Consider the following 108,820-nt stretch of genomic DNA (forward strand, 5'->3'; position numbering starts at 1 on the left):
GCCCGGGGGGCGCGCCAGGTTTCTATATCGGGGTATGGCCGGACCCGGGTCCCGGGTCCGGCCTTCGCCGTGTCACCGCTCGGAGCGCTCGTCGCCGCCGAAGTCCGGCGGTTCGACCGTCGGACCGGTCGGCTCCGTCGTCCCCGTCGGCGGGGGCGGCACCGTGACCGTGTCGGTGGGCAGCGGCGGCGTGGTCGCCGTCGAGGTCGGCGGCGGTGTGGGGTCCGGGGAGCCGGTGGTGGGCGGCGGCGTCGACGTCGGGGCCTCGGTGGACTGGGTCGGCGTCGGGTTCGGCTCCTGGACCGCGGAGTCGTCGGTCTCCAGGTCGAAGCGGGCGTCCGAGCCGCCGCCGAGGGCGGCGGTGGTGTAGTCGCCCCAGATCTGGGCCGGGGTCCTGCCGCCGTTGGCGCGGCCCTTGTTCATCGTGTCGGTGAGGGTGACCTGGTTGCCCTTGGGGTCCTCGCCGAAGAGGCCGACCGCGGTGACCAGTTCGGGGGTGTAGCCGACGAACCAGGCGGAGCGGTTGTTCTCGGAGGTGCCCGTCTTGCCCGCCGCGGCGTAGTCGCCGGCCGCGCGGGTGCCGGAGCCGCTGGTGACGACGCCGGTCATGGCCTTCGTGACGGTGTCGGCGGTCTCGCGGCTGACGACCTGGTCGCCGATCGCCTTCACCGGCTCCATCGTGCGGTCCTTGTGCTTCGCGGACTTCACGATGGTCGGGGTGACCTTCACCCCGTGGTTGTCGAGCGTCGCGTAGGCGCCGGCCATGTCCCAGGTGGAGGCGCCCATGGTGCCGAGCGACATCGCGGGGCTCTCGCCGAAGTCCGGCCCGTCCTTCAGGCCGAGGTCGATGGCGGTCCTCTTCACGTGCCCCGGGCCGACGTCGACGATCATCTGGGCGTACACCGAGTTGATCGAGCTGTTGGTGGCCTTCTGGACCGTGACGGGGCCGTAGTTCCTGTCGTCCTCGTTCTCCGGGGCGAAGGGGATGTCGCTGCCCACGACCGGCGTCTGGCTGTCGCCGTTGTAGACGGTGCCGAGGCCGATCCGCCGGTCGTCCTGGGTGGTGGCGTCGTTCTCGAGCGCGGAGGCGAGCACGAGCGGCTTGAAGGTGGAGGCGGGCTGGTAGTCGCGGCGGGTGGCGTTCGACGTCCAGTGCTCGGTGGCGCCGATACCGCCGTACAGGGCGACGACATTGCCGGTCTTCGGGTCGACGGAGGTGGCACCGGCCTGGACGGTGGCGTCCTTCTTGTCGCCCTTGCGGTCGAGCTTCTCCTCCAGCTGGCGGTCGACCGCCGCGACGAGGGCCTTCTGCTTCTTCTCGTCGATGTTGAGCGTGATGGTCCAGCCGCCGGCCTTGATGTCCTCGGCCTTGATGCCCTGCCGGATCAGCTCCTGGTTCGCGGCCTCGACGAGGTAGCCGCGCTGGCCCTCCATGCCGGGGGCGGCCTTCTCCTTCTGCGGGACGGGGAACCTGAGCGTGGCGCGCTCCGTCGCGTCGAGCCAGCCCTCCTCGACCATGTTGTCGAGGGTGTAGTTCCAGCGGTCCTCGACGAGCTTGCGGCCGGTCGGGCTGGCGGCGGTCCAGTCGTACTGGTTGGGGGCCTGGAGCAGCGAGGCGAGGTAGGCGCCCTGGGCGACGGTGAGCTTGGAGGCGTCGACGCCGTAGTACGACTGCGCGGCGGCCTGGATGCCGTAGGCGCTGCGGCCGTAGAAGCTCGTGTTCATGTACCCGGCGAGGATGTCGGGCTTCCCCATCTGCTGGTCGACCTTGAGCGCGATGACCATTTCCTTGAGCTTGCGCGTCGCGGTCTGGTCCTGGCTGAGGTAGAAGTTCTTGACGTACTGCTGGGTGATGGTCGAGCCACCCTGCTTGCCCTTGCCGGTGATCGTGGACCAGGCGGCGCGGGTGGTGCCCTTGATGTCGACGCCGTTGTCCTTGTAGAAGGACTTGTTCTCCGCCGCGACGAAGGCGTTCTGGACCGGTACCGGGATCTTCTCCAGGCCCACGATCTCGCGGTTGATCTCGCCGGTGCGGGCGAGGATCTTGCCGTCGGCGTACTTGTAGACGTTGCTCTGCATGGTCGCCTGGGCGTTGGCGATCGGCACCGGGACCATCAGATAGACCACGTAGAAGGCGCCCATCACGAGCAGGGCGCCGACGAAGAACGTGCCCAGGATCTTCTTCCAGGTGAAGAGACGGCGTATCCGCCCGCCCTTCTTCCCCTGGCTCTTGTCCGCTCGGCCCATGTGCTTCGTCGCTCCGCTCGTCGTGGTCACGGGTCCGGTGCCCGCGTCGGATCAGCTCAGCAAGCTAACACCGCTGATGCTGACAAAGCGCACTCGATCCGGTCTTTTCCGGACGTGAGAATCAGCACCGTCCCCCGCTGGAACCGACGCGTCTGGGGCCGGGATGGTTGTGCGACTCCGGTCACATTCACCCGTTTTCGCTGGTCACATCACCCGATTTCCCCGATCGGGAAGCTATACATCGTGCGTATACACAGGGTGTAGAGTGATGCCATGTCAATCGGACACACCCTTCTCGGGCTCCTGGAGTCCGGTCCGCGCCACGGCTACGACCTGAAGCGGGCCTTCGACGAGAGATTCGGTCACGACCGCCCGCTGCACTACGGGCAGGTCTACTCGACGATGTCCCGACTGCTGAAGAACGGACTGGTCGAGGTCGACGGCATCGAGGCCGGCGGCGGCCCCGAGCGGAAGCGGTACGCCATCACCGAGGCCGGCGTCACCGATGTCGAGCAGTGGCTGCGGCGCCCGGAGAAGCCGGAGCCGTACCTCCAGTCCACGCTCTACACCAAGGTCGTCCTCGCGCTCCTCACCGGACGCGGGGCCGCCGAGCTGCTCGACGTCCAGCGCGCGGAGCATCTGCGGCTGATGCGGGAGCTGACCCGGCGGAAGAAGGACGGCGACCTCGCCGACCAGCTGATCTGCGACCACGCCCTGTTCCACCTCGAAGCCGATCTGCGGTGGCTGGAGCTGACCGCCGCCCGGATCGACCGGCTCGCCGAGGAGATCCGCCGATGACCGCCGGCCCCCTGCTCCGCGCGAGCGGCCTGGACAAGACCTACGGACCGACGCCGGCCCTCTCGGGCGCCGAGTTCGCCATCCGGGCCGGCGAGGTCGTCGCCGTGATGGGCCCGTCGGGCTCCGGGAAGTCCACGCTGCTGCACTGCCTCGCCGGGATCGTCAGGCCCGACGCCGGCACCATCACCTACGACGGGCGCGAGCTGACCGCGATGCCGGACGGCGAGCGCAGCGCCCTGCGCCGTTCCGACTTCGGCTTCGTCTTCCAGTTCGGACAGCTGGTGCCCGAGCTGACCTGCGTCGAGAACGTCGCCCTGCCGCTGCGTCTGAACGGCGAGCGGCGCAAGAGCGCCGAACTGCGGGCACGGGAGTGGCTCTCGCGTCTGGAGGTCGACGACATCGCCGCCAAGCGGCCCGGGGAGATATCCGGCGGCCAGGGCCAGCGGGTCGCGGTCGCCAGGGCGCTCGTCAGCGCCCCGCGGGTGCTCTTCGCCGACGAACCGACCGGCGCGCTCGACTCCCTCAACGGCGAGCGCGTGATGGAGCTGCTCACGGACGCGGCCCGGGACACCGGCGCCGCCGTCGTCCTCGTCACCCACGAGGCCCGCGTCGCCGCCTACTCCGACCGCGAGGTCGTCGTCCGCGACGGCGCCGTCCGGGACACGGAGTGGGCGGCATGAGGCTCCGTACCTGGGGCCGCGACCTGACGCTCGGCGCGCGGTTCGCGGTCACCGGAGGCCGCCAAGGCTGGATCCGTACGGCCCTGACCGCCGTCGGCATCGGGTTCGGCGTCGCCCTGCTGCTCGCCGCCGCCTCCCTGCCCGACATGCTCTTCCAGCGGGAGGTGCGGGAGGCGTCCCGTTCCGTCGACGGCAGCGAGCAGGAGACGGGACCCCGCGACGACACCTTTCTCCACCTCGGGCAGACCACGATGTACCGGGACCGATCCGTCACCGGGCTCCTGCTGCGCCCCGAGGGCGCGAGGACCCCGCTCCCGCCCGGCGCGGCGAAACTGCCCGCGAACGGCGAGATGCTGGTCTCCCCCGCGCTCCGCGAGCTGCTCGACTCCCCCGACGGCGCCCTCCTCAAGGAGCGGATCCCCTACAAGGCCGTCGGGACGATCGGCGACGCCGGGCTCATCGGCCCGACCGAGCTGCGCTATGTCGCCCAGGTCGACTTCCTCACGACCGACAACTACGACGGGCGAGGATCGCGCTACGGCTGGTCGGTGCCCGGGGAACCGTTCAACGCGTTCCTGGTCCTCCTCGTCCTCGTCGCCTCCGTCGTCCTGCTGCTCCCGGTGCTCGTCTTCATCGCGACCGCCGTACGGTTCGGCGGCGAGCAGCGCGACCGGCGGCTCGCCGCCCTCCGCCTCGTCGGCGCGGACACCGCGACGACCCGGCGGATCGCGGCCGGCGAGTCCCTGGCCGGCGCGCTCCTCGGCCTCGCCCTCGGTGCCGGACTCTTCGCCGTGGCGCGGCAGTTCGTCGGCGCGGTCACCATCTGGGACGTCAACGCCTTCCCGTCCGACGTCGTGCCGATGCCCGCCCTCGCCGCGCTCGTCCTCGTCGTGGTGCCGGTCGCCTCGGTCGTCGTCACCCTCTTCGCCCTGCGCGGGGTGGCGATCGAGCCGCTCGGTGTCGTCCGTTCCGCGGCGCCGCGCCGCCGCCGGCTGTGGTGGCGGGTGCTGCTCCTGGCGGCCGGCGCGGCTCTGCTCGTCCCGCTCTTCGGGACGGTCGAGATGAACCAGACCGCCGTCGACACCCTGGGGATCGCCGCGGGCGTCACCCTCGCCCTGACCGGACTCACCACCCTGCTGCCGTGGCTCGTCGAGGCCGGTGTGAAGCGGCTGCGCGGGGGTCCGGTCTCCTGGCAACTGGCCGTCCGCAGACTCCAGCTGAGCAGCGGAACGGCGGCCCGCGCCGTCAGCGGCATCGTCGTCGCCGCGGCCGGCGCGATCGCGCTCCAGATGCTCTTCCAGGCGATGGAGAACGACTTCACGCAGGCCACCGGCGAGGACAGCACGCGGGCGCAGCTCGTCGCCGAGACGGAGGCGACGACGGGCGGCGAGGCCCGGGAGATGATCACCCGCTTCACCAGGACCACGGGTGTCGGCGGAGTCTCCGGCACGATCACGTCGCACGCGTGGCGACCGGGCCCCCTGAAGCCGGGCGAGGACTTCGCCCCGACCACCTCGGTCAAGGTCGGCGACTGCGCCTCCCTCCGCGAGTTCGCGACGCTGCCGTCCTGCGCGGATGGCGACGTGTTCATCGCCCTCGCGCACGGCGCCCAGGGAGGGGCGCCCGACAGCTGGGTCATGGAGACCGCGAAGCCGGGCAGGACGGTCGCCCTGCGGGACCCGGAGGAGCACAAGGGCCCGCTCCCGCAGTGGCGGATCCCCACCACCACCCGGATCGTGGACTCCCGTCCCGACCCGACGGGCATGTACGAGTTCGGGATCCTCGCCACCCCGTCGGCGATCGACGCGGCCCGGCTCGACGATCCGGCCGCGCTCGCCATGGTCCGGCTCGACCCGGCCGTGCCGGACGCGGCCGAGTACGTACGGAACACGGCGGCGGCCCTCGACCCGACCTCGTGGGTCCGCACCCTGAAGAACACCGAGCGGAGCGCCCAGTTCTCCAGCGTCCGCACCGGGATCCTCGTCGGCTCCACCCTCACGATGCTGCTGGTCGCGGCCTCTCTCCTGGTGACGACGCTCGAACAGCTCAGGGACCGCAGACGGCTGCTGTCCTCGCTGGTCGCCTTCGGCACCCGGCGCACCACGCTGAGCTGGTCGGTGCTGTGGCAGACGGCGGTGCCGATCGTGCTCGGTCTCGCCCTCGCGGTGGCGGGCGGGCTCGGGCTCGGTGTCGTGCTGCTGAAGATGACGGGGCAACGGGTCCGGGACTGGTGGGTCTTCCTGCCCGTCACCGGGATCGGCATCGCGCTGATCGCCGCCGTGACGCTGCTGAGCATGCCGGTGCTGTGGCGGCTGATGCGGGCGGACGGGCTGAGGACGGAGTAGCCCGGCGGGCGGGTGGACGAGGCGCCGGTTCCTGATCCCCGGGGGAGTTCAGGAACCGGCGCCCACCACCCGTACCGGCAGGCGGGTCATCGCGCCCCGCAGCGCCGAGGCCAGCTCCTCGAACTCGGCCTGCCGGGCGGTGCCCGTCCGCATGGCGAGGGCGACCTGCCGGGAAGGGGCCGGCTCGGCGAAGGAGCCGGTGAACAGGGCCGCGTTGCGGGCGGTCTCGACCTTGACGGCCGTGCGCGGCAGCAGCGTCACGCCGAGGCCGCCCGCCACCAGTTGGACCAGGGTGGAGAGCCCCGCCGCGGTCGTGGTGACCGGCGCTCCCTCGGTGCGGCCGGCCTCGCGGCAGATGTCGAGGGCCTGGTCGCGCAGACAGTGCCCCTCGTCCAGGAGCAGCAGCTTGAGCTCCTTCAGCGCCTCGCGCGGTATGTCGTCACGGCCCGCCAGCGGATGGCCTCCCGGGGCGACGAGCACGAAGTCCTCGTCGAAGAGCGGGAGTTCGCTCACTCCGGGCACCCCGAGCGGCACGGCGAGCAGCAGCAGGTCGAGACGCCCGGCCGCGAGACCCTCCAGGAGCGAAGAGGTCTGCTCCTCGTGGACCTGGAGGTCGAGCTCCGGGTAGCGCCGGTGGACCAGGCCGAGGACGGTGGGCAGCAGATACGGGGCGACGGTCGGGATCACGCCGAGTCGCAACACCCCCGTGAACGGGGCCTGGGCCGCCTCCGCCTCCTCCATCAGCTCCGCCACCGCGTCCAGGACCGCCTTCGCCCGGGCCGCGAGCCGCTCGCCCGCGGGCGAGAGCAGCACCTTGCGCGTCGTACGCTCGAGGAGCTGGACACCGAGTGCCTCTTCGAGAGCCGAAACCGCGCCCGAGAGCGCCGGCTGACTCATCCCGATCGCCGCGGCGGCATCACGGAAGTGCAGATGCTCCGCGACCGCCGCGAAGGCTCTGAGCTGGGACAGGCTGGGCTGTTTCACCCGTCGTACAGAGATCACTGATAACCACCTTCGATCAACCCGAGGCAGTCTAGCTATTTCACTGATCAATGCACTCCGTGCCAGGATGAGCACACGTCCAACCCCCCGGAAGTCCCCAAAAGGGACTTCCTCCTGTGCAAGGAGAGCGCGTGCTCACTGTCGGTGACCAGTTCCCCACCTACGACCTGACCGCCTGCGTGTCGCTGGAGAGCGGCAAGGAGTTCGAGCAGATCAACCACAAGTCCTACGAGGGCAAGTGGCGTGTGGTGTTCTTCTGGCCCAAGGACTTCACCTTCGTCTGCCCGACCGAGATCGCCGCCTTCGGCAAGCTGAACGACGAGTTCGCGGACCGCGACGCCCAGATCCTCGGCGTCTCCGGCGACTCCGAGTTCGTGCACCACGCCTGGCGCAAGGACCACGCCGACCTGCGTGACCTGCCCTTCCCGATGCTCGCCGACTCGAAGCACGAGCTCATGCGCGACTGCGGCGTCGAGGGCGAGGACGGCTTCGCCCAGCGCGCCGTCTTCATCGTGGACCCGAACAACGAGATCCAGTTCACCATGGTGACGGCCGGCTCCGTGGGCCGTAACCCCAAGGAGGTCCTGCGGGTCCTGGACGCGCTGCAGACCGACGAGCTGTGCCCCTGCAACTGGAACAAGGGCGAGGGCACCCTCGACGCCGCCGCGCTCCTGTCGGGCGAGTGATCTGACATGGCTCTCGACGAACTGAAGTCCGCCATACCGGACTTCGCCAAGGACCTGAAGCTGAACCTCGGTTCGGTCATCGGCAACAGCGAGCTCCCGCAGCAGCAGCTCTGGGGCACCGTCCTGGCCTGTGCGATCGCCTCGCGCTCGCCGAAGGTCCTCGCCGAGCTGGAGCCGGAGGCCAAGGCCAATCTGAAGCCCGAGGCGTACACGGCGGCCAAGTCCGCCGCCGCGATCATGGCGATGAACAACGTCTTCTACCGGACCCGGCACCTGCTGTCGGACCCGGAGTACGGGACGCTGCGTGCCGGTCTGCGGATGAACGTCATCGGCAACCCGGGCGTCGAGAAGGTCGACTTCGAGCTGTGGTCGCTGGCCGTCTCCGCGATCAACGGCTGCGGCCAGTGCCTGGACTCGCACGAGCAGGTCCTGCGCAAGGCCGGTGTCGACCGCGAGACGATCCAGGAGGCCGTCAAGATCGCCTCGGTGATCCAGGCGGTCGGCGTGACGCTGGACGCGGAAGCGCTCATCGCCGAGTGAGGCGTGTGACGTGACGAGAAGGGCCCCGGGGCACGCACCCCGGGGCCCTTCTCCGTCCCCGTCACTTCTTGAGCGCGGCCATCAACGCCCGGGCGTCCTCGACGAGGAAGTCCCCGATCCCCGACAGATCGGTGGACCGCGGCTTCTCGGCGGCCTCGCCGGTCTCGGGGTCCACCTCGTAGGCCCCCATCGCCATGATCTCGATCTTCACCTCGGCCTGACCGTCCAGGACCTGGATCCACGCGCCGGAGGAGGAGCCCGTGGGGGGCCTGTCCACCCACACGAGGGCCTTCTCGCCCAGGCCGTCGACCCGGTCGATGTCGTCCTCGTAGCCGGAGTCCTTCAACCGGGGGTCGAACTCCGGTCCCGGGTCGGTCTCCTTGTGCAGCGAGTAGGTGACCGCCACGTCGAAGCCGCTCTCCGGGTCGCCCAGTGTCGCGTTGCAGCGGGCGACGTCCAGCGCGGGATGCTCCGTGGTCAGACCGTTGGCGTCGGCGGACTTCTTGCCGAGGGCCGTGGACAGCCCCTTCAGCTCCGCCTGTTCGCAGAGGTTCCCGGTGGTCCGGTATCCGCCCAGGTCGGGTCCCCCGTCCTGGGTCCGCTCGTACGCGTAGAGTCCGCCGGCCCACACCGCCGACGCCACCACCGCGCCGCCGAGCGCCCATGCCCAGGGGCGGCGCGGACGCGGCGGGCGAGGTGCCGGCTCGTTCCGTACGGTCTCCGCCACGGGGAACTGCGTCCCGCCGTCCAGCTCCGGCTCGGAGATCACGCGTCACCCCGCTCGGACGAAGCGGGGGCGGGGGTCGGCGCCACCTCGATCGCCGTCGCTCCGTGCGGGCCGGGTGTGCTGAGCATGGCCTGTTCCTGACTGTACGCGCGGAGGTAGCCGACCACGGTGTTGGTGACCGCGACCAGCGGCACCGCCACCACCGCGCCGCCGATGCCCGCGGTCAGGCCGCCGGCCGCGACCGCGAGGACGACGGCGAGCGGGTGGACCCGGACCGCGCGGCCGAGGATGAAGGGCTGGAGCACATGGCCCTCGATCTGCTGCACGGCGAGGACCACGACGAGGACCATCAGGGCGGTGAACACCCCGTTGGTGACGAGGGCGACCACGACCGCGAGGGCGCCGGAGATGACGGCGCCGACCAGCGGGATGAAGGCGAAGAGGAAGATGAAGACGGCCAGCGGGACGGCCATCGGGACGTCGAGGAAGTAGAGCCCGAGGCCGATGAAGACGGCGTCGATCAGGGCGACGAGCACGGTGCCCCGCACATAGGCGGTCAGCGTCCGCCAGGCCCGGGGCCCCGCGCCGGCGACGCCGGGGCGGGCCTGCGCGGGCACCAGCTTCAGGGTCCACTGCCAGACCTTCTTGCCGTCGTACAGCAGGAAGAGCGTGGAGAACATCGCGAGCAGGATGCCGGTGAGCGCCTCGACGACGACCGTGACGCCCTGGAGTCCGGCGGAGGTGATCTGCTCGGTGTTGGCTCCGACGGTGTCGCTGAGGTTCTTGGCGATGTCGTTGATCTGCTTCTCGGTGACGTGGAACGGACTGTCGAGGAGCCACTGCTTGAGCTCTTCGATGCCGTCCCTGACCCGGTCGGACAGGTTGTCGATGTTGTCCATGACCTGCCAGACCACGAACCAGCCGACCAGGCCCATGATCACGAACCCGGAGACGGCGGTGACGGCCGTGGCGAGGCCGCGCGGCAGCCCGGCGTGACGCAGCCACCTCACCGTGGGCTGGAGCAGCGCGGTGACGAGCAGCGCGGCGACGAAGGCGAGGACGACCAGCTGGACGGAGCTGATCACCTTCATCAGGACCCAGACCGTGCCGGCGAGGACGAGCAGCCGCCAGCCGGCCTCCGCGGCGACCCTGATGCCCCACGGGATCGCGGCGACCGGGTCGGGCCGGGCGGCGACGGCGGGGGCGTAGGCGGGAGGGGCGGGCACGGAGACCGCCGTGCTGCCGGTCCACGGCGCACGCCGTCCGGGCCACCGCGCGGACTCGAACGCGTCCTTGGGGTGCGGGCCCGCGCCGGACGCCTCGTCGGCGGGTTCGGCGGGCCGCGGGTCGGGGGTGGTGGTCGCCACCGCGCCCGCGTCCTGCTCGGGGAGAGTCACGGATCCGGGCGTCCCGGCCGGGTCGGCGCCGGGCGAGGTCATCGCCTCGCCGCTCGGTATGTCGGATTCGCCCGTTCCATCGGGCTGTTCGGCGCGCGCACGGCGCTCGTCCAGCCGGTCGCCGATGCGACTGAGGCCCTCGCCCAGCCGGTTCAGCAACCCTGGCAGTCTCGACATGATCTTCCCTCTTCCCCCGCTCACTCCCCCCGGGAGCCCGTGGACCTGAAACCTACACGCATGGAGCCCCTCACCGTAGGACGGTGAGGGGCTCCACAAGGTTGAGCTCGCCGGTCTAGTACCAGCGGTTGGCCTGCCAGAAGTTCCACGCGCCACAGGGGCTGTCGTAGCGGTTGTTCATGTAGCTCAGGCCCCACTTGATCTGGGTGGCCGGGTTCGTCTGCCAGTCGGCGCCGGCCGACGACATCTTCGAACCCGGGAGGGCCTGGACGAGACCGTAGGCGCCCGAGGACGGGTTGGTCGCGCGGTAGTTCCAGCCGGACTCGTGGTCCACGATGTTGCTGAAGCACTGGAACTGCGAGGCCGGAATCATCTGCCGGGCGATCGCCTTGACCTCGGCGATGGAGTAGGAGCCCTGGGCGGCGAAGCTCGAAGCGTCCCGGACCGAGGAGCGCTCGGCACGCGCTTCGGCCTCCTTGCGCTCCTCCTCCGCCTTGTCGGCGGCCTTCTTCTTCGCCTCGGCGTCCTTTGCGGCCTGGATGCGGGCCGCTTCCTCCGCGGACTTCTTCAGGGCCGAGTCGGCCGCAGCGGCCTGGACGTCGGCCTGCTCCGAGAGCGAGGAGACCTGTACCTGGGCCTGCTCGCCCGCGGGGATGTCCGCGAGCAGCGTGGTGTCGGCCGCGGTGGCCTCGAAGTTGTCGTCCGAGGGCTGGGTGCTGCCCGAGGCAACACCCACGACGGCGCCGACGGTGGTGACCGCAGTGGCCGAAGCCACCGCGAATCCCCGGACCGAGATCCGGCTCACACGGTTTCCTTCCAGCATCGCCCGCGCAGGTGACCAAGCGGGCGAAATCGTGCCCCTGGCGCTGGTCTCCGACGTACTGGGTCACAGAAGACACGGGCCCGTGGTGCTGTGGGCGGCATACGGCGAACGAGTGTTGAGTTGTGTGGTGCAGCACCCTTGAGGGTGCACGTGTGCCGTATGCGGGGCCTGACGGAAGCAAGACTCTGCCGGACGGCGACGCCGCAAGGCAATTCCGAGTTGCGTGTGAAAGCTCACACCTCGTAAGTCACAGGGGTTTTGGTCGATTCGGCGGACAGCACGGCGCCGCCCGGCTAAGCTCCTGCGCTTTGCCGGGCGGCGCCAAGTCCCGTACGGGTACGGGACGGTGCGAAACGGGTCAGATCTGACCGTCCTCCAGCATCTCGGTCACGAGCGCCGCGATCTGTGAACGCTCGGAACGGGTCAGGGTCACGTGGGCGAAGAGCGGATGACCCTTCAGCTTCTCGACCACGGCGACCACTCCGTCGTACCGGCCGACCCGGAGGTTGTCCCGCTGCGCCACGTCATGGGTCAACACCACGCGGGAGTTGGCCCCAATACGGGACAGAACGGTCAGCAGGACGTTCCGCTCCAGGGACTGGGCCTCGTCGACGATGACGAAGGCGTCGTGGAGGGAGCGGCCCCGGATGTGGGTGAGCGGAAGGACCTCCAGCATCCCGCGCCCCAGCACCTCCTCGATGACCTCACGGCTCGCCACCGCCGAGAGCGTGTCGAAGACCGCCTGCGCCCAGGGGCTCATCTTCTCGGCCTCGCTGCCCGGCAGATAGCCGAGCTCCTGGCCGCCGACCGCGTACAGCGGACGGAACACCATCACCTTCTGGTGCTGCCGGCGCTCCAGGACCGCCTCCAGGCCCGCGCAGAGCGCCAGCGCGGACTTGCCCGTGCCGGCCCGGCCGCCCATCGAGATGATGCCGACGTCCGGGTCGAGGAGCAGATCGAGCGCGATCCGCTGCTCGGCGCTGCGGCCGCGGATGCCGAACGCCTCCCGGTCGCCCCGCACCAGCCGGATGTTGCCCTCCGCCGTGATCCGGCCGAGCGCCTTGCCCCGCTCGGACTGCAGGACCAGACCCGTGTGCACCGGCAGCTCGGCGGCCTCCGGGACGTACAGCGTGTCCTGGTCGTAGAGGATGTCGACCTGGTCGGCGGAGAGGGCCAGTTCGGACATTCCGGTCCAACCGGAATCCGTGATGGCGAGTTCCGCGCGGTACTCCTCCGCCAGGAGACCGACCGAGGACGCCTTGATGCGCAGGGGCAGGTCCTTGGAGACGACCGTGACGTCGTACCCCTCGGCCTGGAGGTTCCGCGCGACCGCGAGGATCCGTGAGTCGTTGTCCCCCAACCGGTAGCCGGCCGGGAGCACGCCGGGGTCGGAATGGTTCAGCTCGACACGCAGGGTGCCACCCAGGTCCCCGATGGGGAGCGGGGAGTCCAGACGCCCGTACCTGACCCGGAAGTCGTCCAGGAGGCGCAGGGCCGCCCGGGCGAAGTAGCCGAGTTCGGGGTGGTGCCGCTTGGCCTCCAACTCGGTGACCACGACGATCGGGAGCACGACCTCGTGCTCGTCGAAGCGGGACACGGCGTTGGGGTCGGCCAGCAGGACGCTGGTGTCGAGAACATAGGTGCGCCTGTCGGACAAGCGGCGCTTAGTGCTGGTCACCACGGAAGGACAGACCCCCTTTGACGACCCTCGTGAGGTCGGGGCGCGACGGAAGCGATGTCGCTGCGGGATGGGACCGGGCTCTGGCCACGATGCGCGGGCCGAGCTCCGGCCCTCCGCTTCGTCCGTACATGTCCTGCACGGTCGTCCTGGTGCAACGGGCCTCCCGGGTGGCGGTCTCCGTGCCGCTCACTCTGGAAGGGGTATTCCCTCGAACACCCTCAGCCATGCCATGGCATATGACGACGTGTTCATGAACGTCAGGTGACCCCGCCCCCGCGGCGGTACGCCGGCCTCCGTCAGGTGCCGTAGCGGCGGTGCCGGGCCGCGTAGTCGCGCAGCGCGCGCAGGAAGTCCACCTTGCGGAAGGCGGGCCAGTGGACTTCGCAGAAGTAGTACTCCGAATGGGCGCTCTGCCACAGCATGAAACCGGACAGACGCTGCTCGCCACTCGTACGGATCACCAGGTCCGGGTCGGGCTGACCGCGCGTGTAGAGGTGCTCGGAGATGTGCTCGACGTCGACGATCTCCGCGAGCTCCTCGAAGCTCGTCCCCTTGTCCGCGTGCTCCAGGAGCAGCGAGCGGACCGCGTCCGCGATCTCCTGGCGGCCGCCGTAGCCCACGGCGACGTTGACGAGTATCCCCGTGTTGCCGTGGGTGGACTGCTCGGCATCCTTCAGCACGGACTGGGTCCGGGCGGGCAGCAGGTCGAGCGTGCCCACGTGGTGCACCCGCCAGCGGCCGTCGGAGGCCAGGGCGCGCACCGCGTCCTCGATGATCGCGAGCAGCGGGACGAGCTGCGCCTCGGGCCGGTTCAGGTTGTCCGTGGAGAGCATCCAGAGCGTGACGACCTCGACGTCGGTCTCGGCACACCAGCCGAGCAGCTCCTGGATCTTGTCGGCGCCGGCCTTGTGACCCTGCTCGGGGGTACCTCCGGAGGCCTTGGCCCAGCGCCGGTTGCCGTCGAGGATCACGCCGATGTGCTTGGGCACCTGGGCATGGTCGAGACGGCCTTCCACCCGGCGTGCGTAGAGCCCGTACACCAGGTCGCGCAGGTTCACTGTTCTTAACCCCTCCATGCCGCGGCGGTCCCCGAAGCCGCCACATTACTGCGCACGGGTCAAAGGCTCCCAGCCCGGGACTGTCACAAGTCCGTGATAAGCAGAGATACGTGACTGATTCCCCCCTGTACCGCGCCTCCGCGGACCGCTACGAGCACATGGAGTACCGCCGCACCGGCCGCAGCGGGCTCAAGCTGCCCGCCGTCTCCCTCGGCCTCTGGCACAACTTCGGCGACGACCGCGCGCTCGACTCCCAGCGCGCGATCCTGCGCCGCGCCTTCGATCTCGGTGTGACCCACTTCGACCTGGCGAACAACTACGGACCGCCGCCCGGCTCGGCCGAGCTGAACTTCGGCAAGATCTTCGCCCAGGACTTCGCGCCCTACCGGGACGAGCTGATCGTCTCGACGAAGGCCGGCTATCTGATGCACCCCGGCCCGTACGGCGAGTGGGGCTCCCGCAAGTACCTGATGTCCTCGCTCGACGCCTCGCTGAAGCGGATGGGCCTCGACTACGTCGACATCTTCTACTCGCACCGCTTCGACCCGCACACCCCGCTGGAGGAGACGATGGGGGCGCTCGCCTCCGCGGTCCAGCAGGGCAAGGCGCTGTACGTCGGTGTCTCCTCCTACAACAGCGAGCAGACCGCCGAGGCCGCGCGGATCCTCAAGGAGATGGGTGTCCCGGCGCTCATCCACCAGCCGTCGTACTCGATGATCAACCGCTGGACCGAGGAGGACGCCCTCCTCGACACGCTGGAGGCGGCCGGCATGGGCTGCATCTCCTTCGTGCCGCTGGCGCAGGGGCTGCTCACCAACAAGTACCTGAAGGGCATCCCGGAGGGTTCGCGGGCCACCCAGGGCAAGTCCCTCGACCCGAACCTGCTCTCCGACGACGTGCTGCGGCGACTGCGCGGCCTGGCCGACATCGCCGAGCGCCGCGGGCAGTCGCTGGCGCAGCTGGCGCTGTCGTGGGTGCTGCGCGACGAGCGGATGACGTCCGCGCTGATCGGGGCGTCCAGCGTGGGGCAGCTGGAGGAGAACGTGGCAGCGCTGGCCGGGCCGCCGCTGACGGAGGAGGAGCTGAAGGAGATCGACTCCTTCGCCGTGGACACCGAGGGCACCAACATCTGGGCCGGCCGGAACTGACCGCGTCCGGGTCCTGAGGGCCGAGGGGGCCGGGGTTCCGGGTCCGGGTCCGGGTCCTGAGGGCCGAGAGGGCCGGGGTTCCGGGTCCGGGTTCCGGGAACGAAAACGGGCCGGTCCGTGGGGGGGATACGGACCGGCCCGAGGGGGGGTTTCCACCATAACCCTTCATCGCCGGTGCTGCGTGCCAAGCGACACCAATGGTCTGTCCCGGATTTGCCGGAGCCCATGCGGCACAAGGGGTGTGAGGCCCGCTGGCGGGTTTGCGCCCCGGCGTGGCGGCGGGTTCCGTACCTCCCAAGAGGGACCCCCGGGGAGTGTCATCCGGTTGACGGCGCGGCCCGGAGGGGCAGGTCGGACAGCGGGTGGGGATCAGGCAGCCTGCTCGGCCTTGCGGGCGAGGATCTCGGCCATGAAGCGGTCGCCCCACTCCCCCAGTGGCAGCAGCGCCTCGTTCAGCGCCTCCCCCAGTTCCGTGAGGGAGTACTCCACCCGGGGCGGGACCTCCCGGTAGATCTCCCGGTGGACGATGCCGTCCGCCTCCAGCTCGCGCAGCTGCTGGATCAGCACCTTCTCGCTCACACCGCCGATCGCCCGCCTGAGCTCCCCGAAGCGCGTCGCGCCGTGCGCGTGCAGCGCCCAGAGGATCAGTGGCTTCCATTTGCCGCCGACGACGTCGACGGCCGCGTCGAGCCCGCAGTCGTACGTGGTCTTCCCCTTGGCCATCGCCAACTCCTCGATTCGTCCCGACTGTTCGGTCAAGGCGGACGGACTCCGACCTATTCCGGACCTACGGTCGGAGCATGACCACTACCCCACCACAGGTCGGCTGGGAGCAGGCCGACGCCCGACGTATCCAGCGGCAGTTCCTGGCCGAGCCGACCGACGGCCCTCCGGCGGCCGTGGCCGCCGCCATGCTCGGCGCGCATGCCCAGGTCCTGTCGGCCGCGGAGCTGTCCCTGGCGCTGCGTACGACGGAGGCGACGCGACGAGAGGTCCGCACGGCGCTGCGGGAGGACCGCACGCTGGTCAAGACGTACGGCCCGCGCGGGACCGTGCACCTGCTGCCCGCCGCCGATCTGCCGCTGTGGACGGGGGCTCTTTCCGCGGTGCCGTGGACGCGGGCGATGCCCGAGGGAATCCGGATGACCGAGGCGCAGACCGAGGAGGTCGTCGCGGCGATCGGGGACGCGCTGACGGACGCCGAGCTGACCGTGGACGAGCTGACGGACGCGATCGTGGCCCGCACGGGGCCCTGGGCGGGCGACCGGGTGATGGAGGCGTTCCAGGACAAGTGGCCCCGCTGGCGCCAGGTGACCCACCTGGCCGGCTGGCGCGGGGTCCTCGCCTTCGGGGCGGACCGGGGCCGGAAGGTCACGTACACGAACCCGGGGGCACGCCCCATGGAGGGCGCGAAGGCGTTGCGCGCGCTGGTGGAGCGCTATCTGTACGCGTACGGCCCCGCGACCCCGAAGCACTTCGCGCGCTGGCTGGCGGCCCCGGCCGGGTGGGCGGGCGAGCTGTTCGCCGCGATGGCCGGGGAGGGACGGATCGAGGAGGTCCGCTTCGAGGACGAGGCGGCGTGGGTGGTCGCGGGGGACGCGCGGTTCCCGGACGCTCCCGCGCGCGGGGTCCGCCTGCTGCCGTACTTCGACGCGTTCACGATCGCCTCGCAGCCGAGGCGGCGGCTCTTTCCCGGGAAGGCGTACGAGCGGGCGCTGGCGGGCGGGCAGGCCGGGAACTATCCGGTGCTGCTGGTGGACGGGGTCGTCGCGGGGGTGTGGCACCAGCGGCGGTCGGGGAGACGGATCGCGGTGACGGTGGAGCCGCTGCGGCGCCTGAGCGCGGCGCGCCTGCGCGAGCTGGAGGCGCGGGCCGCCCGGGTCGGGGAGGTTTTGGAGGGCACGGCGGAACTGACGGTGGGCCCGGTGGAGGTGGGACCGCACGCCTGAGGCCGGAGGGGGCGGGCGGGCGGCGTCGCTGGGGGGCGGGGCGGGTGAGGTCGGACGGGGTCGGGGCGGGTGGGACGTGTCCCTCCCGCCCGGGGAACCGTCCGAGGCGGGCCGTGGGGGGGGGAGCCGTCCTCGCCCGGACCGTGCGGGGGAGCCGTCCGAGGCGGGCCGTCCGAGCCCGAGCCGTGCGGGGGAGCCGTCCGAGCCCGGGCCGTCACATCGACCGACGGCGCAGCAGCGTCACCCCGTCCCCCTCCGCCACCAGCTCGTACCCGTACACCTGACGCGCCAGCCTCAGCTCCGACTCCTGCACGTCGAGCCGGTACGGCCAGTGGCCCTGCCGGAAGAGCCAGCCCTCCGGTGCCTCCCGGTCGTGGACGATCCACTCCGCGGTGGGCTGCGGGATGAAGCTCAGCGGCGACCTCGGCGCCTTCTCGTCCACCGGGTACGTCGGGAAGACCACGACCGAGCAGCGCGACGTGAGTTGGGGCACCAGCCGGTTGGAGGCGGCGACGGTCGCCCCGTCGGGGATCCGCTCCAGCAGCGCGCGGGCGCTCCCCACGTGCGGGTCGGCGCGCCAGGTCGACACCGCCGCCACCTGCGCGAGCGGGAAGGACGGCACGAGGACCGCCGTCACCGCCAGCACGGTGAGGAGCGAGGCCCGCAGCTGACGGACCCGGAGCGGGTACGGCTCCCGGCCCCACACGGACAGCGCGTCGACCAGGGCGGCGAAGACGACCGGCATCAGGACAGCGCTGTAGTGGTACGCCGTGCCCCAGTGGGAGCTGTTCTCGGAGAGCAACCGCCAGGCGAGCGTCGGGACGGCGATCAGCGCCAGGGGTGAGCGCAGCGCGAGCAGCGCGGACGGGGCGAAGACCAGGACCAGGGTCACCGCCTTGACCTCGGGCTGCAGCGCGTCGATCGGGAGCATGGCGAGGGTGGTGAGCAGGGAGCCGTCGGTGTCGGGGAGATTGCCGCCGTAGTAGTACTCCCCGGCGGGGTTCACGGCGGGCAGCAGCACCTTGATCGCGAGGACCGAGCCGAGGATCCCGCCCAGCGCGGTCACGACACCGAGCCGGCGGGAGCCCTTGACGGCGATGTACACGCCGATGGCGGCCACGGTCAGCCCCAGGTCCTCCTTGACGAGCAGCAGCGGTGCGGCCCAGGCGACCGCGACGCCCCAGCGCCGCCGGCCGAGCGCTTCGAGGGAGAACGCGAGCAGGGGTACGGCGAAGGCGATCTCGTGGAAGTCGAAGGCGGCGGCGGAGGCGATGCCCCAGCTGAGCCCGTAGCCGGCGGCGACCGCGTGGGCCGCCCAGGTGCCGAGCACCCGCCGCGCCCAGCGCGCGAGCGGCACGACGGCGAGGGCGAGCAGGGCGGACTGGGCGACGAGCAGGCACGAGGCGGAGGGCCAGATCCGGTAGAGCGGCGCGAGGACGGCGAGGAGGGGGTGGAAGTGGTCGCCGAGCAGGTTGAAGTCCTCGCCGCGCAACGGCACGACTGGGGCGCGGAGTTCGGAGTAGGCCCGCACGGCCTGTTCGAAGATGCCGAGGTCGTAGCCGGTCGTACGCAGGAGGAAGTGGCGGCGCAGGGCGACGGTCGCGTAGAGGAGGCACAGGCCGGCGGCCCAGGCCCAGGGCAGCAGGGAGGGCTTGAGCGGCGAGGGGGCGGCGGGGGCCCGGGAGACCGGTGGGGCCTTGGCGGTCGGTTCGGACGAATCACCTGGCAGGTCCGGCAGATCGCCGGTCTTTGTCCACATATATGCGGATGCTAGGGCGTGGCCGCGAAGGCTCCCATGAGCACGCCGAACAGCGCGCCGCCGATCATGAACGGTCCGAACGGGATCGCCGACTTGCGGCTCCCGCGCCGCGCGAGGACGAGGCCGAGTCCGTACAGCGATCCGAACAGGAACCCCGAGAAGGCTCCGACGAAGAGGATCCCCCAGCCGTACCAGCCGAGGACGGCGCCGAGCGAGAGCGCGAGCTTGACGTCGCCGAGACCCATGCCGTTCGGGTGGATCAGGAACAGCACCAGGTACCCGCCGCCCAGGGCGAGTCCGCCGCCCAGGGCGTGGAGCCAGGACCCGGCCTCGTACGGCAGGAGACCGGCGCCGAGGAGGAGCAGCGGCGTGACGGCGGCGAGCGGGAGCGTGAGCTGGTCGGGCAGCCGGTGGACGCGGACGTCGACGGTCGAGAGGAGGACGGCGAAGGGCGCGTAGAGGAGCCAGACGGCCAGCTCGGGGCGGGGCCCGGTGGCGGCGGCGAGGGCGGCGCAGGCGAGGGGGGTGAGGAGACAGGGGGTGAGGAGGGACGGGCTGAGGCGGGCGGCCGAAGGGCGGGGGGCCGAAGGCCGGGGGCCCGGGCCTGGACCTGGGCCGGGGCCTGGACCTGAGTCGGGGCCAGGACCTGGGCCGGGGCCTGGACCTGAGTCGGGGCCTGGACCTGGGTCGGGGCCGGGGCCTGGCCTTGGGCCGGAAACGGGGCCTGGGGCGGGGAGCACCGTGTGGTCCGCGCTCGCCTCGGGGATCGTGCGCGCGTCGGCCGTCCGGTCCGCGCAGGCGGCGCAGTCCGGGCCGCCGAGCCAGCCGCGCGCGGGGCCGACCAGGGCGTGCCCCGCCTGGCAGCTGTCCCGCCACCGCTCCTCCGGCTCGACCGACAGCCGGTACGCAGCGCGCGGCACGAGCAGCCCGGCCGCCGCGCCCCACAGGGCGGCGACGGCGATCAGCAGGACGTCCACGCGCGGCACCCTACCCAGCCGGGCCGCTACCGTCTCCCCCATGGGGAGACCGGGGAAGTGGCGTGACGGAACGGGACGTCTGCTCGTGGGGGGCGACTCGCTGCCGCTGGAGATCGCGGCCTCCTACCGGGCGCGGCGTCGGGGCCTGCTCGGCAGGGAGGGGATCGCGGGCGCTCTCCTCATCACCCCGACCAACAGCGTGCACACCTTCGGCATGCGCTTCGCGATCGACGTCGCCTATCTGGACCGTTCGTTCACCGTCCTGGACGTGGTGACGATGAGGCCGGGACGGCTCGGCATGGTCCGCCTGAGAGGACGGCACGTGCTGGAGGCGGAGGGCGGCGCGATGGCGGGCTGGGGCGTGCGGCCGGGCGTACGGGTCACGGTGGACCCGAGCCGAGGAGCGTGAAGGCGCCGTACGCACCGGAGGCGAGCGCGAGCCCCGTCAGGACGAGGATCCGGTGGCGTACACGGAGCCGCACGAGCGCCACCGCGGCCGGCAGCAGCAGACCGAACGCCGGCATCATCAGCCGCGGGCGGGAGCCGAAGTACGCGGCGCCGATGAGGGATATGACCACGACGGCGATCGTGTACACGAGCAGCGGCAGGGGCTGCTTCTGCCGTACGCACAGGACCACCAGCCAGGCGAGCAGACCGAGCGCCGCGCAGAGCCCCAGGGCGGCGAGCGGCGGAAGGCCCCAGATGAAGCGGGCGAGCGCCACGCCGCCGTCGATGGAGTTGCCCCAGGCGGCCTGGACGTCGAAGTAGGCGGTGGGGCTGCCCTCCCGCACTCCGACGTAGACGATGTACGCGAGCCAGCCCAGCGGTGCGAGCAGCACGCCGGCCACCGTGGCGAGGGGCAGCCTGCGTTCGCGGACGACGGTGACGATCGCGGTGATCCCGAGGGCGGCGACGAGCGCGGCGGCGGTCGGCCGGGTGAGCCCGGCGAGGGCGCAGAGCGCACCGGCCAGGATCCAGCGACCGCGCAGCACGGCGAGGATCGACCAGGCGGCGAGGGCGGTGAAGAGCGTCTCCGTGTACGCCATCGACTGCACGAACGCGGTCGGGTACACGCCCCAGAGGACGGCGAGGACGACACCGGTCTCCCGGCCCGCCACATGACTGCCGACGGCGTAGATCCCCCAGGCGGCGGCGAGCGAGGCGGTCCAGGAGACGAGCAGCCCGGCGGTGGCGGCGTCCACGGGGAGGACGGTGGACAGGGCCCGTTCGAGGGCCGGGAAGAGCGGGAAGAAGGCGAGGTCGGAGTGGACGCTCCCGTTGGGGAGGGTGACCTGGTGGCCGTACCCGTTCTCCGCGATGCGGACGTACCAGACGGCGTCCCAGCGCCCGGACAGCCGGTGCATCCCGTCCTTGCCGGCCACGAGGGCGGCGACGGCGAGGACCGCGAGGCCGATGACGCGGGTCGCGGCGTAGCCGCCGAGGGCGGCGGCGAGTGATTCCGGGGGACGGGGTCGGTCTGGGCACATGCGCTCGATTATGTCCGGAGCATGAGCGGGGAGACGTCGGGGGCCGGAGGGAGCCGCGAGGGCGGAGGGAGGCCCGGGGCGGAGGGGCAGGTTCGGAGGGGAGAGGGGGAGGCGCGGGGCGGAGGGGCAGGCCCGGAGGGCGGAGGTGAGGCCGGGGGAACCGCGGTGCCGGCCGGGACGGGCCGCGAGGCTCGCCCCTCCCGGATCACCCTCCGGGCCGGATCCGCTCGAAACGGGCGGCCATGACGGGCCCGAGCTGGAGCGTGATGGCGTGGCCGGGCTCGTCGGGGTAGGGCAGGTCGTTGAGGAACGAGGTGACGATGACCTCGTCGATGCCGAGGACCCCGCGTCCGCACTGCTCCTCCAGGAAGTCGAGGGTGCGGCGCCAGTCGGCCGTGTCGGGGCTCTCGCCGAGGAACGAGCGCACGGTGTCCTGGACGACGTCCCAGAAGAAGACGTGGGGCAGTACGCCGCCCTGGTTGAAGACATGGGTGTCGAAGGCGGCCCGGAACTCCGGGATGTGGTTCACGAGGTCGCTGACCAGTTGCACGCTCGGCTGTGTCGTCGTCATCAGCAGTCCGCTCCGGAGGAGTCCTGGCGCCCGTTTCGACCAGGATGAGGCATGAGGGCGACAGTTATCCACAGGGGGTGCGAACTGTCGGTTGTCCGTCGATCGTTGGAGCCATGCACGACTTGGCGAGACTGGCCCGCGGCGGGGTGCTTCTGACCGCGTGGGCGCACGCGGCGGGCCCGCCGGGGGGCGGCCGGCTGGGGAGGCGTCTGCGTCACGAGGGGTGGCAGCGGATCTGTCGGGGCGCGTGGGCGGTCCCGGGGAAGGAGGTGGACTGGAAGGTCAGGGCGAGGGCGGTCCAACTGCTGCGTCCGGAGCTGGTGTGCAGCCACGGCACGGCGGCGGCGCTGCACCGGGTGGAGGTCCTGGACGCGACGCGGGAGATCGGGGAGGTGCTGGAGTTCACGGCGAGCCGGGCGGGTGGCGGTGGATCCGCGCGGCCGGAGCTGCGGGTCCACAGGACGGGCGGACTCGCCGAGGGGGACGTGTGCGTCCGGGCGGGCCTGCGGGTGACGAGCGCGGCGCGGACGGTCGGCGACCTGATACGGAGCTGCGGGACGCGCGAGGGGGCGGTGGTCACGGCGGACTCGGCGCTGTCGCGCCGTACGGTCCGGGGGGCACGTCGCGAGCCGGTCGTCCGCCTCGACTCCCTGGCGGCCGAACTGACCGCCCGCCGCCCGGGGGCTCCCCGAGCCCGCCGCTGGCTCCTCCTGGCGAACGCGGCATCGGGCTCCCCGGCGGAGACGATCGCCCGCCTCCACATGCATGACGCGGGCCTCCACCCGGAATGCCAGCCCCTTCTCCGCTCCCGTTCGGGCCGCGGCCTCCGCCCGGACTTCCTCTTCCGCGAGGCGGGCCTGGCGATCGAGATCGAGGGCTATGCCTTCCACGGCACGCGGCAGGCCCACGCCCGCGACATCCAGCGCTTCAACGAACTCACCGACTGCCCGGCGATCCACAGGGTCCTCCGCTTCACGGCGACGGACGTCTTCCACCACCCGGCCGACGTGATCACAACGATCCGGACGGCACTGGGACACCTGGCATGAGGGGTCCGCGCGCGAAGGCCGGAGGGCGGCTCCGCACCACGCGCCGGGGCGCGCGCGCCGGGTGCCGCGGTGCGCGGGCCGGCACCCGTGGCCCTCCCCGCGGGTGGGCTCAGCCGCCCGTCGTTCGCGGGAAGGAGATCTCCACGCGACGGTTCTTGGTGCGGCCCTCCTCCGTACTGTTGTCGGCGATCGGGTAGTCCTCGCTGTACCCGCGGATGTCGAAGGTCTTCCCTGGGTCGAGGTTCTTCGCCAGCTCCTGCTGCACGGCGTCCGCGCGCTGTTTGGAGAGCTTGAGGCCGTGCTCGTACGTGCCGAGGTTGTCGGTGAAGCCGAAGACGCGGACCTTGCTGGAGTTCTGCTTGTTGATCTCCACGGCGATGGCGGCGATACGGGCGGTCGCGGCGGGGCTGAGCTTGGCGCTGTCCTTGCCGAAGAGGACCTCGGCCTGGAGGGCGAAGGTGACGTCGACGTTGGTGTCCTCACGCCGCTGCTCGCCGCCTTCCTCCTCGACGACCTGCTTGATGTCGAGGATCTTGGCGGGGGCGAGGGTGGCACCGTCGGGCAGCATGAGCTCGGGCGAGTTCGCGTCGATCGCGGGCGGCGGGGAGCCGCTGGAGGTCGAGTTGGGGGGATCGTCGGCGAGGGCGGGGGTGGCGGTGGAGAGAAGGAGGACTGCGGTGAGGACGGCGATGCGGCTCGATGTCGTCATGGCTGCCTCAGGAGAGTTTGATAGTGCCGGGGTTGAATGTGGGGAGCTGGAGGGTGACCTCGGTAGCGTTGGGAGGAGCGGGGAACTGCATGAAGACTGCGGCTGAAGCCCCGGCCGCCAGCACGCTGATGCCCGTGGTGGTCAGCGGCCGGCCATCCGTGTCGCGTAGAACGTAGTAGCGCTTCTTCGCGACGGAGTCCACAAGCGTGGCGCCCCCGAAAGAGCTGCCGTGCTTCATGACCTCGGTCTCGTCTCCACTCGTCTGGGAGGAGACGACAGCGGAAGACCCTGACGTGTTCTTGAGGGTCCCCTTGACTGTCAGAAAGCCGCCGGCATCGCGCTCCGCCGAGCCGACGGTGAGCTCAAGCCCCTTCTCTCCCTGGAGTACAGCCAGCGCTTCTGCCGGCTCCTCGGTTTGGGGCCCCTTGCTCACAGTGGTCTTGGGAGCTCCGGAACTCACAGAGGGCTTGGCATCGGGGGACTTGTCCTCACCACCGCAGCCGGCGACCGCCACAAGGAGACACGTCGCAACGACAACGGCAGCCGTCCTTCTGCGAAACCGCGTTGCGTACCGAACACTCATGAATGGGAGTTCCTTCGCTATCTGTCGGCCAGTCGAACGATGAAGAGATCAGCGGCGCTCGGGAGCCGTGGACGCTCAGGATCGATCTCCCAGGAGACACCGTCGCACATGAGGCCGGTAATCGGGTCGGGCTCCGTAGGAGTGGGTTCTGGCTCGGGCGTCGGTTGGGGTTCCGGCTCCGGATCGGCAGAGGGCTCGGGTGCCTCGAACGTGCACCTTGGTTGGATCACCGCAACGGCCGTCGCCCTTGCATGCTGCTTCTCGGTACCCGGGATGACTGACTCCCCGACAGTGTTCCGAGTGCGGACCTCGACCTCGAAGCCCTCCTGTCCGAGAGGCAGCCGGTCGCACCCAGCGCCCCAGATTTCCGCCTGATTCTTGGCGGCGAACGAGGCGGCACGCTGACAGGCGGCTCCCGTGTCGTAGCTCTCGCCCCTGATGTACTCACCCCACTTGGTGGGGTCGAGGATGACGTCGAGCCAACCGTTCCGCAGCTGGTCCCGAGCATCTTGAGCCGCTGCCAGGGCAGCCGCGTCGGCTGCCGTCTGGGCACCATTGCGGGTTGCGGCCGCTTGCCCCACTGCGAAATAGGCGAAGGCGAGCAGCAGCAAACCCGCCACAACCGTGAGGTAGATGGGGAAGGCTTGGCCCTTATCCCTTCGCCGGGGCCCTACTTGGACGTCAGATCGGCGATCTTCTGCGTAATGGCGTCCTTGATCGTCTTTCCGATGTCCGTACCCGTGATCGCGATCACGATCGCCACCACCACCACGATGATCCCCAGGTACTCCACCGCCGTCTGCCCGCGGTCCTGTGACCGCTCTCGTGACCATCCGCCGAGGCGTACCTTCACCTTCGTCACGGCCTTCAGCAGCACGTCGCTCATGGTGGTCCCCTCCGGATGTGTAGGCCCGCGCACCGTACGCGCCCTCCCCACCCCTACCCCAGGGCCCTCGGGCCCAAATGCGGGCCCACGTCACGAGGTCCTCCCGGTGCCCAGCGTGCCCAGCGCTCCCCTGGTGCCCAGCCATGCCGCTATCGCCTCACTGCGGCTCCCCGCGTGGAGTTTCGCGAAGATGCGGTTGATGTGGTTCTTGACCGTCTTCTCGGTGATGAAGCAGGTGTCCGCGATCTGTCGATTGCTGAGGCCCGACGCGATCAGGTCCATCACCTCCCCCTCCCTCACGCTCAGTCCATACCGTGCCACATTCGGTTGCAGCTGCGAAGTCATTTGGGCAGATCTCCATGAAGTCGAGACAGTTGGCCTCGCCCCACCATGTGCAGTCGCACCCCTCACCACGCCCAGCACCGCGTTCGCCGCCGTCGGGGTGAAGTGGGCCCGGCCCGCCGCGATGTCGTGGACCGCCGTGCGCAGTTCCTCCGGGGTGAACTCCCCGTGGACCAGATAACCGCCCGCGCCCAGCCTCAGCGCCTCCCTGACGATCTCGTGCTCCCCGCTGTACGTGAGCATCAGCACCGGCGCCAGCCGGACCAGGTGCGGGAGGGCCGTCAGGCCGTCGACCACGGGCATCCGGACGTCCAGCAGGACCACGTCCGGCCGGTGGTGGTCCGTCAGGCTCACCGCCGTGCGGCCGTCGGGGGCCTCCGCGACGACCCGGAGGGCCGCGTCGGCGTCCAGCAGGGTCCGCAGGCCGGCCCGTACCACCGGGTTGTCGTCCGCGACGAGCACCGTGAGAGTCATCGCGCACCTCCCTCGATCGGGACTTCCAGGCGGACCTCCGTGCCGCGCACCACGCTGCCCCTGCCGATCCTGAGGCGCGCCCCCACCCCGGCCGCCCGCTCCACCATGCCGACCAGGCCGAAGTGGCCCGTCCTGCGCAGGTCGTCCAGGGTCGTGCCCGGCGGCAGACCGCGGCCGTCGTCGCACACGCTGATCCGGAGCAGGCCCGCGACGACGCCGGCCGAGACGTCCACCCTGGTCGGCGCCGCGTGGCGGCCCGCGTTCTCCATCGCCTCCGAGGCGATCGTCAGCAACTGCCGTGCCACCGCGTACGGAACGGGTGGTACCGGGCTCGGGCCGACCCCCGTGTAATGGGTCTCGATGCCCGAGCGGCGGGCGAACTCGCGTACGCGGAGCGAGAGTTCCGACGAGAGGTCGATCTCCTGCCCCAGGCCGTACGACTGCCTCCGCAGGTCCGCGAGCAGCTCGCGGGACTCCGCCGCCGCCCGCCGGGCCGAGCGTGCCACGAGCAGCGCCTGCCGTCGGGGGTCCGGAGACTCCGCCAGCCCGTCCGCCGCCAGCGCCAGGCCATGCAGGGTCTTGGCCACCGAGTCGTGCATGTCACGGGCGAGCCTGGCCCGTTCCTCCTCGACCGCCTGCGCCGCGGCCAGGCGGGTACGGGCCTCCGTGAGCGCCCTGGTCGCGGCGCCGAAGCGAAGCAGCAGGTTCCGGAGGGTGACGCCCAGCGCGCCCGTGATCACGCACAGGCCGGGGAGGAGCGCCGCGTCCCCGATGCCGCCCGGCTCGCCCACCTTCGCGGCGTGGATCGCGAGCAGGATCAGCGACTGGAGGCATGCGAAGAACGCGGCCCCGCGCCAGCTGTAGGCGAGGCCCGCGAGCAGCGGCGTGCAGACGCTGACGTATCCGAGCGTGCTCTGCGGGCCCGCCGTGACCAGGAGCAGCGAGCCGAAGAGCGTGTCGGCGGCGAGCAGGGCGGGGTGCCGGAGCAGCAGCGGGCCGAACCGTTCCCAGTCCCGGAACATCACGTACGAGCCCATGAAGGTGACCAGCACGGCCGCGCCCACCAGCCAGGCCGCCACCCCCGGTGCCGCTCCCATCAGGGCCGTCGGGCTCGCCAGGGCGATCATCGCCAGCCGGAAGCCGAAGACCTGGCGGCACATCGCCTGGAGGGCGTTCACCTCGATCGAGGCCGCCGCGGCCCCGGGTGCGGACACGGCCCTCACTCTCCCGTGATCGAGCCGAAGTTCGTGCCCGTCCCGAGGAACAGCCCCGCGCCCAGCAGGATCATGGTGGCCGGGACCATCAGCGTCGTGATCACCATCGTCGCCTTGGGGACCGCTTTCGCCGCCTTCCGCCGGGCGTTCTGGGCGTCGGTCCGTCGCATGTCGTTGGCGATCTGGATGAGGGTGTCGACGATGGGCGCGCCGAGTTCCTCGCCCTGCTGGAGGGCGGTGACGAACTGGGCGACCTGTTCGGAGTCGTTGCGGCGGCGCAGCTCGTCGAACGCCTGGCGGCGGCTGACTCCCATGTCCATCTGGCGCAGGGTGATCCTGAGTTCGTCGGCCCAGGGGCCCTCGTACTTGTCGGCCACCCGGTCGAGCGCCTGACGGAATCCGAGGCCGGCCGAGACCACCACCGCGAGGACGTCGAGGAAGTCGGGCAGCGTGCGGTCGATCTGGTCCTTGCGGATGCGGATCGCGGACCAGATGCCGACCTCGGTCCAGAAGGCGGCGAAGGCGAGGAGCAGGAGGGCGACCAGTACGTCTCCGTTGGAGAGCATCACCAGGCCGCCCAGGCCCCCGAGGAAGCCGTAGACCGCGCGCCGGGCGCCGTATCTGTCGATGGTCAGGCCGCCGGGGTTGCCCGCCAGGTCGATCCTGCGTCGTACGGCGTTGACCCGCTTCGGGCCCATCGCGCGCAGGACGGCGGCCGAGTAGCGCATCCCGAGCCGGTCGACGACGGAGTCCACCGCTCCGGTTCGGGTGGACCCGACCTCCAGGGCGAGCTGGAGGTCGTCGGGGAGTTTGGCGTCCGCGCGGTAGAGGCGGATGCCGTAGAAGATGCCGGCGACCGAGAGGGCGGCGGCCAGGGCGAGCAGAAGGTCCATGTCCAGCCCCTCAGACGTCGATCTTCGAGAAGCGGCGGATGACGACGAAGCCGACGACGTACAGGGCGAAGGCGGCGACGACGGCGAACTGGCCGATGCCGGAGCCGGTCATCCGGTCCAGGGCGCCGGGCTGCATGTTGTCGATGAGGAGCAGCGAGCCGATGCCGATGACCGGAACGGCGTACGCCGTCATGCTGACCTGCGACAGCTGCGTGCGGACCTCTCGCCGGGTCTCCTTGCGCTCCTCCAGCGTCTCGGTGAGGTTGCGCAGTGAGGCGACGACCGTGCCGCCGGCCTTGTTGGCGAGGACGAGGGTGGTGACGAGGACGACGAGTTCGCGGGAGGGGAGGCGTTCGGCGAGTTCGCCGAGGGCGTCGTCGATGGAGGTGCCGACGGCGAGCTGCTGGGCGACCTTCTCCAGTTCGTCGCCCGCGGGTGCTTCCAGTTCGTCGGCGGCCATGCTGAGCGCCATGCGCAGGGCGAGTCCCGCCTGGGTGGCGTTGGCGAGGATCCGCGACAGCTCCGGCAGCTGGTTGATGAACTTCTCGATGCGCTTCTGCCGCTGCCAGTTGAGGAAGCCCATGGCGACCCACACGCCGAGGAAGCCGCAGATGGGGCCGAAGAAGGGGGAGAGCAGGGACTGTCCCGCGATCCACAGGGCGGCCACGGTCAGGGACATGGCGACGACGAACTCGCCGGGGGTCAGGTCGAGGCCGGTGGCGGAGATCCGCAGTTCCAGCCTGCGGCCGAACGCGGTCCGCCGCAGGCGCCGGTCGATGCCCCGGAAGCGGCGCCTGCGGCGGCCGTCGGTCTCCGGTTCGCCGGTCTGGGCGAGCCGGGCGACCAGGGCCGCGCGCTGGGCGGCGCCGCTCGCGTACAGCTGGATGCCGAGCACGGCGAGGACGCAGCAGAGCAGCGCGACACCGGTCACCAGCCAGGTGAGTGGGTTCATCTCCGTCCTCTCCTACTTCGCTTCTCGGGTGGCGAGCTGGTCGTCGGACGCGGCGACGCCGAACGCCTGCGGGATCGGCTGGCCCGCCAGGTAGAGCCGGTCGGCGACGCGTCGCGGCAGCGGGTGGTACGCGTACGCGCCGTAGACCCGTCCGTCGGCCGCGAGCGGCTGGGCGCGGAAGCGGCAGACGGTGGCGAGGGTGAAGCGTTCGCGCCCGTTCGACGCCAGGATGGCGATCTCGGTGATACGCCGGGTGCCGTCCGCGTGGCGGGTCAGCTGGACGAGGACGTCGACGGCGCTGTTGATCTGGTCGCGGAGCGCCTCGAAGGGGACTTTGACCTCGGACATCGAGGCCAGTGTCTGGAGCCGCATCAGGGCGTCCTCGGCCGAGTTGGCGTGGACGGTGGCGAGGGAGCCGTCGTGTCCGGTGGACATCGCCTGGAGCATGTCGAGGGTCTCGCCGCCGCGGACCTCGCCGACGATGATGCGGTCGGGGCGCATGCGCAGGGAGTTGCGGACGAGGTCGCGGATGGTGACCTGGCCCCGGCCCTCGATGTTCGGGGGCCGGCTTTCGAGGCGGATGACGTGGGACTGCTGGAGCTGGAGTTCGGCGGAGTCCTCGATGGTGATGACCCGTTCGCCCTCCGGGATCAGTCCCGAGAGCGCGTTGAGGAGGGTGGTTTTTCCGGTGCCGGTCGCGCCGGACACGATCACGTTGAACTTCGCCTGGACGAGTCCCGCGAGCAGGAACAGCATCTGTTCGTCGAGCGAGCCGAGGCCGATCATCTCGCGCAGGGTGTACGCGCGGGGGAAGCGGCGGATGGTCAGCGTCGCGCCGGTGAGGGAGAGCGGCGGGATGATGACGTTGACGCGCTCGCCGGACGGCAGCCGGGCGTCGACCATCGGGTTGGACTCGTCGACGCGTCGGTTGACGGTGGAGACGATGCGTTCGATGGTCTGCATCAGCTGTTCGTGGGAGGCGAAGCGGAGCGGCAGCAGTTCGACCCGGCCGGCCCGCTCGATGAAGATCTGGTCGGGTCCGTTGACCATGATCTCGGTGATGGAGGCGTCTTCGAGGAGGGGTTCGAGGACGCCGAGGCCGAGCGCCTCGTCGACGACGCGGCGGATGAGCTGGGCCCGCTCGACGGTGGACAGGACGGGGCCCTCGCGGCTGATGATGTGTCCGAGGACGCGTTCGAGGCGGGCGCGTCGCTCGGCGGCGGCGAGGGCCGACATCTCGGTGAGGTCGATCTCCTCCAGGAGCTTGGCGCGGAAGGACGCGACGAGATGGCCGTCCTCGCGTCCTCCGGGGCCGTTCTCCTCGGGGGCGCTGATGCGGGACCGCAGGCTCATGACTCGTCCTCCTCGGGCAGGGGCAGGGTGGCGCTCCTGCGGACGTCGCCGAAGTCCCAGAAGGGGACGACGGACGGGATCCGTACGGTGACGGTCGCCACGGCCTGGTCGCCGCCCGCGTCGACGTCGACTCCCGCGCGTGCGGCGATCCAGTCGCTCATGGCCGCCCTGCCGGCCGCGCCCGGGGCGAGCGTCATGTCGTCGTGGGTGGCGGCCCGGGCGGCGGCGCGTGCTCCGGTGCCCGCCTGCTGGGCGGCGTATGCGGCGATTCCGAGTTGGATACCGGCGAGGGCGACGAGCAGCAGGATGGGGAGGAAGCCGAGGTACTCGATCGCCACCTGGCCCCGGTCACGTCTCCTCACGGCCCCTCCCCCTCTTCCCTGACGGCTCCGGCCTCACCGGTCACGGTGAAGGGGAAGCTGATCGCGCCGGGGAACAGCACCGGCACCTTGAGGCGTACGGTCGCGGTCACCATGTCCCCCGAGCCGGACGGGCCGCAGGACACCGAGGCGCCCGAGGCCCACGCCCCGTCCAGGTGACGCGTCCCGGCCGCCCGGCAGTCGCCGTCGACGGCGCCCGCGCGTACCGCCTCGTCGGCCGCGTTGCCGGCGAGGGTGAAGGTGTAGCCGACCAGGACGGCCTGCCAGAGCAGGACGAGCGTGAGCAGGATGAGCGGCACCATGCCGAGGAACTCGACGGCCACCTGTCCCCTGTCGCGGATCGGCGCGTCCCGGTACGCGGGCATGGCTCAGCGACCTTTCCCGCGGCGGCGCAGCCCCAGCGATCCGCGGTCGTCCCCGCGCGTGAGGGCGAGCTGCTTCCCCGCGCCCGGGCCCGGGCCGATCGCGGCGCGCTGTGCGGCTGCCCCGGGTGTCCCGACCAGGCCCAGCTCGCCGGCGAGCGACCACAGGGCCTGCTTCACGCTGGACCGGGCGTCGAGTTCGTGCATGCGGCCGGCGTCGACGACGCCTTGGAGCTCCTTGAAGTTGGCGGGGACCGTGACGCCCGCGATCCGGGTCCCGGTGATCTTCTGGATGAGGGCGGGCTGGATCTCGGTGGAGCGCGTGTAGCGGTTCACCAGGACGGTGCTCTCCTCCGCCTTGCGGATCTGGAGCCGGTCCCACATCCGCACGGTCCGCTTGGCGGCCCGTACCGCGACCACGTCGGGGGTCGTGACCAGGAGCGCCGTGTCGGCCATCTCGACGGCGACGGCACCGGCGCCGGTGAGATGGGTGCCGCAGTCGATGACCACGACGTCGTGGCGGGAGCGCAGCGCGCCGACGATCTTGCGGGCGGCGCGGTCGGGGACGTCCTCGCCGCGTTCGCCCTCGCCGGGGGCGAGGAGCAGGGCGATGCCGGTCTCGTGGGTGAAGACGGCGTCCTGGAGGACCCGGGGCGAGATGTCGTCGACGGCCGCGAGGTCGGCGACGGAGCGGCGGAACTGGACGTCGAGGTAGGAGGCGATGTCACCGCCCTGGAGGTCCATGTCGACCAGGGCGACGTTGCGGCCCGAGGCTCGGGAGGCGAGGGCCAGCTGGACGGCGGTGACGGTGGTTCCGACGCCGCCCTTGGCTCCGCTGACGGTGACGACGGTGCCTCCGGGTCCGGTGAGGGCGTCGGCGCCGCTGCCGAGGTGCCGGCGGACTCCGACGGACCACTGGGCGGCGGCCTGGACCCGGCTGGCCAGTTCCTCGTAGCCGAGGGGGAGGGTGACCAGGCCGCGGGCGCCGGAGTCCATGGCGGCCGAGAAGAGGACGGGGCTGGCGTCGGAGGTGATGAGGACGACGCCGACGGCGGGGAAGCGGAGCGCGACCTCGCGGATGAGTTCGAGGGCCGGGACCGGGCCGATCCGCTCGTGGACGACGACGACTTCGGGCAGCTCGTCGAGGGACTCGGCGGCCAGCCGGGCGAGGGTGTCGAGAAGGTGGGTGGAGTCGGCGACGGGGGCGGCGGGTTCGGCGTCGGGGAGCTGGCTGAGCAGGGTGGTGACGGCCCGGGCCGCGTCGGGGTCGGCGACGGCCGGCAGGATCCTCGTGGTCATGACCGGCCTCACTTGTCCTTGTCGAGCGTGTAGGTGCGGTCGCGCGGGTCGACCGCGGTTTCGCCGCCGGGTGCGACGAGGGCGAGGCGTACGTGCTGGGCGAAGGACTCGGCGTAGGCGACGCGCTGGGTGTCGAGGGTGGAGAGCGCGAAGGTGATCGGGACGGCCTCGGTGTCGCGGCTGCTCCGGTTGTCGGGGTCGCTGATGGGGGTGAGCTTGCCGACGTCGAGGACGCGGGCGTTGGCGACGATCATCTTGGACTGGGCGGGCTGCCCGTCCTTCTCGCCGTCGAAGGTGGCGTAGATGTTGACGGTGGCGCCCGCGGTGATCTTGCCGGCGACCCCCGTGGCCGCGTCGATCATGATGGCGATCTCCTGCTGGCCGGGCTGGAGCGCCGGACGCTTGACGATCATGTCGGACTGGAGCAGGGAACCGGCCCGGAGGGTGGTGACGGCGATCTTGCCCTCTATCTGCGCGAGGTCGGTGACGGCGTTGTCCGAGAGCCAGCGCTCGGGCATCGAGATCTCCTCGAACTGCCCGGCGCTCAGCGGGGTGTAGGGCGCCACGTCCTTGCTGACCTGGTACGCCTTCACCTCGGGGCCGACCTTGGAGTTGACGTCACCGATCACCGACAGGACTCCGGCGAAGGCGCCCAGGGCACACAGGACGGACAGCAGCAGAAGCAGGACGCCACGGCGCTGGCGGGAATTCATGCCGTACAACCTCGATCGGTTCCGTGTGACTCAGCGGACAGGGGAAGTGAGCGCCCGGGGCTCGGCCGAGGCGGCGGGCGGTGCGGTGGCGGGCAGGGGGGCGGAGCAGAACCCGCAGCGGTCGCCGATGAGTTCCATCCGGCACCAGTGGCAGATCTCGCGGCGCACGGAGGAGACCAGGTGGTGGAGGACCGCGATGTCAGGGATGTGGGCGGCGAACTCGACCAGTCGGCCGGTGCCCCACCAGCGCGGTGACTCCGCGGGCAGCGGTGCCTCCTGGACGCCCTGGACCCGCCAGCGGGGTGCGAGGGTGCCGGTGGGCCATTCGGTCGGGAGCTGTCCGCGGGCCAGGACGAGCTGGGTGGCGAACTCGGGTCCGGCGGGCGGCTCGGCGCCCGGCACGATCCGGACGAGCTCGGGAACGGGCCCGGCGAGGACCGCGAACTGGGCGCCCGGCAGCCATCCCTTGAGGTGGGACTTGAGGCTCACCGGTACGCGGTCGAGCTTGGCGACGGAGCCGAGGACGGCCCCCGCGTAGATGTAGTGGGTGAGCAGCCGTGCGGCGGAGGCGATGACGCCGGGGCTGAAGTCGCAGGCGGACAGCTGCCGTAGCTGTCGGGCCAGGACGGCTGCGCCGAGCGGCGGCAGATCGGTCTTGACCAGGGCGATCCGGTCGCTCTCCAGGAGGGACCGCACGGCGTGCAGGCGCTGCTCCGTGGCGGACGGTACGGAGCTCGGGCAGACCACGATCACATGGCCGTACCGGTCGAGGAGCAGTTGGAGGTCGGCGACCGCGGCGGCCAGGGGCTGGGTCCCCGGCGCCGGCAGGACGGCGGCGGTGGGCGTCTGCTGGTCGGTCGGTGGCAGCACCAGATCGGCACTGGTGACCGCGATCGCTGTCGGCACGTCGGGCTCCCCGTCCCCATGTCCCCATGACTCACTGCGTTCACTGCGTTACTGCACAGCGCGGTGCTATCGCACCTTATCCACGGACCGTGGGCTGGTGAACACACAATCCGCCAAGCGCCAGGAGATTTCTGGGCCCGCACGGCCCTTGCGTCGGCCCGGACCTGGGCCTGGACCGGGTGGGCGGTGGGCCCCAGGGCCCACACGCCGACCTCGCCGCCCGCCCCCCGCTCCCTCCAGAGGTCTTGACAACTCGATTGGTCTGGACCAGCTTGTTCCCTCAGCGGTGGCCACCGTTCCGACCCTCCACACCCCCAACTCCCCCTCCGGAGGCAGCAAGTGGACCGCACCACCACACGCTCCCGCAGATGGATCGGCGGCGCCCTCGCGCTGGCCGTCGGTTCCGGGCTCGTCCTCGTCGGCGGCGCAGGCACCGCCCAGGCCGCGGACGTCAACGTGGCGAAGAACGCGGGCTTCGAGTCCGGCACCGCCAACTGGACCTGTACGGCGGGCAGCGGCTCCGCGGTCTCCTCGCCCGTGCGGACGGGCGCCGGCGCGCTCAAGGCGACCCCGGCCGGCCAGGACAACGCCCGGTGCAGCCAGGTCGTCACCGTCAAGCCCAACTCGACGTACACCCTCAGCGCCTGGGTGCAGGGCGGGTACGCCTACCTCGGCGCGACCGGCACAGGGACCACGGACGTCTCCACCTGGACTCCCGACAGCCCGTCCTGGAAGCAGCTGACCACCTCCTTCACCACGGGCGCGAGCACCACCCAGGTGACCGTCTACACCCACGGCTGGTACGGCCAGGCCGCCTACCACGTCGACGACGTCTCCGTCTTCGGCCCGGACGGCGGCGGCCCGGTCGACCCCGACCCGGTCGTCCCGGCCACCCCGGCCGGCCTCGCCACCGGCTCGATCACGTCCTCCTCGGTCGGGCTGAGCTGGAACGCGGTCTCCGGCGCCACCGGCTACAAGGTGTACCGGGACGGCGCCCTGGCGCAGACCGTCTCCGGAACCTCCGCCACCGTGACGGGCCTCGCGGCCAACACGACGTACCAGTTCCAGGTCTCGGCGACCAACGCCGCCGGCGAGTCGGCCAAGTCGACGGCCGTCTCGGCCCGTACGACCAACCCGGGCCCCGGCCCCTCGGTCCCCAAGCACGCCCTGACCGGCTACTGGCAGAACTTCAACAACGGGGCGACCGTCCAGAAGCTGCGGGACGTCCAGGCGCAGTACGACATCATCGCCGTCTCCTTCGCCGACTCGACGGCCACGCCCGGCCAGATCGTCTTCAACCTCGACCCGGCCGTCGGCTACGCCTCGGTCGCCGACTTCAAGGCCGACATCGCCGCGAAGAAGGCGGCCGGCAAATCGGTCATCATCTCGGTCGGCGGTGAGAAGGGGAACGTCACCATCAACAGTGACGCCTCGGCGACCGCCTTCGCGGAGAGCACGTACGCCCTGATGCAGGAGTACGGCTTCAGCGGGGTCGACATCGACCTGGAGCACGGCATCAACTCCACGTACCTGACGAAGGCGCTGCGCCAGCTCTCCGCCAAGGCGGGTTCGTCGATGGTCCTGACGATGGCCCCGCAGACCATCGACATGCAGAACACGGGCACCGAGTACTTCAAGACCGCGCTGGCCGTGAAGGACATCCTGACCGTCGTCAACATGCAGTACTACAACAGCGGTTCGATGCTCGGCTGCGACGGCAAGGTGTACAGCCAGGGCTCGGTGGACTTCCTCACCGCGCTCGCCTGCATCCAGCTCCAGGGCGGCCTCGACGCCTCCCAGGTCGGCCTCGGCGTGCCGGCCTCGACCCGCGGCGCGGGCAGCGGCTACGTCGACCCGTCGATCGTGAAGAACGCGCTGGACTGCCTGACCCGCGGCACCAACTGCGGCTCCTTCAAGCCCTCGCAGACCTGGCCGAACCTGCGCGGCGCCATGACCTGGTCGACCAACTGGGACGCGACGGCCGGCAACGCCTGGTCCAACGCCGTCGGACCGCACGTCCACAACCTGCCGTAGCCGGGACCGGCGGACGACGCCGGACCGGTGTACGACGACAGCGCCGCCACTCCCCTGGCGGCGCTGTCCGCGTTCCCCGACCGGGCGAGGAGGTCACCCCTGCAGGTAGCGGTCGAGCACCCGGTCCATCCGGTCCATCCACTCCTGTACGAGGGCGGCCCTGCCGCCGATCTCGCAGGTGTAGGCGCTGCCGTCGCGCAGCGTGACGACGACGCGCAGGCGCCGGCCCCACCGCTCCGACTCGTACTCCACCGAGCCGATCTCGTCCCACTCGAACTCGGCTTCCTCTCCGTGGAGTTCGAAGTGGACGCCGTCGGCGTCGGCGACGAGCGCGCAGTCGCTGTCGGCGATGATCAGCGCGGGGGCGGGCTCGGGCGGCCGGACGGGCATGGTCGGCAGCGCGGGAAGGGGGACGGCGTCCGCCACGGGCGAGGGCGTCCCCGCTTCGGCCACGACGGTCGGCGGCGCATGGGGCGCCCGCACGGGGGACGCCGGCACGTGGGTCGGCCTCCGGTCGACCGGGGACGCGTCGAGGGGGCGGGCGTCGAGCGGGCGGGCGTCGACAGGCGACGCGTCGACCGGCGACACGCCGGGCGGGGGTGCGTCGACCGGTGGGACGTCGGGCCGTGGCGCGTCCAGGGGTGGCAGGGCGTCCGCCACCCCGTCCCCGCGCACCAGTTCGTCCAGGATCCGGCCCGGGGAGGGCCGGGACGACGGGCTCTTGGCGAGGCAGGCGCCGACCAGACCGGCCAGGGCGGCGGGGACGCTCGACAGGTCGGGCGCCTCGTGGACGGTGCGGTACATGAGGCCCATCGGCGTGCCGTCCCCGAACGCCCTGCCGCCGGCGGCCGCCACGAGGACACCGCCCAGGGCGAACACGTCGGCGGCGCCCGTCACCTCCTCCCCGAGGGCCTGCTCGGGGGCGAGGTAGCCGGGGGTCCCGAAGGCGGTTCCGGTGGCGGTGAGCCGGGTCGACTCCAGGGCCCGGGCGATCCCGAAGTCCAGGACACGGGGCCCGTCGGCGGCCATGACGATGTTGCCGGGCTTGAGGTCCCGGTGGACCAGCCCGCAGGCGTGGATGGCCTCCAGGGCCTCGGCGAGCGCCGCGCCCAGAGCCCGGAGCCGCCGCTCGTCCATCGGCCCCTCGGCGGCGACGAGTCCGGCGAGGGTGGGTCCGGCGACGTAGGCGGTGGCGAGCCAGGGCGCCTCCGCGTCGGGGTCGGCGTCGACGACCTGCGCCGTGTGGAAGCCGCCGACCCGGCGGGCCGCGGCGATCTCGGCACGGAAGCGCTCGCGGAAGCCCGGGTCGGCGGCGAGTTCCGGCCGGGCCACCTTCACGGCGACGGCGCGGCCGCCGCGCGAGCGCGCCAGCCAGACGGTCCCCATGCCGCCCTCACCGAGCTTCCGCTCGATCTCGTACGTGCCGATCAGCATCCCCACGGGGGACAGTATCGCCGAAGCGGCCCGGGCCCGCCGGGGAGCGGGCGGAGTCACCAGGGGAGGTCGCGCACCTGCTGGACGCACAGCACCACGAACAGCAGCCCGGCCGCGGCGAGCATCGTGTTGCTCAGCGGCCCGTTGCGCCACTCGGCGGGCGTCCGGGAGGAGTTGAGGAGCCCCAGCAGGGTCAGCGCCAGGAACGGCATGAAGAAGGCGCCGACGACGCCGTACACGATGACGAGGCCGAACGGCTGGTCGAGGAAGAGCAGGGAGATCGGCGGGAAGGTCAGCCAGAGGAGGTACGCGCGGAACGGCAGCGACCTGTCGCGCTCCGTGCCGGCGGGCACGAGGGAGGGCCGGTAGTGCGCGACGAAGTCGGCGAACAACAGGCTGACTCCGTGCCAGACCCCGATGAGCGAGGTGAAGGAGGTGGCGAAGAACCCGATCAGGAAGAGCTTGGCGGTGGCGCTCCCGTACCGCTCGGAGAGGACGGCGCTGAGGTCGAGCAGTCCCTTGTCCCCCTTGGCGAGCGCGACGCCGGAGGAGTGCAGCAGCTCGGCGCCGACGAAGAGCATCGCGACGACGAAGATGCCGGTGGTGACGTAGGCGACGCGGTTGTCGAGCCGCATCACCTTCATCCAGCCGCTGTCCCGCCAGCCCTTGGCGTTGATCCAGTAGCCGTACGCGGCGAGCGTGATGGTGCCGCCGACGCCGCCGATCAGGCCGAGCGTGTAGACGAGGGAGCCGTCGGGGAGGACCGGGACCAGACCGGCGACGGCGTCACCGAGGTGGGGAGTGACCCGGACGGCCAGGTAGACGGTGACCACGAACATCACGCCGACCAGGACGGTCATGACCTTCTCGAAGACGGCGTACCGGTTGAACCAGACGAAGACCAGGCCGACAAGACCGCACAGCACCGCCCAGACCTTGAGGTCCAGGAGGCCGGGGAAGAGCGCCCCGAGCGGCAGGGCGCTGGACGACATCGCCGCCGCTCCGTAGACGAAGCCCCAGACGACGACGTAGCCGACGAAGTAGACGGTGGTCCACGAACCGAGGCTGCGCCAGCCGTCGAAGAGGGTACGGCCGGTGGCCAGATGCCAGCGGCCCGCCGCCTCGGCGAGGGAGATCTTGACGAGGCAGCCGATCACGGCGGCCCAGAGCAGGGTGTAGCCGAACTTCGAGCCCGCGATCAGCGTCGCGACCAGGTCCCCCGCGCCGACGCCGGTGGCCGCGACCACGATGCCGGGGCCGATGTACCGCCACCCGGCCTTGCGCGGGCGCGCGACGGCGTCACCGGTGCCCTCCTCCCGAGCGACCTCCGCCATGTCCGACCGCCTTTCACCCGTCCGCTGTGATCTGCTGGTTGGCCCAGTCACCCAAGCGTGTGCGAAGCGACAGCACAAGAGGGCGTGTCCGAACTTCGTCTTGACCCGTCCATGTCAGCATCGGACGATGTGCCCGGACACCCCGCACAGCTTGTCGCACACCCCCACACTCCCCACCCAGGAGACAGCATGCGACTTCGAACCCGCGGAAGAAGGTCCGCCACCCTCGCGGCCCTTCTGGCGCTCGCCCTCGCGGCGCCCCTCTCCGCAGGCGCGTACCAGGCCGGAGCCGACTCGGAGCCGACCGCCGCCACCGAGGAAGTGATCCGCCAGTACGAGATCCACGGCCCGTCCACCGTCGCCGAACGCACCGCGCTCGCCGCGACCGGCGTCTCCATCGACGAGACGGACGACCACAGCGTCGTCGTCAGCGCCAACTCCGCCCAGCTGCGCAAGCTCCGCGCGCTCGGCCACCGCCCGGAGGCGCTGCCGGCCCCGCCCGACCGCTCGGTCAAGGGTCTGTCGGCGCAGCCCTTCGACTTCCCGACCGCCGACTCCCGGTATCACAACTTCGCCGAGATGAACGCGGAGATCGACCAGCGCCTCGCCCAGTACCCGTCCATCATGAGCAAGCGGGTCATCGGCAAGACGTACCAGGGCCGGGACATCGTCGCCATCAAGATCAGCGACAACGTGGGCACGGACGAGGCCGAGCCCGAGGTCCTCTTCACCCACCATCAGCACGCCCGCGAGCACCTGACCGTCGAGATGGCCCTCTACCTGCTGCGCGAGCTGGGGGCCGGTTACGGCACGGACTCCCGGATCACCAACGTGGTCAACGGCCGCGAGATCTGGATCGTGCCGGACCTCAACCCGGACGGCGGCGAGTACGACATCGCCACCGGCTCGTACCGCAGCTGGCGCAAGAACCGGCAGCCGAACTCCGGTTCCAGCTACGTCGGCACGGACATGAACCGCAACTGGGACTACAAGTGGGGCTGCTGCGGCGGGTCCTCGGGCAGCAAGAGCTCCGAGACGTACCGGGGCGCGGCTCCCGAGTCGGCCCCCGAGGTGAAGGTCGTCGCCGACTTCGTCCGCTCCCGTGTGGTGGGCGGAAAGCAGCAGATCAAGGCGGGGATCGACTTCCACACCTACAGCGAGCTGGTGCTCTGGCCGTACGGCTGGACCACCGCGAACACCGCGCCGGGGATGACCCAGGACGACCGTGACGCCTTCGCGGCCGTCGGTCAGAAGATGGCCGCGAGCAACGGCTACACGGCCGAGCAGTCGAGCGACCTCTACATCACGGACGGGTCGATCGACGACTACCTCTGGGGCTCGCAGAAGATCTTCGGATACACCTTCGAGATGTACCCGGCCTCGTCCTGGAACGGCGGTTTCTACCCGCCGGACGAGGTGATCGAGCGTGAGACGAGCCGTAACAAGGACGCCGTCCTCCAGCTCCTGGAGAACGCCGACTGCATGTACCGCTCCATCGGCAAGGCATCGCAGTACTGCACCGCCTGACGCGCGGACGGGGGCGCCCCGGGATTCCCGGGACGCCCCCGCTCGACGACCGGGGCGCCCGCGCCGTCGGCCTCAGCTGACCAGTTCGTAGATGCTCCGGGCCGTCAGCCACAGGCCGATCAGCAGGGAGAGCGTGACGACCAGCTGTTCCTGGTGCCGCTCCAGCCAGGTCCGCAGGGCGTTCAGGCGGGCGTTCGCGCTCGCCGGCCTCCAGACCGCGTACATCTCCATGACGACCAGGCTGAGCGTGGCCAGCAGGCAGTAGCCGGCCAGGACGAGCCAGTCGGTGACGGTGGAGAGGTGTGCGTCGAGGGCGGTGGCGGCGCCGGCGCCGACCAGCGCCCAGGGCTGCAGCAGCCATGCGAGACCGGCTGCCGTGGCCGGGGACGCGTTGTCGATCCGGGCGGTCCAGCGCGGCGGACCGTGCGGGCGGGGCGGCCTGCGGCGGCGGTACGCGCCGTACAGCACCAGCGCCACGCCGATGGCGAGCTTCGCCGCGACGGCGGCGGTCGAGGGCGCGGTGTGCCGGGCCGGCGGCTGACCGCCGGTCAGCAGCACCACGACAGCGATCACCGCCACCAGATTGGCCAGCCAGGACAGCAGGAACGCCAGACCCTGACGCACGCCGCGCCGCGAGGAGAGCAGCAGGATGAAGGCGCTGTTGTGCAGAGGCCCCAGGGTGATGGCCGTGCCGATCAGCACCAGGTCGAGGACCATCGGGTCAGTCGCTCCTGGGTGTCAGGGCGGCTCGCCACCAGGGGGCGAGGGGCCGGCCGGCAGAGGAGTGCGGCACCGCCGCGGTGCCGCATCCCGACTCTGCAGCCGCCGACCCGGCCGGTCAAGCGGGCCACGCCCACGACGGGCGTGACGTGTGACGACCCCCTAGACCACCAGGCTGAGGGCGGCCGCGACCGCGAACCCGGCGAGCGAGAGCACGGACTCCAGGACGGTCCAGGACTTGAGGGTGTCGCGCTCCGAGATGCCGAAGTACTTGCTGACGATCCAGAAGCCGCCGTCGTTGACGTGCGAGGCGAAGATCGAGCCGGCCGAGATGGCCATGATGACCAGGGCGAGGAACGCCTGCGAGTGGTCGCCGCCCTCGACCAGCGGCAGGACGATTCCGGCCGTGGTGACGATGGCGACGGTCGCCGAGCCCTGCGCGACCCGCAGGACGAGGGATATCAGGTAGGCGAGGACGATCACGGGCAGGCCGACGTCGTTGAAGGTGTCGGAGAGCGCCTGGGCGACGCCGCTCGCCTTGAGGACCGCGCCGAAGACCCCGCCGGCGCCGACCACCAGCAGGATGTTGCCGACCGGCTTCAGCGACGACGTGGACACCTGCTCCAGGGACTTGCGGGACCAGCCGCGCTTGATGCCGAGCAGGTAGTACGCGAGGAACAGCGCGATGGTCAGGGCGACGAAGGGGTTGCCGAAGAACTCGATCACGGAGCGGGTGGTCGACTCGTCCAGGGCGATGGAGGAGAACGTCGCGGCGAGGATGAGGACCAGCGGCGTACCGATGATGAGGAGCACGGTGGCGAGGGGGACGGGCGCCTCGGAGGCACCGTCCTTGCGCTCGGCCGCGACCTGCGCCTTGGCGTCCTCCGCGGCCTCCACCATGTCCTGCGGGACCGCGACGAAGATGCGCTTGCCGATCCAGGAGGCGTAGGCCCAGGCGGCGAGGACGGCGGGGATGCCGACGACGATGCCCATGAGGATGACCCAGCCGAGCGAGACGTGCAGCAGTCCGGCGGCGGCGACGGGACCGGGGTGCGGCGGAAGGAAGGCGTGGGTCATGGAGAGACCCGCGAGGAGCGGCATGCAGTAGAGGAGGATCGATTTGCCGGACCGCTTGGCGGCCACGTAGACGATCGGCGCGAGGACGAAGATGCCGACGTCGAAGAAGACCGGGATGCCGAAGATCAGTCCGGTGAGACCCATCGCGAGCGGCGCCCGCTTCTCGCCGAAGAGGCCCAGCAGGCGGCTGCTCAGCACCTCGGCGCCGCCGGAGACCTCGAGTATCGCGCCCAGCATGGTGCCGAGGCCGATGATGATCGCGACATGGCCGAGGATGCCGCCCATGCCGGTCTCGATGACGGAGGTGGCGGCGGAACGCTGGACCGTGCCGAAGAGCTCGGTGACCGAGAGGCCCGCGGCGAGGCCGACGCTGATCGAGACGGCGAGCAGCGCGACGAAGGGCTGCAGCCTGACCTTGATGATCAGGAAGAGGAGGAGGGCGATACCGAGCGCGGCGACGGTGAGCAGTCCTGCGGTGCCCGGGATCAGCGGCAGAAGACCACCGGTGTGGGGTGGGGTCTCGGCGGCGGGGGGTGCGGCGGCGAGCAGCAAGGGGGACCTCGTTTTTGGGTAGGGGGGAGCGCGGCACGGCGTCCGGGGGCGGACGCCGTGCCGTGGAGCGGCGGTTTCAGGAAGATCAGTCCGGGTCAGCCGAGGACCGCGAGGGCGTCGATCTCGATGAGGAGACCCTGGGGGAGGCCGACGTATACCGTCGTGCGGGCCGAGGCGGGCGCCTTGAGGCCCTGCTCCTCGAAGTACGCGTTGTAGATCTCGTTCATCTCGGCGAAGTGGTCGACGTCGGTGAGGTAGACGCGCATCATCATGACGTCGTCCCAGCTCGCGCCCCCCTCCTCCAGGATCGCCTTGACGTTGGCGAAGGTCTGGAGGGTCTGCTCGCGCAGGGTGGGCCCGGCCGGCGTGGGCGCCTGGCCCTCGACGGCGGGGAGGAAGCCGACCTGGCCGGCGACCTGGAGGATGTTGCCCTTCTTGACGCCGTGCGAGAACTTCGCGGGCGGGGCGGTGTGGGTGGCGGGGGTCAGGGCGATCTTCTCGGTCATGTCCGGTCCTTGGTAGCGGTGTTGCCTGAGTAGTCCCGGCTGATGGCGTCGGCGGTGCGGCGCACCAGCGGGAGCAGGGTGAGGAGTTCCTCGGCGGTCACGACCACATTGGGCGCCGAGACCGACATGGCGGCGACGACGCGGCCGTCGGCGCCGCGGATGGGGGCGCCGATGCAGTTGATGGACTCCTCGTGGCCACCGAGGTCGGTGGCCCAGCCCTGTTCGCGTACGGTCGCCAGCTCCTTGAGGAAGGCGGCGGCGTTGGGGATCGAACGGGGCGTGTACATGGGGTAGTCGAGCTTGGCGGCGATGGCGCGCCGCTCGGGCTCGGGGAGGTCGGCGAGCAGCAGCTTGGCGACGGCGGCGACGGTGATCGCGACGGGCTTGCCGATGCGGGAGTACATCCGGACCGGGTAGCGGCTCTCGACCTTGTCGATGTAGAGGACCTCGCCCTCCTCGTGGACCGCGAGGTGGACGGTGTGCCCGATCTGCTCGTTGAGCGCGGTGAGGTGGGGGTGGGCGATCTCGCGGATGTCGAGGTTCTCGACGGCTTCCTGGGCGAGCGCGAAGAGGCGGGCGCCGAGGCGGTAGCGCTGGTCCTGCTGGCGGTAGACGAGACCGTGCTCGTGCAGGGTGCGCAGCAGCCGGAGCGCGGTGGACTTGTGCACCCCGAGCCGGTCGGCGACCTGGCCGAGGTCGGCGGGGCCCTGGGCGAGCAGCGGCAGGATGCTCAGCGCGCGGTCGACGGTCTGGCTCATGGCGTACGTACCTCCTGGTCGTCCCCCGTCCAGCCGGGGCCGAGGTGCAGTCTCCCCCAGCTCTCGTCGTCGAGGGCGACCAGCCGGTCGGCGTGTGCGATCCACGAGTTGTGCCGGGGGGCGGTCGCGCCAGGAGTGCCGGCCGGGTGACGGGCGGGCGGGGCGCCGAGGTCCCCGGGGACGGTGAGGGTGGCGGCGGCCATGAGGTGGCCGTGGCGGATCCGGTCCGGTACGGACAGTCCCCGAAGGGTGCCCGAGAGGAACCCGGCGGCGAAGGCGTCCCCGGCCCCGACGGCCGCGACGACGTCGACGCGGGGGGCGGGGACGGTGGTGACGAGGTCCGCAGCGGCCTGCCCGGGGGCCTTCGGTCCGTGCGCGAACACGACGGCGCCCGCGGCGCCCCGCTTCACCACGAGGATCCGCGGCTGCGGCAGCGCGGCCCGTACGGCCTCCGCTCCCACGACGCCCCAGGCTTCCTCGGCCTCGTCCTCCCCCACGAACACCACGTCCGCGCCGCGCGCCAGGTCGAGGAGCACCCGCCCGCCGGCCGGCGCGTCCGGCCAGAGCCCCGGCCGGAAGTTCACGTCGAAGGAGACGAGCGGCCGGCCCGCCCTCGGCGCGGTCAGCGAGCGCGTCAGCGCCAGACAGTCGTCCGACAGCGCCGCGGTGATCCCGGACAGGTGGAGCACGCGCCCGTCCGCGACGGAGTCGTACGGCACGGTCGCCGGCGACATCGCCGACGCGGCCGACCCGGCCCGGTAGTACGCGACCTCGTGCCCGGCGGTCGCCCGGTCCGTGGCGGTGCGGAAGTAGAGGCCCGTCGGCCGCTCGGTGTCCCGCCGCACCGCGGTCACGTCGACCCCGTACGCCCCGATCGCCTCCACCAGGTGGTCGCCGAAGCCGTCGGCGCCCACCCGGCTCACCCACTTCGCCCGGTGCCCCGCCGCGGCCAGCGCGCATGCGACGTTGGACTCGGCGCCGCCGATGGTGCGGGCGAACGAGGGGGCGTCGGCGAGGCGGCCCGGCCGGGAGGGCAGGAAGGTGACCATGGACTCGCCGAGGCAGACGACGTCCACGGGCGGCGCGTCCACGGGCGGGGCTCCGGTCACGGGCGGACTCCTCGTGGATCATGCGGGTCCATTGACCCGGCGTTGGCCCGGATGTTAGACAGCAATAAGCGATATGCGCAATGACTGTTGCACATGGTGCAACAGCCTCGATCAGGAGGACCCATGCCCGCCGACCGGCCCACCCCACAGCTGGCCCACGAGCGCGTCGACCACCGCTTCAAGGCCCTGCCCCCGGACGCCGACGGGCTGACCGTCGGCGAGCTGGCCGCCCAGCGTCGGAACCTGTTCACCGGCGGCTTCACCACCCCGGTCCTCGCCCTCTCCGCGGAGTCCGTCGAGCACAACCTCCGCCTCCTGGAGGTCTACGCCGAGCGCCACGGCCTCGCCTTCGCCCCGCACGGCAAGACCTCGATGGCCCCGCAGCTCTTCGACCGCCAGCTGGAGCACGGCGCCTGGGGCATCACCGCCGCCGTCCCGCACCAGGTCCGCGTCTACCGTGCTCACGGCATCGCCCGGATCTTCCTCGCCAACGAACTCGTCGACGCGGTCGCCCTGCGCTGGCTGGCCTCCGAGCTCGACGCGGACCCCGGCTTCCGCTTCCTCTGTTACGTCGACTCCGTGCGCGGGGTCGAGCTGATGGACGCGGCGCTCACCGAGGCCGGCGCGCGCCGCCCGGTGGACGTCGTCGTCGAACTCGGCGCCGGCGAGGGGGCCCGGACCGGTGCCCGGACCGAGGCCGACTGCGCCGCCGTCGCCGACGCCGTCGCGGCGACCACGACCCTGCGTCTGGTCGGCGTCGCCGGCTACGAGGGCGAGGTCCCGCAGGCCACGTCCGAGCGGGTGCACGAGTGGCTGAACCGCCTCGTCTCCCTCGCCGCCGACTTCGACAAGGCGGGCCGGTTCTCCCCCGGGATCGAGGAGATCGTCGTCAGCGCGGGCGGCAGCGCCTGGTTCGACGCGGTCGCCGACGTCTTCGCGGGTATCCCCGAACTCTCCCTCCCCGTCCTGAAGCTGCTGCGCTCCGGCGCCTACGTCTCGCACGACTCCGGCCACTACCGCGACCTCACCCCCTTCAACCGGGTCCCCGAGGAGGGCGCGCTGGAGCCCGCGTTCCGGCTCTGGGCGCAGGTCGTCTCCCGCCCGACGCCCGAGCAGGCCTTCACCAACGCGGGCAAGCGCGACGCCGCGTACGACCTCCACCTCCCCGAGGCGCAGGTCGTCCGCGACGCCCGCACGGGCGCGGTCCGCCCCGCCGACGGCATCACCGTCACCGGCCTCTCCGACCAGCACGCCTGGGTGCGTACCGAGCGGGGCGCCGAGCTGGAGGTCGGCGACTGGCTGGGCATGGGCCTGTCCCACCCGTGCACGTCCTTCGACAAGTGGCAGCTGATCCCCCTGGTCGAGGCGGACGGCACGGTCGTCGACTACATCCGCACCTTCTTCTAGAGGAGCCGCCACCATGGACCTCGTCATCCGCGACGTGGACGTCATCGACGGCTCCGGCGGGGACTCGTACCGCGCCGACGTCGCCGTCGACGGCGGCCGGATCGCCGCCATCGTCAAGGAGGCCGCGGCGGCGGGCTGTCAGCGCCCCACCGCCCGCCGTGTCCTCGACGCCGAGGGCCTCGCTCTGTCCCCCGGCTTCATCGACATGCACGCCCACAGCGACCTCGCGCTGCTCCGCGACCCCGAGCACACCGCGAAGGCCGCGCAGGGCGTCACCCTCGAAGTCCTGGGCCAGGACGGGCTGTCGTACGCGCCGGTCGACGACCGCACGCTCGCGGAGGTCCGCCGGGCCATCACCGGCTGGAACGGCGACGGTTCCGACATCGACTTCGACTGGCGCACCGTCGGCGAGTACCTGGACCGTCTCGACCGCGGGATCGCGGTCAACGCGGCGTACCTGATCCCGCAGGGCACGGTGCGGATGCACGCGGTCGGCTGGGAGGACCGCCCGGCCACCGAGGCCGAGCTGGACCGGATGCGGCAGCTCGTCGCGGAGGGCCTGGAACAGGGCGCGGTGGGCATGTCCTCGGGGCTGACGTACACCCCGGGCATGTACGCTCCCGACTCCGAACTCGCCGAACTCTGCGAGGTCGTGGCCCGGTACGGCGGCTACTACTGCCCGCACCACCGCTCGTACGGCGCCGGGGCGCTCCAGGCGTACGAGGAGATGGTGGCCCTCACCCGGGACGCGGGCTGCGCGCTGCACCTGGCGCACGCGACGATGAACTTCGGCGTGAACAAGGGCAGGGCGCCGGAGCTGCTGGCCCTCCTCGACGGGGCCCTCGCCGACGGCTGCGACATCACCCTCGACACCTACCCGTACACGCCGGGCTGCACGACCCTCGTGGCCATGCTGCCGAGCTGGGCGAGCGAGGGCGGACCGGAGGCGGTCCTGGCCCGGCTCCGGGATCCGGAGACCTCGGAACGGATCCGCCACCACCTGGAGGAGATCGGCTCGGACGGCTGCCACGGGGTGCCGATCGAGTGGGACACGATCGAGATCTCGGGCGTGAGCGACCCGGACCTGGTGTCGTTCGTGGGCAGGACGATCGCCCGGTCCGCCGCGACGCGCGGGGAGGCCCCGTGGGTCACGGCCCGCCGCCTCCTGATCGACGACCGGCTGGGCTCGACGATCCTCCAGCACGTCGGCCACGAGGAGAACGTCCGCACGATCATGCGCCACCAGGTCCACACCGGCGGCTCGGACGGCATCCTGCAGGGCCTCAAGCCGCACCCCCGGGCCTACGGGACGTTCCCGGAGTACCTGGGGAAGTACGCGCGGGAGGAGGGCGTGCTCTCGCTGGAGGAGTGCGTGGCCCACCTGACCTCCCGCCCGGCGGCCCGGCTCCGCCTCCCGGACCGGGGCCTGGTCCGGGAGGGCTATGTGGCGGACCTGGTCCTCTTCGACCCGACGACGGTGGCGGCGGGCTCGACGTACGAGTCCCCGCGCACCTTCCCGGTGGGCATCCCGCACGTCCTGATCGGCGGGGAGTTCGTGATGGAGGACGGCAAGCGCACCGACGTCCTGGCCGGCAGGTCGATCCGGCGAACGCCTCTGTCGTGACGCGGTCGGCCCGCCCCCGGGACCTGGGGGCGGGCACCCGGAGCGCGGCCGCGTCACCGGCCGATTCCGGCGAGTCCGTCACCGAGCACCTTGGCGCCCAGGAGAATCAGCACGATCACCGTGATCACGGTGCTGTTGGCGGCCATGAACCGCCGGACACCCTCCAGGAACGCGCCCGCCCGCCGGCCTCCGGCGAACTCGACGGCGACCGCCCCGAGGACGGTGCAGGAGCCGAGGAACACGAAGACGGCGACGGCACCACGAGATCGACGTCGTGGGGGCCCGCTTCGGCGACCGCCGTGGCGGCCGACGCCGTCAGGACGAAGTTCTTCGGGTTGGCGCCCGACAGGAGCACGCCGAGGAGCAGGGACCGCCCTGCTGTGACGTCGTCCAGCCGGGCCATCCACCGCGGCTCCTCGGCCACGTCGCCCGACCGCGGCCGCAGCCACCACTTGCGCACCCCGAGGACGACCAGCGCGGCTCCGGCGGCGACCCGGACCCAGTCCGCGACCGCCGACGAGGTGCTGTCGGGATCGTCGGCCGCTCCGAACAGCACCACGACGACGGTCGCCACGACCGCGAGTCCGGCGACCCAGCCGAGAGCGAACAGCACGCCGTGACGACGTCCGTGCCGGCCGGTCAGGATCAACACGACGACGATCAGCGGGAAGGGGCTCAGCGCGACGGCGAGTGCGGCGGGCAGCTGGGCCCCGATCGCCTGGAGCAGCATGGTGCGGCCTCCCTCCGGCACATCGGTCGCTCCGAGGTGCCTTCGGGACGGTATCGAGCAGCCGCCCGCCGAACGCCCGCCACTTCGCCGTGCGAACGGGTCATTGCCAGGTGCCGGCGGCCTCCCGCACCTCGGCTACGACGGCGTCGCGGCCTCGTCGGCAGGGGCCGTCCGGGGTGCCGGGGCCGAGGGCGCGGCCCCTTCGACGGGCCGGGGCCACGGCTCCCGCCGCGCCCACAGGAGTCCCAGTGCCAGCACGATCCCGGTCACCACGAACCCGTACCAGGGTGTGGACCCCGACGGTGCCGTCTCGTAGACAAGCGCCCCCGAGACGACCGCGAGCACCTGCCCCGCCCGTGAGTCCCACGCGACCGCCGCCACCACGCACACGCCCCACAGCGCGTACCAGGGCTGCACCATCGGCGACAGCGCCACCAGCGCCACCAGCGAGAGCCCCAGCCCCAGCACCGGGTCGATCCGCCCCCTCCAGGCCCGCCACGCGAGGGCCAGGATGATCACGACCGCCGCGAGGAGCCCCAGCTTCTGCACCACGCCCTTCACCGGATCGGGATCGTCCGCGAGCAGCAGCCCGAGACCCAGACCCACGTCGCTGGTCACCGACAGCGCGGTGTGGATGGCCCCGGCGACGCCCTGCGTCCGCACCCATCCGAACCCGGTTCCGGCCACTACGGTGGCCCCCGCGGCGACCGCCCCCGCGACGACCCCGGGGAGAACGAGTCCCTTGACCACGCCCCGTAGGCCACCGTCCCGCCGCGCGACCATCACTCCGATGAAGAGCAGCGCGACCGCCGCGGGCGACTTGATCATCATGGCCAGCCCGACGAGCACACAGCCGAGCACCCACCGCCCCCGCACCGCGAGCACGACGCCGCTCAGCATCAGTCCGATCATGAGCCCGTCGTTGTGCATCCCCGCGACGACGTGGACGAGCAGCAGCGGATTGAGCGCGGCCAGCCAGAGCGCTCCCCCGCCGCCCCCCAGCCCCCGCACGGCACGGACGATCAGCACGAGCGCGCCCAGAGCGATCAGTCGCATCCCGAACACGGCGGGCACGATCTCCCCGCCCGTCACCTTCACCACGGCCTGCGCGAGGACGAGGAAGACCGGCCCGTACGGAGCGGGGGTGTCGGTCCAGTGCCCGCCGACGCTCGCCGCCGCGTCCGCCCCGAGATCGCCCGGGCCGAGGACCGACGGCCCGCCCCCGTACACGTCGTGGCCCTCCAGGACCATGGCGCCCTGCGCGATGTAGCTGTAGACGTCCGCGCTGTACAGCGGCGGGGCGAGCACCAGCGGCGCGGTCCACCAGGCCAGCGTGGAGAGCACCCCGTCCCGCGCGGCCCGCACTCCGCGCGCCAGCAGCACCCCGTACCGCCACCACGCGACGACGAGGAGCGTCAGCCCCAGGTACGCGAGGAGCGCGCCGGCCACGGTCGCCGCGGATCCCCGGGCCTCCCAGAGCCCCCACGGCTCACGCTCGGGCAGCGTCCCGGCCGTGTAACCGCCCAGCGTGACCGCGAGCGCCCCGAACGCACCGATCCGGCGACATCCGGAGGGACCCCACGGACCGCTCCACCGCGACACGACCGCTCGCCTCACTGGGGCCGCTTCTGCTGCCCGGGAGCGGTGTCCGACTTCCCGGGCTTCTCACCCGTGGCACCGTCGTCCGGATCGGCGGAGGCGTCGTCCGACGCGGTGGCCGCCGCGTCGGGCGTACCGGAGGCACTGGGTCGGGCCGACGCGGACGCCGAGGCGGACCCGGACGGCTGCGACGCGGACGGTGCGGGCGTGCCGGTCCCGCCGGTCCCCGGGTCGCCCCCCGACGGATCGGGCTGGAAAAGCGCCGGCAGTCCCGGACGTCCGTCGTCCCCGGCAGGGGTCCCGCCGGTCTGACCGGAGCGGAACGCGCCGGAGACGACCGCGACCAGCACTCCGAGCGCGACGACACCGCCCCCGGCCAGCAGCCGGCCCGTCCAGGGGGCCCGCCGCGCCGTGGCATGACGGCGGCGCCCGGGGGCGCCGGCGGCTCGGTGATCCTGGGTGCTCATGGCGGCGAATTCTACGGAGCGTCCACACACGGGCCACACCCCGTCCCCACACCCGGCCGCACGGGCACCCGTCCCGTCCGTGGGCCCGGCCGTGCGGTCCACGTCCCGGACGCCGCGCCCGGGCGTTCCGCACCCCCGCCGACCTCGCGCTTCGCCCATCCCTTCCGCCCGACGTGTCCCAAAACACGAGGCGCCCCGCTCCGGCCCGCCGTAAGCTCTCGACATGCAGGTGATCCAGTCCACGAAGCTCGCCAACGTCTGTTACGAAATCCGGGGCCCGGTGCTCGAAGAGGCGATGCGGCTGGAGGCTGCGGGTCATCGCATCCTCAAGCTCAACACCGGCAACCCGGCCGCCTTCGGCTTCGAGTGCCCGCCGGCGATCCTCGAGGACGTCCTGCGCAACCTCGCCGACGCCCATGGCTACGGCGACGCGAAGGGCCTGCTCTCCGCCCGCCGCGCGGTGATGAGCCACTACGAGACCAAGGGCATTCCGCTCTCCGTCGAGGACATCTACCTCGGCAACGGCGTCTCCGAGCTGATCCAGATGTCGATGCAGGCGCTGCTCGACGACGGCGACGAGGTCCTCGTCCCCGCCCCGGACTATCCGCTGTGGACGGCCTCGGTCTCCCTCGCGGGCGGTACGGCCGTGCACTACCGCTGTGACGAGCAGGCGGACTGGATGCCGGACCTCGCCGACATCGAGCGGAAGATCACCGATCGCACCAAGGCGATCGTGATCATCAACCCGAACAATCCCACGGGCGCCGTCTACGACGACGAGATGCTCCGGTCCCTCACCGAGATCGCCCGCCGCCACAACCTGGTCGTCTGTTCCGACGAGATCTACGACAAGATCCTCTACGACGGCACCACGCACACCCCCACCGCCGCCATCGCGCCGGACCTGCTCGTCCTCACGTTCAACGGGATGAGCAAGAACTACCGGGTCGCCGGCTTCCGCTCCGGCTGGCTGGCGGTCTGCGGCCCCAAGAGCCACGCCACCTCGTACATCGAGGGGCTGACGATCCTCGCCAACATGCGCCTGTGCGCCAACATGCCCGCGCAGCACGCGGTCGCCGCCGCCCTGCAGGGCCGGCAGTCGATCGAGGACCTGGTCCTGCCCGGCGGCCGGCTGCTGGAGCAGCGCGACACGGCGTACGAGCTGCTCACCCAGATCCCCGGCGTGACCTGCGTGAAGCCGAAGGGCGCGCTGTACCTCTTCCCGCGGCTCGACCCGAACGTCTACAAGATCAAGGACGACCGGCAGATGGTCCTCGACCTGCTGCGGGCCGAGAAGATCATGGTGGTGCACGGCACCGGCTTCAACTGGCACGAGCCGGACCACTTCCGGATCGTCACGCTCCCGACGGCCACGGACCTGGCGGACGCGGTGACGCGGATCGGCCGCTTCCTGGACGGGTACGGCCAGCCGTAGCCCGCCCAGACCGGACCCCGCTCAACTTTAGATCGAATCTAAGCTAGGATGGCCGCAGAGCTACCGCAGGAGGCCGTCCCATGTACGAACCGATCCGCACGAAGTCGGTCCACCGGATGGCCGACGACGACCCGAACGCGTACCCGCACCGCTCCCGCGAGGAAGAGCTGGACATCCAGCTCGCCGGACACCTCGCCGCCCTGCTGGCCGTCACGGACGAGCTGGGCGACACGGAGGCCGGTGAGCTCATCGCCCGGCAGGTGGCCCGGCTGCGTGGCGCACCCCCGGCCCGGCACGCCGGGCTGAGCGGCTCGGACGCCCGGTCTCTGCACCAGCGCGCCCATGCCCTCGCGGGCCGCGCCCTGGTCGTCGCCGCCTCCCGGGCCGACACGGCCGTCGCGATCCTCGCCGCCGAGCGCATGGACGCGCACACCGCGGCGCTGGCCTCTCCCGAGCTGGTCAGCGCCCCCTGACGGCCCCGGGCCGCGTGCCGGGGAGGCGCGCGTCCCGGGTGCCACACATCCCCGGCGACCCGCGCGGGTCGGCCGCCCCGTCACGCTGAACGCCCTCCGATCGGGAGCCCGTTCGGCGCAAGGCCGGAAAAGCACCGGCCCCCGAGGCCGTGAGGGGGCATCGGGGGACCGGTGTGCATCGTGACGAGCCGTTCGTGACCCCACTGGTCAGGGCGGTGTTCGGGGCGACCCGTCACGAGTCTTGAGAGGCGGGATCAGCCCAGGCGCTCGACCAGCGCGCGGTACTCGTCCCACAGCTCCTTCGGGGTGTGGTCACCGAAGGTGTTCAGGTGCTCGGGGACCAGGGCGGCCTCCTCGCGCCAGACGTCGCGGTCGACCTTGAGCAGGAACTCGAGGTCCTCCGCCGGCATCTCCAGGCCGTCGGTGTCGAGCGAGTCGACGGTCGGCAGGATGCCGATCGGGGTCTCGACGCCCTCGGCCTTGCCCTCCAGGCGCTCCACGATCCACTTCAGGACGCGGCTGTTCTCGCCGAAGCCGGGCCAGACGAACTTGCCGGCCTCGTTCTTGCGGAACCAGTTCACGTAGTAGATCTTCGGGAGCTTGGCGGCGTCCGCGGTGGCGCCGACCTTGACCCAGTGGGCCATGTAGTCGCCCATGTTGTAGCCGCAGAACGGCAGCATCGCGAAGGGGTCGCGGCGCAGCTCGCCGACCTTGCCCTCGGCGGCGGCGGTCTTCTCGGAGGCGACGTTCGCACCGAGGAAGACACCGTGGTTCCAGTCGAAGGACTCGGTCACCAGCGGCACCGCGGAGGCGCGGCGGCCACCGAAGAGGATCGCCGAGATCGGCACGCCCTTGGGGTCCTCCCACTCCGGCGCGGCGATCGGGCACTGCGAGGCCGGGACGGTGAAGCGGGCGTTCGGGTGGGCGGCCGGGGTCTCGGACGCGGGCGTCCAGTCGTTGCCCTTCCAGTCCGTCAGGTGGGCCGGGGGCTCCTCGGTCATCCCCTCCCACCAGACGTCGCCGTCGTCGGTCAGCGCGACGTTGGTGAAGACGGCGTTGCCCCAGAGGGTCTTCATGGCGTTGGCGTTGGTGTGCTCGCCGGTGCCGGGCGCGACGCCGAAGAAGCCGGCCTCGGGGTTGATCGCGTAGAGGCGACCGTCCTCACCGAAGCGCATCCAGGCGATGTCGTCGCCGATGGTCTCGACCGTCCAGCCGGAGATCGTGGGCTCCAGCATGGCCAGGTTGGTCTTGCCACAGGCGGACGGGAAGGCGGCGGCCACGTACTTCGCCTCGCCCTGCGGCGGGGTGAGCTTGAGGATCAGCATGTGCTCGGCGAGCCAGCCCTCGTCACGCGCCATGACGGACGCGATGCGCAGGGCGTAGCACTTCTTGCCGAGCAGCGCGTTGCCGCCGTAGCCGGAGCCGTACGACCAGATCTCACGGGTCTCGGGGAAGTGCGAGATGTACTTGGTGGAGTTGCAGGGCCACGGCACGTCCTCCTGGCCCTCCTCCAGGGGGGCGCCCAGGGTGTGGACGGCCTTCACGAAGAAGCCGTCGGTGCCGAGCTCGTCGAGGACGGCCTGTCCCATGCGGGTCATGGTGCGCATGGAGACGGCGACGTACGCGGAGTCGGTGATCTCGACGCCGATCGCGGAGAGCGGCGAGCCGACCGGGCCCATGCAGAAGGGCACGACGTACATGGTGCGGCCACGCATCGAGCCCCTGAAGATGCCCTTGTCCCCCGCGAAGATCTCCTTCATCTCCGCCGGAGCCTTCCAGTGGTTGGTCGGGCCCGCGTCCTCCTCCTTCTCGGAGCAGATGAAGGTCCGGTCCTCGACGCGCGCGACGTCGGTCGGGTCGGAGGCGGCGTAGTACGAGTTCGGGCGCTTGATCGGGTCAAGCTTCTTGAACGTGCCCTTGGCGACGAGCTCCTCGCAGAGGCGCTCGTACTCGGCCTCGGAACCGTCGCACCAGACCACGGCGTCCGGCTGCGTGATCGCCGCGATCTCGTTCACCCAGGAGATCAGGTCCTGGTGCTTGGTCGGAAGGGTGGTGGGAGCCGCGTTCTCGCGCGCCACGATTGCTCCTTGATGAGGGGTTTTTTAGATGTCTGCCCCGTGGGGGCTGCGACCCGGATGCGTCGTAGCTGCTCATCCGGTGCCGACCGCACTCATTTGATCATCCGATGCATGCGCCCATATGTCCAGAGGGCCGCACACGTGAGCATCGCCACTCCTGTCCGGAACCTACGGGAGCGTAGATAGCATTCGGCTCATGACTTCAGCCGTGCCGGACGTGACCCGGATAGAGCACACCTCGTCCCACCCGCATCTGCTGAAGCCACGGCTCAGGGGCTGGCTGCACGCGGGGATGTTCCCGGCGGTGATCGTCGCGGGCCTCACCCTCGTCGCGCTCTCCGACTCCCCGCGGGCCCGCATCGCCTGCGGGATCTACGTCCTCACCGCCTGCCTGCTCTTCGGCATCAGCGCGCTGTACCACCGCGGCAACTGGGGTCCGCGCGGCGAGGCCGTCCTGCGGCGCCTCGACCACGCCAACATCTTCCTGATCATCGCCGGCACCTATACCCCGCTCACGCTGCTCCTCCTCCCCGACTCCACCGGGCGGCCGCTCATGTGGGCGGTCTGGGTCGCCGCCGCGGCCGGCATCGCCTTCCGGGTCTTCTGGGTCGGCGCGCCCCGCTGGCTCTACACGCCCTGCTACATCGCGATGGGCTGGGCCGCCGTCTTCTTCCTGCCCGACTTCATGCGGGCGGGCGGCATCGCGGTCCTCGTCCTGGTCATCGTCGGCGGACTGCTCTACAGCGCCGGCGGCGTGATCTACGGCATGAAGCGGCCGAACCCGTCACCCCGCTGGTTCGGCTTCCACGAGGTCTTCCACTCGCTGACCCTCGCGGCCTTCATCGTCCACTACGTGGGCATCTCGCTGGTCGCCTACCAGCACGCCTGAGCCGCACAATGACGGCCATGGCCGCCGAACCGACCCCTCAGCCCAGCCTGCGCGAACGCAAGAAGCTCAGGACCCGCGCCGCGATCCGCCGGGCCACCTACCGGCTCGTCGCCGAGCAGGGGTACGAGGCGGCCACCGTGGACCGCATCGCGGCGACCGCCGACGTCTCCCCCTCCACCGTGGTGCGCTACTTCCCGGTCAAGGAGGACATCCTCCTCACCGACGAGAGCGACGCCGTCCTGGAGGCCCGGCTGCGGGCCCGGCCCGCCGGCGAGGAGCCCCTGGAGTCCCTGCGGGCCGTCGTCCTCGACGCGGTCGCGACGGCGCTCGCCGAGGAACCGGAAGAGACCCGGCTGCGCGCCCGGGTCATGGTCGAGGTCCCGGCCGTACGGGCCCGGCTCACCGAGACCGCCGCCGAGACCGCGCAACGGATGGCCCGCGCCCTCGCCGAGCGCACCGGCCGGGACGCCGACGACCTGGAGGTACGGGTCTTCACGGCGGCCGTCCTCGGCGCCCTGCGCGAGGCGACCGTCTACTGGGCCGAGCGCGGACAGACCGACGACCTGGTCCGCCTCCTCGACCGGACCGTCGACACGCTCAAGGGTGGGCTGTCGCTCCGAGCGCTCCCCTGACGACCCGTCCCGACTCGGGGTTGTCCGCGCACCCCCACACTCCGTGCGGGCAGTAGTCCGTGAAGGTCTGGTAGACCGGCCGGTGCCGCGCGAACCAGTCGAGCATCCCCCGCACGTACGCCGGATTGTCGCCGTTGCGGAAGAGTCCCCATTCCGGGTACGAGACGGGCTTGCCGTGCTCGGCCGCGAACCGCACATGGTGCGCGAGCCCGAAGTCCTCGGTGACCTGTCCCTCGAAGGAGAGCCCCTCGGGCTGGTCGTAGGCGTCGAGCCCGATGATGTCGACGTGGGCATCACCCGGGTAGCAGCGCGTCCACTCCACCGCGTCCCGCCCCCGGCTCGCGGTGAAGTCGAACCGGAACCGCTGCCCGGGCACCGCGCGCAGCACGTCCACGACCCGCCGCCAGTACGCCTTCCAGCTCTCCGGGTCCGGTCCGCAGCGATGGCTGTAGGTGGTGCCGTTCATCTCCCAGCCGAGCACCAGCACCGCGTCGGAGAGCCGGTGCTCGACGAGCCGCTCCCCCAGGGTCCGGAAGTGGCCGTCGTACGCGCCCGCCGCCCCGCGCCGCAGCCCGGCCCTGACCTCGGCGTCGGCCAGCCCCTCCTCGTTCCGGTCGAGCAGCGGCACGTTCAGGACGAAGAGCCGCCCCGGCCCGGCCTCCTTCCAGCGCGCCCAGGGCTCGAAGAGCGCCGGGTGACCCTCGATGTTGGACCAGCGGTCGCCGGGCAGATAGGTGTGTCCGACGCTCAGCGACGCGCCGCCGAGCCAGCGCTCCACCTCCGCGATCCGCTCCACGCCCGCCTCGTCGGAGCCGGTGAAGAAGCCGGAAGGCACCGTCGCGGGCAACGGGTCGGGAGCGGCCGGCTCCGCGAGGTGCCGGGAGCCCGGCGCGATGCGCCCGTCGGGCAGCGCGAGCGCGAGAACGGCCGCGAGCAGCACGATCAGTGCGGCCCGCGGCCAGGAGAGGAGGGCCACGTCAGCTGGTCCAGAAGTCCCACCATCGGGTCAGGATCAGCATCCCGATGATCCCGATGTGCAGGACGGGCAGCGCGAAGGTGAAGTCCTCGAAGAACCCCTTCACGGCGGGGGGCGCGGGCAGCACGCCGGTACGGACGTTGTGCGAGGTGACGTACCAGAACATGACGATCGTGGCGGCCCAGGCCAGGCAGCACCACAGGCAGAGCGCGTTGATCTCGTACAGCGACTGGTGCATCAGCCAGGTGCAGAACCCGACGCCGAACAGCATCCCGGCGTTCAGTCCGAGCCAGTACCAGCGGCGGTGGCGGGCGCCGGCGAGGATGCCGGCGCCGATCGCGACGACCATCCCGTACGTCACGAGCCCGAGCATCGGGTTCGGGAAGCCGAACACCGTCGCCTGCTCGCTCTTCATGATGTTGCCGCAGGACACCACCGGGTTGAGGCTGCAGCCCGGCTGGAAGTTCGGGTCCTCCAGGAGCTTGAACTTGTCCAGCGTGATCACCCAGCCGGCCAGCACCCCGGCCGCCCCGGTGATCATCAGCAGCAGACCGAGGGCCCGGCTCGCACCGATCGTCCCGGCGCTCTCCCGGGCCTCGTCCTGGCGCTGCCCCGGCACCCCGCCCCGTACGTTGACCGTCGCCATGACGTGCCCCCTCTCCGCTCAGCCCTGCAGCCGCCGGACGGGCAGCCGGAGGTGCGCCGCGGCCCCGACGACCTCGTCGTCGGTGACGAAGGCATGCAGCCGCTCCGGCGTGACCGTCTCTCCGGGCACCGCGTCGGGCCAGGGCCGTACGGAGCAGATGAGGAAGGCCTGCCCGGTCTCGTGCACGGCCGCCTCCCACTCCGCCGGAACCGGCACCTGCGCCTTCAGGAACGGCAGGGTGAGCACGGCCCGCTGGGCCTCGACGAGCAGATGGGCACCGGTCGCCCGCTCCACCGCGGTGTCGACGACCCGGTCCCCGAGCGGCGCGCCCATGCCGTCGAGGGCGGCGCGCATCGCCTCTTCGCCGGCCTCGGGGCCGTCGCGGCCGTCCCCGAGCGAATACACCATCAGAAAGGGAGTGACGGGCGTGTCGGCGGTGGGCCCGACGGTCCACGGAACGACGGTGAGCGTCCCGAACGGGGATTCGCTGCGTACCGAGGAAACGACATTGGAAGAGGTCATGAATCCGGATGCTAGTGGCCGAACAGCCGTAACCCCGGACCGAATTCACTCGATCGGCCGACATTCATCCCGCTGGCATGTCGCTCGCAACGAAGTCGGGTTTCCATCGTTGTGCCCTGAGGGCTCCCCCTACCTTCGGCCGGGGGTGCCCAGCCGACATCAGGAGGCCACTCATGATCGTCACGCGCCGCGTCGCCCTGCGGTCCCTTTTCACCCTGACCGTCGCCGCGTTCACCGGCGGCGCGCTGGCCCGTATCGCCACCGCGCCGCGCCGTGCCCCCGTCGCCTCGGACGACGCCTTCGACGAGATGTACGGGGGCCGTCGCATCCAGGCCCGTCCCACCTCCGCCGGGGTGCCGGAGGTCCTCGTCGACGGACGGCGGCTGCATCTGATGCGCTGCGCGGCCGGCGGCTACCTCACCCCCGTCGACCACTACCAGACCTATCCGACGCCGCTGGCGGCCACCCGCGCGGCCGTGGACGAGCTGGGGTCCGCCCGGCTGAGCCGCTTCGCCGCCGCCCACGGTGTCCACCCGGGAGGGAGTTCGCGTGGTGTACACACGTAAGAACCAGCGCGATCTGACGGGCGCCGAGCGGCGGAAGTTCGTCGCCGCGGTCCTGGAGCTCAAGCGGACGGGCGCGTACGACGACTTCGTCCGCACCCACATCGACTACTACGTCGCCGACGGGGACGACCGGCTGCGCGTCGCCCACATGACCCCCAGCTTCCTGCCCTGGCACCGCAGGTTCCTGCTGGAGTTCGAGCGGGCGCTGCGGGGGATCGACCCGACGGTCACCGTGCCGTACTGGGACTGGACCCGGGACAACACCCCGGCGGCCTCGCTGTGGAGCGAGGACTTCATGGGCGGCAACGGGCGGCGCGGCGACTTCCAGGTGACGACCGGCCCCTTCGCCCACTCCGGCGGCCGCTGGACCGTGAAGCACAACATGACCGAGGGAACGTTCCTGACCAGGGACTTCGGCCGTCCCGCGGACCCGATCGCACTGCCGACGAAGGCGCAGCTCGACGAGGTGATGAAGGAGACGGTGTACGACGTGGAGCCGTGGAACTCCACGAGCGAGTCCGGGTTCCGCAACCGCCTGGAGGGCTGGGCGCCGGGCCGGGGCAACGACCGCTTCCGCATCCACAACCGGGTGCACCGCTGGGTGGGTGGTCTGATGCTCGGCGGGGCCTCGGTCAACGATCCGGTCTTCTGGCTCCACCACTCCTTCGTCGACCTCCTCTGGTCGCGCTGGCAGCAGCGCAATCCGCGGGCCGGATATCAGCCGGTGCACCCTCCGCGGCTGGGCGAGTCGCAGTACCGCAGGATCGCCGCCCGCGACGAGAAGATGGGCCCGTGGGGCGTCACCCCGGCCGAGATGCTCGACCACAGCGGGATCTACCGCTACGCGTAGCGCGTACGGGCACGGAAGCGGCCCCCGGCAGGTGTGCCGGGGGCCGCTTCCGTGCTGAGGGCGATCAGCCGCCGTAGCCACCGTCGTGGTGACCGTCGACGTTCGCGCACTGGTTGCCGAACGCCGGGTTGATCAGGCCGATGACGGTCACGGTGTTGCCGCAGAGGTTGACCGGGACGTGGACCGGGACCTGCACGACGTTGCCGGAGGCGACACCGGGAGAGTGGGCGGCAACGGCCTCGGCGCCCGAGTCGGCGACGGCCATGCCGGCTCCGCTGAGGGCAACGGCACCCGTGCCGGCGAGAACAGCGGCAGCCTTCGCGATGCGAGACATCAAGAACTCCTTGAACGTGGAATGGCGACCGCGAGAATGACGGCCGACGTTCCCGTTCAACGCCGAATTGGCGTATGAGTCACGGCCTTTAGGCCGGACGGGACGAAAAGACATGGGGAAGGCCCGCAGACCACCGGACCGCCCGCCGTCGGATACGGCGGAGCGAGCCTGTGGATCTGCGGGCCGCGGCCATGCGACAAGCCTTCTGTTGTAACGAGCAACGACCCCTCGGGTGGCGGGGAAGAATCGTGTCTTCACCGGCCGGGTCATTGGTCGTACAAAAGACCGCCGTCAGGCCGTCGGCTGCGCCAGACCCGCCTGGGAATCCAGCGCTCCGCTCACCGCGGGAGTGAGGACGCCGATCTCCGGCACGGCGAGGTCCGGCAGCCCGAGCCGGTCGCCGCGGGGCGCGACGACGGGGTTGCCGACCGTCGCACCGGGAGTGGTCGCCTTCACCGGTGAGCTGGGGGTGGCGAACAGCGCCTTGCCGGGCTCGCTTCCCTCGATGATCTCGGGCAGCTGCGCGGCGACGAGGGTCTCCGGGACCGTGCCGGCGATCGGCACCCGCGGCAGGGTGACGTCCGGCAGGAGACCGGACTGCCCCTCCTGGAAGCCGGTGGGTCCGCCCGGCACCGGCACCGGGACGCCGGTGGCCACCGTGGGGGCGTCCATCGGGATCACCGGCTCCAGGCCCTGGAGCGGGATGGTCACCGGCGCCTCGGCGGCAGCCGCGGGGGCGGCCATGGCCGCGGAGGCGAGTGCGGTCATGAGGATTCCCATGCCGGCTTGAGATCGCAGGTTCATGACTGCGTACGCCCTTCAGAGCAGATGACACGGTGCTGTGGTGATGCGCTCTGAGAACGAGTCCCGCGGAAGGAACGTCGCGAAATTCGCCTGTGTGCAGCAACGAGGAAGGCCCTCACCGGTGACGGCGAGGGCCTTCGTTGACGCTGGGTCAGCAGGGTGCGTCAGTGTCGGCGTTCGGGACGTCCGGCGCGGGCGACACGGCCGGCGCGGAGGTACACCACGGATCCGCCGACGAGGAGCGCGGCGCTGACCGCGGCGGCCCCCATGAGCGCGGCGTCGCCTCCGGTGTCGGGCAGCTCGGGCTTACCCGGCCCACCGGGCCCGCCGGGATGCGTCGGCGGCGCGGTCGTCACCGGAGGGGTGCTCGGATGCGTCGTCGGGGGCTTGGTGGGGGGCTTCGTCGGCGGCTTCGTCGGCGGCTTCGTCGGCGGCTTGGTGGGCGGCTTCGTCGGCGGCTTGGTGGGCGGCTTCGTCGGCGGCTTCGTCGGCGGCTTGGTGGGCGGCTTCGTCGGCGGCTTCGTCGGCGGGGTGGTCGGAGGCTTCGTCGGAGGCTTCGTCGGCGGGGTGGTCGGAGGCTTCGTCGGAGGCTTGGTGGGCGGCTTCGTCGGAGGCTTCGTCGGAGGCTTCGTCGGCGGGGTGGTCGGCGGGGTGGTCGGAGGCTTCGTCGGCGGGGTGGTCGGAGGCTTCGTCGGAGGCTTGGTGGGCGGCTTCGTCGGAGGCTTCGTCGGGTGGTCCGGGTTCTCGTGGCCGTCGTCGCCGTAGCCGTCGGGCTCGTCTTCGCCCGGCCGGCCGCAGAGGTCGCCGATCGCGACCGCGGCGGGCCCTTCGATGTGCGAGGGATGGCCGCAGAGGTTCGCGGGAAGGGGGACCTGAAGATGGTGACCGGTGTCGGCGTGGGGCGAATCGCCCGGACCGTCACCGGAGTTCGCCGCCACGGCGAAACCGCCGGTCAGCGACAGGATGCCCGTCGCGGCCGCGGCTGTGAACAGCTTCCGGCTGATGATGGATCGCATACCGCTCTTCCTTGGAGAAAGGGAGAGACCGGCGGGGATCCCCCCTCACTCCGACCGGCCTGTCCACGCACTCAGTGCGTCAGTCGCTGACGGACTGATGACGGAACGCAAGGCTCAGGGACACCGGGCAGATGCGCGCCGCGGGCTGCGGTGCGAGGTCGAGCGCTGCCGTCCTCGATCGCTCCATGGGCCAACCTTCCGTGGGGGTTGGCGAGAGCGTAAGGAGCGGCACACTACGGAGAGCCGGGACCACACGGCGGCCGAACTGAAAATCATTCAATCGGCCCATCACAGTGGGTGGCGGCCCGTGCCGGTGCAGCGTCCGCCGGCCGGCGGAGCGAGGGGGGGCGATCCAGGAGGGTCGGGACCGCGTGTCGCGGTCGTCCGCGCGGGGGGACGTGCGCGGTGGAACGGTCCTGCTGAGTCTCGGTCAGCCGCCGAGCGGGAGGCCACCGAGGAGCGGCGCGCTCTGGGTCGTCTCGTTCAGCTGGTTCGCGGTGTCCCCGACGGTCTTCACGACGGAACCGTCCGTGGTGGTGCTCAGCGCGTCCGTCTTCAGGCCCTCGCTGGCGAGCGTCCCGAGACCACCGTTCAGGCTGGTGGGGACCGCCATCGATTCGGCGGCCATGGCGGGCGCGGCGGCACCCAGGGCCATGACGGAACCGGCGACGACCGCGGCGACCTTGGTGGGCTTCATGAATGGAGTCCTTCCTCTATGGCGTCGTTGTGCAAGCAAGTCGCTTGCTGTGCAGGGTTGTTGGGCATTCCCGCACGTCGTTCCTGTCTTCTGTAACGAGAGGCGCGCTCCCCGGAAACTCCGGGAGGAAGGATTTCTCGACACTGCACCCGAAGGAAGGGGCGCGGTCGTATTTGCCGATCGGGTACGCGAAACGCCGTGCCGGCCCGGGAGTACCGGGCCGGCACGGCGCGGACGGCGGCGGTGTCGCCGCTATCGGACGGGCGCCGTGACGGGGAGCGTCACGGGCAGCTCGGGCACCTCGGGCACCGCGGGCAGCTCGGGCACCTCGGGCACCGCGGGCACCGCGGGCACCTCGGGCGCCGCGGGCACCTCGGGCGCCGTCGGCACCTGGGGGACCGCCGGCACCTGGGGGGTGAGGGCGGGCGGGGCGACGGGCAGGCCCGGCACGGTGACCGGCAGCGTCGGCAGGTTCGGCAACTCCCCGAGGTCGGGGAGGGACAGACCGCCGAGCACACCGCTCAGGATCTGGTCGACCAGCGAGGTGACCTGCGGGACGACCCCGGTCACGGTGCCGGACACCGAGGCGAGCAGCGCGGCGACCGCGCCCTCCACCGCGGCGAGGGTGTCGTCGACGACATCGGCGGGCGCGGCGGCCTTGGCGCCGGTGTCGGGGAGCGGGACCTTCGCTGCGACGGTGACCGGGGAGGACGGGTGGTGTATGTCGGCGACGGCGGTGCCCGCCGTACCGAGGGTGATGGCGGCTGATATCGCCAGGGCGCTGAGGCAGCTCGTTCCCAGAGGACGCATATGTGTTCCTTTTCCTTATGCGTCGGACAACTTCTCGGCCACCGTGCCTGCGCTGATAGCGCTCCGCAACAGGAGAACTACGGAGCGCCACACCTCCGTTCGAGTGAATCCGTCCCTCTGACCTGCTCCTCCGGGGGGCGTACGCCGTTGCACCGGACGGCGCACGAGGGTGCGTCCGAACGAGCGGAAGGCCGGCGCGCCGCACCCCGGACGGGGGCGGCGCGCCGGCCTTGGAAGGACCACGATCCGGCGTGCGAGATCAGAGGTTGGCGCAGCTGTTGCCGAAGGTCGGGTTCAGGGCGCCGATGACGTTGACGGTGTTGCCGCAGACGTTGACCGGCACGTGGACGGGGACCTGGACGACGTTGCCGGACAGAACGCCCGGGGACTTCACGGCCGCACCCTCGGCGAGCGAGTCGGCGGCGGCGACGCCGGTGGCACCCGCGACAGACGCGGCGACACCCACGGACAGGACTACAGCCTTCGCGATACGGGACATGGAGAAGCGCTCCTCGATTGTGTTCAGACCACTCAGACCAGAGGGTCGGTGCGGACGGGTTCGTCCGACTCCTTCAACAACGCCGCTCCCATTCATCGGTTGCTCTCCCGAACGGGTGACGTTCAACCGATCTTTGGGCCATAGGAGGGTCATTCGAGGGAGTGGGCGTGGAATGGCGCAACACGCACAACGAGGAACCTGCCGCACGGATACGGGAGTTAGCGTTTCCGAGCATCTAATGCGTACTATCGCCCGGCGCCGGGGTTATAACGTTCCCGAACGTTGCTTTCGGTCCCGCCACGCGTTCACTCATTTCGTACGGCCGAGTCCTCCCTCTCCCCCGGTCTTCACGGGTCTTCCCTTCTCTCTCTCATCAAAGCGGAGAACCTGTATGCGGAATTCAGCGGTTCTTGCTGTGCGCCGCGGCCTGTTGTGCGTCCTGTCGTGTGCGGCCCTGTCCGCCGCGCTGCCGGCCGCCTCCGCCGTCGCGCCCCCACCCAAGGAAGCCCCCCGCGTCCCCTTCGCCCAGCGGTACCAGGCGGTTCAGCACGGCGGGATCGTGCGCGCCGCCAACACGTCGGCCACGGCGGCGAGGAGCGCCAAGGGCTCCGGAGTGCGCAACGACGGCTACGCCATCGGGTACGTCGACGTCGACACCGACCCCAACACGTACAACTCCAGCCGTGCCGAGATCCGTGTCCCCGACGGCTCCCGGGTCAGCTACGCCCGCCTCTACTGGGGTGGGAACCTGCGCGTCGGCGAGCAGAAGCCGCACAAGGACAACGGCCGGGTGCTGATCGCCGAACCCGGCGGCTCGTACAAGCCGGTCCTCGCGGACACCACCATCGGGCACCGCACGGCCGACGGCGCCGACGCGTTCCAGGCGTCCGCGGACGTCACCGCCCTCGTCAGGTCCGCGGGGTCCGGGCTGTGGACCGTGGCCCAGGTCAATGTGGCGATGGGGAGTTCCGCGGTCGGCGGCTGGGGTGGCTGGACGCTGGTCGTCGCGTACGAGAACCCCGAGGAACCGCTGCGCAGGCTGGCGGTCTGGGACGGCTTCGAAACCCTCGGGCCGCACACCGGACCGGTCCGCGTGGCGATCTCCGACAGCGCTATTCCGTCGGATTCCGGCGGACAACTCGGCATGATCGCCTATGACGGCGACCGAGGCACTTCCGGGGATTCCCTGACAGTGGAAACGAGCCGGTCGAGGGGGGTCCGGCTCTCCGATTCCGCCAATTCCGCGGACGACGTGATGAACTCCAGCATCACCGATTCCGGAGCCGGTCGGATCGAACGACTTCCCGCCCATCGGAACACCCTGGGGTACGACTCCGACGTCTTCGATCTGGGGGGTGCCCTGCGCCATGGGGCCGACCGTGTCCACGTCCGCTTCGACTCCCGGCGGGACACCGTCTGGCTCGGGGCGCTCTTCCTCCAGGCGGACGTCGGGCGCTGACGTGCAGTCATCACGGGAGTCCGGCTCCCCTTCCCTCACGGTGCTGCACGCGGTCCAGCCCGGTGACGGCGGTGTGGCCCGGGTCGTCACCGACCTGGTCCGCGCGCAGCTCGCCACCGGCTGGCGGGTCGTCGTCGCCTGCCCGCCGGGGACGCCGCTCGACGCCGCCGTCCGGACCGAGGGCGCGGAGGCGTATCCCTGGCGGGCGGGACGCGATCCCGGCCCACGACTGGTCCGGGAGACCCGCGACCTCGCCCGGCTGATCCGTGACGTGCGCCCCGCGCTCGTCCACGCGCACAGCGCCAAGGCGGGGCTGTGCGCCCGGCTGGCCCTGCGCGGACGGATCCCCACGGTCTACCAGCCGCACGCGTGGTCCTTCGAGGCGGTCGAGGGGACCGTCGCCGCGCTGGCCCAGCGGTGGGAGCGCCTCGCTGCCCGCTGGACCCGGCGGATCATCTGCGTCAGCGACGCCGAACGGCGCACCGGCGAGGATGCGGGCGTCCGGGCGGCCTGGTCGGTCATCCACAACGGTGTGGACGTGGCGAGGTTCGCCGCCGGCGCGGCGGACGACGCCGTCGTCGACGGCCCGGCCGACGGGCCCCTCGTCGTGTGTGTCGGGCGGCTGTGCCGGCAGAAGGGGCAGGACGTGCTGCTCGCCGCCTGGCCGGCCGTCCTCGGGGAGTTCCCGACGGCCCGGCTGGTCCTGGTCGGTGACGGGCCGGACGGCGAGCGGCTGCGGGCCGCGGCGCCGGACTCGGTGCGGTTCGCCGGTGCCGTCGACGACACCGCGCCCTGGTACCGGGCCGCCGATCTGGTCGTGCTGCCGTCCCGTTGGGAGGGCATGGCGCTGGCGCCCCTGGAGGCCATGGCGAGCGGCCGGCCGGTCGTGGTCAGCGATGTGGACGGGGCGCGGGAGAGCCTGCCGCCCGGTCACGAACCCCTGTGCCTGGTCCCGCCCGAGGACCCGGCCGCGCTCGCCGCCGCCGTCGGCCGCCTTCTGGGCGGGCCGGAGTTGCGGCGGTCCCTGGGCCACCGGGCCCACGAGCACGTACTCAGCAGATTCGATGTGCGGCGCACCGGCGCGGCCGTCGCGGACGTGTACCGCGAGCTGGCCGGAGTGCGGTGCACCGAGCACAGAGAGCCGATTTCGCAGTGACTACGGAAAGCACCAGCGTCCCCTCCCCGACGAGCCAGGGCCACGCGCCGGGACTCGCCTCCCTCGGACCGCAGCGCGGCACGGCGGACCGGCTCGCGCTGCCACCGCGCCGGCCCGCGCCGATGCGTACGGCGGCCGTACCGCTGATCGCGGCCGACGGTCTCGCCGTCCTGCTCGCCGCCGCGCTGCTGCCCGAGCCGCACAGGGAGCTCCGGCTGCTCCTGCTGGTCGCCGGGACCGTCCTCGTGCTCAACGGGTACGCGGGGCTCCACCGGCCCGGCGCCTTCGCCTCCGCGCTCGACGAACTGCCGGCGCTCGCCGTCCGCGCCGCGGGCGCCTGGTGCGTGGCGGCGGCCCTCGTCGCCGCGTTCACACCCGCTCTGGCGATGGGCCCGGGGGCGCTCTGCACCGCGGTCGCCACGCATCTCGTCGCCGTGTGCGCCCTCCGCGGGGCCGTGCATGCCCGCCGGCGCCGTGCCGCCCGGTCGCATCCGCGGTCGGCGCTGATCGTGGGCGGGACCGGCGCCGCGCGCCGGTTCGCGGCGGCGGTGGCGCAGCACCCGGAGTACGGCATCCGCCCGGTGGGGATCGTCGGCCCGCGGCCGGACGGGGAGCCCGGGATCCCGGTGCTGTCCTCGCCGGAGGAGATCCACCGGGCGGTCATCCAGAACACGGTGCGCGACGCGGTCTTCCTGACCGACGACAGCGGTCTGGTGACGCTCTTCCAGCACTACGGCTGCACCACCTGGCGAGTGGGGGGCGAGCTCCAGGACGGGCCGATGCGCGACCACCTCTGGGGATACGGCTGCCGCCGGCTGATCCCGCCCGGCGAGCGCCGTGGCCTGTCCGTGAAGCGGGCGCTCGACATCGTGCTCACCGGCCCCGCGCTGGCCCTGGCCCTGCCCGTGCTGCTGCTGTGCGCGCTGGCGGTCCGGCTGTCCGACGGCCCCGGGGTGCTCTTCCGGCAGGAACGCGTCGGTCAGCACGGGCGGCTGTTCACCCTGCTGAAGTTCCGTACGCTGCGCCCGGCCGACGAGACCGAGTCCGCGACCCGGTGGAGCGTCGCCAACGACCGGCGGATGAGCACGGTCGGCAACTTCCTGCGGCGCAGCTCGTTGGACGAACTGCCCCAGCTGTGGAACGTGCTGCGCGGGGACATGAGCCTGGTCGGGCCGCGGCCCGAACGGCCGTACTTCGTGGCGCAGTTCAGCCGGATCCACACCGGTTACGCGGACCGGCACCGGATGCCGGTCGGGCTGACGGGCCTGGCGCAGGTGCACGGGCTGCGCGGCGACACCTCCATCGAGGACCGCTGCCGCTTCGACAACCACTACATCGATCACTGGTCGCTCTGGCAGGACATCCGCATTCTGCTGCGGACCGCGGCCGGGCTGGTCCGACCGGCGGGGAGCTGATGATGGCGACGGCCGTGACGGTGCCGATGGCGGCGGCGGAGCGGTGGGAGGTATGGGACTGGGCCCGCAGGGCCTGGTCCCTCTCCCCCGTCCTGGCGGTGATCGCGCTGCTGCTCGTGCCGGCGGCGGGCGGTGCGGAGGGGGGAACCGGGGGGACGGGGGGTCTCGCGGACGCGGCCTCGGGCCTGCTCGTGCTGATCTGCCTGGTGCGCGTCCTGCGCAGCGGGGCCCGGCCGTTGAGCCGGGCGGCGGCGGTCGTGATCGGGCTGCCGGTCCTCGGGATCTGTCTGGCGGCGATCACGTCGAGCGACCCGGCGGCGAGCCTGCCGGGGGTGGCGCGCTACCTCCAGGTCTTCGTGCTCGTCCCGGCCGCCGTGCTGCTGATGATCCGCGACCGGCGGGACTTCGCGCTCGTCGCGTGGGCGCTGGTCGGTCTGGCGCTGCTCCAGGGCGCGGTCGGGGTCACGCAGTACCTGACCGGCACGGGCGCGTCGTACCAGGGCGAGGACATCCGGGCGGTGGGGACGTTCGGGCCGACGGATGTGATGGGGATGGCGACGGTCGTCTCGTACGGCCTCGTCGTCGTCACCGGGATCGCCCTGGGCAGCGGGCGGGGGCGGGTCCGTACGGCCGCCCTGGTCTGCGCGGGTCTGCTGTTCCTGCCGCTGATGCTCTCCTTCAGCAGGGGCGCGTGGATCGCGACGGTCCTGGCCGTCGCGATCCAGCTGGTCCTGTCGGGGCTGCGGCGGGCGGGGCGGGTGGCGCTCGTGGCGGGCGCGCTCGCGGTGGTCCTGGTGGGCGGGCTCGGTGTGGGGTCGGCGATGGTGAAGGAACGGGTCACCAGCATCACGCAGGTGGCGGGCGCGCCGGACCAGTCGGTGACGGACCGGTACACGATGTGGGCCGCGGCCGGGCGGATGTGGCGCTCGGAACCGCTGACCGGCGTGGGCCTGAAGGGATTTCCGGCGTACCGCGACTCCAACGCCTCGCTCGCGCTGTCGTCGGGCAGCGACACCGCGGGCGCGGGGGCGCTGTTCCGGCGTCAGCCGCTGCTGTCCCCGCACAACATGTATCTGCTGGTGCTCTGCGAGCAGGGTCTCGTCGGTCTCCTGGCCCTCGCGGGCAGTTGGACGGCGCTGCTGGTGGGGGCGTTGCGGCGACGGGCGTGGGGGGCGGACTGCGCGCTGGTCGCGATCGGGCTGCTCTCCTGGCAGCTCATCGACTTCTTCTACGCGGACATCGGCGGGCCGTCCACGGTCCTGATGTCGGTCGTGTTCGGTCTCGCGGCGTGGTGGTCGCTGTCGGCGGTGAAGCGTGCGTGACCCCTGGGGCGGGGAACCGGAGTCCACGGACCGTGTGCGGCATCCGGAGGGCGTCGACCGGGGTGCGGGGGCGGAGGAGCCGGGAGGCTGGGTGTGGCCGCACGTGGACCCGTGGTCCATGACCGACCACGCGACGGCCGCCACCCCCGCCGGCGGCTGGCGCTGGGCCGGCACCGCCGCCCCGGCGCCGGTGGCGGGGGCCGGAGCCCGGCACGGTGCGGCTCCGGACGAGCGGGCGCGCCACACCGCGACGGGGTGGAGCCCCCGCGGCGGGGCGCCCGCCACGGCGGACCGGGCCGTGGACAGCGTCCAGGGCGGGGTACGGGCCGGAGCGACGGGGGCCGGAGGCATGCGGCGCGGCGCGGCGGCCACGCCCTCGACGGTCGCGGGCCCCGCCGGATCGGCACACCAGCGGCGGACGGGGCCGCCCGGCTCGGGGGGCCGGTTCTCCACGCCACGGCGGGGCGCACATGCGCGGCGGGCCGGGCAGGAGCGCTCCGCCTCCGGCAGGTTCCTCGCGCGGGCCGCGGCCGTGACCGCCGGGCTCACCGCGGCCGGGGCGGTGCTCGGGCTCGTACGGGACCAGATCCTGGCGCACTTCTTCGGCGCGGGGGCCGAAACCGACGCGTTCCTGGTCGCCTGGACCGTGCCCGAGTTCGCCTCGACGCTGCTCATCGAGGACGCGATGGCGCTGATCCTGGTGCCCGCCTTCAGCCGCGCGCTGGCGCGGCGAGGCGGCCACCTCTTCGGGGACCCCGTCCGTACCCTCGTACGCTCCACGCTGCCCCGGCTCGCGCTCGCCATGAGCGCGGTCGCCGGGCTCCTGGTCATCGCGGCGCCGGCGCTCGTCGGCGCGCTGGCCCCCGGCCTTCCCGATCCGCAGCTCGCCGTCGACTGCACCCGGCTGACGGCGACGTGCGTGCTGACGTTCGCGCTCGCGGGCTACTGCTCCGCCGCCCTGCGCGCACACGGCTCCTTCCTGCCGCCGGCGGCGATCTACGTCGCCTACAACGTCGGCATCATCGGCACGATCCTGGTGCTGCGCGAACCCTTCGGCGTACGGGCGGCCGCGGCCGGGGTCGCCGTCGGCGGCGCGCTGATGGTGGCGGTCCAGGCGCCCTACCTGCTCCGCGAGCTGCGCGGCGCGCCCGTGCCGAGGGGGGACGCGCCGGCCGGGGACGGCGGGCGCCTCCTCGTGCTCGGGCTCATCGCCCCGGTCATCGCCTTCGCCGTCTCCCGCCAGTCCCAGATCCTCATCGAGCGCTTCCTCGCCTCGCCGCTGCCCGCGGGCGCGATCTCACATCTGAACTACGCGCAGAAGGTCGCGCAGATGCCGATGATCCTCTCCCTGATGCTCTGCACGGTCAGCTTCCCGGTCGTCGCCCGCGCCATGGCGGCGGGTGACAGGGACGGCGCCCGCCGCCGCGTCGAGCGGGACCTGCTGCTGGCCGCCGTGGTCGTCCTCACCGGCACCTCCGTGGTGATCGCCGCGGCCCCGCAGATCGTCGAACTCCTCTTCCAGCGGGGCGCCTTCGACGCCGACGACACGGCGGCGACCGCCGCCGTGATGCGGGTCTACGCCCTCGGCCTGCTCGGGCAGACGATGGTCGGCGCGCTCGTGCGCTGCTACTTCTCCGCCGCTCACCCGCTCTGGTACCCGGCCGCCGCCATGTTCGCCGGACTCGTCGTGACCGCGGTGGCCGGTGTCCCGGGCGCCGCGCTGTGGGGCGCCGTCGGGATCGCCGCCGCCAACGCCCTCGGCATCACGCTCACCGCCGTGATGCTGCTGCTCGGCGCCCGCCGCCAGGCCATCCCGGTCCGCATCCGCTACCTCGGGGAGGGGCTGCTGCGGCTGGCCACCGCCGCGGCCTGGGCCACGGCCGCTGGCTGGCTCTGCTCGCTGTGGATCGATCCCCCGCTGCTGTCCGTCACCGTCGCCGCCGTCGCCGCCGTCGCCGTCTTCCTCCTCTTCCTCGCCTGCGCCGCCGGCGCGCCGGACATCCCACCCCTCACCCGCACCGCATCACGAAGGCTCGCCCATGCCCGCTGCCACGGCGCCACGCGCCGCGATTCGTCGACTGCTGCCGAAGCCGCCCCCGTGGGTGGTGATGTACCACTCGATCGCCGACACCACGGATGATCCGTACCGGGTGACGGTCTCCCCCGTCCGCTTCGCGCGGCAGCTGCACTGGCTCAACGACCGGGGGCTGCGGGGCGTGTCCGTGCGCGAGCTGCTCGCCGCGAGGGCCGCCGGACGGGCCCGCGGGCTCGTCGGCATCACCTTCGACGACGGGTACGCCGACTTCCTCGACTCGGCCCTCCCGCTGCTGCGCCGCCACGACTTCACCGCCACCGTCTACGTCCTGGCCGGCCGTCTCGGCGGGGAGAACGGCTGGGACACGGACGGACCGCGCAAGGCCCTGCTGACGGAGGACGACGTCCTGCGCGTGTCGGAGGCCGGCATGGAGATCGGTTCGCACGGGCTGCGGCACGTCTCGCTGCCCTCGCTCGACGACGGGGCCCTCGCCGAGGAGACCCGCCACAGCCGCGAGCTCCTGCGGGACATCACCGGCACGACCGTGGACGGCTTCTGCTATCCGTACGGAGACGTCGACGCCCGCGCGGTCCAGGCGGTGCGCGACGCCGGCTACCGCCACGGCTGCGCCATCTCCCCCGGTCCGCTGACCTGCGGGCTCGCACTGCCCCGTATCCATGTCGGCGAGCGGGACACCTCCTGGCGGCTCACCGCCAAGCGCCTCCTGCACCCGCTGCGCCGCCGCTCGGTCGCGGCACCGGTCCCGGCGCAAGCCCGGCCGGCGGGGGCTGCGGGGGCTGCCGGGGCGGAGGTCTCATGAAGGTCCTGCACATCATCACCGGACTCGGGATCGGCGGCGCCGAGCAGCAACTGCGGCTGCTGCTGCGGCATCTGCCGGTACGGAGCGAGGTCGTCACCCTCACCAACCCGGGCGCGGTCGCCGACGGCATCGTGGCCGACGGGGTGCCGGTCGTCCATCTCGGCATGGCCGGCAACCGGGACCTGGGCGCGCTGCCCCGGCTCACGGGCATCGTCCGCCGGGGCCGGTACGACCTCGTCCACACCCATCTGTACCGGGCCTGCGTCTACGGAAGGATCGCGGCCCGGCTCGCCGGGGTCCGCGCGGTCCTCGCCACCGAACACTCCCTGGGCGACAGCCAGATCGAGGGCAGACCGCTCTCCGCCGGCACCCGCGCGCTGTACCGGGCCACCGAGCGGCTCGGTACGTCCACGGTCGCCGTCTCGCCCAGCGTCGCCCGCCGGCTGGAGACGTGGGGCGTGGCCGCGTCCCGTGTCCATGTCGTCCCCAACGGCATCGAGCGGGCACGGTTCGACCACGACGAGAACGCGCGGCGGATGACGAGGAAGGTGCTCGGACTGCCGGAGGACGCCTTCGTCGTCGGCGGGGTGGGGAGGCTCGTGCCCGGGAAGCGCTTCGACCGGCTGGTCCGCGCGGTGGCCTCGGTACCCCGGGCGCGGCTGCTGCTGGTCGGGGAGGGCCCGGAGCGCGAGCGGCTGCGCGCGCTGGCCGGTGAGTGCGGGGCGGCGGGCCGGGTCCTCCTCGCGGGCGCCTGCGAGGACCCGCCGTCCGTGACGTCCGGCGGGCCCGGCCTGCCCTCGCTCCTCGCGGCGATGGACGCCTTCGTCTCCACCTCCCCCGACGAGTCCTTCGGGCTCGCGGTCGTCGAGGCGCTCGCCGCCGGCCTCCCGGTGCTGTACGTGGCCTGCCCGGCCATCGACGACCTGCCGCCGGACGCGGCCCCGGGGGCGCGGCGGATCGGCACGTCCGTACCCGAGCTGGTGTCGGCGCTGTGCGCCGTCCGGGACGCCCGTCCCGCCCGGCTGCCGCAGCCCGAGGCGGCTCGCCGCTACGACATCGCGCACAGCGCCCGGCAGTTGATGTCCCTCTACGAACAGGCCGTCCACGGCATCCCCTCTCCTCGCGAAGTGAGACACCCATGAGCCCCAGCTCAAGCCCCAGCCCCAGCTCCACCTCGATGAGCCCCTTGAGTCCCAGCCCGCTCTCCCGACCACGGTCACCCCTCAGGAGGGTGCTGCGCACCCCCCGCCGGTCGTGGGTGCTGCCCGCCGCCGTGCTGATCGGCGCCACGCTCGGCGGTGGGTACGGCGCGCTGAAGGCGCCCGAGTACGCGGCGACGAGCTACGTCATCGTGGTCCCCGGCGAGAAGTCCGACCCGGCGGCCGCGCTCGGCTTCGCCCAGGCGTACGGGCGGGTCGCCACCGACATCGCGGTGACCGGCGACGCGCAGGTGTGGGCCGGGGTGTCCGCCAAGACGCTGCGGTCCAGCGTGCAGGCGGCGACCTCACCGGACGCGCCGATGATCTCCATCACGGCTCGGGCGGCGAAGCCGGGCCGGGCCGTGTCGATGGCGGACGGCGTCGCCCGGGCGCTCGTGCTGAACAGCTCGCACGTCGCCGGGAGCACGGGTGTGAAGGTGGTCCAGTTCTCCCGGGCGAACCGGCCGGTGGACCCGGTCTCGCCCTCCGCCCCGCTGTCCGCGCTGGTCGGCGGCTGCGCGGGCGGCCTGCTGGGCGGGCTCGCGCTGCTGGTGCGCCCCCAGCGCGGACGGCGTACGGAGAGCGCGGTGCCGACGCGGCCCGAGGTGCGTGCCGAGGCACCGAGCTCCCGGCAGTCCTCGTCCGCCGCCGTTCCCGGCCCGGCGAGCGCCCAGCACCAGCCGGAACCGGAGGCGGTGTGACCCCGAGCGGGCTGAGCACCCAGATCTGCCGGGACGGCGAGGAGTTCGGCCGGCTCGGCGAGCGGTGGGCGTCGCTCTACGCCCGGTGTTCCACGGCCACCCCGTTCCAGTCCCACTCCTGGCTGCACTCCTGGTGGGTGTCGTACGGACGGCCGGGGGCGCTGCGCGTGGTGCTCGTACGGCGACGGGACGGCGAACTGGTCGCGGCGGCGCCCCTGATGCGTGCCCACGGCCCGTTCCCGGTCCTCAGCCCGCTCGGCGGCGCGATCACGGACTTCACCGACGTCCTGCTCGACGACGCGTGCCCCGAGGCGGCGCCCGCGCTCGCCGCGGCACTGGCGCGGGCCGCGCGCGGCGCGGTGGTGGACCTGCGCGAGGTGCGCCCCGGGGCCGCCGCCGAGCGGGTCTTCGCCCGCTGGCGGGGTCCGCGCCGCCGGCTTGCGGACTCGCTCTGTCTGGAGCTGCCCGCGGTGCCGATGGACGCCCTGCTCGAAAGGATTCCGTCGAACAAGGCCCAGCGCGTGCGGGCCAAGCTGCGCAAACTGGACGCGCTCGGCATCGACGAACGCGTCGTGCCCGGCGAGGAGGTGCCGGCCGCCCTCGCCCGGTTGCTGAGGCTGCACCAGCTCCAGTGGCAGGGGCGGGGCGTGACCGTCGAGCACACCAGCGACCGGTTCGCGCAGCACCTGGCGCGGGCGGTGCGGCCGATGGTGGAGCGCGGAGACGCGCGGGTGACCGAGTTCCGGCTCGCGGGCGATGTCGTCGCGGCGGATCTGACGCTGATGTCGCCGCGGCTCGCGGGCGGCTACCTGTACGGCGCCGATCCGGAGCTGCGGGCGCGCAAGATCGACGTGGCGACGATGCTGCTGCGCCACGGGGCGCGGGAGACGAGCGCGAGCGGTCGGGCGACGCTGAGCATGTTGCGGGGCAACGAACCGTACAAGCGGCACTGGCGTCCGGAGGCCGTTCCCAACCAGCGGCTGATGCTGGCGGGGCGGTGGGCGGCGCCGGTGCTGTGGCTGTGGGCGGGTGCGGCGGACGGACGGCGCTGGGCAGCTCGGCAGGCGCGGGAGCGGGCCTGGGTGGGGCGGGTGCTCTCCCGGCTGCCGGGAAGGACGAACGGCGGCGGAGGATGATCTCCTCCGCCGCCGCCGTGGGGTTCCGCCGGGCCCTTCGCTGATCAGAAGGGCCAGGCGTCGCCGTCCAGGATGTCCTCCCAGCTGTCGTTGGTGTCGGCGTCGTCGTCCATCCAGCCTTCCTTCCACTCGGCCTTGGGAACGCAGACGGGACCGCCGATCCAGCTCTCCACCCACGAACCGAGGTTCACGGTCCAGCAGTTGGGCGCGGGCTTGGGCACCTCGGGCTTCGGCACCTCGGGCTTGGGTACCTGGGGCTTCGGCACCTGGGGCTTGGGCACCTCGGGCTTGGGCTCAGGCTTCGGTTCCGGCTTCGGTTCCGGCTTCGGTTCCGGCTTGGGCTCAGGCTTCGGTTCGGGCTTGGGCTCAGGCTTCGGTTCGGGCTTGGGCTCGGGGATCGTCGGGATCTCCGGCTTCGGTTCAGGCTTGGGCTCAGGCTTCGGCTCGGGGATCGTCGGGATCTCCGGCTTGGGCTCCGGCTTCGGCTCGGGCTTCGGCTGCGGGATCGTCGGGATCTCCGGCTCGACCGGCAGCTCAGGCTCCACCGGTACCTCAGGCACCTCAGGTACCTCGGGCACCTCAGGTACCTCGGGCACCTCGGGCACCTCAGGTACCTCGGGTACCTCGGGCACCTCGGGCTCGGTCGGGAGTTCGGGGACCTCCGGGACCTCCGGCTCCGCGCCGTACAGCATCTGCCGGAAGACCTGCGCCGACTTCGGATTGTCGTCGCACTGCCAGACGCCGTGCGGGCAGTAGTCGGTGATCGTGTGATACAGCGGCTTGTGCTTGTTCATCCATTCGAGCATCCGCCGCATGTACGTGGCGTTGTCGCCGTTCCGGAAGAGTCCCCATTCCGGATAGGAGATCGGCTTGCCGTGCTCGGCCGCGAAATCCACCTGCTTCTGCAGCCCGTACGGCTCGCTGACGTGCTGTTCGAAACTGGACCCGGGCGGCTGGTCGTACGAGTCCATTCCGATGATGTCGACCACGTCGTCACCCGGATAGCATTCCGTCCACGGAATGGCGTCCCGTCCTCGGCTCGGGTTGAAGTCGAAGCGGAACTCCTGTCCGGGAACGGACCGCATGGCGGTGACGATCCGGTTCCAGTACTTCTTCCACGACGTGGGGTCCGGTGCGCACCGGTGCGTGTACGTGGTGCCGTTCATCTCCCAGCCCAGGACGATGACGGTGTCGGTGGCGTTCAGGTCCACCAGGCGCTGCGCCAGGGTCCGGAAGTGGTGGTCGTAGTACCCCGCCGCACCGAGTTGGAGCTGGCGGCGGACCTCGTGGTCGGAGACGCCGGCCTCGTTCCGCTCCAGCATCGGCACGTTCAGCACGAACAGCCGGTCGGCCTGCTCGTTGCGCCAGTCCGCCCAGGCGTCCAGGAAGCCCGGAGGGCCTTCGATGTTCGACCAGAGGTCCCCGGGGAGGTACGTGTGCCCGACGCGGAGCTCCCGTCCGCCGAGCCATCGTTCCAGCTGGCCGATCCGGCCGACGCCGACCGGTCCGGATTCGAGGAACGCGCCCATTGCCGTGGACAGAGTCGGTTCGGGGTCCCGTGTCGTTACGGATTCGGCGGCGTGAGCGGGAGAGGACAGCACGACAGAACCTGAGGCAAGGAGACCTGCGGTGAACACCCCCAGCCACACACTCGAAGACTTCCTCTTTCGGTCGGCCATGGCCACTCCTTCACGATTCGCGCCGCTTGATGGTCCGTCAGTCGGATACTCCGAAAGTATTCCTAATGAGCCGACCGTGAACGCAGCAGCGAACTGATCAGTAGTCCATTGGTGTATTTCATCGCCCAGTTGGGGCACTCGACATGAAGGAATGGCGTGCCGAGCTTTGACACCCGCGTCCCCGCAGTCCTCGTGCGGCTCGATCGGAACCCTTTTCATCACGGCACGCTCGGCGCCGCCCGCTCCCTGGGAAGAGCGGGAATCCCGGTCCACGCGGTGCCCGAATCACTCACGAGTCCCGCCGCCCGGTCCCGGTACGTCCACGGCGTCCACCTCCGCCCCGACACCGCGTCGCCCGACGACGAGGCCGACGCGCTCGCCCGACGTCTCCTACGGCTCGCCGACGACGTGCGGGCGCCCGCTCTCCTCGTCCCCCTGGACGACATCAGCGCCCTGGCGCTGGCCGCGCACCGCACCGAACTGACGGACCGGTACCTCCTGCCCGACCAGTCCCCGGAGCAGCTCCTCCGCGTCGCCGACAAGGCGGAACTCGCCGAGACCTGCCGGGTCCTGTCCCTGCCCCACCCCCGCACAGAGATCCCCACCAGCGCCGACGAGGCGGCCGCCATGGCCTGGTCGCTCGGGCTGCCGGTCGTGACGAAGTGGAGCCGCCCCTGGCTGCTGCCGCCCGGAACCGGGCTGCGCAGCACGTCGATCGCGCGTTCACCCGCCGAGGTGCGCGCGCTGTTCGCCCGTACCGAGGAGGCCGGCAGCAGGCTGCTGGTGCAGGCGCTGCTGCCGCCCGGGCGGGACCTGGACTGGTTCTGCCACGGCTACGCGAGCTCCGACGGCGGCCGCGCGGTGCGGGCCACCGGACTCAAGGAGCGGTCGTGGCCCGACGGGGCCGGGCTCACGGCCGTCGGCCGCTGGGCGGCGAATCCGGTGGTCGAGCGGATGGCCGGCGATCTGCTGGCCGCGCTCGGCTACCGGGGCGTGTTCGACCTGGACTTCCGGCTCGACCGCTCCACCGGCACGTATCACCTGCTCGACTTCAACCCCCGGCCCGGCGCCCAGTTCCGGCTCTTCGCCGACGGGGACGGCCTCGATGTCGTCCGTGCGATGCACCTGGACCTGACCGGGCGCCCGGTCCCGACCCACACCCCCGCGTACGGACGCCGATTCGTGGTCGAGAACTACGCGGCGCTGTCCGTGCTCACCTCCCCCCGCCGTCGGCACTCCGCGGAGCCCGGCCTGCCGCGCGCGGGGACGGAGACCGCCTGGTTCGCCGCGGACGATCCGGCTCCGGCGCTCTCGATGGCCCGCGCCTGGTTCCTGCACGTGCTGCGCAAGGGCCTGATGACGCTCCGTCGATCGCTCCGGTCCGGCCGCCCGCGCGCCGTGACCGCCGTGTCGCCACCGGCGGCCCGCACCCCCTCCAGCCAGATGAACCGACGTTGAGGACGGAAGGCACGATGTACGACCTGGTCATTGTGGGAGCCGGACCCTACGGACTGTCCGTGGCCGCCCACGCGGCCGCCCACGGTCTGAACCTGCGGATCTTCGGCCGCCCGATGGAGTCCTGGCATGCCATGCCCTCGGCCATGTTCCTGAAGTCCGAACCCTGGGCCTCCCATCTCTCCGACCCGGCCGGCGTGTACGGGCTCGACGCCTACGCTGCCACCAGGGGCGTCCGCGCCGACCACGGAGTCCCGCTGCCGGTCGGCTTCTTCGCCGCGTACGGCGACTGGTTCGCCCGTCAGGCGGTCCCCGCGCTCGACGAGCGCCTGATCGCCTCCGTCGCACCGCACGCCGAGGGGTACGAGGTGGTCACGGAGGACGGCGAGTCCCTCCGTACGCGGACGGTGGCGCTGGCCGTCGGCGTCCTGCCGTTCATGGAGATCCCCGAACCCCTGCGCGGACTTCCGCGCGACCGCGTCACCCACAGCAGTCACCACGGGGAGCTGGACGGCTTCGCCGGTCGCGACGTCACCGTCGTCGGCGCCGGTCAGGCGGCTCTGGAGACCGCCGCGATCCTCGCCGAACAGGGCGCGACCGTCCGGATCCTCGCCCGCTCGGACCGGCTGAACTGGAACACCCTCCCGCCCGCCCTCGACCGCGGTCTGTGGCAGTCGCTGCGCGCCCCCCACACGGGGCTGGGCTGCGGTTGGCACAACCGGCTGTACGCGGAGACTCCCGGGCTCTTCCGGCGTCTGCCCGCCCCCACCCGCGAGCGCGTCTTCGACTCGGCGCTCGGCCCGGCCGGCGCGTGGTGGCTCCGGGAGCGGTTCGCGGCCGTGAGCGACGTGCGCCTGGGGCGGCACATCGTCTCCGCGGCCCCCACCGGGGACGACCGCCTGCGGCTGGAGGTGGCCGGTCCCGAGGGGACGACGACGCTGGAGACCGACCACGTCATCGCGGCCACCGGCTTCGCGCCGAGCCTGGCGCGCGCGGAGGTGCTGGCCCCCGGACTGCGCGGAGCGCTGCGGACGGTCGGCGGGGGCGGGGCGCCCGAGGTGGGGGCGTTCTTCGAGTCCTCGTGGCCGGGGCTGTTCCTCGCGGGTCTGCTGACCGCTCCGTCGTACGGCCCGTCGATGCGGTTCGTGTTCGGCGCCGACTACACCGCGCGGCGCCTCGTGCGGGGCGTGCGGCAGCGGTTGCGGGCGACGGCGCGGGGCACGGTGGGCCGTCCGCGTACGGGCGGCGAGCGGACGCCCGCGGCCCGGGCATGACGAAGGCCGGTCCGGCCGGACGTCGGAGACGTCCGGCCGGACCGGCCTCAGGAACTGCCGAGCGCGTGGTGACGCGACGTCAGTCGTTGATGCAGACGTTGCCGGCCGTCGGGTTCAGCGCCGCGATCACGTTCACGGTGTTGCCGCAGACGTTGATCGGAATGTTGATCGGAACCTGGACCACGTTGCCCGACAGCACACCCGGCGAACCGACGGCCAGGCCGTGCGCGTCGGCGTCGGCCAGCGCGGGGGAGGCCGCACCCAGGGCCATGAACAGACCGGCGACGACGACCGCAGCCTTCTTGCACTTCATTTCGTCTGAGTCCTTTCCGCGGCGGACGGAATTTCACGGATCTCGCGAATCGCCGGTGCATTGCAACACCCGGCCTCCGCCGCACACATCACAACGACCATGCCCCGAAAAGGAAACCGGCCTATCGCCGATGGAGCGGTATTCACCCCATTGCGTCCTCGGCCGGAGTCAGCGCGGCCAGACCGGCGTCGTCGTCAGACGTTCCCACTCACGGTCCGGCATCCCGGGCACCGTCCGGCCCGCCAGGGCCCATTGCTGGACCAGCAAGGAGTAGACGGGGACCGGGCCCCGTTCGACAGGTGGCGGCGGGTCCGCCACATAACGGCTCTTCGGAATGAAGGCCATCCGCTCCCATTTCCCGGGATCGGGTGCCATCTTTCCCTCCCATGCGCTGTGGTTCCCGCATCATTTCACAGACCCCGCAGGAGAGTGATTCAACCGGGCCACGTCGCGTCGCGAACCTGTGTGCGACGGGCAACGGCATACGGTGCGGGCGTTATTGATTCCCACCCGGTGGAGACTCCCGTGTCCGTCAGGAAATTGCCGCGCCCGCGCAGGCTGGTACTCGCCTCGGCGGCGCTCGTCGCGCTCGCCTCGGGGGCGATCGCCGGAGCCCCCGCCGCCCTGCCCGGTCCGGACGGCGGGCTCACCGTCCTCGTGGCCGGCGTCGACAGCCGGGAGGGCCTCACGGCGGCGGAGATGAAGCGCTACCACGCAGGTGGGAAGGGCTGCGACTGCACGGACGTGATGATGCTGGTGCACGTCTCCGCCCGCAACGACCGGGTCAGCGTGGTGAGTCTGCCCCGCGACTCGCTCACCTCCTTCCCCGCCGGCCATGTGGACCAGCGGACCGGGAAGACGCACGGCGCGCACCCGGCGAAGCTCAACGCCGCGCACACCGAGGGCGGACCGAAGCACACGCTCGAAGCCGTCGAGCGGATGACCGGCACCACCGTCGACCGCTACCTGGAGATCGACTTCCGGCGCTTCATGGACGGTGTGGACCGGGTCGACGGCGGAGTACCGATCTGTACCGCGCAGCCGCTCAAGGACCCGGTCACCGGGATCGACCTCGCTCCGGGGACGAAGGCCGTCAGGGGCGGCGAGGCGCTGCAGTACGTGCGTTCGCGTCGGGACGGGAACATGGACTTCGGACGGATGCAGAAGCAGCAGAGGTTCGCGCTCAACATGTGGCGGACGATCCGGACGGGTGTCCTGGAGGATCCCGCCCGGCTGTGGACGCTGGCCTCGACGCTGCGCGGCACGGCGCGGACGGAACGGTCGCTGTCCGTGGCCGAGATGGTCACGCTCGCGGCACGACTGCGTGATCTCACCCCCGACCGTACCGAGTTCGCGACCGTGCCGATCCGTCGCTTCAACCCCTTGATCAGCGGCGTCGGTTCCAGTGTCGCCTGGAACGAGAAGCACGCGGCCGAGATCTTCGCCGCGCTCCGGGACGAACGACCGCTGCCGAAGGCCCCGCCGCGGCAGACGAGCGAGATCCCGCGGGGCCTCGGCGAATACCGGCCGGCCGGCGGTGCCTCGCTCGTCTGCCCGTGACGCCCGGGCCGTCGCGTCGCCGACGGCCCGGCCCGCCTCAGCGCGCGAGCTTGCGGGCCAGCTCCGCCGGATCCGTCGTCGGCGCGTCGCAGGTGAAGTGACGGCAGACGTACGCGGCCGCTCCCCCGTCCACCAGCGGGCGGTCCCTGAGCAGCGGGAACTCCTCGCCGTCCGGGGCACCGAAGGCGAGCACCGCGCCGGGGGTCGGCGCCAGCAGGGCGGTACGGCGCAGGGCCTGGGCGGTGTCGTCGCCGGCCGGCCCGACCACCGCGATCTCACGGGGCCCGTCGAGCAGGGCCTCCGCCGTGGCGAGCCCCCAGCCGATGAACCGGGGAGCGCGCGGGCCCAGCGCCTTGACCACTCCGAGCGCGCCCTCGGCGGCCGTGCGGTGGGCCTCGGAGCCGGTGTGGGCCGCGTAGGAGAGCAGCGCGCCGGCGGCGGCCGTCCAGCCGGACGGGGCCGCGTTGTCCGTGGGGTCCTGGGGCCGGCGGATCAGCGTCTCGGCATCGTGCGCGGTGTCGTACAGCGCCCCGCCCTCGGCGACGAACTGGTCCAGGACGATGTCGAGCAGGAACCCCGCGAACTCCAGCCAGACCCCCTCGCCCGTGACCCCGGCGAGCACCAGGAAGCCCTCGGCGACATCGGCGTAGTCCTCCAGGACACCGGCGTTGGCGCCGACCTGGCCGTCCTTGGAGGTGCGGGCCAGCCGGGCGTCCGCGCCCATGTGCAGCCGTACGAGCAGATCGGCGGCCTCCGTGGCGCGCTCGACCAGGTCGGGGCGGTCGAAGAACGCGCCGGTCTCGGCGAGCGCGGCGATCGCCAGTCCGTTCCATGCCGCGACGATCTTGTCGTCGCGGCCCGGACGCTCGCGCCGGTCGCGGGCGGCGAGCAGGCGCTCCTTGATCGAGGCGATCCTGTCGGCGTCCGCGACACCGGCGTCCTGCGGGAGCTGGAGGACGGAGGCGCCCTCCTCGAAGGTGCCGTCCTCGGTGACGCCGAAGTACGCGGCGGCGTGGGCGGCGTCGTCCGCGCCGAGGACGTCGGCGAGCTGGGCGGGGGTCCAGACGTAGTAGGCGCCCTCGACGTGCTTGCCCGTGCCGTCGTCGCTGTCCGCGTCGAGCGCGGAGGCGAAGCCGCCCTCGGGGGTGCGCATGTCGCGGACGAGGAAGTCGGCGGTCTCCAGGGCGACCCGGCGGGCCAGGTCGCTGCCGGTGGCGCGCCACAGGTGCGCGTACACCCGGCAGAGCAGGGCGTTGTCGTAGAGCATCTTCTCGAAGTGCGGGACGACCCAGTCACGGTCCACGGAGTAGCGGGCGAAGCCGCCCCCGAGCTGGTCGTAGATGCCGCCGCGGGCCATGGCCTCGCAGGTGTCGGAGGCCATCTGCAGGGCGCCCTCGGCGCCCGTACGGGCGTGGTGGCGCAGCAGGAACTCCAGCACCATCGACGGCGGGAACTTGGGCGCGCCCCCGAACCCGCCGCGTGTCGCGTCGTACTCCCTGACCAGGCCGAGCAGCGCCTGGGCCAGTTCCGCCTCACCGGGGACGCCGTCGCCGCCGAAGGCGAGGGAGCGCGCGGAGAGGTCCTTGACGATCTTCCCCGCGACCTCGCCGACCTCGTCGCGGCGCTCCGTCCAGGCACGGGAGACGCCGTCGAGGACATCGCCGAAGGAGGGCATCCCGTGCCGGGACTCGGGCGGGAAGTACGTACCGAAGTAGAACGGCTCGGCGTCCGGGGTGAGGAAGACCGTCATGGGCCAGCCGCCCTGCCCGGTGGCGGCCTGGACGGCCTCCATGTAGACGGCGTCGACGTCGGGGCGCTCCTCGCGGTCGACCTTGACGGCGACGAAGTGCTCGTTGACGTAGGCGGCGGTGGTGTCGTCCTCGAAGGATTCGTGGGCCATCACGTGGCACCAGTGACAGCTGCTGTAGCCGACGCTGAGCAGCACGGGGACGTCGCGACGGCGCGCCTCTTCGAACGCCTCGGCCGACCAGGGCCACCAGTCGACCGGGTTGTCGGCATGCTGAAGGAGGTACGGGGACGTCTCATGGGCCAGTCTGTTCGGCATGGCCCCATCCTCGCGCACCCGGGGAAACACCGCCCGTACGCCACGGGTGGGCGGCGCGCGATCGGGGCACTGATACGAGAAGCGGCCCCGATCCTCGCACTGGCTCTGCGAGGATCGGGGCCGCTTCAGCGGAACCGGTGGCGTCAGCCGCCGACGTTCCCGTTCTGGGAGAGGACCTCGCCCAGGATGTGCGAGAGGGCGTCGTCGCCCTTCTGCTGCACGGAGTTCTGGGTGCAGGTCTGGTTGGCCTGCGGGTTGCCGAGGACGTCCTGGACCGGGACGGAGACGCCGATGAGGGCGGCGATCGGCACCTGCGCCTGCAGCTTCTGGATGTCGAAGCAGTGCAGGACGCCACCGTTGACCAGACCGAAGTTCGGGCTGAAGTAGCCGTCGGTCGAGTTGCTGCCGATCGACTGCTTCGACTGGTTGCCGATGAGATTGGCGCTGGCGCCGTCGTTGCCGGCCGCCATCGCGGTCGTCGCGGACATGCCGGCGACCGTGGCCGCAACCGCCGCCGTAGCAAGAACCTTCTTGATCACGAGTCTTCCTTCTTGAGCTCGAGGGCCCTGGAATGCTCCGTTAGCCGAAGCACGCTGATCAACTGGCCGCGAGGGGATTGGTTCCGGGTCGTCACTCGGACGCGGTATTCGGCAGATGAACGCCATCGGACGGGGGCTCGGGGAGCAGGCGTTCGGGAGGCCGATCGCCCCGCTCCCTCGCGCCGACGCGCGTCACGCAGGACACTTGTCGCCGGAACCGGAAGCTCTCGGAGGGGGACGCACATGCGGGACAGCCACCGGGCCGATGCCGAACGGCTGTTGGCACGCGCCGTGGAGGAGGAGGTGCGGCGCTCCGGAGGCCGCTTCGACTCCACGGCACTGCTGGCACGCGGCCGGGCCGCGCTGGACACCATGGCGACGAGTGCGGGCGAGGAGTACACCGCGTATCTGCGGGCACTGGAGGAGGCCGAGGCCGGGCGGCAGTCCCTGGCGGATCGGTTCAGCAGACAGGCCGTCGGAACCCCCGCGCTGGTCACGGCCGTTGCCGCCGCGGCGGCCTTCGGTGCCGACCTGGCCCTCGGCACGGCGGCCGGTACGGCTCTGGGCGCCGGCGCCGTGGTGGCGGTCGCGGGCGCCGCGGCGACCGTCCTGAAGGTGACGGCCGCGCACTGGCCGGCGGCACACCGCCGCGCGGGCGCCCTGGGCCAGCCGGGCGGACCCGAGCAGCTGCGGCTGCAGTGGCTGACGGCGCTGGACGTACGGGGTGTCCGGCCCTTCCTCGACCAGCAGCGGGTCCTGCTGGCGAGCACGCAGAAGCCGCCGCAGAAGGTCGTGGCGCAGCTGCGCGGCTCGGACCGCAGTGCGGCGGCGCGGCGACGGACCGTGCTGGAGCAGTCGTTCGGCCACCTGCCGGACCCCGGCGGGCCGTTCGCGGGTCGGCGCGCCGAGCTGGCCCAGATCACCCAGTGGGTGCAGGCGGGCCGGGCGTCGACACAGACCCGGCCCACGGTCGTGATGCTGTACGGGGAACAGGGCTCGGGCCGTACGACGCTGGCCGTGCGGGCGGCGCACGCGCTGCGGGACCAGTTCCGCGGGGCGTGCGTGGTGGACCTGCGGGGCGGCGGGACGCGCGGCGAGAAGCCGCTGTCGACCCGGGAGGCGCTGCTGCACCTGCTGAACCGGCTGGGCGCGCCGCGCGAGCAGCTGCTGTTCCGCGAGCGGTCGTCGGCGGAGCAACAGGTGCGCAGGCTGGCGGAGTTGTACCACCAGCATCTGACCGGGCTGCCGGTGACGGTGATCCTGGACGACGCGGTGGAGGCGGAGCAGGTCCGCACGCTGCTGCCGGAGCGCTCGGACAGTCTGGTCCTGGTCACCTGCCGGGAGCCGCTGGACCTCGCTCCCGACGTGCCGGCGGCCGTGCACCGGCTGCCGGTGGCCGCGCTGGACGCGGGGGGTGCGGAGGAACTGCTGCGGGAGGCGGCGGGGGCGCCCGACCCCGGCCCGTACGACTCCGAGGCGTTCGACCGGATCCGGGAGTCGTGCGCCGGGCTGCCGCTGGCGCTGCGGGTGGCGGGGTCCTCGCTCGGCGGGCGCTCGATGGGCGAGCTCGCACAGCTGCTGGCCCGGCCCGACTGGGGACCCGGAGCCGTCGAACGGGCGCTGTCCGTGCGGTACTTCACCGATCTCGACGAGGACGCCAGGCGGCTGCTGCGCCGGCTCGCGCTCGCCGGGCGGGCCTCTCTGGGCGCGGCGGCGGCCGGTGCGCTGCTGGGCGGCAGCGGTCAGGAGGGGGCCCGGCTGCTGCGGGAACTGGCCGAGGCGGGGCTTCTGGACCATGTCCGGGGAGAGCGCTACCGACTGCACGACTCCGTGCGCGGCTTCGCGGCGGCCCGGCTCCAGGACGAGGAGGACGCGGCGGAGATCGCGGCGGCGCAGGAGCGGCTGATCCAGAACTACGCGGAGCTCGCGGACGCGGTGATCCGGATGGTCGACGGCAAGATGTCGACCCGCGCGGACCGCTTCGGCGGGCACGGCTTCGGTTCGCTGGACGCGGCCCTGCGCTGGCTGGACGAGGAGTCCAGCTTCATCACCGCCGCGCTGCGGCATGCCGAGGGCGTCGACCAGCAGACGGTGCTGAATCTGCTCGGCGCGCTCTGCGACTACTGCCTGCTGCGCGGCGATCTGTACCGGCTCGGCGAGATCAACGAGCTGACCGACGCGGTCGGACAGGGGCTGCTGTCCCGGTCGGTGCAGTGGCGGACCGGTATCGCGGCCCGCCAGCTCGGCGAGCTCGACAAGGCGCGCACCACGCTGACCTCGGTGGTCTCGCTCTACCAGGAGGCGCACCAGGACGCGGGGGCCGCGCTCGCGCTCTGCTCGCTCGGGATCACCCTGCACCACCAGGGCAATCTGACGGAGGCGTCGGCGAAGCTGCGGGAGGCCCTGGTGCTCCAGGAGCCGGCTTCTCTCGCCGCGGACCGGGGCTGGACCCTGCATGCGCTGGCGGCGGTCGAGCGGGACCGGGCCAATCTGGCCGAGGCGCTGGCCCTGCTGCACACGGCCCTGGAGCTGCACCGGGAGAACGAGTCGCTGCACGGTGAGGCATGGGCGCACTTCCAGCTGGGCCAGGTGTGTCTGCGGATGGGCGACGTGGAGCGGGCCGACGCCGAGCTGCGGGCGGCCCTGGACCAGTACGGCCGCACCCGCGACGGGCGGGGCGAGGCGTGGGCGCTGACGCAGCTGGCCCGCGCGCGGCTCGTCGAGGGCGAGATCGCACCCGCGGTGGAGGGCCTGCGGCAGGCGCTCTCCCGCCACCGTGACCAGGAGGACGCGCGGGGCGAGGCGTGGACGCTCTACTACCTGGGGCATGCGCTGGAGGAGCGCGGGGACCTGGATCAGGCGGTACGGGAGCTGGAGCGGGCGCGCACGATGTTCTCGCGGATGCGGGACGTGTACGGGCTCGCCTGTGCCCGGCATCACTCGGGCCGGGTCACCCGCGACCAGCGCGCGGCCCAGACCGGCAACCTGCGCAATTCCGGCTTCGCCCGGCAGCTGCTGGTCGACGCCCGGGCGGACTTCCAGCGCATCGGGGTCGCCCATGGCGAGGGCTGGACCTGCCTGGAGCTGGCGATCGTCGACGCCGGCAACGGGAAGGTCGCTCAGGCCCTGGAGCTGTGCGGGGAGGCCACCGCGCTCTTCCTGTCGTACGGAGACCGGCGGGGCGCCGACTGGGCCCGCTTCCTGCGCTGCACGCTGCTGCCGTACGGGTCGCCGGGTGGCGCGGAGGTGGGGGCGGTCGTCGCCCAGGAGGAGCTGGCGCGGCTGGTCGAGGACCGGCACCCGACGCGGGACGGGAAGGTGGAGGACTGCGCGGAGGCGTACGCCGTGGTCCTGGAGCGGGGCGTCCAGCTCGACGCGGGCTGGCAGGCCTGGGACCTGGGCATGGTGCCGAACCGGCATGCCCGGGAGGTGATGGGCGTCCCGCTGGAGGTGGTGTGAGGCCCGTGTCGCGGTGCGGCGCCGGGGCCCGGGGTCGCCGCGGCGCGGGCCCTCCCGAGGGAGGGCCCGCGCCGCGGCGGTCCGCGCTACTCCCGCGCGGCCGTGCCGCTCTTCGCCGGCGCGGCGCCCTTCGGGTCCGGGGCCTCCTCGAAGGAGACCTTGCCCATGTGGCGGTTCATCGACTTCATCAGCATCCAGACGGCCACGGCCATCACCGCGAAGACGACGAAGCCGAGGACGCCGGGGGTCACCTTGTTCTTGTCCAGCTCTTCGGCGGCGAAGGGGACAAGCTGGGTCAGTGCCAGGTGTGCGCTCATGTCAGGCATTGTCGCGGATGCCCGCGAAGAGGTCGTCCTCGGGGAGGGAGGTCGGCACCAGCGACTTGCTGAGCTCGTACTCCTCCGTCGGCCAGACCTCCTTCTGGATCTCCATCGGCACCCGGAACCAGCCACCGTCCGGGTCGATCTGCGTACGGTGGGCGATCAGGGCCTTGTCGCGGGTCTCGAAGAAGTCGGCGCACGGGACGTGCGTGGTCAGGATCCGCTCCGTGCGCTCGAACTCGTCCCAGCGCTTCAGCCAGTCGCCGTACGGCGACTCCAGGCCCCGGTCGAGGAGCGCCTGGTGCAGGGCCTCGGTGCGGGGGCGGTTGAAGCCCTGGTTGTAGTAGAGCTTCTGCGGCTGGAAGGCCGGTCCGAACTCGTCCTCGGGGTACTTCTCGGTGTCCGCGGCTCCGTCGAAGGCCACCATCGTGATCTTGTGGGTCATGATGTGGTCGGGGTGCGGGTAGCCGCCGTTCTCGTCGTAGGTCGTGATGACCTGCGGGCGGAAGGAGCGGATCTTGCGGACCAGCTCGCCGGCGGCCGTGTCGACGTCCTCCAGGGCGAAACAGCCCTCGGGCAGCGGCGGCAGCGGGTCGCCCTCCGGCAGGCCGGAGTCGACGAAGCCGAGCCACTCCTGGTCGACCCCGAGGATGTCGCGGGCCTCGTCCATCTCCTTGCGGCGGACCTCGTGGATGTTCGCCTCGATGTAGGCGTCACCCTGGAGCTTGGGGTTGAGGATGGAGCCGCGCTCGCCGCCCGTGCACGTGACCACGAGCACGTCCACCCCCTCGGACACATACTTGGCCATCGTCGCCGCGCCCTTGCTCGACTCGTCGTCGGGGTGGGCGTGAACGGCCATCAGTCGCAGCTGCTCAGTCAAGACTCGATCCTCAGTGATTCGTCGCGGAGGCAGGTCTCTATAGTGACGGAACCGGGGGGCGGAAAATTCCGGGTGCCCCGGCGGCGAGAGGATCGATCATGAGCGCGGTGCGAGAGCAGCTGCCCGAAGGGCGCTACGGCCGCTCCGCGGACGCGCGCGCCGACCGCAAGCTCAAGATCGCCGGCGCCGTGCTCGGGGCCTTGTTCCTGGGCGTTCTGGGCTGGTTCGGCTGGCACTACGTCGGCGAGAGCAGGATCAGCGCCGAGATGATCAAGTTCGACGTGGTGAGCGACACCGAGGTGCAGGTGCACCTGGAGGTGCGCAAGGACACCGGCGTCACGGGCGTCTGCACGCTGCGCTCCCGCTCCGAGGACGGGGCCGAGGTGGGCCGCAAGGACGTGACCGTCGACGAGGCCGCCGACCGGGTCGACCGCGTCTGGTCGATCCGCACCACCGCGCGGGCGACGAGCGCCGAGCTCGTGGGGTGTACGCCGCAGTAGCTGTGGGTAGGGGACGGGTGGCGTGTCGAACACCGTTTCCAGCGCTGACCAGGAGCGACGCCATCTTGATGGTTGATGTCCTCCCCCTTTTCGCCACTAATTGTTAGGCTCGTGGTTTCGCCCGCCCAGGAAGGACAATCCTTCTGGGTAGGGCGATGCTTTGTATTCCCAGTACCTACGAGGAGCACCTGTGACCCAGACCAGCGACAACGTCACCTGGCTCACCCAGGAGGCGTACAACCAGCTCAAGGCCGAGCTGGAGTACCTGTCTGGTCCCGCGCGAACCGAGATCGCCGCCAAGATCGCCGCGGCGCGCGAGGAGGGCGACCTGCGCGAGAACGGCGGGTACCACGCGGCCAAGGAGGAGCAGGGCAAGCAGGAGCTCCGGGTCCGCCAGCTGACCCAGCTGCTCGAACACGCCAAGGTCGGCGAGGCGCCGGCGGACGACGGCGTCGTCGAGCCCGGCATGGTCGTGACGATCGCCTTCGACGGCGACGAGGACGACACGATGACCTTCCTGCTCGCCTCCCGCGAGTACGCGAGCGGTTCCATCGAGACCTACTCGCCGCAGTCCCCGCTCGGGGTCGGCGTGCACGGCAAGAAGGCCGGTGAGGACGCCGAGTACGAGCTGCCGAACGGCAAGAAGGCCACCGTGAAGATCCTCAGCGCCAAGCCGTACACCGGCTGAGCCCGATTCTTCGGCCGGAGGGCCGGACCCCTCAGGGGGTCCGGCCCTTCGGCTTTCGCGCCTCGCGCGTCAGACGGTCGCCGACCGGTACTTCCGTACCGACAGCGTCCGGAACACCACGATGATCAGGACCGACCAGATCAGCGAGGCCCAGACCGGGTACTGCATCGGCCAGGCGTCCGACGGGGAGACGCCCGGGTTGCCGAACAGTTCGCGGCAGGCCTGGACCGTCGCGCTGAACGGGTTCCACTCGGCGATGGGCTGCAGCCACGACGGCATCTGGCTGGAGTCCACGAACGCGTTCGAGATGAACGTGACCGGGAAGAGCCAGATCAGGCCGCCGGACGTGGCCGCCTCCGGCGTGCGGACCGAGAGGCCGATCAGGGCGCCGATCCAGGAGAAGGCGTAGCCGAGGAGGAGCAGCAGCCCGAACGCGGCCAGCGCCTTCGGGACGCCCTCGTGGATCCGCCAGCCGACGAGCAGGGCGACGATCGCGAGGACCACCAGCGTGAGGGTGGTCTGCACCAGGTCGGCCAGGGTCCGGCCGGTCAGGACGGCTCCGCGGGCCATCGGCAGGGAGCGGAAGCGGTCGATGAGCCCCTTGTGCATGTCGTCGGCGATGCCCGCGCCCGCGCCGGCCGTGGCGAAGGTGACGGTCTGGGCGAAGATGCCCGCCATCAGGAACTCGCGGTAGACCTCCGGGGAGGTCGAGCCCCCGATGTTCATGGAGCCGCCGAAGACGTAGCTGAACAGCACCACGAACATGATCGGCTGGATCATCCCGAAGATGATCATCTCCGGGATCCGGGTCATCCGGATCAGATTGCGTTTGGCGACGACCAGCGAGTCGCCGACGGACTGGGAGACACGGCCGCGCGGGCGGGGAGCCGCGACGGCGTCGTTCACCGCGGTCATTTCACCGCCTCCTTGCGTTCGCGCTTGCGGCCCTTGGCGTCCTGGGGCGCCCCGCCGTTCTCCTCGTCCTCCCGCTCGGCCGTGTGGCCGGTCAGGGACAGGAAGACGTCGTCGAGGGTGGGCCGGCGCAGTCCGATGTCGTCGATCTCGACCCCGACGGTGTCCAGGTCGCGGATGACCTCGGCGAGCAGCTTCGCGCCGCCGGTGACCGGGACGGTCAGCTTGCGGGTGTGGTTCTCGACGGAGACCTCGCCGTGGCCGATGCCCGCCAGTCCGTAGCGCGCGAGGACGTCACGGGCCGGGGCGATCATCTCCCGCTCGTGGACGACGACCTCGACGCGCTCGCCGCCCGTCTGGGCCTTGAGCGCGTCCGACGTACCGCGGGCGATGACCTTGCCGTGGTCGATGACGCAGATGTCGTCGGCCAGGTGGTCGGCCTCCTCCAGGTACTGGGTCGTCAGGAGCAGGGTGGTGCCCCCCGCGACCAGTTCCTGGATGACCTCCCACAGCGCCTGCCTGTTGCGCGGGTCCAGCCCCGTCGTCGGCTCGTCCATGAACATCACGGGCGGCGAGACGACCAGGGCGGCGGCGAGGTCGAGCCTGCGGCGCATGCCGCCGGAGTACGTCTTGGCGGTGCGGTCGGCCGCGTCGGAGAGGTTGAAGCGGTCGAGCAGTTCGCCCGCCCGGACCTTCGCCCGCTTGGCGTCCATCTGGTAGAGCTGGCCGACCATCTGGAGGTTCTCGCGCCCTGTCAGATACTCGTCGACGGCCGCGAACTGGCCGGAGAGGCCGATCGAGCGCCGGACCTCGTTGGGATGTTCGAGGACGTCGATCCCGGCGACGGTCGCCTTTCCGCTGTCCGGCTGGAGCAGCGTCGTCAGGACGCGTACGGCCGTCGTCTTCCCCGCTCCGTTCGGGCCGAGCAGGCCCAGGACCGTGCCCTCGGGTACGTCGAGATCGACGCCGTCCAGAGCTCGTACGTCGCCGAATGTCTTCACCAGACCCTCGGCGTGGATCGCGCCTGGCATGTGGGTTCTCCCAGGGATTTGGGCGTTTTCCACCCAAGTTTAGGTTTGAACGGCGCCCGACGCCCACCGAATGCGTGACCCCGACCACACCTGCCGACGCGATGCGTCGCGAACGGAGCGAACGCCTAGGTCAGGACCACGTAGCCCGCGTCCCGAAGGGCCGCCTCGACCTCCTCGCAGTGCTCCGGACCCTTGGTCTCCAGGTGCAGCTCGACCTCCGCCTCCGTCAGCCCGAGGCGCGGATCGGTGCGCACGTGGCTCACGTCGAGCACGTTCGCGTCCACCACCGTCAGCACCGCGAGGAGGGTCGCCAGCGCGCCCGGCCGGTCCGTCACGCGCAGCCGAAGGCTGAGGTAGCGGCCCCCGGCCGCCATGCCGTGGCGCAGGACCCGCTGCATGAGCACCGGGTCCACGTTCCCGCCGGACAGGACCGCGACGACCGGGCCCGCGAACGACGTCGGTTCGCTCAGCAGGGCCGCCACCGGACTCGCTCCGGCCGGCTCGACGACCAGCTTCGCCCGCTCCAGGCAGAGCAGCAGAGCGGAGGAGAGCGCGTCCTCGGAGACCGTGCGGATCTCGTCGACGTACTCCTGGACGATCGAGAACGGCACGTCTCCCGGGCGCCCCACCTTGATCCCGTCCGCCATCGTCATCGGCGACTCGATCGCCACCGGATGCCCGGCGGTCAGCGACGGCGGATACGCGGCCGCGCCCGCCGCCTGGACCCCGATCACCTTGACGTCGGGGCGCACCGACTTCACCGCGAGCCCGATGCCGGCCACCAGACCGCCGCCGCCGACCCCGACCAGGATCGTGCGGACCTCCGGGCACTGCTCCAGGATCTCCAGACCGACCGTGCCCTGCCCGGCGATGATGTCCGGGTGGTCGAAGGGGTGGATGAAGACGGCGCCCGTCTCCGCCGCGTACTCCTCCGCGGCCGCCAGCGTCTCGTCCACGACATGTCCGTGCAGCCGCACATCGGCGCCGTAGTCCCGGGTCGCCGCGACCTTCGGCAGCGGGGCGCCGACGGGCATGAAGACCGTGGAGTGGACCCCGAGGAGCGCGGAGGCCAGCGCCACTCCCTGCGCGTGGTTGCCCGCCGAAGCGGCGACCACCCCGGCCGCCCGCTGCTCCGGCCGCAGCCCGGCGATCCGTACGTACGCGCCCCTCAGCTTGAACGAACCCGTTCGTTGAAGGTTCTCGCACTTGAGGTGGACAGGGGCCCCCACCAGCGAGGACAGATAACGGCTGCCCTCCATCGCGGTCATTCTGGCCACCCCGGAGAGCATCTTCTGCGCCCCGCGCACATCGTCGAGGATCAGATGGTGCAAGGGGTCTGGCCTACGGAAGCTCATGACAGCAAGTCTCGCAGCTCACGGACCCCGTGGCCGCCCGGGTCTCTCCCGCCACCGCGGGTTTGCGCAGCGCAGGTACGGACCCTCGAAGGTCCGCGTACTCTGTCCCCCACCAACCGACCACCGCACGAGAGAGCCCCCACAGCCATGCCCACATCTCAGGACATGACGACTGAGCTTGACCCCGGTCTCCTCGATGCCCTCCAGCACCAGGTGGCCGTCTTCGCCCGCCGGGCCGAACAGACCCGGCTCGGCGGTACCGGGCAGCTCCGCAACTCGATGGACCGCGCCGCCTATCTGCTCCTGAACAGGCTGGACCAGGAAGGCCCGATGGGCGTCAAGGCACTCGCGGCGGGCATGGGCATCGACTCGTCCACCGTCACGCGCCAGGTCGCCCCGCTCGTCGACACGGGCCTGGTCAAGCGCACCTCGCACCCCGAGGACGGGCGGGCGGTCGTGCTCCAGCTCTCGCCGCGCGGGCTGGCCCGCCTGGAGGAGGTCCGCGCCTCCCGCCGCGAGTTGATGGCACAGGTGACGGACGGCTGGACGGCGGACGAGCGCGAGTCGTTCTGCACCCTGCTCACCCGCTTCAACTCGGCCCTGTCCGCCCGGCAGTCGGGTCTGCCGCCGGCCGTCGACACGGAGTCCTCCGCGACCTCTTGACCCGGGCGGCGCGCTGTCCTCATATGAGGACGTGCGAGATCGACAGGTCGGCCGGGGCGGCGACCACGGAGGCGAACCGCGTCGGCGCACCCGGCAGTTCGAGGCGTTCGTGGCGGGAGCGGCGGGGCGGCTGCTGCATGCCGCGACGCTGCTCACCGCCGAGACGAGAGCCCGCAACCCGCGCGCGCAGGCGCTGCTGACGGCCTCCCTCGCGCACACCTACGCCCACTGGGACCGGCTGCGCGGCGAGGATCCGTACGACCGCACCCGTGCCGACCTCGCCGCACGCTTCGCCCGCGCCGCCTGGCGGCACCACCGCGGCCGGGGCGGAGTCCTCGCCGCGCTCACCCCGCAGGAACGTCTCGTCCTGGTGCTCCGGCTGTACGAAGGGGTGGCGGAGGAGCAGACCGCGGCCCTGCTGGGGCTGCCCGAGGAACGCGTCCGCGCCGTCTGCGCCCGTGCGGTGGCCGCCCTGCGGGACCGACGGGACCCGCGGGCCGGATCCGGCCCCCGTGATCTGCCGGGGGAGGTCGCGTCGTGAACCGCCACGAGCGCAAGGAGGACGAGGTCCGGCGGATGCTCGACAGCACCCATCCGCAGGTCCCCGCCGACCTGGCCGCGCGGGCCGTCGAGCGCGGGACCCGTCTGATGCACCGCGACCGGGCCGTGCGCCGCGCGCTGTGGATGCTGCTGGCCGCGGCCGTGCTGGCCTTCGCGGTGTGGGCGTCGGTGGCCGAACCCTGGCACGTACCGCCCTCGCAGACCACTCCACCGCTCGAAGGCTGGTGACGACGGCCCTAGCCTGGAAGAAGGAGACCCAGGAGGCCGCCATGACCAGGAAAGTCGCCGACTGCCGGAAGACGCCCAGCGTGATGGGCTGCACGCTCACCATCACCGGTGAGGAAGAGGAAGTCGTACAGGCCGCGGCCGAGCACGCGGTCTCGGTGCACGGTCACACCGACAGCATCGACCTGCGGACCATGATCCGCGAATCACTGGAGGACGAGAAGGTCTCGGCCTGACCGGGCGCCCCGGAGCGGGCGCCCGACAGGCGGGTCCCGGCGCACTGCGCGACCGGTCCCCGGCCGGGGACCGGTCGCGTGCCGGCGGCTGCTAGCCCAGCGCCTGGCGCAGGTCCGCCAGCAGGTCGTCCACGTTCTCGATGCCCACCGAGAGCCGGACCAGGTCCGCCGGGACCTCCAGGGCCGAGCCCGCCACGCTCGCGTGCGTCATCCGGCCGGGGTGCTCGATCAGCGACTCCACACCGCCCAGGGACTCACCCAGGGTGAACAGCTTGGCGCGGTTGCAGACCTCCACCGCCGCCGCCTCGCCGCCGGCGACACGGAAGGAGATCATCCCGCCGAACGCCTTCATCTGCTTGGCGGCGATCTCGTGCCCCGGGTGCTCCGGCAGCCCCGGGTACAGGACCTGGGTGACCTTCGGGTGCTGGGTCAGCATCTCGACGATCTTGCCCGCGTTCTCGCTGTGCCGGTCCATGCGCACGGCCAGCGTCTTGATGCCGCGCAGCACGATCCACGAGTCGAAGGGACCGGCCACCGCGCCCATCGCGTTCTGGTGGTACGCCAGTTCCTCGCCGAGCGCCTCGTCGGCCGTCACCAGCGCGCCGCCGACGACGTCGGAGTGACCGCCCATGTACTTCGTCAGCGAGTGCACCACGACGTCCGCGCCGAGCGAGAGCGGCTGCTGGAGGTAGGGCGAGGCGAAGGTGTTGTCGACGACCAGCTTCGCGCCCGCCGTACGGGCCACGTCCGCGACGGCCGCGATGTCGGTGATGCCGAGAAGGGGGTTCGACGGGGTCTCGACCCAGATCACCTTCGTACGGTCGTTGACCGCGGCGCGCACGGCCTCGACGTCGGAGGTGTCGGCGACCGAGAAGTCCACGCCCCAGCGCTGGACGACCTTGGCGAAGAGCCGGAAGGTGCCGCCGTAGGCGTCGTTGGGGATGACCACGTGGTCGCCGGGGGTCAGCAGCGTCCGCAGGAGGCAGTCCTCGGCCGCGAGTCCGGAGGCGAAGGCGAGACCGCGCCGGCCGCCCTCCAGCGCCGCGAGGTTCTCCTCGAGGGCGGTACGGGTCGGGTTGGCGCTGCGGCTGTACTCGTAACCGCCGCGCAGCCCACCGACGCCGTCCTGCTTGTAGGTGGACACCTGGTAGATGGGCGGGACGACCGCGCCGGTCAGCGGGTCGGCCGTGTTGCCCGCGTGGATGGCGCGGGTCTCGAAGCTCTGGTGCGTGTGCTCGTCGCTCATGAGGCAGGAGCGTAGTCCTGAGCCCGGTCCGCCGCCGCCGACGTCTCACGGGGTGTCTCACAGCGTGGCCGGTCCCGTGCACCGTCACCGCGGGCCGCCCGGGCCTGACGGGCCGCGCGGGCCGTCCTGGACAATGGACCCATGGAGATTCTCTGGTTCCTGCTCGCGATGGGTCTGCTGTTCGCCGTCCTCGCTCCGTATCTGCGACGCCGCCGCGCCGTCGGAATCCATCAGGTCGCGCCCGGAGCGCCCGACGCCGCCGACCCCGAGGCGTACGGCTTCGCCCGCCAGGAGCAGCAGGACGTGCGGATGCCGGGGCCCGACGCCGACCTGCTCGACGTCCTCGACGTGGTCCAGGCGACGCAGGACTGGCGAGCGGCCTCGCAGCTCCTCGCCGGCACCGAGAAGGAGGGCGAGGTCCGCTGGCAGCGTGTCCAGGCGTTCGCGGGCGCGGCCTCCCTGGAGCTCCAGCAGAAGCCGGGCGTCGGTGGCGCGTGGCTGCGCGCCTGGCGCGCCGACTCCCCCAAGGACCCGGGCGGGGCCGCCGTGCACGCCGAGTTCCTGGTGCAGCAGGCGTGGCGCTCCTCGGCGGCCGGCACGGACGACTTCCGGATCATCCTCGAAGAGGCGAAGAAGGTGAGCGAGGAGGCGGCGCTGCTCGCTCCCGGCGACCCCGTCCCGTACCTCGTGCAGCTCGCCGTCGCCCGCGGACTCGGCTACAGCCACGAGGAGTTCGACCAGGTCTGGGCGAAGATCATCGACCGCGCCCCGCAGCACATGGGGGCGCATCTGGCCGCCCTGCACTTCTGGTGCGAGAAGTGGCACGGCTCGCGCACCGACGCCGACCGCTTCGCCACCTCGGCCGCCGCCCGCGCCCCGCAGGGCTCGCTGCTCGCGGCCCTGCCGCTGTTCGCGGTGTACGAGCACCTGCCCGAGATCGTCATCGTGCAGGACTTCTACCGGACCGAGGTGGTCAGGAAGGCGATGGAGGGCGCGCTGTACGCGGTCCACTCCGCCCGCCCCGACGACCCGATGCTGGCGCACGTCCGTCATCTGCTGGTGCTGTTCCTGGTGCGCGCCGAGCGGTGGACCGAGGCGATGCACCAGATCGTCCACGTGGACGGCCACGTCGGCGCGCTGCCGTGGACGCTGAGCGAGGACCCGGCCGCGGAGTACACGGTGTACCGGAACCTGGCCGTGGCCGGCTACGAGGCGAACGGCGGAAGCCCGGCGACGCTGCCGCGGTAGCGCGGCGGGTCCGTACGGGAGGCCCGGGACGACGCCGCCGGCCGAGGGCGGAGGCGGGGTCGCGGGCCGTAGGCGGCGGAGACGGCCGCGGGCCGGACGGAGGTCGGGACGGCGCCCGGGGACGCGGGCGGAGGCGGCGTCGCGAGGGGCGCCGCGTACGGATGCCCAGGTCGGGCGCCGTTTCCCTGTGGACGCCGCACGCGCCGATGGGTGATACTCCGCTTCCCCCCACAGCATCACCGATCGCCATTTCTCCGTGGGGGAACTCTGCCCGATGGGCGCTTCTCTGCGCGCGCTGCGCGCCCTCGTCCTGCTTGCCGGCTTCCATCTCCTCGGCATCGCGCTGCTGGCCCTGCTCGCTCTGGTCGACTGGGCGGCCGCGCTCTGGGCCCCCGGCCCCTGGGCGCTCAAGTTCTACGTCGTCACCGCCGTCCTCGCGGTCCCCATCGTCCGCGGCATGCTCATGCTGCGGACCCCGCAGGACGAGATCACCACGAGCGTCCTCGTCGGCGAGGCCGACGAGCCTCGGCTCTGGCGGACCGTGCGGGAGCTGGCCGATCGGGTCGGCACCCGGGCGCCGCACGAGATCCGGCTGACCGGCGAGGTCAACGCGGCCGTCAGCGAGGACTCCCGGCTGCTCGGCCTGCTGGGCGGCCGGCGCCGCCTCTACCTGGGCCTGCCGCTGATGGCCGGACTCACGGAGGCGCAGCTGCGGGCCGTGCTCGCCCATGAGTTCGGGCACTTCACCCACGCCGACACCCGCCTCTCCGGCATCACCGCCCGTGGCCGCGTCCAGGTCGAACGGACCGTCGCGCACTTCGAGGCGAAGGCCGGGGGCAAGGTCGCCAAGGAGGTGGCGCGGCAGGAGAAGAAGGCCGCGAAGCGGATCTCCAAGGGCAAGAAGGCGCACGAGATCGACACGACCGGCGTCGGCTTCACCTTCCGCACGATGGCCCGGATCTACACCGCGTACGGACGGCTCTCCCTGCGGGCCACGCAGGCCGATTCGCGTCGCCAGGAGCTCGCCGCCGACCTGGCGGCGGCCCGGATCGCCGGCCGTGACGCGACCGCGTCGGCGCTGCGCGAGATCGTCGTCGTGGAGACGGCCCACGGCTTCTTCCTCGACTCCTACGCCACGCTGGGCGCCGAGTTCGGGCTGCTGCCGCCGCACGGCGAGGTGATCGGGGGCGTACGGCATCTGCTCGCCGCGCGCGGCGAGGAACTGGACGAGCTGCGGTACGACCTGCCGACGCACCCCGCCTCCCCCTACGACTCCCACCCGCCGATGGCCGAGCGGGTCGCCCTCGTCGAAGCGCTGCCCGACGACGGCCGCGACGCCACCCCCTCACCGCCCTCGCTCTCCCTGCTCGTCTCGCCCGACCGCTCGCTCGCCGCCGTGGAGGACGTCACGCTGACCGCGGACGCGCTGCGGATGCGCCGAGTGGCCTGGCCGGACCTGGTGCACGAGGCGATGAGCGCCCACGCGGTGCGCGCCACGGAACCGGTGCGCCGTGCGACGGCCGAGGTGGCGGGCACCGTGCCGGGCGAGACCACGCCGCGTACGGCGCTGGACGCGATGCTCGACGCGATCGACGCCGGGAATGGCTGGGCGATCGGCGACCGGCTCCCGAAGTCCGAGCAGGCGGCCGCCGCGACGGGCCGGGCCGCCCGCGAGTTCGCCCGGCCCCTGCTGCGGCGGAACCTGTCCGGGCTGGTGGCCGGCGCCCTGACCGAGGACGGACGGGCGCGCTGGCAGCTCTCCTGGGAGGCCGAGGCGCGGCTGCGGCTGCCGCCCGGCTACGAGGACGAACTCCCGGCGGCCCTGGACGCGGCGGTCACGGACCGTCCGGACACCGGCCCCCTCCGTCTGCTCCTGCACACCTCCTGAACCGCTCTCCCCGTACGCAGAAAGTCACCGGACCCACCGTGATCATCCTCTGGATCGTCCTCACCCCCCTCGTCCTGGGCGTCCTGGCCCTGGGGCTGTACTTCCTCAAGGCCATCGTCCAAGGCACCATCGAGGGCCTGCGCTCCGACCCGGCCGCCGAGGCCGCCGCCGAGGAGCGGGCCGCGCGCGTCTCGGCGCTGGGGCTGCTGCCCCCCGAGCGCCAGAACACCGAACTGCCCGCGCCGCTGCAGCCGGCCCTCACCGTCGCCCTCGCGGCGGCCGGGGCCGGTGACTGGCAGCCCGCCGCCGAACTCCTCGAAGGGACGGCGGCGAAGGGCGGCTGGGAGCTCCGGGCCCACTTCACCGAGCGGCTGGCCGACCTGGCGGCCGACGACGACGCGTGGCTGCTGGCCTGGGAGGCCGCCCGGCCCGACGACCCCACCGCGGCTCTGCTGCGGGCGCGCAGCACCGTGTTCCTCGCCTGGAAGATCCGAGGGGCGAAGCGCGCGCAGTACACCACCCAGGAGCAGTTCGAGGGCTTCCGCCGCACGCTGCTCCGCTCCCGTGACGAGCACGCCCGCGCCGTGGAGCTGGCGCCTGCGGACGACCCGACCCCGTACGTGGGCGAGATCTGGACGGCGATCGGCCTCGGCCGGCCGCACGAGGAGATGCGGCAGGTGTGGAAGGAGATCACCGGCCGCGCCCCGCACCACTACGAGGCGACCTTCTCGGCGCTGCAGTACTGGTGCGCGAAGTGGCGGGGCTCCGAGGAGCTCGCCCGCGCCTTCGCCGTCCGGGCCGCGGCCGAGGCGCCGGCCGGGACGCTGATGTCGGTGTTCCCGCTGATCGCCCACTTCGAGCACGACGACTCGGACACCGCCGACGTCGACCGCACCCCCGAGATGTACGCGACGGTCGACGCGGTCCTCGCCGACGTGGCCGCCGCCGACCCGGACCACCCGAGGCTGCCGGAGGTCCGGCACCTGCTGGCGTACTACCTGTACCTGCAGGAACGGTGGGACGAGGCGCTCGACCAGTTCCGCCGGGTGGACGGCCACGCGGGCGCGTTCATCCCCTGGCGCCACAAGGGCGACGCGGCGGAGGAGTTCTGCCGGATGCGCGACGAGTGCGTGGCCAACGGGTCGGGGGCCTGACCGGGCGTCGGGACCGGGGCCGGTCGGGGGCCCGGCCGGGCCCGGCGATCGGGACCGGGGCCGGTCGGGGGCCCGGCCGGGCCCGGCGATCGGGACCGGGGGGCCGGGGGAATCCCTCCCGGCCCCCGGGCGTTGTGCGTAACGCCGACCGTCGAGGAGAAGCCGCATGTTCCTTTCACGCACCCCCGTCCTCCCCACGCCCGAGCAGGCGTTGAAGGGCCGCCCGGAACCCGAGTTCACGGTGCCCGAGCGCCACACCGTCCTCGGCAACCCGCTGCTCGGCCCGTACCCCGACGGCCTTGAGGTGGCCGACTTCGCCCTCGGCTGTTTCTGGGGCGCGGAGCGCAAGTTCTGGCAGACCGAGGGCGTCTGGACGACGCTCGTCGGCTACCAGGGCGGCATCACCCCGAACCCGGCCTACGAGGAGGTCTGCTCGGGCCTCACCGGCCACACCGAGGCGGTCCGGGTCGTCTTCGATCCCGCGAAGGTCTCGTACGAGCAGCTGCTCAAGCTCTTCTGGGAGTCGCACGACCCGACCCAGGGCTTCCGCCAGGGCAACGACGTCGGCACCCAGTACCGCTCGGCGGTCTACACCCACTCCCCCGCCCAGGCCGCGGCGGTCGACGCCTCCCGCGCCGCCTACCAGCAGGTCCTGACGGGCTCCGGCTACGGCACGATCACCACCGAGATCCTCCCGGCGGACGGCCGTACCTTCTTCCCCGCCGAGGGCTACCACCAGCAGTACCTGGACAAGAACCCGGCGGGCTACTGCGGAATCGGTGGCACGGGCGTGTCCTGCCCGATCGGGGTGGCGAAGGCCGAGTAGCGGCGGGCGCCGCTCCGCGGTCCCGGCGGATCAGCCCACCGGTTCACCGATGAGCGGGATCGCGGAGCCCGGTGCGTCCGGGGTGTGCGGCATGTCCGAGGGCGCCGAGGTCGTCCGGGCGGCGCTCCCTACGGGGCCGGCGTCGCCAGGCCGGTCCGCCAGGCCCAGGCGGCGATTCCCACCCGGTTCCGTACGCCCAGCTTCGCCTGGATGTTGGCCAGATGGGTCTTGGCCGTGCCGGGGGTGACCACGAGTGCGGACGCGATCTCCGCGTTCGTCAGGCCCTGGGCGACCAGCCGGACGATCTCCCGTTCCCGTGGGGTCAGCGGGTCCTGGGGCGGGGTGTCGCCGGGCTCGGGTGCGAGGTGACGCAGCAGACGGACGGTGATCTGCGGGCTGATCAGCGTGTCGCCCGCCATCGCCGCCCGTACCGCCTCGATCAGCAGTGCCGGCCCCGAGCGCTTGAGCAGGAAGCCGCAGGCGCCGTGGCGCAGGGCGGTGTGGACATAGTCGTCGAGGTCGAAGGTGGTCACCACGATCACCTTCGTCCGGGCGGAGAGCCGGCGGGTGACCTCGAGACCGTCCAGTCTCGGCATCCGGATGTCGGCGAGGACGACGTCGGGGCGCAGGGTGCGGGCGAGGTCGACGGCGGTGGCGCCGTCGGCCGCCTCGGCGACGACGGTCATGTCCGGTTGCGAGTCGAGGATGAGCCGGAAGCCGTTGCGGACGTCGTCCTGGTCGTCGGCGATCAGGATGCGGGTGGTCATGGGCGGTCTCCGGTCCGGTCCAGGGTGGCGGTGAGGCACCAGTTGCCGTCGTGGGTGGCGGTGCGCAGTGTTCCGCCGCTCGCGCGTACGCGCTCGGCGAGGGCCGGCAGCCCGCTTCCGCCGCGTTCGCGGGGCCGGGGGTGCGGGCCGGGACGGACGCCGTCGTTGGTGACCGTCATCGTCACCTCCCCTGCGAGGAGGGTCAGTTCGACGTCGACCCGGGTCGCCGCGGGGGCATGGCGGCGTACGTTGGTCAGCGCTTCGGCCGCCACCCGGTGGAGGGTGGCGGCGGCCTCCCGGGACAGCGCGTGTTCGACGCCGTCGGCGAGGTCGAGTCGGCTCTCCGTCCTGCCCTCCTCCCCGAACCTGCGGACCAGGTCCGCCAGTTCGCCGAGGCCGGGGACGGGTGCGCGATCGGCGGACGCCGACGCGCGGAGCAGGGAGACCGTGCGGTCGATGGAGGCGAGGGCGGCGAGCCCCGCCCGCTCGATGCGCTCCAGGGCGGGCAGGGCCGCGGCCGGGTCCTGTCCGGCGACGAACCTCGCGGCCTGCGCCTGGGCGACGATGCCACTGATGTCGTGGGCGACGAAGTCGTGGAGGTCGTGGGCGAGCCGGAGCTGCTGAGCGTGCCGGGCCTCCCGCACGGCACGGGTCCGGCGGCGGTCGGTGAAGCGCGGGTAGCCGCCGACGACGGCCGCGCCCAGTGAGGGCACACACCAGAACGCGCTCATGCCGACGTACTCGAAGAAGGAGGCGCCCGGCAGGAGCGGGACGGTCCACAGCGCCGTCGCCGCGGCGGCGATCCCTCCCCCGGCGAACGCCTCCCGGCGCGGGGCCCAGCGGTAGGCCACGGCCTGGAGCACGACCAGGAGGCAGGCCGCGCCGAGGAGCCACCGGGACTCCTCGGACGTGCCGTCGACGAGCGGGAGCACGGCGAGCAGCACGCCGCCGGCGAGACCGGCCGCACGCCCGGCGTACGCCCACCGGCCGGGCAGCGGACCGTGCCGGCGTGCGGGCGCGTCATCGGGGTCGGCCCCCATCGGCGACCGCCCCGGCGAGGGCGGTGCGGTGCCGCCGGGCCCACGGCCCGTCCGCCCGGCCGGCGCGCGCGGCCCGTCCGCCCGTCCCTCCCGCTCCGCCGGGCGCCGGCTCCACCGCACCGGCACCGCCCCCGCGAGGAGCGCTCCCGCCGCGATCAGGGCCGGTGCGGCCGCCACCCATGTCCCCGTCATGTCCCCACCCCCGCGCCCACCTTACGGATCACCTGTCCCTCACACCCTCTGCCGATCGGCAGAGGACGGCGGCGGTACGGCACGAGGATCTGCCGGTCGGCGGATGGGCCCGGCCCCCGGCCCGGGACGAGGCTGATCACACCGACAGGACACGGCCCCGACAGGCCGCAGGAGAAAGGTTGCTGAGCATGAGGACCGTCATCGACACCCCGCCGCGCTGGGTCGTCCGCACCGCCCACCTCGCCGCGCTGGCACCCCTGCCCAGCGGACTGTGGCGGCTGGCCGCGGCGTGCGGCGTCCCGGTGGGCTTCACCGGTACCAACGCACTGGCCGATGTCGAGCCGGGCGGCTTCTTCTCGCTCTACATGGTCGGACTCTCCGTGGTGGTCGAGGCCATCGGGCTTCTCGCGCTGGGGCTCGTCCAGTCCTGGGGGCAGGTGTTCCCCCGCTGGATGCCGCTGATCGGCGGGCGGCGCGTGGCGACCTCGTTCACCGTGCCCCTGGCCGGGACCGGGGCGCTCGCCCTGACCGCGCTCACCACGCTCGGCGCCTTCGGCTGGAACGGCCCGGAGACCATGGGGCACCCGGAGTCCCCGAAGGGGATCGCGTACGTGGTCATGACCGCCTGCTACGCGCCCCTGCTCGCGTGGGGGCCGCTGCTCGCCGTGGTCACCGCGCACTATTGGCTGCGCCGTCGGCGGACCGCGCGTCTACACTCGGTCGCATGGGTTCGCACTACTACTTCCGCTGATTCCGGCCGCGGACACGGTCTGACCCGCTGATCCGGCGCCCTCGGGGCGCGGCAGTGGCGGTCCCGGTGTCCCTTCATCCGGCCCGAACGAACCCCACCCTTCAGGGAAAGATCCCATGCGCGACCGCGCCCAGATGACCATGAAAGACGTCTCCAAGGCGTACGGGGACCGCTCCGTCCTCGAACAGATCTCGTTCACCGTCCGCCCCGGCGAGCGGACCGCCGTCATCGGCGAGAACGGCTCCGGCAAGTCCACGCTGCTGCGTCTCCTCGCCGGGGCGGAGGCCCCGGACACCGGCGAGGTCACCGTCCGTTTCCCCGGCGGCGCCGCCCACCTGGCCCAGACGCTCGCCGGGTCCTTCGGCATCGGCCCCGAGCACACGGTGCGGAACACCGTCGACGCGGCGCTCGCCGAACTCCGGTCGATGGAGCGGGAGATGCGGGCGGCCGAGGAGTCGCTCGGCTCCGCGACGGCCGAGGAGCTGGCCGCGTACGGCGAACTGGCGGCCCGGTACGAGGAGCGCGGCGGGTACGAGGCCGACGCCCGGGTCGACGCCGCGCTGCACGGCCTCGGCCTCGGACACGTCGCGTACGAGCGCCGCGTCGGCACCCTGTCCGGCGGCGAACAGTCCCGGCTCGCCCTCGCCTGCGTCCTGGCCTCCGGGGCCGAACTGCTGCTGCTCGACGAGCCGACGAACCATCTCGACCGGGCGGCCGCCGGATGGCTGGAGGAGCGGCTGCGGACCCACCGGGGCACGGTGGTGGCCGTCACCCACGACCGGGCGTTCCTGGAGGGGATGGCGACGGCGATCCTGGAGGTCGACCGCGACACGCGCGCGGTGACCCGGTACGGCGACGGCTGGTCCGGCTACCGGGCGGCGAAGGCCGCCGATCGCCGCCGCCGCGTGCGGGAGCACGAGGAGTGGCGGGAGGAGGTGGCCCGTACGGAGGAGCTGGTGGCGGCGGCCGGACAACGCCTGGCGGGCTCCGGCAAGGACCCGCGCCAGGGCTTCGGCAAGCACCGCCGCTCCCACGAGAACAAGCTGTCCGGCCAGGTCAGGTCGGCCCGGGTACGACTGGAGCTGCTGCGGAGGACGCCGGTACCGCCCCCGCCGGAGCCGCTGCGGTTCACGGCCCGCCTGACGACGGTCGGCGGATCGGGTACGGGTGCCGGATCGGGTACGGGCCGAGGATCGGGCACGGAGCCGGGCGTGGACCCGGTCGGCGGACCGGGCACGGACGGCGGCCCGAGGCCGGCCCACGGCCCGCGGCCGGGTGGGGAGCCGACGCCGACCCATCGCGCGGCGCCCGGTGCCGGGCCCGGTCCGCACGACAGGACGCTCGTCGAGCTCGCCGACGTCGTCGTCGGAGAACGGCTGCGGATCGACGAGCTGCGGATCTCGCCGGGCGACCGGCTGCTCGTCTCCGGGCCCAACGGGGCCGGGAAGACGACCCTGTTGCGGGTGCTCGCCGGGGATCTGCGGCCGGACAGCGGCACGGTCGTCCGGCCGGGCCCGGTCGGGTACCTGGCCCAGGAGTTGCCCGCCGTGCCGTCACGGGAGCCGCTGCTCACGGCGTACGCGGCGGGCCGCCCCGGGCTGCCCGAGGAGCACGCGGACGAGCTGCTCGCCCTCGGGCTGTTCCGGGAGGAGGACCTGACCGTGCCGGTGGCCGCGCTGTCGGTGGGCCAGCAGCGGCGGCTGGAGCTCGCCCGGCTGGTCAGCCGGCCGGCCGACCTGCTCGTCCTGGACGAGCCGACCAACCATGTGGCGCTCTCCCTGGTGGAGGACCTGGAGGCGGCCCTCGCCGCTTTCGAGGGGGCCGTCGTCGCGGTCTCCCACGACCACCGCTTCCGCTCCGGCTTCGGCGGCACCCCGCTCGAACTGCGCTCAGGCCGTACCGCCTGACGCGGCTCGCATCGCCGCGGCCGTCGCCGCCGCGTCGTAGCCGGGGGCGACGCCGTCGATCAGCAGGATGTCACCGGGGATGTGGCGGCTGCGCAGCGGGAGGATCTCCTGGTAGGCGGCGGAGTCGTACCAGTCGCGCGCCTGCTCCATCGAAGGGAAGGCGATCATGACGAGGGCTTCGGGCCAGTCGCCCTCGCGGACCTCCCGTTCGGGGGCCCCGTGCACGAGGAAGCGGCCGCCGAAGGGGTCCAGCGTGGCCTGGATCCGCTCGATGTAGGTGAAGACCTCGTCGTCGAGGGCGGTCGGGGGGCGCAGGTTCGCGAGTGCGTAAGCGGTCATGACGCAAGAATGCCGGGGCATGGCGTACGGGGTCGATTACCTCGGACGTCATGCCCCGGCACCCGTCCCGTTCGGGAGGCCGCTCGGAGGGCTCAGATCGTCGACGCGTCGATCACGAAGCGGTAGCGCACATCGCTCGCCAGCACCCGCTCGTACGCCTCGTTGATCTGGTCCGCGCGGATGAGCTCGATCTCCGCGCCCAGTCCGTGCTCCGCGCAGAAGTCCAGCATCTCCTGGGTCTCGGCGATGCCGCCGATCGCGGAGCCGGCGAGCGTCTTGCGGCCGAGCATCAGCGTGAAGAGGTTGAGCGAGACCGGCTCCTCGGGGGCGCCGACGTTCACCAGCGCGCCGTCCGTCCTGAGCAGCCCGAGATAGGCGCCGAGGTCGAGCGGGGCGGAGACGGTGGAGACGATCAGGTCGAAGGTGCCGGCCAGCTCGGTGAAGGTCGCCGGGTCGCTGGTGGCGCGGTAGTGGTCGGCGCCCAGCCTGAGGCCGTCCTCCTGCTTCTTCAGGGACTGGCTGAGCACGGTCACCTCGGCGCCGAGCGCGTGGGCGATCTTGACGCCCATGTGGCCGAGGCCGCCGAGGCCGACGATGGCGACCTTCTTGCCGGGGCCGGCCTTCCAGTGGGCGAGCGGCGAGTAGAGGGTGATGCCCGCGCAGAGCAGCGGGGCGGCCTGGTCGAGCGGGATGCCGTCGGGGATGCGCAGGGTGTAGTTCTCGTCGACGACGATGTGGGTGGAGTAGCCGCCGTAGGTCGGCTCCCCGTCCTTTCCGAGGGCGTTGTACGTGCCGGTCATGCCCTTCGCGCAGTACTGCTCCAGGCCCTGGAGGCAGTAGTCGCACTCCCGGCAGGAGTCGACGAAGCAGCCGACCCCGACGCGGTCGCCGACCTCGTGCCGGGTGACCCCTGCGCCGACCTCGGTGACGACGCCGGCGATCTCGTGACCGGGCACCATCGGGAAGATGCCCTCTCCCCAGCCGTCACGGGCCTGGTGGATGTCGGAGTGGCAGATGCCGGCGAACCTGATCTCGATGAGGACGTCGTGGTCGCCGACCGGGCGGCGCGGCACGGTGGTGCGCTCCAGCGGGGCGTTGGCGGCGGGCGCGGCGTAGGCGGATACGGCGGAAACGTTCGTGGTCATGGCATGCAGCCTGCCGAGGTGCCGCTCGTCCACCCAGCCCTCTGTCCTGCCTACGTCCAGCGTGCCTACCACTGGCAGGGACAGGAACGCCCGCCCGTCGGGGGCCGCCGCCTGGGATAATCGGGACGCATGGATCTCAGTGCCGAACTCAGCGAATTCCTGCGCTCGCGCCGGGCCCGGCTGAAGCCGGAGGACGTGGGTCTGCCGGAGTTCGGGCGCCACCGCCGTGTACCGGGGCTGCGCCGGGAGGAGCTGGCACAGCTTGCCGGGGTGTCGGTGGCCTACTACACGCGGCTGGAACAGGGCAACGGCCGCAATGTGTCGATGGAGGTGCTGGACGCGATCGCGCGGGCGCTGCGGCTGAACGACTCCGAGCGCGCGCACCTGACGCATCTGGCGAAGCCGACGGCGAAGAAGAAGCAGCACCGGGCGGCGATCACCCGCCCCCAGCAGGTGCGGCCGGGGCTGCGGCACCTGCTGGACTCGATGGACGGCGTCCCGGCCCTGCTCGTCGGCCGTCGGCTCGACGTCCTCGCCTGGAACCGGATGGCCCGGGCGCTGCTCGGCGACTTCGCGGCGATGGAGCCGGAGGAGCGCAACATGGCCCGGATGGTCTTCCTCGGCGCCCACGCGCGCGACCTCTACCAGGACTGGGAGTGCAAGGCGACCGAGGTCGTGAGCGTGCTGCGGTTGTACGCCGGCTGCTACCCGGACGATCCGGCGCTGCTCGCGCTGGTCGGCGAGCTGTCGGTGCGCAGCGAGGAGTTCCGCTCGCTGTGGGCGGCGCACACCGTCGCGGACAAGGGGCACGGCAGCAAGCGGCTGCGGCATCCGCTGGTGGGCGAGATGACGTTGCAGTACGAGTCGTTGAAGGTCTCCGGTACGGACCCGGACCTGGCTCTGGTGACCTACCAGGCGGAGCCCGGGACGGCCTCGGCGGACGCTCTGCGGCTGCTCGCGCAGTGGGGCGTGGAGGACGTCGTGCGGCAGCCGTGAGCCATGACGGAAGCGGCGGCCCCCTCCGGGTGGAGGGGTGGCCCACCAGAACCCGCTCCGCGAAGGGCGCGCACCCCCGACACCCCGAGAA

The 108,820-nt window shown here is 72.1% G+C and carries 104 protein-coding genes and 2 pseudogenes; 45 read left to right on the top strand and 61 right to left on the bottom strand.

Going from position 1 to position 108,820, the window contains the following annotated elements; translation table 11 throughout:
* Positions 1–72: 72 nt before the first annotated feature.
* Entirely contained in the window at positions 73–2,247 is a 2,175-nt protein-coding gene (locus AB0D99_RS23805) for a transglycosylase domain-containing protein (protein ID WP_362365926.1), read from the bottom strand.
* Positions 2,248–2,520: 273 nt separating this feature from the next.
* On the opposite strand from AB0D99_RS23805, the gene AB0D99_RS23810 reads away from it, so the two are divergent.
* Genes AB0D99_RS23810 through AB0D99_RS23820 form a run of 3 tightly spaced genes read left to right on the top strand, consistent with a single transcriptional unit; the run spans position 2,521 to position 6,070 of the window.
* Positions 2,521–3,045, top strand: coding sequence for a PadR family transcriptional regulator (locus AB0D99_RS23810; protein ID WP_362365637.1), 525 nt, complete (start codon positions 2,521–2,523; stop codon positions 3,043–3,045).
* Complete coding sequence (locus AB0D99_RS23815; RefSeq protein WP_362365640.1) at positions 3,042–3,725, top strand: ABC transporter ATP-binding protein; 684 nt, start codon at positions 3,042–3,044, stop codon at positions 3,723–3,725. Before AB0D99_RS23810 ends, AB0D99_RS23815 begins: the two co-directional genes overlap by 4 nt.
* Positions 3,722–6,070 carry an FtsX-like permease family protein gene (locus AB0D99_RS23820; RefSeq protein WP_362365643.1) on the top strand — a complete coding sequence of 783 codons (2,349 nt, stop codon included), beginning with the start codon at positions 3,722–3,724 and terminating at the stop codon, positions 6,068–6,070. The genes AB0D99_RS23815 and AB0D99_RS23820 overlap by 4 nt, the downstream gene beginning before the upstream one ends.
* A gap of 48 nt (positions 6,071–6,118) precedes the next feature.
* On the opposite strand, the gene AB0D99_RS23825 is transcribed toward AB0D99_RS23820, so the two are convergent.
* Positions 6,119–7,072, bottom strand: coding sequence for a hydrogen peroxide-inducible genes activator (locus AB0D99_RS23825; protein ID WP_362365646.1), 954 nt, complete (start codon positions 7,070–7,072; stop codon positions 6,119–6,121).
* 131 nt (positions 7,073–7,203) lie between these two features.
* Here AB0D99_RS23825 and AB0D99_RS23830 point away from each other — a divergent pair, with 131 nt between their 5' ends.
* A complete protein-coding gene (locus AB0D99_RS23830) occupies positions 7,204–7,758 on the top strand; it encodes a peroxiredoxin (RefSeq protein ID WP_362365649.1) in 555 nt (184 codons plus the stop codon).
* Positions 7,759–7,764: 6 nt separating this feature from the next.
* Positions 7,765–8,298 carry an alkyl hydroperoxide reductase gene (locus AB0D99_RS23835; RefSeq protein ID WP_329116564.1) on the top strand — a complete coding sequence of 178 codons (534 nt, stop codon included), beginning with the start codon at positions 7,765–7,767 and terminating at the stop codon, positions 8,296–8,298.
* A gap of 61 nt (positions 8,299–8,359) precedes the next feature.
* Here AB0D99_RS23835 and AB0D99_RS23840 read toward each other — a convergent pair whose 3' ends face one another.
* The 5 genes from AB0D99_RS23840 to AB0D99_RS23860 form a co-directional block, all read right to left on the bottom strand.
* Positions 8,360–9,067 (bottom strand): hypothetical protein, encoded by a 708-nt coding sequence (locus AB0D99_RS23840; RefSeq protein ID WP_362365652.1) that lies wholly within the window; start codon positions 9,065–9,067, stop codon positions 8,360–8,362.
* Complete coding sequence (locus AB0D99_RS23845) at positions 9,064–10,599, bottom strand: AI-2E family transporter (protein ID WP_362365655.1); 1,536 nt, start codon at positions 10,597–10,599, stop codon at positions 9,064–9,066. The genes AB0D99_RS23840 and AB0D99_RS23845 overlap by 4 nt, the downstream gene beginning before the upstream one ends.
* Positions 10,600–10,714: 115 nt before the next feature.
* Positions 10,715–11,422 (bottom strand): transglycosylase SLT domain-containing protein, encoded by a 708-nt coding sequence (locus tag AB0D99_RS23850; protein ID WP_362365658.1) that lies wholly within the window; start codon positions 11,420–11,422, stop codon positions 10,715–10,717.
* 358 nt (positions 11,423–11,780) lie between these two features.
* Positions 11,781–13,103, bottom strand: a complete 1,323-nt coding sequence (locus tag AB0D99_RS23855; protein ID WP_362365661.1) for a PhoH family protein — start codon at positions 13,101–13,103, stop codon at positions 11,781–11,783.
* Positions 13,104–13,399: 296 nt separating this feature from the next.
* On the bottom strand, positions 13,400–14,161 hold the full coding sequence (locus AB0D99_RS23860) for an isoprenyl transferase (RefSeq protein ID WP_362365664.1): 762 nt from the start codon (positions 14,159–14,161) through the stop codon (positions 13,400–13,402).
* Between the two features lie 110 nt (positions 14,162–14,271).
* Here AB0D99_RS23860 and mgrA point away from each other — a divergent pair, with 110 nt between their 5' ends.
* A complete protein-coding gene (gene mgrA, locus AB0D99_RS23865) occupies positions 14,272–15,309 on the top strand; it encodes an L-glyceraldehyde 3-phosphate reductase (RefSeq protein WP_362365667.1) in 1,038 nt (345 codons plus the stop codon).
* Positions 15,310–15,678: 369 nt separating this feature from the next.
* On the opposite strand, the gene AB0D99_RS23870 is transcribed toward mgrA, so the two are convergent.
* On the bottom strand, positions 15,679–16,032 hold the full coding sequence (locus AB0D99_RS23870) for a helix-turn-helix domain-containing protein (protein WP_362365670.1): 354 nt from the start codon (positions 16,030–16,032) through the stop codon (positions 15,679–15,681).
* A gap of 77 nt (positions 16,033–16,109) precedes the next feature.
* Between AB0D99_RS23870 and AB0D99_RS23875 the strand changes: the two genes are divergently transcribed.
* Positions 16,110–17,258: a winged helix DNA-binding domain-containing protein gene (locus tag AB0D99_RS23875; protein WP_362365673.1), complete on the top strand. Its 1,149-nt coding sequence runs from the start codon at positions 16,110–16,112 to the stop codon at positions 17,256–17,258.
* A gap of 214 nt (positions 17,259–17,472) precedes the next feature.
* On the opposite strand, the gene AB0D99_RS23880 is transcribed toward AB0D99_RS23875, so the two are convergent.
* The gene (locus AB0D99_RS23880; RefSeq protein WP_362365676.1) at positions 17,473–19,017 is read right to left on the bottom strand and encodes a DUF2079 domain-containing protein; all 1,545 of its coding nucleotides are present in this window, start codon (positions 19,015–19,017) and stop codon (positions 17,473–17,475) included.
* Positions 19,018–19,028: 11 nt separating this feature from the next.
* Positions 19,029–19,994 carry an A24 family peptidase gene (locus tag AB0D99_RS23885; RefSeq protein ID WP_362365679.1) on the bottom strand — a complete coding sequence of 322 codons (966 nt, stop codon included), beginning with the start codon at positions 19,992–19,994 and terminating at the stop codon, positions 19,029–19,031.
* Positions 19,995–20,034: 40 nt separating this feature from the next.
* Here AB0D99_RS23885 and AB0D99_RS23890 point away from each other — a divergent pair, with 40 nt between their 5' ends.
* A complete protein-coding gene (locus tag AB0D99_RS23890; RefSeq protein ID WP_362365682.1) occupies positions 20,035–20,403 on the top strand; it encodes a DUF192 domain-containing protein in 369 nt (122 codons plus the stop codon).
* Here AB0D99_RS23890 and AB0D99_RS23895 read toward each other — a convergent pair.
* Together AB0D99_RS23895 and AB0D99_RS23900 are read right to left on the bottom strand one after the other, a co-directional pair.
* The gene (locus AB0D99_RS23895) at positions 20,375–21,481 is read right to left on the bottom strand and encodes a hypothetical protein (RefSeq protein WP_362365685.1); all 1,107 of its coding nucleotides are present in this window, start codon (positions 21,479–21,481) and stop codon (positions 20,375–20,377) included. The two genes, AB0D99_RS23890 and AB0D99_RS23895, sit on opposite strands and share 29 nt — an antisense overlap.
* A gap of 205 nt (positions 21,482–21,686) precedes the next feature.
* Positions 21,687–22,052, bottom strand: coding sequence for a hypothetical protein (locus AB0D99_RS23900; protein WP_362365688.1), 366 nt, complete (start codon positions 22,050–22,052; stop codon positions 21,687–21,689).
* A 113-nt stretch (positions 22,053–22,165) separates the two neighbouring features.
* On the opposite strand from AB0D99_RS23900, the gene AB0D99_RS23905 reads away from it, so the two are divergent.
* Positions 22,166–23,101: a hypothetical protein gene (locus AB0D99_RS23905; RefSeq protein ID WP_362365691.1), complete on the top strand. Its 936-nt coding sequence runs from the start codon at positions 22,166–22,168 to the stop codon at positions 23,099–23,101.
* 109 nt (positions 23,102–23,210) lie between these two features.
* Here the strand turns inward: AB0D99_RS23905 and AB0D99_RS23910 are convergent, their stop codons facing one another.
* The 14 genes and pseudogenes from AB0D99_RS23910 to AB0D99_RS23975 form a co-directional block, all read right to left on the bottom strand.
* Positions 23,211–23,810, bottom strand: a complete 600-nt coding sequence (locus AB0D99_RS23910) for an OmpA family protein (RefSeq protein WP_362365694.1) — start codon at positions 23,808–23,810, stop codon at positions 23,211–23,213.
* Positions 23,811–23,817: 7 nt separating this feature from the next.
* Positions 23,818–24,393: a hypothetical protein gene (locus tag AB0D99_RS23915; protein ID WP_362365697.1), complete on the bottom strand. Its 576-nt coding sequence runs from the start codon at positions 24,391–24,393 to the stop codon at positions 23,818–23,820.
* A gap of 17 nt (positions 24,394–24,410) precedes the next feature.
* Positions 24,411–25,031 (bottom strand): annotated as a pseudogene (locus tag AB0D99_RS23920) (pilus assembly protein TadG-related protein); the annotation flags it as partial.
* A gap of 32 nt (positions 25,032–25,063) precedes the next feature.
* Positions 25,064–25,279, bottom strand: a complete 216-nt coding sequence (locus AB0D99_RS23925) for a Flp family type IVb pilin (RefSeq protein ID WP_362365699.1) — start codon at positions 25,277–25,279, stop codon at positions 25,064–25,066.
* 90 nt (positions 25,280–25,369) lie between these two features.
* Positions 25,370–26,095, bottom strand: a complete 726-nt coding sequence (locus tag AB0D99_RS23930; RefSeq protein WP_362365702.1) for a response regulator transcription factor — start codon at positions 26,093–26,095, stop codon at positions 25,370–25,372.
* Positions 26,092–27,255, bottom strand: coding sequence for a histidine kinase (locus tag AB0D99_RS23935; protein ID WP_362365929.1), 1,164 nt, complete (start codon positions 27,253–27,255; stop codon positions 26,092–26,094). Before AB0D99_RS23935 ends, AB0D99_RS23930 begins: the two co-directional genes overlap by 4 nt.
* A gap of 59 nt (positions 27,256–27,314) precedes the next feature.
* The gene (locus AB0D99_RS23940; protein WP_362365705.1) at positions 27,315–28,202 is read right to left on the bottom strand and encodes a DUF5936 domain-containing protein; all 888 of its coding nucleotides are present in this window, start codon (positions 28,200–28,202) and stop codon (positions 27,315–27,317) included.
* A gap of 10 nt (positions 28,203–28,212) precedes the next feature.
* Complete coding sequence (locus AB0D99_RS23945; protein WP_362365708.1) at positions 28,213–29,154, bottom strand: type II secretion system F family protein; 942 nt, start codon at positions 29,152–29,154, stop codon at positions 28,213–28,215.
* 12 nt (positions 29,155–29,166) lie between these two features.
* Positions 29,167–30,507: a CpaF family protein gene (locus AB0D99_RS23950; RefSeq protein ID WP_362365711.1), complete on the bottom strand. Its 1,341-nt coding sequence runs from the start codon at positions 30,505–30,507 to the stop codon at positions 29,167–29,169.
* On the bottom strand, positions 30,504–30,869 hold the full coding sequence (locus AB0D99_RS23955) for a TadE/TadG family type IV pilus assembly protein (RefSeq protein WP_362365714.1): 366 nt from the start codon (positions 30,867–30,869) through the stop codon (positions 30,504–30,506). Before AB0D99_RS23955 ends, AB0D99_RS23950 begins: the two co-directional genes overlap by 4 nt.
* On the bottom strand, positions 30,866–31,252 hold the full coding sequence (locus AB0D99_RS23960) for a TadE/TadG family type IV pilus assembly protein (RefSeq protein WP_362365717.1): 387 nt from the start codon (positions 31,250–31,252) through the stop codon (positions 30,866–30,868). The genes AB0D99_RS23955 and AB0D99_RS23960 overlap by 4 nt, the downstream gene beginning before the upstream one ends.
* A gap of 3 nt (positions 31,253–31,255) precedes the next feature.
* On the bottom strand, positions 31,256–32,548 hold the full coding sequence (locus AB0D99_RS23965; protein WP_362365720.1) for a P-loop NTPase: 1,293 nt from the start codon (positions 32,546–32,548) through the stop codon (positions 31,256–31,258).
* Positions 32,549–32,556: 8 nt separating this feature from the next.
* On the bottom strand, positions 32,557–33,261 hold the full coding sequence (gene cpaB / locus AB0D99_RS23970; protein ID WP_362365723.1) for a Flp pilus assembly protein CpaB: 705 nt from the start codon (positions 33,259–33,261) through the stop codon (positions 32,557–32,559).
* A 30-nt stretch (positions 33,262–33,291) separates the two neighbouring features.
* Positions 33,292–34,167 (bottom strand): hypothetical protein, encoded by an 876-nt coding sequence (locus AB0D99_RS23975; RefSeq protein ID WP_362365727.1) that lies wholly within the window; start codon positions 34,165–34,167, stop codon positions 33,292–33,294.
* A gap of 339 nt (positions 34,168–34,506) precedes the next feature.
* Between AB0D99_RS23975 and AB0D99_RS23980 the strand changes: the two genes are divergently transcribed.
* Complete coding sequence (locus tag AB0D99_RS23980; protein WP_362365730.1) at positions 34,507–36,201, top strand: glycoside hydrolase family 18 protein; 1,695 nt, start codon at positions 34,507–34,509, stop codon at positions 36,199–36,201.
* 93 nt (positions 36,202–36,294) lie between these two features.
* Here AB0D99_RS23980 and AB0D99_RS23985 read toward each other — a convergent pair whose 3' ends face one another.
* Together AB0D99_RS23985 and AB0D99_RS23990 are read right to left on the bottom strand one after the other, a co-directional pair.
* A complete protein-coding gene (locus AB0D99_RS23985) occupies positions 36,295–37,635 on the bottom strand; it encodes a protein kinase (protein ID WP_362365932.1) in 1,341 nt (446 codons plus the stop codon).
* 56 nt (positions 37,636–37,691) lie between these two features.
* On the bottom strand, positions 37,692–38,969 hold the full coding sequence (locus AB0D99_RS23990) for an Nramp family divalent metal transporter (RefSeq protein ID WP_362365733.1): 1,278 nt from the start codon (positions 38,967–38,969) through the stop codon (positions 37,692–37,694).
* Between the two features lie 189 nt (positions 38,970–39,158).
* Here AB0D99_RS23990 and AB0D99_RS23995 point away from each other — a divergent pair, with 189 nt between their 5' ends.
* Complete coding sequence (locus tag AB0D99_RS23995; protein ID WP_362365736.1) at positions 39,159–40,496, top strand: M14 family metallopeptidase; 1,338 nt, start codon at positions 39,159–39,161, stop codon at positions 40,494–40,496.
* 72 nt (positions 40,497–40,568) lie between these two features.
* On the opposite strand, the gene AB0D99_RS24000 is transcribed toward AB0D99_RS23995, so the two are convergent.
* From AB0D99_RS24000 to AB0D99_RS24020, 5 genes are all read right to left on the bottom strand, one after another.
* Positions 40,569–41,213, bottom strand: coding sequence for a GAP family protein (locus AB0D99_RS24000; protein WP_362365739.1), 645 nt, complete (start codon positions 41,211–41,213; stop codon positions 40,569–40,571).
* A gap of 165 nt (positions 41,214–41,378) precedes the next feature.
* Positions 41,379–42,845: a gluconate:H+ symporter gene (locus AB0D99_RS24005; RefSeq protein WP_362365742.1), complete on the bottom strand. Its 1,467-nt coding sequence runs from the start codon at positions 42,843–42,845 to the stop codon at positions 41,379–41,381.
* 95 nt (positions 42,846–42,940) lie between these two features.
* Positions 42,941–43,351 (bottom strand): RidA family protein, encoded by a 411-nt coding sequence (locus AB0D99_RS24010; protein WP_362365745.1) that lies wholly within the window; start codon positions 43,349–43,351, stop codon positions 42,941–42,943.
* Positions 43,348–44,109 (bottom strand): IclR family transcriptional regulator, encoded by a 762-nt coding sequence (locus AB0D99_RS24015; RefSeq protein ID WP_362365748.1) that lies wholly within the window; start codon positions 44,107–44,109, stop codon positions 43,348–43,350. Before AB0D99_RS24015 ends, AB0D99_RS24010 begins: the two co-directional genes overlap by 4 nt.
* A complete protein-coding gene (locus AB0D99_RS24020) occupies positions 44,106–45,218 on the bottom strand; it encodes a sugar kinase (RefSeq protein WP_362365750.1) in 1,113 nt (370 codons plus the stop codon). Before AB0D99_RS24020 ends, AB0D99_RS24015 begins: the two co-directional genes overlap by 4 nt.
* A gap of 123 nt (positions 45,219–45,341) precedes the next feature.
* On the opposite strand from AB0D99_RS24020, the gene AB0D99_RS24025 reads away from it, so the two are divergent.
* Both AB0D99_RS24025 and AB0D99_RS24030 read left to right on the top strand, forming a co-directional pair.
* On the top strand, positions 45,342–46,625 hold the full coding sequence (locus AB0D99_RS24025) for an alanine racemase (protein ID WP_362365753.1): 1,284 nt from the start codon (positions 45,342–45,344) through the stop codon (positions 46,623–46,625).
* A gap of 13 nt (positions 46,626–46,638) precedes the next feature.
* On the top strand, positions 46,639–48,249 hold the full coding sequence (locus AB0D99_RS24030) for a D-aminoacylase (RefSeq protein WP_362365756.1): 1,611 nt from the start codon (positions 46,639–46,641) through the stop codon (positions 48,247–48,249).
* A gap of 124 nt (positions 48,250–48,373) precedes the next feature.
* On the opposite strand, the gene AB0D99_RS24035 is transcribed toward AB0D99_RS24030, so the two are convergent.
* The 3 genes from AB0D99_RS24035 to AB0D99_RS24045 all read right to left on the bottom strand — a co-directional run bounded on the left by AB0D99_RS24035 (position 48,374) and on the right by AB0D99_RS24045 (position 51,045).
* Positions 48,374–48,979 (bottom strand): GAP family protein, encoded by a 606-nt coding sequence (locus AB0D99_RS24035; RefSeq protein ID WP_362365759.1) that lies wholly within the window; start codon positions 48,977–48,979, stop codon positions 48,374–48,376.
* A 135-nt stretch (positions 48,980–49,114) separates the two neighbouring features.
* Complete coding sequence (mptB, locus tag AB0D99_RS24040; protein ID WP_362365762.1) at positions 49,115–50,581, bottom strand: polyprenol phosphomannose-dependent alpha 1,6 mannosyltransferase MptB; 1,467 nt, start codon at positions 50,579–50,581, stop codon at positions 49,115–49,117.
* Positions 50,582–50,592: 11 nt separating this feature from the next.
* Positions 50,593–51,045, bottom strand: a complete 453-nt coding sequence (locus tag AB0D99_RS24045) for a hypothetical protein (RefSeq protein WP_362365765.1) — start codon at positions 51,043–51,045, stop codon at positions 50,593–50,595.
* Between the two features lie 223 nt (positions 51,046–51,268).
* Here AB0D99_RS24045 and AB0D99_RS24050 point away from each other — a divergent pair, with 223 nt between their 5' ends.
* Positions 51,269–52,480: a pyridoxal phosphate-dependent aminotransferase gene (locus AB0D99_RS24050; RefSeq protein WP_362365768.1), complete on the top strand. Its 1,212-nt coding sequence runs from the start codon at positions 51,269–51,271 to the stop codon at positions 52,478–52,480.
* Between the two features lie 80 nt (positions 52,481–52,560).
* Entirely contained in the window at positions 52,561–52,953 is a 393-nt protein-coding gene (locus AB0D99_RS24055; RefSeq protein ID WP_362365771.1) for a hypothetical protein, read from the top strand.
* Between the two features lie 254 nt (positions 52,954–53,207).
* On the opposite strand, the gene AB0D99_RS24060 is transcribed toward AB0D99_RS24055, so the two are convergent.
* Positions 53,208–55,031, bottom strand: a complete 1,824-nt coding sequence (locus AB0D99_RS24060) for a phosphoenolpyruvate carboxykinase (GTP) (RefSeq protein WP_362365774.1) — start codon at positions 55,029–55,031, stop codon at positions 53,208–53,210.
* A 196-nt stretch (positions 55,032–55,227) separates the two neighbouring features.
* Here AB0D99_RS24060 and AB0D99_RS24065 point away from each other — a divergent pair, with 196 nt between their 5' ends.
* A complete protein-coding gene (locus AB0D99_RS24065; RefSeq protein ID WP_362365777.1) occupies positions 55,228–55,920 on the top strand; it encodes a hemolysin III family protein in 693 nt (230 codons plus the stop codon).
* An 8-nt stretch (positions 55,921–55,928) separates the two neighbouring features.
* Positions 55,929–56,552 carry a TetR family transcriptional regulator gene (locus AB0D99_RS24070; RefSeq protein ID WP_362365780.1) on the top strand — a complete coding sequence of 208 codons (624 nt, stop codon included), beginning with the start codon at positions 55,929–55,931 and terminating at the stop codon, positions 56,550–56,552.
* Here the strand turns inward: AB0D99_RS24070 and AB0D99_RS24075 are convergent.
* The 3 genes from AB0D99_RS24075 to AB0D99_RS24085 are packed head-to-tail and all read right to left on the bottom strand — an operon-like array spanning position 56,518 to position 58,696.
* A complete protein-coding gene (locus AB0D99_RS24075; RefSeq protein WP_362365783.1) occupies positions 56,518–57,528 on the bottom strand; it encodes a glycosyl hydrolase in 1,011 nt (336 codons plus the stop codon). The two genes, AB0D99_RS24070 and AB0D99_RS24075, sit on opposite strands and share 35 nt — an antisense overlap.
* Before the next feature lies 1 nt (position 57,529).
* Complete coding sequence (locus tag AB0D99_RS24080; protein WP_362365786.1) at positions 57,530–58,174, bottom strand: vitamin K epoxide reductase family protein; 645 nt, start codon at positions 58,172–58,174, stop codon at positions 57,530–57,532.
* A gap of 18 nt (positions 58,175–58,192) precedes the next feature.
* Positions 58,193–58,696 (bottom strand): DUF5949 family protein, encoded by a 504-nt coding sequence (locus AB0D99_RS24085; RefSeq protein ID WP_362365789.1) that lies wholly within the window; start codon positions 58,694–58,696, stop codon positions 58,193–58,195.
* 173 nt (positions 58,697–58,869) lie between these two features.
* On the opposite strand from AB0D99_RS24085, the gene AB0D99_RS24090 reads away from it, so the two are divergent.
* Positions 58,870–59,262 (top strand): tyrosinase family oxidase copper chaperone, encoded by a 393-nt coding sequence (locus AB0D99_RS24090; protein WP_362365792.1) that lies wholly within the window; start codon positions 58,870–58,872, stop codon positions 59,260–59,262.
* On the top strand, positions 59,246–60,112 hold the full coding sequence (locus AB0D99_RS24095) for a tyrosinase family protein (RefSeq protein ID WP_362365795.1): 867 nt from the start codon (positions 59,246–59,248) through the stop codon (positions 60,110–60,112). Before AB0D99_RS24090 ends, AB0D99_RS24095 begins: the two co-directional genes overlap by 17 nt.
* Positions 60,113–60,176: 64 nt before the next feature.
* Here AB0D99_RS24095 and AB0D99_RS24100 read toward each other — a convergent pair whose 3' ends face one another.
* The 6 genes from AB0D99_RS24100 to AB0D99_RS24125 form a co-directional block, all read right to left on the bottom strand.
* A complete protein-coding gene (locus tag AB0D99_RS24100) occupies positions 60,177–60,446 on the bottom strand; it encodes a chaplin (protein ID WP_362365798.1) in 270 nt (89 codons plus the stop codon).
* 291 nt (positions 60,447–60,737) lie between these two features.
* Entirely contained in the window at positions 60,738–61,214 is a 477-nt protein-coding gene (locus AB0D99_RS24105) for a hypothetical protein (RefSeq protein WP_362365801.1), read from the bottom strand.
* 200 nt (positions 61,215–61,414) lie between these two features.
* Complete coding sequence (locus AB0D99_RS24110) at positions 61,415–62,266, bottom strand: hypothetical protein (protein WP_362365804.1); 852 nt, start codon at positions 62,264–62,266, stop codon at positions 61,415–61,417.
* A gap of 430 nt (positions 62,267–62,696) precedes the next feature.
* Positions 62,697–62,963, bottom strand: coding sequence for a hypothetical protein (locus AB0D99_RS24115; protein ID WP_362365807.1), 267 nt, complete (start codon positions 62,961–62,963; stop codon positions 62,697–62,699).
* Positions 62,964–63,215: 252 nt separating this feature from the next.
* Positions 63,216–63,773: a hypothetical protein gene (locus AB0D99_RS24120; RefSeq protein WP_362365810.1), complete on the bottom strand. Its 558-nt coding sequence runs from the start codon at positions 63,771–63,773 to the stop codon at positions 63,216–63,218.
* Between the two features lie 259 nt (positions 63,774–64,032).
* Positions 64,033–64,272, bottom strand: a complete 240-nt coding sequence (locus AB0D99_RS24125) for a chaplin (protein WP_362365813.1) — start codon at positions 64,270–64,272, stop codon at positions 64,033–64,035.
* Positions 64,273–64,663: 391 nt separating this feature from the next.
* On the opposite strand from AB0D99_RS24125, the gene AB0D99_RS24130 reads away from it, so the two are divergent.
* The 9 genes from AB0D99_RS24130 (at position 64,664) to AB0D99_RS24170 (ending at position 75,515) form a co-directional block, all read left to right on the top strand.
* A complete protein-coding gene (locus AB0D99_RS24130; protein WP_362365816.1) occupies positions 64,664–65,731 on the top strand; it encodes a DUF3344 domain-containing protein in 1,068 nt (355 codons plus the stop codon).
* A gap of 1 nt (position 65,732) precedes the next feature.
* Positions 65,733–66,887 (top strand): glycosyltransferase family 4 protein, encoded by a 1,155-nt coding sequence (locus tag AB0D99_RS24135; protein WP_362365819.1) that lies wholly within the window; start codon positions 65,733–65,735, stop codon positions 66,885–66,887.
* Positions 66,884–68,302, top strand: coding sequence for a sugar transferase (locus AB0D99_RS24140; RefSeq protein ID WP_362365822.1), 1,419 nt, complete (start codon positions 66,884–66,886; stop codon positions 68,300–68,302). The genes AB0D99_RS24135 and AB0D99_RS24140 overlap by 4 nt, the downstream gene beginning before the upstream one ends.
* Before the next feature lie 26 nt (positions 68,303–68,328).
* Positions 68,329–69,624 carry an O-antigen ligase family protein gene (locus AB0D99_RS24145; RefSeq protein WP_362365935.1) on the top strand — a complete coding sequence of 432 codons (1,296 nt, stop codon included), beginning with the start codon at positions 68,329–68,331 and terminating at the stop codon, positions 69,622–69,624.
* A 118-nt stretch (positions 69,625–69,742) separates the two neighbouring features.
* On the top strand, positions 69,743–71,764 hold the full coding sequence (locus AB0D99_RS24150) for a lipid II flippase MurJ (RefSeq protein ID WP_362365825.1): 2,022 nt from the start codon (positions 69,743–69,745) through the stop codon (positions 71,762–71,764).
* Positions 71,664–72,479: a polysaccharide deacetylase family protein gene (locus tag AB0D99_RS24155; protein ID WP_362365828.1), complete on the top strand. Its 816-nt coding sequence runs from the start codon at positions 71,664–71,666 to the stop codon at positions 72,477–72,479. Before AB0D99_RS24150 ends, AB0D99_RS24155 begins: the two co-directional genes overlap by 101 nt.
* Entirely contained in the window at positions 72,476–73,621 is a 1,146-nt protein-coding gene (locus AB0D99_RS24160; protein ID WP_362365831.1) for a glycosyltransferase, read from the top strand. Before AB0D99_RS24155 ends, AB0D99_RS24160 begins: the two co-directional genes overlap by 4 nt.
* Positions 73,622–73,656: 35 nt before the next feature.
* Positions 73,657–74,379, top strand: coding sequence for a lipopolysaccharide biosynthesis protein (locus tag AB0D99_RS24165; RefSeq protein ID WP_362365938.1), 723 nt, complete (start codon positions 73,657–73,659; stop codon positions 74,377–74,379).
* Positions 74,380–74,402: 23 nt separating this feature from the next.
* The gene (locus tag AB0D99_RS24170) at positions 74,403–75,515 is read left to right on the top strand and encodes a GNAT family N-acetyltransferase (protein ID WP_362365941.1); all 1,113 of its coding nucleotides are present in this window, start codon (positions 74,403–74,405) and stop codon (positions 75,513–75,515) included.
* 680 nt (positions 75,516–76,195) lie between these two features.
* Here AB0D99_RS24170 and AB0D99_RS24175 read toward each other — a convergent pair.
* Positions 76,196–77,044, bottom strand: a pseudogene (locus tag AB0D99_RS24175) (glycosyl hydrolase); the annotation flags it as partial.
* Between the two features lie 426 nt (positions 77,045–77,470).
* Between AB0D99_RS24175 and AB0D99_RS24180 the strand changes: the two are divergent.
* Together AB0D99_RS24180 and AB0D99_RS24185 are read left to right on the top strand one after the other, a co-directional pair.
* Entirely contained in the window at positions 77,471–78,652 is a 1,182-nt protein-coding gene (locus AB0D99_RS24180) for an ATP-grasp domain-containing protein (protein ID WP_362365834.1), read from the top strand.
* A 14-nt stretch (positions 78,653–78,666) separates the two neighbouring features.
* Positions 78,667–79,923 (top strand): FAD-dependent oxidoreductase, encoded by a 1,257-nt coding sequence (locus AB0D99_RS24185; RefSeq protein ID WP_362365837.1) that lies wholly within the window; start codon positions 78,667–78,669, stop codon positions 79,921–79,923.
* 79 nt (positions 79,924–80,002) lie between these two features.
* On the opposite strand, the gene AB0D99_RS24190 is transcribed toward AB0D99_RS24185, so the two are convergent.
* Together AB0D99_RS24190 and AB0D99_RS24195 are read right to left on the bottom strand one after the other, a co-directional pair.
* Positions 80,003–80,236, bottom strand: a complete 234-nt coding sequence (locus AB0D99_RS24190; RefSeq protein WP_362365840.1) for a chaplin — start codon at positions 80,234–80,236, stop codon at positions 80,003–80,005.
* Positions 80,237–80,404: 168 nt separating this feature from the next.
* On the bottom strand, positions 80,405–80,611 hold the full coding sequence (locus AB0D99_RS24195) for a hypothetical protein (protein ID WP_362365843.1): 207 nt from the start codon (positions 80,609–80,611) through the stop codon (positions 80,405–80,407).
* Between the two features lie 150 nt (positions 80,612–80,761).
* Between AB0D99_RS24195 and AB0D99_RS24200 the strand changes: the two genes are divergently transcribed.
* On the top strand, positions 80,762–81,796 hold the full coding sequence (locus AB0D99_RS24200) for an LCP family protein (RefSeq protein ID WP_362365846.1): 1,035 nt from the start codon (positions 80,762–80,764) through the stop codon (positions 81,794–81,796).
* Positions 81,797–81,833: 37 nt separating this feature from the next.
* Here the strand turns inward: AB0D99_RS24200 and AB0D99_RS24205 are convergent, their stop codons facing one another.
* A complete protein-coding gene (locus AB0D99_RS24205) occupies positions 81,834–83,861 on the bottom strand; it encodes a thioredoxin domain-containing protein (protein ID WP_362365849.1) in 2,028 nt (675 codons plus the stop codon).
* Between the two features lie 143 nt (positions 83,862–84,004).
* Positions 84,005–84,400, bottom strand: a complete 396-nt coding sequence (locus AB0D99_RS24210) for a rodlin (RefSeq protein WP_362365852.1) — start codon at positions 84,398–84,400, stop codon at positions 84,005–84,007.
* A 243-nt stretch (positions 84,401–84,643) separates the two neighbouring features.
* On the opposite strand from AB0D99_RS24210, the gene AB0D99_RS24215 reads away from it, so the two are divergent.
* Complete coding sequence (locus AB0D99_RS24215; RefSeq protein WP_362365855.1) at positions 84,644–87,859, top strand: tetratricopeptide repeat protein; 3,216 nt, start codon at positions 84,644–84,646, stop codon at positions 87,857–87,859.
* A gap of 86 nt (positions 87,860–87,945) precedes the next feature.
* Here AB0D99_RS24215 and AB0D99_RS24220 read toward each other — a convergent pair whose 3' ends face one another.
* Positions 87,946–88,176, bottom strand: a complete 231-nt coding sequence (locus AB0D99_RS24220) for a hypothetical protein (RefSeq protein ID WP_362365858.1) — start codon at positions 88,174–88,176, stop codon at positions 87,946–87,948.
* Position 88,177: 1 nt separating this feature from the next.
* A complete protein-coding gene (mca, locus tag AB0D99_RS24225) occupies positions 88,178–89,059 on the bottom strand; it encodes a mycothiol conjugate amidase Mca (RefSeq protein ID WP_362365861.1) in 882 nt (293 codons plus the stop codon).
* Between the two features lie 98 nt (positions 89,060–89,157).
* Here mca and AB0D99_RS24230 point away from each other — a divergent pair, with 98 nt between their 5' ends.
* Positions 89,158–89,559 carry a DUF4307 domain-containing protein gene (locus AB0D99_RS24230; protein ID WP_362365864.1) on the top strand — a complete coding sequence of 134 codons (402 nt, stop codon included), beginning with the start codon at positions 89,158–89,160 and terminating at the stop codon, positions 89,557–89,559.
* A gap of 190 nt (positions 89,560–89,749) precedes the next feature.
* Positions 89,750–90,247 carry a transcription elongation factor GreA gene (gene greA / locus AB0D99_RS24235; protein WP_362365866.1) on the top strand — a complete coding sequence of 166 codons (498 nt, stop codon included), beginning with the start codon at positions 89,750–89,752 and terminating at the stop codon, positions 90,245–90,247.
* 69 nt (positions 90,248–90,316) lie between these two features.
* Here the strand turns inward: greA and AB0D99_RS24240 are convergent, their stop codons facing one another.
* From AB0D99_RS24240 to ilvA, 3 genes are all read right to left on the bottom strand, one after another.
* Positions 90,317–91,162 carry an ABC transporter permease gene (locus tag AB0D99_RS24240; protein ID WP_362365869.1) on the bottom strand — a complete coding sequence of 282 codons (846 nt, stop codon included), beginning with the start codon at positions 91,160–91,162 and terminating at the stop codon, positions 90,317–90,319.
* A complete protein-coding gene (locus tag AB0D99_RS24245; RefSeq protein WP_362365872.1) occupies positions 91,159–92,190 on the bottom strand; it encodes an ATP-binding cassette domain-containing protein in 1,032 nt (343 codons plus the stop codon). The genes AB0D99_RS24240 and AB0D99_RS24245 overlap by 4 nt, the downstream gene beginning before the upstream one ends.
* A 125-nt stretch (positions 92,191–92,315) precedes the next feature.
* Positions 92,316–93,545 (bottom strand): threonine ammonia-lyase, encoded by a 1,230-nt coding sequence (gene ilvA / locus AB0D99_RS24250; protein WP_362365875.1) that lies wholly within the window; start codon positions 93,543–93,545, stop codon positions 92,316–92,318.
* 147 nt (positions 93,546–93,692) lie between these two features.
* Here ilvA and AB0D99_RS24255 point away from each other — a divergent pair, with 147 nt between their 5' ends.
* The 4 genes from AB0D99_RS24255 to AB0D99_RS24270 are packed head-to-tail and all read left to right on the top strand — an operon-like array spanning position 93,693 to position 95,230.
* Positions 93,693–94,208 (top strand): MarR family transcriptional regulator, encoded by a 516-nt coding sequence (locus tag AB0D99_RS24255; protein ID WP_362365879.1) that lies wholly within the window; start codon positions 93,693–93,695, stop codon positions 94,206–94,208.
* Between the two features lie 31 nt (positions 94,209–94,239).
* Positions 94,240–94,749 (top strand): sigma factor-like helix-turn-helix DNA-binding protein, encoded by a 510-nt coding sequence (locus tag AB0D99_RS24260; protein WP_362365882.1) that lies wholly within the window; start codon positions 94,240–94,242, stop codon positions 94,747–94,749.
* Positions 94,746–94,997 (top strand): hypothetical protein, encoded by a 252-nt coding sequence (locus tag AB0D99_RS24265; protein ID WP_362365885.1) that lies wholly within the window; start codon positions 94,746–94,748, stop codon positions 94,995–94,997. The genes AB0D99_RS24260 and AB0D99_RS24265 overlap by 4 nt, the downstream gene beginning before the upstream one ends.
* 41 nt (positions 94,998–95,038) lie before the next feature.
* Complete coding sequence (locus tag AB0D99_RS24270; protein WP_362365888.1) at positions 95,039–95,230, top strand: DUF1059 domain-containing protein; 192 nt, start codon at positions 95,039–95,041, stop codon at positions 95,228–95,230.
* 91 nt (positions 95,231–95,321) lie between these two features.
* Here AB0D99_RS24270 and AB0D99_RS24275 read toward each other — a convergent pair whose 3' ends face one another.
* A complete protein-coding gene (locus AB0D99_RS24275; protein WP_362365891.1) occupies positions 95,322–96,476 on the bottom strand; it encodes a cystathionine gamma-synthase in 1,155 nt (384 codons plus the stop codon).
* 141 nt (positions 96,477–96,617) lie between these two features.
* Between AB0D99_RS24275 and AB0D99_RS24280 the strand changes: the two genes are divergently transcribed.
* The 4 genes from AB0D99_RS24280 (at position 96,618) to msrA (ending at position 101,592) form a co-directional block, all read left to right on the top strand.
* Positions 96,618–97,724: a hypothetical protein gene (locus tag AB0D99_RS24280; RefSeq protein ID WP_362365894.1), complete on the top strand. Its 1,107-nt coding sequence runs from the start codon at positions 96,618–96,620 to the stop codon at positions 97,722–97,724.
* A 274-nt stretch (positions 97,725–97,998) separates the two neighbouring features.
* On the top strand, positions 97,999–99,612 hold the full coding sequence (locus tag AB0D99_RS24285) for a M48 family metallopeptidase (RefSeq protein WP_362365897.1): 1,614 nt from the start codon (positions 97,999–98,001) through the stop codon (positions 99,610–99,612).
* Positions 99,613–99,650: 38 nt separating this feature from the next.
* Complete coding sequence (locus AB0D99_RS24290) at positions 99,651–100,766, top strand: hypothetical protein (RefSeq protein WP_362365899.1); 1,116 nt, start codon at positions 99,651–99,653, stop codon at positions 100,764–100,766.
* Between the two features lie 166 nt (positions 100,767–100,932).
* Entirely contained in the window at positions 100,933–101,592 is a 660-nt protein-coding gene (gene msrA / locus AB0D99_RS24295; protein ID WP_362365902.1) for a peptide-methionine (S)-S-oxide reductase MsrA, read from the top strand.
* 128 nt (positions 101,593–101,720) lie between these two features.
* Here the strand turns inward: msrA and AB0D99_RS24300 are convergent, their stop codons facing one another.
* On the bottom strand, positions 101,721–102,359 hold the full coding sequence (locus AB0D99_RS24300; protein WP_362365906.1) for a response regulator transcription factor: 639 nt from the start codon (positions 102,357–102,359) through the stop codon (positions 101,721–101,723).
* A complete protein-coding gene (locus AB0D99_RS24305) occupies positions 102,356–103,591 on the bottom strand; it encodes a histidine kinase (protein WP_362365909.1) in 1,236 nt (411 codons plus the stop codon). The genes AB0D99_RS24300 and AB0D99_RS24305 overlap by 4 nt, the downstream gene beginning before the upstream one ends.
* Positions 103,592–103,779: 188 nt before the next feature.
* Between AB0D99_RS24305 and AB0D99_RS24310 the strand changes: the two genes are divergently transcribed.
* Together AB0D99_RS24310 and AB0D99_RS24315 are read left to right on the top strand one after the other, a co-directional pair.
* Complete coding sequence (locus tag AB0D99_RS24310) at positions 103,780–104,373, top strand: hypothetical protein (protein ID WP_362365912.1); 594 nt, start codon at positions 103,780–103,782, stop codon at positions 104,371–104,373.
* Positions 104,374–104,458: 85 nt separating this feature from the next.
* Positions 104,459–106,249 carry an ABC-F family ATP-binding cassette domain-containing protein gene (locus tag AB0D99_RS24315; RefSeq protein ID WP_362365914.1) on the top strand — a complete coding sequence of 597 codons (1,791 nt, stop codon included), beginning with the start codon at positions 104,459–104,461 and terminating at the stop codon, positions 106,247–106,249.
* Here AB0D99_RS24315 and AB0D99_RS24320 read toward each other — a convergent pair.
* Together AB0D99_RS24320 and AB0D99_RS24325 are read right to left on the bottom strand one after the other, a co-directional pair.
* The gene (locus AB0D99_RS24320) at positions 106,232–106,588 is read right to left on the bottom strand and encodes a DUF1330 domain-containing protein (RefSeq protein ID WP_362365917.1); all 357 of its coding nucleotides are present in this window, start codon (positions 106,586–106,588) and stop codon (positions 106,232–106,234) included. The two genes, AB0D99_RS24315 and AB0D99_RS24320, sit on opposite strands and share 18 nt — an antisense overlap.
* 92 nt (positions 106,589–106,680) lie before the next feature.
* Entirely contained in the window at positions 106,681–107,733 is a 1,053-nt protein-coding gene (locus AB0D99_RS24325) for an NAD(P)-dependent alcohol dehydrogenase (RefSeq protein ID WP_362365920.1), read from the bottom strand.
* A 129-nt stretch (positions 107,734–107,862) separates the two neighbouring features.
* On the opposite strand from AB0D99_RS24325, the gene AB0D99_RS24330 reads away from it, so the two are divergent.
* Positions 107,863–108,729 carry a helix-turn-helix transcriptional regulator gene (locus tag AB0D99_RS24330; RefSeq protein WP_362365923.1) on the top strand — a complete coding sequence of 289 codons (867 nt, stop codon included), beginning with the start codon at positions 107,863–107,865 and terminating at the stop codon, positions 108,727–108,729.
* Positions 108,730–108,820: the final 91 nt, after the last annotated feature.

The organism is Streptomyces sp. NPDC047971 (assembly GCF_040653355.1).
Classification (GTDB): Bacteria; Actinomycetota; Actinomycetes; order Streptomycetales; family Streptomycetaceae; genus Streptomyces.

Coding starts and splice junctions, on each gene's coding strand:
- AB0D99_RS24130 (WP_362365816.1), top strand. CDS start 64,664: ATGCGGAATTCAGCGGTTCTTGCTGTGCGCCGCGGCCTGTTGTGCGTC.
- AB0D99_RS24035 (WP_362365759.1), bottom strand. CDS start 48,979: ATGCTGCTCCAGGCGATCGGGGCCCAGCTGCCCGCCGCACTCGCCGTC.
- msrA (WP_362365902.1), top strand. CDS start 100,933: ATGTTCCTTTCACGCACCCCCGTCCTCCCCACGCCCGAGCAGGCGTTG.
- AB0D99_RS23925 (WP_362365699.1), bottom strand. CDS start 25,279: ATGAGCGACGTGCTGCTGAAGGCCGTGACGAAGGTGAAGGTACGCCTC.
- AB0D99_RS23895 (WP_362365685.1), bottom strand. CDS start 21,481: ATGTGCCCAGACCGACCCCGTCCCCCGGAATCACTCGCCGCCGCCCTC.
- AB0D99_RS24190 (WP_362365840.1), bottom strand. CDS start 80,236: ATGAAGTGCAAGAAGGCTGCGGTCGTCGTCGCCGGTCTGTTCATGGCC.
- AB0D99_RS24125 (WP_362365813.1), bottom strand. CDS start 64,272: ATGTCCCGTATCGCGAAGGCTGTAGTCCTGTCCGTGGGTGTCGCCGCG.
- AB0D99_RS24315 (WP_362365914.1), top strand. CDS start 104,459: ATGCGCGACCGCGCCCAGATGACCATGAAAGACGTCTCCAAGGCGTAC.
- AB0D99_RS23905 (WP_362365691.1), top strand. CDS start 22,166: ATGCACGACTTGGCGAGACTGGCCCGCGGCGGGGTGCTTCTGACCGCG.
- AB0D99_RS24085 (WP_362365789.1), bottom strand. CDS start 58,696: ATGACCTCTTCCAATGTCGTTTCCTCGGTACGCAGCGAATCCCCGTTC.
- AB0D99_RS23950 (WP_362365711.1), bottom strand. CDS start 30,507: ATGAGCCTGCGGTCCCGCATCAGCGCCCCCGAGGAGAACGGCCCCGGA.
- AB0D99_RS23940 (WP_362365705.1), bottom strand. CDS start 28,202: ATGGACCTTCTGCTCGCCCTGGCCGCCGCCCTCTCGGTCGCCGGCATC.
- AB0D99_RS24150 (WP_362365825.1), top strand. CDS start 69,743: ATGACCGACCACGCGACGGCCGCCACCCCCGCCGGCGGCTGGCGCTGG.
- ilvA (WP_362365875.1), bottom strand. CDS start 93,545: ATGAGCTTCCGTAGGCCAGACCCCTTGCACCATCTGATCCTCGACGAT.
- AB0D99_RS23960 (WP_362365717.1), bottom strand. CDS start 31,252: ATGCCCGCGTACCGGGACGCGCCGATCCGCGACAGGGGACAGGTGGCC.
- AB0D99_RS24330 (WP_362365923.1), top strand. CDS start 107,863: ATGGATCTCAGTGCCGAACTCAGCGAATTCCTGCGCTCGCGCCGGGCC.
- AB0D99_RS24115 (WP_362365807.1), bottom strand. CDS start 62,963: ATGAAGCCCACCAAGGTCGCCGCGGTCGTCGCCGGTTCCGTCATGGCC.
- AB0D99_RS24245 (WP_362365872.1), bottom strand. CDS start 92,190: ATGCCAGGCGCGATCCACGCCGAGGGTCTGGTGAAGACATTCGGCGAC.
- AB0D99_RS24080 (WP_362365786.1), bottom strand. CDS start 58,174: ATGGCGACGGTCAACGTACGGGGCGGGGTGCCGGGGCAGCGCCAGGAC.
- AB0D99_RS24220 (WP_362365858.1), bottom strand. CDS start 88,176: ATGAGCGCACACCTGGCACTGACCCAGCTTGTCCCCTTCGCCGCCGAA.
- AB0D99_RS24270 (WP_362365888.1), top strand. CDS start 95,039: ATGACCAGGAAAGTCGCCGACTGCCGGAAGACGCCCAGCGTGATGGGC.
- AB0D99_RS24050 (WP_362365768.1), top strand. CDS start 51,269: ATGCAGGTGATCCAGTCCACGAAGCTCGCCAACGTCTGTTACGAAATC.
- AB0D99_RS23890 (WP_362365682.1), top strand. CDS start 20,035: ATGGGGAGACCGGGGAAGTGGCGTGACGGAACGGGACGTCTGCTCGTG.
- AB0D99_RS24275 (WP_362365891.1), bottom strand. CDS start 96,476: ATGAGCGACGAGCACACGCACCAGAGCTTCGAGACCCGCGCCATCCAC.
- AB0D99_RS23945 (WP_362365708.1), bottom strand. CDS start 29,154: ATGAACCCACTCACCTGGCTGGTGACCGGTGTCGCGCTGCTCTGCTGC.
- AB0D99_RS24160 (WP_362365831.1), top strand. CDS start 72,476: ATGAAGGTCCTGCACATCATCACCGGACTCGGGATCGGCGGCGCCGAG.
- AB0D99_RS23805 (WP_362365926.1), bottom strand. CDS start 2,247: ATGGGCCGAGCGGACAAGAGCCAGGGGAAGAAGGGCGGGCGGATACGC.
- AB0D99_RS24110 (WP_362365804.1), bottom strand. CDS start 62,266: ATGCGATCCATCATCAGCCGGAAGCTGTTCACAGCCGCGGCCGCGACG.
- AB0D99_RS24030 (WP_362365756.1), top strand. CDS start 46,639: ATGGACCTCGTCATCCGCGACGTGGACGTCATCGACGGCTCCGGCGGG.
- AB0D99_RS24070 (WP_362365780.1), top strand. CDS start 55,929: ATGACGGCCATGGCCGCCGAACCGACCCCTCAGCCCAGCCTGCGCGAA.
- AB0D99_RS24120 (WP_362365810.1), bottom strand. CDS start 63,773: ATGCGTCCTCTGGGAACGAGCTGCCTCAGCGCCCTGGCGATATCAGCC.
- AB0D99_RS24195 (WP_362365843.1), bottom strand. CDS start 80,611: ATGGCACCCGATCCCGGGAAATGGGAGCGGATGGCCTTCATTCCGAAG.
- AB0D99_RS24000 (WP_362365739.1), bottom strand. CDS start 41,213: ATGGTCCTCGACCTGGTGCTGATCGGCACGGCCATCACCCTGGGGCCT.
- AB0D99_RS24155 (WP_362365828.1), top strand. CDS start 71,664: ATGCCCGCTGCCACGGCGCCACGCGCCGCGATTCGTCGACTGCTGCCG.
- AB0D99_RS23875 (WP_362365673.1), top strand. CDS start 16,110: ATGACCACTACCCCACCACAGGTCGGCTGGGAGCAGGCCGACGCCCGA.
- AB0D99_RS23835 (WP_329116564.1), top strand. CDS start 7,765: ATGGCTCTCGACGAACTGAAGTCCGCCATACCGGACTTCGCCAAGGAC.
- AB0D99_RS23845 (WP_362365655.1), bottom strand. CDS start 10,599: ATGTCGAGACTGCCAGGGTTGCTGAACCGGCTGGGCGAGGGCCTCAGT.
- AB0D99_RS24240 (WP_362365869.1), bottom strand. CDS start 91,162: ATGACCGCGGTGAACGACGCCGTCGCGGCTCCCCGCCCGCGCGGCCGT.
- AB0D99_RS24100 (WP_362365798.1), bottom strand. CDS start 60,446: ATGTCTCGCATCGCGAAGGCTGCCGCTGTTCTCGCCGGCACGGGTGCC.
- AB0D99_RS23930 (WP_362365702.1), bottom strand. CDS start 26,095: ATGACTCTCACGGTGCTCGTCGCGGACGACAACCCGGTGGTACGGGCC.
- AB0D99_RS23880 (WP_362365676.1), bottom strand. CDS start 19,017: ATGTGGACAAAGACCGGCGATCTGCCGGACCTGCCAGGTGATTCGTCC.
- AB0D99_RS23915 (WP_362365697.1), bottom strand. CDS start 24,393: ATGAGTGTTCGGTACGCAACGCGGTTTCGCAGAAGGACGGCTGCCGTT.
- AB0D99_RS24010 (WP_362365745.1), bottom strand. CDS start 43,351: ATGACCGAGAAGATCGCCCTGACCCCCGCCACCCACACCGCCCCGCCC.
- cpaB (WP_362365723.1), bottom strand. CDS start 33,261: ATGAATTCCCGCCAGCGCCGTGGCGTCCTGCTTCTGCTGCTGTCCGTC.
- AB0D99_RS23935 (WP_362365929.1), bottom strand. CDS start 27,255: ATGTGCCGCCAGGTCTTCGGCTTCCGGCTGGCGATGATCGCCCTGGCG.
- AB0D99_RS24310 (WP_362365912.1), top strand. CDS start 103,780: ATGAGGACCGTCATCGACACCCCGCCGCGCTGGGTCGTCCGCACCGCC.
- AB0D99_RS23995 (WP_362365736.1), top strand. CDS start 39,159: ATGCGACTTCGAACCCGCGGAAGAAGGTCCGCCACCCTCGCGGCCCTT.
- AB0D99_RS23810 (WP_362365637.1), top strand. CDS start 2,521: ATGTCAATCGGACACACCCTTCTCGGGCTCCTGGAGTCCGGTCCGCGC.
- AB0D99_RS23820 (WP_362365643.1), top strand. CDS start 3,722: ATGAGGCTCCGTACCTGGGGCCGCGACCTGACGCTCGGCGCGCGGTTC.
- AB0D99_RS24285 (WP_362365897.1), top strand. CDS start 97,999: ATGGGCGCTTCTCTGCGCGCGCTGCGCGCCCTCGTCCTGCTTGCCGGC.
- AB0D99_RS24105 (WP_362365801.1), bottom strand. CDS start 61,214: ATGACCGCACTCGCCTCCGCGGCCATGGCCGCCCCCGCGGCTGCCGCC.
- AB0D99_RS23985 (WP_362365932.1), bottom strand. CDS start 37,635: ATGCTGATCGGCACGTACGAGATCGAGCGGAAGCTCGGTGAGGGCGGC.
- AB0D99_RS24230 (WP_362365864.1), top strand. CDS start 89,158: ATGAGCGCGGTGCGAGAGCAGCTGCCCGAAGGGCGCTACGGCCGCTCC.
- AB0D99_RS24255 (WP_362365879.1), top strand. CDS start 93,693: ATGCCCACATCTCAGGACATGACGACTGAGCTTGACCCCGGTCTCCTC.
- AB0D99_RS23900 (WP_362365688.1), bottom strand. CDS start 22,052: ATGACGACGACACAGCCGAGCGTGCAACTGGTCAGCGACCTCGTGAAC.
- AB0D99_RS23990 (WP_362365733.1), bottom strand. CDS start 38,969: ATGGCGGAGGTCGCTCGGGAGGAGGGCACCGGTGACGCCGTCGCGCGC.
- AB0D99_RS23815 (WP_362365640.1), top strand. CDS start 3,042: ATGACCGCCGGCCCCCTGCTCCGCGCGAGCGGCCTGGACAAGACCTAC.
- AB0D99_RS24145 (WP_362365935.1), top strand. CDS start 68,329: ATGGCGGCGGCGGAGCGGTGGGAGGTATGGGACTGGGCCCGCAGGGCC.
- AB0D99_RS24065 (WP_362365777.1), top strand. CDS start 55,228: ATGACTTCAGCCGTGCCGGACGTGACCCGGATAGAGCACACCTCGTCC.
- AB0D99_RS23910 (WP_362365694.1), bottom strand. CDS start 23,810: ATGACGACATCGAGCCGCATCGCCGTCCTCACCGCAGTCCTCCTTCTC.
- AB0D99_RS24305 (WP_362365909.1), bottom strand. CDS start 103,591: ATGACGGGGACATGGGTGGCGGCCGCACCGGCCCTGATCGCGGCGGGA.
- AB0D99_RS24215 (WP_362365855.1), top strand. CDS start 84,644: ATGCGGGACAGCCACCGGGCCGATGCCGAACGGCTGTTGGCACGCGCC.
- AB0D99_RS24090 (WP_362365792.1), top strand. CDS start 58,870: ATGATCGTCACGCGCCGCGTCGCCCTGCGGTCCCTTTTCACCCTGACC.
- AB0D99_RS24325 (WP_362365920.1), bottom strand. CDS start 107,733: ATGACCACGAACGTTTCCGCCGTATCCGCCTACGCCGCGCCCGCCGCC.
- AB0D99_RS23870 (WP_362365670.1), bottom strand. CDS start 16,032: ATGGCCAAGGGGAAGACCACGTACGACTGCGGGCTCGACGCGGCCGTC.
- AB0D99_RS24015 (WP_362365748.1), bottom strand. CDS start 44,109: ATGAGCCAGACCGTCGACCGCGCGCTGAGCATCCTGCCGCTGCTCGCC.
- AB0D99_RS24185 (WP_362365837.1), top strand. CDS start 78,667: ATGTACGACCTGGTCATTGTGGGAGCCGGACCCTACGGACTGTCCGTG.
- AB0D99_RS24320 (WP_362365917.1), bottom strand. CDS start 106,588: ATGACCGCTTACGCACTCGCGAACCTGCGCCCCCCGACCGCCCTCGAC.
- AB0D99_RS23850 (WP_362365658.1), bottom strand. CDS start 11,422: ATGCTGGAAGGAAACCGTGTGAGCCGGATCTCGGTCCGGGGATTCGCG.
- AB0D99_RS24045 (WP_362365765.1), bottom strand. CDS start 51,045: ATGAGCACCCAGGATCACCGAGCCGCCGGCGCCCCCGGGCGCCGCCGT.
- AB0D99_RS24025 (WP_362365753.1), top strand. CDS start 45,342: ATGCCCGCCGACCGGCCCACCCCACAGCTGGCCCACGAGCGCGTCGAC.
- AB0D99_RS24055 (WP_362365771.1), top strand. CDS start 52,561: ATGTACGAACCGATCCGCACGAAGTCGGTCCACCGGATGGCCGACGAC.
- AB0D99_RS24205 (WP_362365849.1), bottom strand. CDS start 83,861: ATGCCGAACAGACTGGCCCATGAGACGTCCCCGTACCTCCTTCAGCAT.
- AB0D99_RS24280 (WP_362365894.1), top strand. CDS start 96,618: ATGGAGATTCTCTGGTTCCTGCTCGCGATGGGTCTGCTGTTCGCCGTC.
- AB0D99_RS23965 (WP_362365720.1), bottom strand. CDS start 32,548: ATGACCACGAGGATCCTGCCGGCCGTCGCCGACCCCGACGCGGCCCGG.
- AB0D99_RS24300 (WP_362365906.1), bottom strand. CDS start 102,359: ATGACCACCCGCATCCTGATCGCCGACGACCAGGACGACGTCCGCAAC.
- AB0D99_RS24165 (WP_362365938.1), top strand. CDS start 73,657: ATGAGCCCCTTGAGTCCCAGCCCGCTCTCCCGACCACGGTCACCCCTC.